The 114,529-nt window shown below is 55.9% G+C and carries 103 protein-coding genes, 1 tRNA gene, 3 rRNA genes, 1 other RNA gene, 1 pseudogene and 1 other annotated feature (2 of these 110 only partly in view); of the genes and pseudogenes, 51 read left to right on the top strand and 58 right to left on the bottom strand.

The window, feature by feature from the left end; genetic code table 11:
* Positions 1–318 carry the 3' end of a 3-deoxy-7-phosphoheptulonate synthase gene (locus AC6I7A_RS15165; protein ID WP_058958434.1) on the top strand. The gene continues 762 nt to the left of window position 1, outside the view, so only the last 318 of its 1,080 coding nucleotides appear in the window; the start codon falls outside the window, past its left edge; the stop codon is at positions 316–318.
* 5 nt (positions 319–323) lie between these two features.
* Complete coding sequence (gene tyrA, locus AC6I7A_RS15160; RefSeq protein ID WP_009086795.1) at positions 324–1,445, top strand: bifunctional chorismate mutase/prephenate dehydrogenase; 1,122 nt, start codon at positions 324–326, stop codon at positions 1,443–1,445.
* 32 nt (positions 1,446–1,477) lie between these two features.
* Here tyrA and pheA read toward each other — a convergent pair whose 3' ends face one another.
* From pheA to bamD, 4 genes are all read right to left on the bottom strand, one after another.
* Positions 1,478–2,641 (bottom strand): bifunctional chorismate mutase/prephenate dehydratase, encoded by a 1,164-nt coding sequence (gene pheA / locus AC6I7A_RS15155; protein ID WP_009086794.1) that lies wholly within the window; start codon positions 2,639–2,641, stop codon positions 1,478–1,480.
* 21 nt (positions 2,642–2,662) lie between these two features.
* Positions 2,663–2,787: a sequence feature (Phe leader region), on the bottom strand.
* The gene (gene pheL / locus AC6I7A_RS15150; RefSeq protein ID WP_193387678.1) at positions 2,739–2,786 is read right to left on the bottom strand and encodes a pheA operon leader peptide PheL; all 48 of its coding nucleotides are present in this window, start codon (positions 2,784–2,786) and stop codon (positions 2,739–2,741) included. Its footprint overlaps the feature before it by 48 nt.
* An 88-nt stretch (positions 2,788–2,875) precedes the next feature.
* Positions 2,876–3,211, bottom strand: coding sequence for a ribosome-associated translation inhibitor RaiA (gene raiA, locus AC6I7A_RS15145; protein WP_009086789.1), 336 nt, complete (start codon positions 3,209–3,211; stop codon positions 2,876–2,878).
* 279 nt (positions 3,212–3,490) lie between these two features.
* Positions 3,491–4,222 (bottom strand): outer membrane protein assembly factor BamD, encoded by a 732-nt coding sequence (bamD, locus tag AC6I7A_RS15140; RefSeq protein ID WP_009086788.1) that lies wholly within the window; start codon positions 4,220–4,222, stop codon positions 3,491–3,493.
* Positions 4,223–4,351: 129 nt separating this feature from the next.
* Here bamD and rluD point away from each other — a divergent pair, with 129 nt between their 5' ends.
* The 8 genes from rluD (at position 4,352) to AC6I7A_RS15100 (ending at position 15,952) form a co-directional block, all read left to right on the top strand.
* On the top strand, positions 4,352–5,329 hold the full coding sequence (gene rluD, locus AC6I7A_RS15135) for a 23S rRNA pseudouridine(1911/1915/1917) synthase RluD (protein WP_009086786.1): 978 nt from the start codon (positions 4,352–4,354) through the stop codon (positions 5,327–5,329).
* Positions 5,329–6,057, top strand: a complete 729-nt coding sequence (gene yfiH / locus AC6I7A_RS15130; RefSeq protein WP_058958433.1) for a purine nucleoside phosphorylase YfiH — start codon at positions 5,329–5,331, stop codon at positions 6,055–6,057. The genes rluD and yfiH overlap by 1 nt, the downstream gene beginning before the upstream one ends.
* A 125-nt stretch (positions 6,058–6,182) precedes the next feature.
* Positions 6,183–8,756 (top strand): ATP-dependent chaperone ClpB, encoded by a 2,574-nt coding sequence (clpB, locus tag AC6I7A_RS15125; protein WP_046102433.1) that lies wholly within the window; start codon positions 6,183–6,185, stop codon positions 8,754–8,756.
* 473 nt (positions 8,757–9,229) lie between these two features.
* A 16S ribosomal RNA gene (locus AC6I7A_RS15120) occupies positions 9,230–10,769 on the top strand.
* Positions 10,770–10,858: 89 nt separating this feature from the next.
* Positions 10,859–10,933 (top strand) — tRNA-Glu (locus tag AC6I7A_RS15115).
* Positions 10,934–11,159: 226 nt separating this feature from the next.
* Positions 11,160–14,064 (top strand): 23S ribosomal RNA (locus AC6I7A_RS15110).
* A gap of 205 nt (positions 14,065–14,269) precedes the next feature.
* Positions 14,270–14,385 (top strand): 5S ribosomal RNA (gene rrf, locus AC6I7A_RS15105).
* The 16S, 23S and 5S rRNA genes sit together here with 1 tRNA gene alongside, the layout of an rRNA operon.
* Positions 14,386–14,662: 277 nt before the next feature.
* Entirely contained in the window at positions 14,663–15,952 is a 1,290-nt protein-coding gene (locus AC6I7A_RS15100) for an MFS family transporter (protein ID WP_058957953.1), read from the top strand.
* Between the two features lie 158 nt (positions 15,953–16,110).
* Here the strand turns inward: AC6I7A_RS15100 and pssA are convergent, their stop codons facing one another.
* From pssA to trxC, 4 genes are all read right to left on the bottom strand, one after another.
* Positions 16,111–17,466, bottom strand: a complete 1,356-nt coding sequence (gene pssA, locus AC6I7A_RS15095) for a CDP-diacylglycerol--serine O-phosphatidyltransferase (RefSeq protein ID WP_058957954.1) — start codon at positions 17,464–17,466, stop codon at positions 16,111–16,113.
* A gap of 117 nt (positions 17,467–17,583) precedes the next feature.
* On the bottom strand, positions 17,584–20,241 hold the full coding sequence (locus AC6I7A_RS15090) for a bifunctional acetate--CoA ligase family protein/GNAT family N-acetyltransferase (RefSeq protein ID WP_058957955.1): 2,658 nt from the start codon (positions 20,239–20,241) through the stop codon (positions 17,584–17,586).
* 125 nt (positions 20,242–20,366) lie between these two features.
* A complete protein-coding gene (locus AC6I7A_RS15085; RefSeq protein WP_009088539.1) occupies positions 20,367–21,044 on the bottom strand; it encodes a tRNA-uridine aminocarboxypropyltransferase in 678 nt (225 codons plus the stop codon).
* Between the two features lie 81 nt (positions 21,045–21,125).
* Complete coding sequence (trxC, locus tag AC6I7A_RS15080) at positions 21,126–21,545, bottom strand: thioredoxin TrxC (RefSeq protein ID WP_009088541.1); 420 nt, start codon at positions 21,543–21,545, stop codon at positions 21,126–21,128.
* A 159-nt stretch (positions 21,546–21,704) separates the two neighbouring features.
* Here trxC and AC6I7A_RS15075 point away from each other — a divergent pair, with 159 nt between their 5' ends.
* On the top strand, positions 21,705–22,877 hold the full coding sequence (locus AC6I7A_RS15075; RefSeq protein WP_058957956.1) for a tRNA/rRNA methyltransferase: 1,173 nt from the start codon (positions 21,705–21,707) through the stop codon (positions 22,875–22,877).
* A gap of 36 nt (positions 22,878–22,913) precedes the next feature.
* Here the strand turns inward: AC6I7A_RS15075 and emrB are convergent, their stop codons facing one another.
* From emrB to AC6I7A_RS15035, 8 genes are all read right to left on the bottom strand, one after another.
* Positions 22,914–24,449: a multidrug efflux MFS transporter permease subunit EmrB gene (gene emrB / locus AC6I7A_RS15070; RefSeq protein WP_058957957.1), complete on the bottom strand. Its 1,536-nt coding sequence runs from the start codon at positions 24,447–24,449 to the stop codon at positions 22,914–22,916.
* Between the two features lie 16 nt (positions 24,450–24,465).
* A complete protein-coding gene (gene emrA / locus AC6I7A_RS15065) occupies positions 24,466–25,641 on the bottom strand; it encodes a multidrug efflux MFS transporter periplasmic adaptor subunit EmrA (protein ID WP_058957985.1) in 1,176 nt (391 codons plus the stop codon).
* Positions 25,642–25,794: 153 nt separating this feature from the next.
* Entirely contained in the window at positions 25,795–26,325 is a 531-nt protein-coding gene (mprA, locus tag AC6I7A_RS15060; RefSeq protein WP_003850381.1) for a transcriptional repressor MprA, read from the bottom strand.
* 856 nt (positions 26,326–27,181) lie between these two features.
* Complete coding sequence (gene nrdF, locus AC6I7A_RS15055) at positions 27,182–28,141, bottom strand: class 1b ribonucleoside-diphosphate reductase subunit beta (protein ID WP_009088550.1); 960 nt, start codon at positions 28,139–28,141, stop codon at positions 27,182–27,184.
* Between the two features lie 8 nt (positions 28,142–28,149).
* Positions 28,150–30,288 (bottom strand): class 1b ribonucleoside-diphosphate reductase subunit alpha, encoded by a 2,139-nt coding sequence (gene nrdE / locus AC6I7A_RS15050; protein ID WP_072215515.1) that lies wholly within the window; start codon positions 30,286–30,288, stop codon positions 28,150–28,152.
* Entirely contained in the window at positions 30,258–30,671 is a 414-nt protein-coding gene (nrdI, locus tag AC6I7A_RS15045; protein ID WP_009088554.1) for a class Ib ribonucleoside-diphosphate reductase assembly flavoprotein NrdI, read from the bottom strand. The genes nrdE and nrdI overlap by 31 nt, the downstream gene beginning before the upstream one ends.
* A gap of 4 nt (positions 30,672–30,675) precedes the next feature.
* Positions 30,676–30,918, bottom strand: a complete 243-nt coding sequence (gene nrdH / locus AC6I7A_RS15040) for a glutaredoxin-like protein NrdH (RefSeq protein ID WP_009088556.1) — start codon at positions 30,916–30,918, stop codon at positions 30,676–30,678.
* 298 nt (positions 30,919–31,216) lie between these two features.
* Positions 31,217–31,534: a DUF883 family protein gene (locus tag AC6I7A_RS15035; RefSeq protein WP_009088558.1), complete on the bottom strand. Its 318-nt coding sequence runs from the start codon at positions 31,532–31,534 to the stop codon at positions 31,217–31,219.
* Between the two features lie 153 nt (positions 31,535–31,687).
* Here AC6I7A_RS15035 and AC6I7A_RS15030 point away from each other — a divergent pair, with 153 nt between their 5' ends.
* From AC6I7A_RS15030 to AC6I7A_RS15015, 4 genes are all read left to right on the top strand, one after another.
* Positions 31,688–32,023, top strand: a complete 336-nt coding sequence (locus AC6I7A_RS15030) for a DUF2002 family protein (RefSeq protein ID WP_009088560.1) — start codon at positions 31,688–31,690, stop codon at positions 32,021–32,023.
* A gap of 135 nt (positions 32,024–32,158) precedes the next feature.
* Positions 32,159–33,568 carry an S-methylmethionine permease gene (mmuP, locus tag AC6I7A_RS15025; protein WP_009088562.1) on the top strand — a complete coding sequence of 470 codons (1,410 nt, stop codon included), beginning with the start codon at positions 32,159–32,161 and terminating at the stop codon, positions 33,566–33,568.
* Positions 33,558–34,493 carry a homocysteine S-methyltransferase gene (mmuM, locus tag AC6I7A_RS15020; protein WP_058957958.1) on the top strand — a complete coding sequence of 312 codons (936 nt, stop codon included), beginning with the start codon at positions 33,558–33,560 and terminating at the stop codon, positions 34,491–34,493. Before mmuP ends, mmuM begins: the two co-directional genes overlap by 11 nt.
* Before the next feature lie 86 nt (positions 34,494–34,579).
* Positions 34,580–34,999: a hypothetical protein gene (locus AC6I7A_RS15015; RefSeq protein WP_009088566.1), complete on the top strand. Its 420-nt coding sequence runs from the start codon at positions 34,580–34,582 to the stop codon at positions 34,997–34,999.
* Here the strand turns inward: AC6I7A_RS15015 and speG are convergent, their stop codons facing one another.
* The 6 genes from speG to AC6I7A_RS14985 form a co-directional block, all read right to left on the bottom strand.
* Entirely contained in the window at positions 35,000–35,545 is a 546-nt protein-coding gene (gene speG, locus AC6I7A_RS15010; RefSeq protein ID WP_058957959.1) for a spermidine N1-acetyltransferase, read from the bottom strand. It lies immediately after the preceding gene.
* A 157-nt stretch (positions 35,546–35,702) separates the two neighbouring features.
* A complete protein-coding gene (locus tag AC6I7A_RS15005) occupies positions 35,703–36,380 on the bottom strand; it encodes an ABC transporter ATP-binding protein (protein ID WP_058957960.1) in 678 nt (225 codons plus the stop codon).
* Positions 36,373–37,203: an ABC transporter ATP-binding protein gene (locus AC6I7A_RS15000; RefSeq protein WP_058957961.1), complete on the bottom strand. Its 831-nt coding sequence runs from the start codon at positions 37,201–37,203 to the stop codon at positions 36,373–36,375. Before AC6I7A_RS15000 ends, AC6I7A_RS15005 begins: the two co-directional genes overlap by 8 nt.
* Complete coding sequence (locus AC6I7A_RS14995) at positions 37,193–38,050, bottom strand: ABC transporter permease (protein WP_058957962.1); 858 nt, start codon at positions 38,048–38,050, stop codon at positions 37,193–37,195. Before AC6I7A_RS14995 ends, AC6I7A_RS15000 begins: the two co-directional genes overlap by 11 nt.
* Positions 38,047–39,099, bottom strand: a complete 1,053-nt coding sequence (locus tag AC6I7A_RS14990; protein ID WP_046102403.1) for an ABC transporter permease — start codon at positions 39,097–39,099, stop codon at positions 38,047–38,049. The genes AC6I7A_RS14995 and AC6I7A_RS14990 overlap by 4 nt, the downstream gene beginning before the upstream one ends.
* The gene (locus tag AC6I7A_RS14985; protein ID WP_058957963.1) at positions 39,099–40,667 is read right to left on the bottom strand and encodes an ABC transporter substrate-binding protein; all 1,569 of its coding nucleotides are present in this window, start codon (positions 40,665–40,667) and stop codon (positions 39,099–39,101) included. Before AC6I7A_RS14985 ends, AC6I7A_RS14990 begins: the two co-directional genes overlap by 1 nt.
* A gap of 657 nt (positions 40,668–41,324) precedes the next feature.
* Between AC6I7A_RS14985 and mgtA the strand changes: the two genes are divergently transcribed.
* Both mgtA and mgtU read left to right on the top strand, forming a co-directional pair.
* Positions 41,325–44,027, top strand: a complete 2,703-nt coding sequence (mgtA, locus tag AC6I7A_RS14980) for a magnesium-translocating P-type ATPase (RefSeq protein WP_058957964.1) — start codon at positions 41,325–41,327, stop codon at positions 44,025–44,027.
* 10 nt (positions 44,028–44,037) lie between these two features.
* On the top strand, positions 44,038–44,124 hold the full coding sequence (mgtU, locus tag AC6I7A_RS14975; RefSeq protein WP_350769224.1) for a magnesium transporter protection protein MgtU: 87 nt from the start codon (positions 44,038–44,040) through the stop codon (positions 44,122–44,124).
* 58 nt (positions 44,125–44,182) lie between these two features.
* Here the strand turns inward: mgtU and AC6I7A_RS14970 are convergent, their stop codons facing one another.
* From AC6I7A_RS14970 to AC6I7A_RS14905, 14 genes are all read right to left on the bottom strand, one after another.
* Positions 44,183–45,037 (bottom strand): PA4780 family RIO1-like protein kinase, encoded by an 855-nt coding sequence (locus AC6I7A_RS14970; RefSeq protein ID WP_009088581.1) that lies wholly within the window; start codon positions 45,035–45,037, stop codon positions 44,183–44,185.
* Between the two features lie 332 nt (positions 45,038–45,369).
* Positions 45,370–45,858 (bottom strand): cold-shock protein, encoded by a 489-nt coding sequence (locus tag AC6I7A_RS14965; RefSeq protein ID WP_009088583.1) that lies wholly within the window; start codon positions 45,856–45,858, stop codon positions 45,370–45,372.
* A 261-nt stretch (positions 45,859–46,119) separates the two neighbouring features.
* On the bottom strand, positions 46,120–46,365 hold the full coding sequence (locus AC6I7A_RS14960) for a YmjA family protein (protein WP_009088586.1): 246 nt from the start codon (positions 46,363–46,365) through the stop codon (positions 46,120–46,122).
* A gap of 138 nt (positions 46,366–46,503) precedes the next feature.
* A complete protein-coding gene (locus AC6I7A_RS14955; protein ID WP_009088588.1) occupies positions 46,504–47,466 on the bottom strand; it encodes a ribokinase in 963 nt (320 codons plus the stop codon).
* Positions 47,463–48,359, bottom strand: a complete 897-nt coding sequence (gene alsK, locus AC6I7A_RS14950) for an allose kinase (protein ID WP_058957965.1) — start codon at positions 48,357–48,359, stop codon at positions 47,463–47,465. The genes AC6I7A_RS14955 and alsK overlap by 4 nt, the downstream gene beginning before the upstream one ends.
* Positions 48,356–49,048: a D-allulose 6-phosphate 3-epimerase gene (gene alsE, locus AC6I7A_RS14945; protein WP_058957966.1), complete on the bottom strand. Its 693-nt coding sequence runs from the start codon at positions 49,046–49,048 to the stop codon at positions 48,356–48,358. Before alsE ends, alsK begins: the two co-directional genes overlap by 4 nt.
* On the bottom strand, positions 49,048–50,097 hold the full coding sequence (locus AC6I7A_RS14940; RefSeq protein ID WP_046102429.1) for an ABC transporter permease: 1,050 nt from the start codon (positions 50,095–50,097) through the stop codon (positions 49,048–49,050). The genes alsE and AC6I7A_RS14940 overlap by 1 nt, the downstream gene beginning before the upstream one ends.
* A 15-nt stretch (positions 50,098–50,112) precedes the next feature.
* Positions 50,113–51,102 (bottom strand): ABC transporter permease, encoded by a 990-nt coding sequence (locus AC6I7A_RS14935; RefSeq protein ID WP_058957967.1) that lies wholly within the window; start codon positions 51,100–51,102, stop codon positions 50,113–50,115.
* Entirely contained in the window at positions 51,095–52,600 is a 1,506-nt protein-coding gene (locus tag AC6I7A_RS14930) for a sugar ABC transporter ATP-binding protein (protein WP_058957968.1), read from the bottom strand. Before AC6I7A_RS14930 ends, AC6I7A_RS14935 begins: the two co-directional genes overlap by 8 nt.
* A gap of 1 nt (position 52,601) precedes the next feature.
* The gene (locus tag AC6I7A_RS14925) at positions 52,602–53,585 is read right to left on the bottom strand and encodes a substrate-binding domain-containing protein (protein ID WP_046102395.1); all 984 of its coding nucleotides are present in this window, start codon (positions 53,583–53,585) and stop codon (positions 52,602–52,604) included.
* 12 nt (positions 53,586–53,597) lie between these two features.
* A complete protein-coding gene (locus tag AC6I7A_RS14920; RefSeq protein ID WP_009088604.1) occupies positions 53,598–54,428 on the bottom strand; it encodes a DeoR/GlpR family DNA-binding transcription regulator in 831 nt (276 codons plus the stop codon).
* Positions 54,429–54,869: 441 nt separating this feature from the next.
* Positions 54,870–56,126, bottom strand: a complete 1,257-nt coding sequence (oxlT, locus tag AC6I7A_RS14915) for an oxalate/formate MFS antiporter (RefSeq protein WP_058957969.1) — start codon at positions 56,124–56,126, stop codon at positions 54,870–54,872.
* Positions 56,127–56,605: 479 nt separating this feature from the next.
* Complete coding sequence (locus tag AC6I7A_RS14910) at positions 56,606–56,902, bottom strand: contact-dependent growth inhibition system immunity protein (RefSeq protein WP_058957970.1); 297 nt, start codon at positions 56,900–56,902, stop codon at positions 56,606–56,608.
* A gap of 7 nt (positions 56,903–56,909) precedes the next feature.
* Complete coding sequence (locus tag AC6I7A_RS14905) at positions 56,910–57,731, bottom strand: RNase A-like domain-containing protein (protein WP_058957971.1); 822 nt, start codon at positions 57,729–57,731, stop codon at positions 56,910–56,912.
* 1,203 nt (positions 57,732–58,934) lie between these two features.
* Between AC6I7A_RS14905 and AC6I7A_RS14900 the strand changes: the two genes are divergently transcribed.
* On the top strand, positions 58,935–59,738 hold the full coding sequence (locus AC6I7A_RS14900; RefSeq protein WP_153009220.1) for a hypothetical protein: 804 nt from the start codon (positions 58,935–58,937) through the stop codon (positions 59,736–59,738).
* Positions 59,739–59,940: 202 nt separating this feature from the next.
* Here AC6I7A_RS14900 and AC6I7A_RS14895 read toward each other — a convergent pair.
* The 6 genes and pseudogenes from AC6I7A_RS14895 to AC6I7A_RS14870 form a co-directional block, all read right to left on the bottom strand.
* Positions 59,941–60,236, bottom strand: a pseudogene (locus tag AC6I7A_RS14895) (IS5/IS1182 family transposase); the annotation flags it as partial.
* Between the two features lie 346 nt (positions 60,237–60,582).
* Positions 60,583–62,898, bottom strand: coding sequence for a primase-like DNA-binding domain-containing protein (locus tag AC6I7A_RS14890; protein ID WP_058957987.1), 2,316 nt, complete (start codon positions 62,896–62,898; stop codon positions 60,583–60,585).
* A 14-nt stretch (positions 62,899–62,912) separates the two neighbouring features.
* Positions 62,913–63,254 (bottom strand): DUF5375 family protein, encoded by a 342-nt coding sequence (locus AC6I7A_RS14885; RefSeq protein WP_058957973.1) that lies wholly within the window; start codon positions 63,252–63,254, stop codon positions 62,913–62,915.
* Complete coding sequence (locus AC6I7A_RS14880) at positions 63,241–63,507, bottom strand: hypothetical protein (RefSeq protein WP_019106103.1); 267 nt, start codon at positions 63,505–63,507, stop codon at positions 63,241–63,243. Before AC6I7A_RS14880 ends, AC6I7A_RS14885 begins: the two co-directional genes overlap by 14 nt.
* On the bottom strand, positions 63,504–64,031 hold the full coding sequence (locus tag AC6I7A_RS14875; RefSeq protein ID WP_058957974.1) for a host cell division inhibitor Icd-like protein: 528 nt from the start codon (positions 64,029–64,031) through the stop codon (positions 63,504–63,506). Before AC6I7A_RS14875 ends, AC6I7A_RS14880 begins: the two co-directional genes overlap by 4 nt.
* A 258-nt stretch (positions 64,032–64,289) precedes the next feature.
* Positions 64,290–64,547 carry a helix-turn-helix transcriptional regulator gene (locus AC6I7A_RS14870; protein ID WP_058957976.1) on the bottom strand — a complete coding sequence of 86 codons (258 nt, stop codon included), beginning with the start codon at positions 64,545–64,547 and terminating at the stop codon, positions 64,290–64,292.
* A 520-nt stretch (positions 64,548–65,067) separates the two neighbouring features.
* Here AC6I7A_RS14870 and sid point away from each other — a divergent pair.
* Positions 65,068–65,784: a capsid size-determining scaffold Sid gene (gene sid / locus AC6I7A_RS14865; protein WP_058957977.1), complete on the top strand. Its 717-nt coding sequence runs from the start codon at positions 65,068–65,070 to the stop codon at positions 65,782–65,784.
* Positions 65,781–66,032, top strand: coding sequence for an ogr/Delta-like zinc finger family protein (locus AC6I7A_RS14860; protein ID WP_072215516.1), 252 nt, complete (start codon positions 65,781–65,783; stop codon positions 66,030–66,032). Before sid ends, AC6I7A_RS14860 begins: the two co-directional genes overlap by 4 nt.
* Here AC6I7A_RS14860 and AC6I7A_RS14855 read toward each other — a convergent pair.
* Positions 65,926–66,162, bottom strand: a complete 237-nt coding sequence (locus AC6I7A_RS14855) for a hypothetical protein (RefSeq protein ID WP_058957978.1) — start codon at positions 66,160–66,162, stop codon at positions 65,926–65,928. The two genes, AC6I7A_RS14860 and AC6I7A_RS14855, sit on opposite strands and share 107 nt — an antisense overlap.
* A gap of 180 nt (positions 66,163–66,342) precedes the next feature.
* Here AC6I7A_RS14855 and drt3a point away from each other — a divergent pair, with 180 nt between their 5' ends.
* Both drt3a and drt3b read left to right on the top strand, forming a co-directional pair.
* Entirely contained in the window at positions 66,343–67,602 is a 1,260-nt protein-coding gene (gene drt3a, locus AC6I7A_RS14850) for an antiviral reverse transcriptase Drt3a (protein WP_498003857.1), read from the top strand.
* Positions 67,595–69,547 carry an antiviral reverse transcriptase Drt3b gene (gene drt3b / locus AC6I7A_RS14845; RefSeq protein ID WP_498003855.1) on the top strand — a complete coding sequence of 651 codons (1,953 nt, stop codon included), beginning with the start codon at positions 67,595–67,597 and terminating at the stop codon, positions 69,545–69,547. Before drt3a ends, drt3b begins: the two co-directional genes overlap by 8 nt.
* Positions 69,548–69,701: 154 nt before the next feature.
* Here the strand turns inward: drt3b and AC6I7A_RS14840 are convergent, their stop codons facing one another.
* The 3 genes from AC6I7A_RS14840 to smpB form a co-directional block, all read right to left on the bottom strand.
* On the bottom strand, positions 69,702–70,892 hold the full coding sequence (locus AC6I7A_RS14840) for an integrase domain-containing protein (RefSeq protein ID WP_058957981.1): 1,191 nt from the start codon (positions 70,890–70,892) through the stop codon (positions 69,702–69,704).
* 192 nt (positions 70,893–71,084) lie between these two features.
* Positions 71,085–71,446: a transfer-messenger RNA gene (ssrA, locus tag AC6I7A_RS14835) on the bottom strand.
* Positions 71,447–71,489: 43 nt separating this feature from the next.
* Positions 71,490–71,972, bottom strand: a complete 483-nt coding sequence (gene smpB, locus AC6I7A_RS14830; protein ID WP_009088626.1) for an SsrA-binding protein SmpB — start codon at positions 71,970–71,972, stop codon at positions 71,490–71,492.
* Between the two features lie 158 nt (positions 71,973–72,130).
* Between smpB and AC6I7A_RS14825 the strand changes: the two genes are divergently transcribed.
* Positions 72,131–72,565 (top strand): type II toxin-antitoxin system RatA family toxin, encoded by a 435-nt coding sequence (locus AC6I7A_RS14825; RefSeq protein WP_009088627.1) that lies wholly within the window; start codon positions 72,131–72,133, stop codon positions 72,563–72,565.
* The gene (locus AC6I7A_RS14820) at positions 72,558–72,851 is read left to right on the top strand and encodes an RnfH family protein (RefSeq protein ID WP_058957982.1); all 294 of its coding nucleotides are present in this window, start codon (positions 72,558–72,560) and stop codon (positions 72,849–72,851) included. The genes AC6I7A_RS14825 and AC6I7A_RS14820 overlap by 8 nt, the downstream gene beginning before the upstream one ends.
* An 89-nt stretch (positions 72,852–72,940) precedes the next feature.
* Here AC6I7A_RS14820 and bamE read toward each other — a convergent pair whose 3' ends face one another.
* From bamE to nadK, 3 genes are all read right to left on the bottom strand, one after another.
* Positions 72,941–73,288, bottom strand: a complete 348-nt coding sequence (gene bamE / locus AC6I7A_RS14815) for an outer membrane protein assembly factor BamE (RefSeq protein WP_009088629.1) — start codon at positions 73,286–73,288, stop codon at positions 72,941–72,943.
* A 185-nt stretch (positions 73,289–73,473) separates the two neighbouring features.
* Complete coding sequence (recN, locus tag AC6I7A_RS14810; RefSeq protein ID WP_058957983.1) at positions 73,474–75,135, bottom strand: DNA repair protein RecN; 1,662 nt, start codon at positions 75,133–75,135, stop codon at positions 73,474–73,476.
* A gap of 84 nt (positions 75,136–75,219) precedes the next feature.
* Positions 75,220–76,098, bottom strand: a complete 879-nt coding sequence (gene nadK, locus AC6I7A_RS14805) for an NAD(+) kinase (RefSeq protein WP_009088631.1) — start codon at positions 76,096–76,098, stop codon at positions 75,220–75,222.
* Positions 76,099–76,220: 122 nt separating this feature from the next.
* Here nadK and grpE point away from each other — a divergent pair, with 122 nt between their 5' ends.
* Positions 76,221–76,802, top strand: a complete 582-nt coding sequence (gene grpE / locus AC6I7A_RS14800; protein WP_009088632.1) for a nucleotide exchange factor GrpE — start codon at positions 76,221–76,223, stop codon at positions 76,800–76,802.
* Positions 76,803–76,861: 59 nt separating this feature from the next.
* Here the strand turns inward: grpE and ung are convergent, their stop codons facing one another.
* Positions 76,862–77,542: a uracil-DNA glycosylase gene (gene ung, locus AC6I7A_RS14795; RefSeq protein ID WP_058957984.1), complete on the bottom strand. Its 681-nt coding sequence runs from the start codon at positions 77,540–77,542 to the stop codon at positions 76,862–76,864.
* 242 nt (positions 77,543–77,784) lie between these two features.
* On the opposite strand from ung, the gene grcA reads away from it, so the two are divergent.
* Positions 77,785–78,168 (top strand): autonomous glycyl radical cofactor GrcA, encoded by a 384-nt coding sequence (gene grcA, locus AC6I7A_RS14790; protein ID WP_009088643.1) that lies wholly within the window; start codon positions 77,785–77,787, stop codon positions 78,166–78,168.
* 217 nt (positions 78,169–78,385) lie between these two features.
* On the opposite strand, the gene srmB is transcribed toward grcA, so the two are convergent.
* The gene (srmB, locus tag AC6I7A_RS14785) at positions 78,386–79,714 is read right to left on the bottom strand and encodes an ATP-dependent RNA helicase SrmB (RefSeq protein WP_046102386.1); all 1,329 of its coding nucleotides are present in this window, start codon (positions 79,712–79,714) and stop codon (positions 78,386–78,388) included.
* A 164-nt stretch (positions 79,715–79,878) separates the two neighbouring features.
* Here srmB and trmN point away from each other — a divergent pair, with 164 nt between their 5' ends.
* Positions 79,879–80,628: a tRNA(1)(Val) (adenine(37)-N(6))-methyltransferase TrmN gene (trmN, locus tag AC6I7A_RS14780; RefSeq protein ID WP_058958400.1), complete on the top strand. Its 750-nt coding sequence runs from the start codon at positions 79,879–79,881 to the stop codon at positions 80,626–80,628.
* Here the strand turns inward: trmN and nadB are convergent.
* Positions 80,613–82,235 carry an L-aspartate oxidase gene (nadB, locus tag AC6I7A_RS14775; protein ID WP_058958399.1) on the bottom strand — a complete coding sequence of 541 codons (1,623 nt, stop codon included), beginning with the start codon at positions 82,233–82,235 and terminating at the stop codon, positions 80,613–80,615. The genes trmN and nadB overlap by 16 nt on opposite strands.
* 412 nt (positions 82,236–82,647) lie before the next feature.
* Here nadB and rpoE point away from each other — a divergent pair, with 412 nt between their 5' ends.
* From rpoE to acpS, 11 genes are all read left to right on the top strand, one after another.
* On the top strand, positions 82,648–83,226 hold the full coding sequence (gene rpoE / locus AC6I7A_RS14770) for an RNA polymerase sigma factor RpoE (protein WP_009088652.1): 579 nt from the start codon (positions 82,648–82,650) through the stop codon (positions 83,224–83,226).
* 27 nt (positions 83,227–83,253) lie between these two features.
* The gene (gene rseA / locus AC6I7A_RS14765) at positions 83,254–83,907 is read left to right on the top strand and encodes an anti-sigma-E factor RseA (protein WP_058958398.1); all 654 of its coding nucleotides are present in this window, start codon (positions 83,254–83,256) and stop codon (positions 83,905–83,907) included.
* Positions 83,907–84,863, top strand: coding sequence for a sigma-E factor regulatory protein RseB (gene rseB, locus AC6I7A_RS14760; protein ID WP_058958397.1), 957 nt, complete (start codon positions 83,907–83,909; stop codon positions 84,861–84,863). The genes rseA and rseB overlap by 1 nt, the downstream gene beginning before the upstream one ends.
* Entirely contained in the window at positions 84,860–85,324 is a 465-nt protein-coding gene (rseC, locus tag AC6I7A_RS14755; RefSeq protein ID WP_046102382.1) for a SoxR-reducing system protein RseC, read from the top strand. Before rseB ends, rseC begins: the two co-directional genes overlap by 4 nt.
* A 218-nt stretch (positions 85,325–85,542) precedes the next feature.
* A complete protein-coding gene (gene lepA / locus AC6I7A_RS14750; protein WP_009088658.1) occupies positions 85,543–87,342 on the top strand; it encodes a translation elongation factor 4 in 1,800 nt (599 codons plus the stop codon).
* 9 nt (positions 87,343–87,351) lie between these two features.
* The gene (lepB, locus tag AC6I7A_RS14745) at positions 87,352–88,326 is read left to right on the top strand and encodes a signal peptidase I (RefSeq protein ID WP_009088659.1); all 975 of its coding nucleotides are present in this window, start codon (positions 87,352–87,354) and stop codon (positions 88,324–88,326) included.
* A gap of 131 nt (positions 88,327–88,457) precedes the next feature.
* Positions 88,458–89,138 (top strand): ribonuclease III, encoded by a 681-nt coding sequence (gene rnc, locus AC6I7A_RS14740; RefSeq protein WP_009088661.1) that lies wholly within the window; start codon positions 88,458–88,460, stop codon positions 89,136–89,138.
* A 95-nt stretch (positions 89,139–89,233) separates the two neighbouring features.
* Positions 89,234–90,139: a GTPase Era gene (gene era, locus AC6I7A_RS14735; RefSeq protein WP_009088664.1), complete on the top strand. Its 906-nt coding sequence runs from the start codon at positions 89,234–89,236 to the stop codon at positions 90,137–90,139.
* 4 nt (positions 90,140–90,143) lie between these two features.
* Entirely contained in the window at positions 90,144–90,872 is a 729-nt protein-coding gene (gene recO, locus AC6I7A_RS14730) for a DNA repair protein RecO (protein WP_058958401.1), read from the top strand.
* Positions 90,873–90,944: 72 nt separating this feature from the next.
* Positions 90,945–91,676, top strand: coding sequence for a pyridoxine 5'-phosphate synthase (gene pdxJ, locus AC6I7A_RS14725; RefSeq protein WP_058958396.1), 732 nt, complete (start codon positions 90,945–90,947; stop codon positions 91,674–91,676).
* Positions 91,676–92,056: a holo-ACP synthase gene (gene acpS, locus AC6I7A_RS14720; RefSeq protein WP_009088670.1), complete on the top strand. Its 381-nt coding sequence runs from the start codon at positions 91,676–91,678 to the stop codon at positions 92,054–92,056. The genes pdxJ and acpS overlap by 1 nt, the downstream gene beginning before the upstream one ends.
* On the opposite strand, the gene AC6I7A_RS14715 is transcribed toward acpS, so the two are convergent.
* Both AC6I7A_RS14715 and AC6I7A_RS14710 read right to left on the bottom strand, forming a co-directional pair.
* Positions 92,053–92,301, bottom strand: coding sequence for a YfhL family 4Fe-4S dicluster ferredoxin (locus tag AC6I7A_RS14715; protein ID WP_009088672.1), 249 nt, complete (start codon positions 92,299–92,301; stop codon positions 92,053–92,055). The genes acpS and AC6I7A_RS14715 overlap by 4 nt on opposite strands.
* 55 nt (positions 92,302–92,356) lie before the next feature.
* Positions 92,357–93,196: a MurR/RpiR family transcriptional regulator gene (locus AC6I7A_RS14710; protein ID WP_009088675.1), complete on the bottom strand. Its 840-nt coding sequence runs from the start codon at positions 93,194–93,196 to the stop codon at positions 92,357–92,359.
* Between the two features lie 156 nt (positions 93,197–93,352).
* Between AC6I7A_RS14710 and yfhb the strand changes: the two genes are divergently transcribed.
* Both yfhb and tadA read left to right on the top strand, forming a co-directional pair.
* A complete protein-coding gene (gene yfhb, locus AC6I7A_RS14705; protein WP_058958395.1) occupies positions 93,353–93,991 on the top strand; it encodes a phosphatidylglycerophosphatase C in 639 nt (212 codons plus the stop codon).
* Between the two features lie 52 nt (positions 93,992–94,043).
* Positions 94,044–94,535: a tRNA adenosine(34) deaminase TadA gene (gene tadA, locus AC6I7A_RS14700; protein ID WP_009088680.1), complete on the top strand. Its 492-nt coding sequence runs from the start codon at positions 94,044–94,046 to the stop codon at positions 94,533–94,535.
* Here the strand turns inward: tadA and mltF are convergent.
* Positions 94,532–95,998: a membrane-bound lytic murein transglycosylase MltF gene (gene mltF, locus AC6I7A_RS14695; protein ID WP_046102379.1), complete on the bottom strand. Its 1,467-nt coding sequence runs from the start codon at positions 95,996–95,998 to the stop codon at positions 94,532–94,534. The two genes, tadA and mltF, sit on opposite strands and share 4 nt — an antisense overlap.
* Before the next feature lie 268 nt (positions 95,999–96,266).
* Here mltF and purL point away from each other — a divergent pair, with 268 nt between their 5' ends.
* From purL to glnB, 5 genes are all read left to right on the top strand, one after another.
* The gene (purL, locus tag AC6I7A_RS14690; RefSeq protein WP_058958394.1) at positions 96,267–100,154 is read left to right on the top strand and encodes a phosphoribosylformylglycinamidine synthase; all 3,888 of its coding nucleotides are present in this window, start codon (positions 96,267–96,269) and stop codon (positions 100,152–100,154) included.
* A gap of 560 nt (positions 100,155–100,714) precedes the next feature.
* Complete coding sequence (locus tag AC6I7A_RS14685; protein ID WP_009088686.1) at positions 100,715–102,142, top strand: sensor histidine kinase; 1,428 nt, start codon at positions 100,715–100,717, stop codon at positions 102,140–102,142.
* Positions 102,143–102,145: 3 nt separating this feature from the next.
* Positions 102,146–102,814 (top strand): two-component system QseEF-associated lipoprotein QseG, encoded by a 669-nt coding sequence (gene qseG / locus AC6I7A_RS14680; RefSeq protein ID WP_009088688.1) that lies wholly within the window; start codon positions 102,146–102,148, stop codon positions 102,812–102,814.
* Positions 102,814–104,148 (top strand): two-component system response regulator GlrR, encoded by a 1,335-nt coding sequence (glrR, locus tag AC6I7A_RS14675; protein ID WP_009088690.1) that lies wholly within the window; start codon positions 102,814–102,816, stop codon positions 104,146–104,148. Before qseG ends, glrR begins: the two co-directional genes overlap by 1 nt.
* 183 nt (positions 104,149–104,331) lie before the next feature.
* Positions 104,332–104,670 carry a nitrogen regulatory protein P-II gene (gene glnB / locus AC6I7A_RS14670; RefSeq protein WP_003848647.1) on the top strand — a complete coding sequence of 113 codons (339 nt, stop codon included), beginning with the start codon at positions 104,332–104,334 and terminating at the stop codon, positions 104,668–104,670.
* Between the two features lie 93 nt (positions 104,671–104,763).
* On the opposite strand, the gene hmpA is transcribed toward glnB, so the two are convergent.
* The gene (gene hmpA, locus AC6I7A_RS14665) at positions 104,764–105,948 is read right to left on the bottom strand and encodes an NO-inducible flavohemoprotein (protein WP_058957394.1); all 1,185 of its coding nucleotides are present in this window, start codon (positions 105,946–105,948) and stop codon (positions 104,764–104,766) included.
* Between the two features lie 324 nt (positions 105,949–106,272).
* On the opposite strand from hmpA, the gene glyA reads away from it, so the two are divergent.
* On the top strand, positions 106,273–107,526 hold the full coding sequence (glyA, locus tag AC6I7A_RS14660) for a serine hydroxymethyltransferase (protein WP_058957395.1): 1,254 nt from the start codon (positions 106,273–106,275) through the stop codon (positions 107,524–107,526).
* 128 nt (positions 107,527–107,654) lie between these two features.
* Positions 107,655–108,803: a 3-phenylpropionate MFS transporter gene (locus AC6I7A_RS14655; protein WP_058957396.1), complete on the top strand. Its 1,149-nt coding sequence runs from the start codon at positions 107,655–107,657 to the stop codon at positions 108,801–108,803.
* Here the strand turns inward: AC6I7A_RS14655 and csiE are convergent.
* Entirely contained in the window at positions 108,785–110,053 is a 1,269-nt protein-coding gene (csiE, locus tag AC6I7A_RS14650; protein WP_009088698.1) for a stationary phase inducible protein CsiE, read from the bottom strand. The genes AC6I7A_RS14655 and csiE overlap by 19 nt on opposite strands.
* Positions 110,054–110,208: 155 nt before the next feature.
* On the opposite strand from csiE, the gene AC6I7A_RS14645 reads away from it, so the two are divergent.
* From AC6I7A_RS14645 to AC6I7A_RS14635, 3 genes are all read left to right on the top strand, one after another.
* Complete coding sequence (locus AC6I7A_RS14645; protein WP_009088701.1) at positions 110,209–110,835, top strand: DUF1007 family protein; 627 nt, start codon at positions 110,209–110,211, stop codon at positions 110,833–110,835.
* Positions 110,826–111,806, top strand: a complete 981-nt coding sequence (locus AC6I7A_RS14640; RefSeq protein ID WP_058957397.1) for a nickel/cobalt transporter — start codon at positions 110,826–110,828, stop codon at positions 111,804–111,806. The genes AC6I7A_RS14645 and AC6I7A_RS14640 overlap by 10 nt, the downstream gene beginning before the upstream one ends.
* Before the next feature lie 203 nt (positions 111,807–112,009).
* On the top strand, positions 112,010–113,023 hold the full coding sequence (locus AC6I7A_RS14635) for a TIGR04086 family membrane protein (RefSeq protein WP_046102373.1): 1,014 nt from the start codon (positions 112,010–112,012) through the stop codon (positions 113,021–113,023).
* 59 nt (positions 113,024–113,082) lie between these two features.
* Here the strand turns inward: AC6I7A_RS14635 and suhB are convergent, their stop codons facing one another.
* Positions 113,083–113,886: an inositol-1-monophosphatase gene (gene suhB / locus AC6I7A_RS14630; RefSeq protein ID WP_009088706.1), complete on the bottom strand. Its 804-nt coding sequence runs from the start codon at positions 113,884–113,886 to the stop codon at positions 113,083–113,085.
* Between the two features lie 132 nt (positions 113,887–114,018).
* On the opposite strand from suhB, the gene trmJ reads away from it, so the two are divergent.
* Positions 114,019–114,529: the 5' portion of a tRNA (cytosine(32)/uridine(32)-2'-O)-methyltransferase TrmJ gene (gene trmJ / locus AC6I7A_RS14625; RefSeq protein WP_009088708.1), read on the top strand. The gene runs 227 nt beyond the window's last position; only the first 511 of its 738 coding nucleotides appear in the window; it begins with the start codon at positions 114,019–114,021; its stop codon lies beyond the right edge, outside the window.

Here is a 114,529-nt window from a genome sequence, read left to right as displayed (position 1 = left end):
CAGAAGGCGGGACTGCGTCCTGCCTTAATGATAGATTGCAGCCATGGTAATTCGAACAAAGACTACAGCCGTCAGCCTGGCGTAGCGGAATCCGCTATCGCCCAGATCAAAGACGGGAACCGTTCAATCATTGGTCTGATGCTGGAAAGCCATATCAATGAGGGTAACCAGTCTTCTGAACTGCCACGCAGCGAAATGAAATATGGCGTTTCCGTCACCGATGCGTGCATCAGCTGGGACGTGACCGAAACGTTGCTGCGTGAGATGCATCAGGATCTGAAGGGAGTGCTGTCGGCGCGTCTGTCACAAGAGGTATAAGAGGAATGGTGGCTGAACTGACCGCGTTACGCGATCAAATTGATAGTGTTGATAAAGCGCTCCTTGATCTGCTGGCCAGACGTCTGGAGCTGGTCGCTGAGGTAGGGGAAGTTAAAAGCCGTTACGGCCTGCCTATCTATGTGCCTGAACGGGAAGCGTCAATGCTGGCTTCCCGTCGCAAAGAGGCTGAAGCGCTCGGTGTGCCGCCGGATCTGATTGAGGATGTGCTGCGTCGCGTGATGCGCGAATCCTATACCAGCGAGAATGATAAAGGCTTTAAAACCCTGTGCCCGGCACTGCGTCCGGTGGTGATCGTTGGCGGCAAGGGCCAGATGGGCCGACTCTTTGAAAAGATGCTCGGCCTGTCAGGCTATACGGTGAAAACGCTGGATAAAGAGGACTGGCCGCAGGCGGAGACCTTACTCCGTGACGCCGGTATGGTCATCATCAGCGTGCCGATTCACCTGACTGAACAGGTGATTGCACAATTACCCCCTCTGCCAGACGACTGCATTCTGGTCGATCTGGCGTCGGTCAAAAACCGCCCTCTGCAGGCGATGCTGGCCGCCCATAACGGTCCGGTGCTGGGTCTTCATCCGATGTTCGGTCCGGACAGTGGCAGCCTGGCGAAACAGGTGGTGGTCTGGTGTGATGGCCGGCAGCCGGAGGCGTATCAATGGTTCCTGGAGCAGATTCAGGTCTGGGGTGCGCGCCTGCATCGCATCAGTGCGGTTGAGCACGATCAGAACATGGCGTTTATCCAGGCGCTGCGTCACTTTGCCACCTTTGCTTATGGCCTGCATTTAGCCGAAGAGAACGTCAATCTTGACCAGCTGCTGGCGCTTTCATCACCGATTTACCGGCTGGAGCTGGCAATGGTCGGGCGGTTATTCGCTCAGGACCCGCAGCTTTACGCCGATATCATTATGTCTTCAGAGAGTAATCTGGCGCTGATTAAACGTTACTACCAGCGGTTTGGTGAAGCGATTGCGCTGCTGGAGCAGGGTGACAAACAGGCGTTTATCGCCAGCTTTAATCGCGTAGAGCAGTGGTTTGGGGATCATGCCCGACGCTTCCTCATTGAGAGTCGCAGCCTGCTGCGATCGGCGAACGACAGCCGCCCATAAAAGAAAAAGGCATCCTTCCGGATGCCTTTTTTCTATTCGGCAGGTTCAACGGGCACGACATTCTCGCTGGGATAACAGCCCAGCACCTTCAGCGAGCGGGTCATTGTCTGTAATTCCTGCAGCGCCTGCTGCATCCGCTCTGATTGCAGATTGCCCTGCACATCAATGTAGAACATCTCTTCCCACGGATTACCGTGAATCGGGCGGGACTCCAGCTTGCTCATAATCAGGTTGTGCTGACGCAGTACCAGCAGCGCATCGACCAGCGCACCCGCCTGCTGACCGGTTGCCATGATCAGCGTGGTTTTGGCCGGTACCTGATCTGACACATCGATTGCCTTACGCGCCAGCACGATGAAGCGGGTGTGGTTTTGCTGCTGATTGGCCAGATTCCGCTCCAGCACCTGCAACTGATAGAGTTCACCACCGGCTTCACTGCCCAGGGCCGCAACGGCAGGGGAGTTGAGCGCTGCGACCTTTTCCATTGCCGCGGCCGTACTCTCGGTATATTCGATTTTCCAGTGCGGGAAGCGGTTAATAAACTGGCTGCACTGCTGGAACGGCTGAGGATGGCTGTAAACCGTCTCTATCTGCTGCAGGTCGCTGCTACCCTTCACCAGGACGCAGTGGTCGATAGGCAGCGTCAGTTCACCCACAATGGAGAGGCTGGTCTGCTGCAGCAGGTCATAAACATCATTGATGGAGCCTGAACTGGTGTTCTCAATCGGCATGACGGCGTAATCGGCTGCGCCATTTTCGACCTGTTTGATGATGTCGTGAAACTTCAGGCAGCCACACTCCACCATATTATCGAAGTGGCGCGATGCATAGTTGCGTGCCGCCAGATGGGAGTAAGAGCCTTTAGGACCGAGGAAGGCGATACGCGCCGCATGGGCATGAGGGTGGTTGAGGTTCTTTTGCAGCAGCGCCTGCTGGGTCAGAACGGAATCTTCAATGACCAGCTGAAACAGACGGGTGATATAATGCGCATCCAGGTGATGGGCCTTACCCAGCACAATCAGATTTTCCAGCAGCGCGCGTTCGCGCTCGACATCCCGAATCGGGCGATGTGTAGCCAGCTTGGCCTGCGCAACTTCCACTGCCAGCAGACGACGCTCAGCCAGCAGCGTCAGAAGTTTTTTATCCACTGCGCTGATCTTATCGCGTAGCGCCAGCAATGGATTGTCGGGATTCATAGGGCTCACCTGTATGCTATCCAAAAAAAAGCCTCCCGGCTGGGAGGCTTGGTTGTTCGTCTTCGCTTTCATTTTCTCACGACGAATGGCCTCCCGTTCAGGGGAAGGTAAAAAAGAAAGCGAAGAAAAACAGATCATGTTTCATGGAAATGTCCGTAAAAGGAGTAGGGGGAGAGTAACCGTACAGCTTAAAAGCTGTCAATAAAAAACGCGCCCGGAGGCGCGTTAAGAAAATCAGGACGCTTCGTCAGCAGGAATGATGTCTTTCACGCTGGCACTGGCGCGGCGTGCTTCAGACTTGTGCTGTACTTTGTTGAGCTGGCGCTCCAGCTTCGCAATCAGGTCGTTGATCGCGGTGTACATATCGTCATGTTTGGCACTGGCCACCAGAGTCCCGTTTGGGGTGTTAATGGTGGCATCGGCCACGAATTCTTTGGGCTCTTTCGACAGAACAATATGCGGATTAATCAGGTCGGTTTGCCATTTTTCGAGCTTGGCGAGACGGTCTTCAACATGGCTTCGGATGGCCGGGGTGATTTCCATTTGCTTACTGGTAATGTTCAGAATCATCGTTCTTACCTCGCTGTCATTTCCGTCTTGGTCTTCTCAGCATAGCGCGAAAAAGCGCTGAATGTGAGATTTCTATCACGGAAAAATGTCACTTTTTGTCAGTTTTGACAATCTGTGAGAAAGGCTCAGAAACGGGCGGAAATACCTTGAAGCGAACCGATAAACCCGGCATTCTTGATGGGTTAGCTCGCTGATTTCAGATCCAGTTATGACTGTTTTGTGAGCAAAAAAAAGCAGCCTTTCCGGCTGCTTTTTTTATGGCTGAAACGCAGCCTGCTGTCAGCTATTGTTAGCCGCGATGATTTTCGCCACTTTATCCGCTTCAGCGTTCAGCTGCAGGTTGCGGTAGGCATTCTCCATCAGCGGCAGTGCGTCGTGTGTCGCCTGCGTATCCGGATAATCGCGCATCATCCCTTCAACCCGGTTAACAACCGCGACATAAGCCTCACGCTTAGTATAGAATTGCGCCACTGAAAGCTCATATTTGGCCAGGCGATCTTTCAGGTAGACCAGACGTTTCTGCGCGTCAGCGGCATACTGACTGTTCGGGTAACTGCGCAGCAGCTGTGAGAAGTCACGGAAAGCATCACGTGCATGCGTCGGGTCGCGGTCAGAACGATCGATACCGAAGAAGCCCTGCAGTGCTGAATCATCCAGCGCCATATCCGTCAGACCTTTCATATAGATGACATAGTCGATGTTCGGATGGGTCGGATTGAGACGCATAAAGCGCGCAATGGCAGCCTGTGCCAGAGGCAGATCGGCATTTTTATAGTACGCGTAGATTAAATCCAGCTGCACCTGCTGCGAGTAAGGACCGAACGGATAACGATTATCCAGCGCTTCCAGTTGCTTAATCGCAGCTTTAAAGTTACCGTCCTGCAGCTTTTGCTGCGCTGTGGCATAGATTTCAGAAGGCGGGCTGTCCGGTACCGCGTCATTTGAGCCGGAACAACCAACAAGTGCCAGGCTCAGTGTGGCAGCAGCCACCAGATGTTTCATACGCGTCATGACGAAGTGATTATCCTCAAATGTTATGGCGGAAGCTGTCCGTATAGCTCCCGGTAATGACCAGGTACGATAGCACATTATATTAAACGGCATCGCCGTGAAAACCCAACGTTAACGAAGAAGCTGTATATGGCACAACAAGTTCAACTCACCGCAACGGTATCCGAATCACAACTCGGACAACGCTTAGATCAGACTTTGGCGGAATTGTTCCCTGATTATTCACGTTCACGCATAAAAGAGTGGATCCTCGATCGTCGCGTGACGGTAAACGGCGTCATGGTCGATACCCCAAAAGAAAAAGTGTTGGGCGGCGAGCTGGTCGCGATTAACGCTGAGATTGAGGAGGCACAGCGCTGGGAACCGCAAAATCTGCCACTCGACATCGTTTACGAAGATGAAGACATCATTGTCATCAATAAACCCCGCGATTTTGTGGTGCATCCCGGTGCCGGTAATCCGGATGGCACGGTGCTGAATGCATTGCTTCATCACTATCCTGCGATCATGGATGTGCCTCGTGCGGGCATCGTACACCGCCTGGATAAAGACACGACCGGCCTGATGGTCGTGGCGAAAACCGTACCGGCACAGACGCATCTGGTGGAATCACTGCAGCGGCGTGAAATTACCCGTGAATATGAAGCCGTTGCGATTGGTAATATGACAGCGGGCGGCACGGTCGAAGAGCCGATCAGTCGTCACTCCACCAAACGTACGCACATGGCCGTACACCCGATGGGGAAACCGGCGGTCACGCACTACCGCATCATGGAGCATTTCCGTGCGCACACGCGTCTGCGTCTGCGTCTGGAAACCGGGCGTACTCACCAGATCCGCGTTCATATGTCGCACATCAGCCATCCGCTGGTGGGCGATCCGCTCTACGGTGGTCGCCCGCGTCCGCCAAAAGGCGCCTCAGAGGCATTTATCGCTACGCTACGGGGCTTCGACCGTCAGGCGCTGCACGCTACGATGCTGCGTCTTTACCATCCTATCAGCGGTATTGAAATGGAGTTTCATGCGGCTATCCCGCAGGACATGGTCGATCTGATTGCGGCGTTAAAAGCAGACACCGCAGAATTTAAAGACCAGATGGACTGGTAATGGATCTGATTATTCCTCAATGGCCCGCACCGGCGCGTGTCCGGGCCTGCTCAACCCGCCGCCAGGGCGGAGTCAGTCACTCCCCGTGGGATGCGCTTAACCTGGGCGGGCACGTGGGGGATAATCCCGACGCGGTTGCGCGTAACCGTCAGTTGCTGGTTGATGAGGCGGGGTTGCCTGCGATGCCACAGTGGCTGGATCAGGTGCACGGCACCGGCGTCGTGCGTCTGGCTGAAGGGGGAGAGACGCCATTACGCGCTGACGCCTGCATCACCTCCGCGCCTGGCGTGGTCTGCGCCATTATGACGGCTGACTGTCTGCCGGTGCTGTTCTGTTCGCAGGATGGTGCTGAAGTGGCGGCCGCGCATGCCGGCTGGCGTGGCCTCTGTGCGGGCGTTCTGGAAAATACCCTGGCGCAGTTCCGATCGCCGCCCGACCAGATTCATGCCTGGCTGGGGCCGGCAATCGGCCCTGATGCGTTTGAGGTCGGTGCCGAAGTGCGCGACGCCTTTGTGGCTCAGGACCCCCACGCCGGACAGGCTTTTCATCCGTCGGGAGAGCGATTCTACGCCAATATCTGGCTACTGGCGCGCAGGCGACTGCAGGCTGCAGGCGTCCGTTCTATCAGCGCCGACAGCCGCTGTACCTTTACACAGCGTGACGATTTCTTCTCTTTCCGCCGCGATGGGATCACCGGGCGTATGGCAACTTTGATCTGGCTGTTATAACCTTACGCGATAAGACGGTCCAGTTAGCGTATTTTTTACTCAAATCTCAGGTCATTAACCTTGAAAATTTGAGGGATGACCTCATTTAATCTCCAGTAGCATTTTGACCTGTAATGGGAGGAATTATGCGTCTGGATCGTCTTACCAACAAATTTCAGCTGGCTCTCGCCGACGCGCAGTCCCTGGCTCTGGGACACGACAACCAATTTATTGAACCTCTGCACCTGATGAGCGCATTGCTCAAACAGGAAGGCGGATCGGTTTCGCCTTTACTGACGTCGGCCGGTGTCGACGTGACACCTTTTCGCGCGCAGGTTGAGCAGGCCATTGACCGCCTGCCGCAGGTTGAAGGCAGCGAAGGGGATGTCCAGCCCTCATCTGACCTCGTCCGGGTATTAAACCTGTGCGACAAACTGGCGCAGAAGCGCAACGACAACTTTATTTCATCTGAATTATTTGTTCTGGCTGCCCTGGAATCACGCGGCTCTCTGGCCGATCTGCTCAAAGCGGCAGGTGCCACTCGCGAAAAAATCACCAGTGCGATTGAACAAATGCGGGGAGGAGACAACGTGAACGATCAGGGGGCTGAAGATCAGCGCCAGGCACTGAAGAAATATACTATCGATCTGACCGAGCGCGCCGAGAAGGGCAAACTCGATCCGGTTATCGGCCGTGATGAAGAGATCCGTCGCACCATCCAGGTGTTGCAGCGCCGTACCAAAAATAACCCGGTGCTGATTGGTGAACCCGGCGTGGGTAAAACAGCGATTGTTGAAGGGCTGGCGCAGCGCATTATCAATGGCGAAGTGCCTGAAGGTCTGAAAGGCCGGCGGGTTCTGGCGCTGGATATGGGTGCGCTGGTGGCCGGTGCTAAATATCGCGGTGAATTCGAAGAGCGCCTGAAAGGGGTGCTGAGCGATCTGTCGAAGCAGGAAGGTAACGTCATTCTGTTCATCGACGAGCTGCATACGATGGTCGGTGCCGGTAAAGCTGACGGCGCGATGGATGCCGGCAATATGCTTAAACCCGCGCTGGCGCGTGGCGAGCTGCACTGTGTCGGTGCCACTACGCTGGATGAGTACCGGCAGTATATTGAAAAAGATGCTGCGCTGGAGCGCCGTTTCCAGAAAGTCTTTGTGGCGGAACCGAGTGTCGAAGATACCATCGCCATTCTGCGCGGCCTGAAAGAGCGTTATGAACTGCATCATCATGTGCAGATCACTGACCCGGCGATCGTCGCGGCTGCAACGCTCTCTCATCGTTACATTGCGGACCGGCAGCTGCCTGACAAGGCGATTGACCTGATCGACGAGGCGGCATCCAGCATTCGTATGCAGATGGACTCGAAGCCGGAGTCACTGGATCGTCTGGAGCGTCGCATCATTCAACTGAAGCTGGAGCAGCAGGCACTGAAGAAAGAGGCTGATGATGCCAGCATCAAACGCCTTGAGATGCTGGAGAGCGAGCTGAATCAGAAAGAGCGGGAGTATGCCGAGCTTGAAGATGAGTGGAAAACCGAGAAAGCCTCATTATCCGGCACGCAGAACATCAAAGCTGAACTGGAGCAGGCGCGCCTCAATTTAGAGCAGGCCCGTCGTCAGGGCGATCTCGCTCAGATGTCAGAGTTGCAGTACGGTAAAATTCCTGCCCTGGAAAAACAGTTAGCTGCAGCCACCCAGGCGGAAGGCAAAACCATGAAGTTACTGCGTAACCGGGTAACAGATGTGGAGATTGCCGATGTGCTGGCCCGCTGGACCGGTATCCCGGTAGCACGAATGATGGAAGGTGAGCGCGATAAGCTGTTGCGGATGGAGCAGGAGCTGCATGGCAGGGTTATCGGACAGGATGAAGCCGTTGAGGCGGTATCCAATGCGATTCGTCGCAGCCGTGCCGGTCTGTCGGATCCTAACCGTCCTATCGGTTCGTTCCTGTTCCTGGGGCCGACCGGTGTAGGTAAGACCGAGCTGTGTAAATCGCTGGCTAACTTCCTGTTCGACAGTGACGATGCCATGGTGCGTATCGACATGTCCGAATTTATGGAAAAACATTCGGTGTCACGGCTGGTGGGTGCCCCTCCGGGCTATGTCGGTTATGAAGAGGGCGGTTATCTGACTGAAGCGGTACGCCGTCGTCCTTACTCCGTCATCCTGCTGGATGAGGTCGAAAAGGCGCATCCTGATGTCTTTAACATTCTGCTGCAGGTGCTGGATGATGGACGCCTGACGGATGGACAGGGCAGAACGGTCGATTTCCGTAACAGCGTGGTGATCATGACCTCTAACCTTGGGTCAGATTTAATTCAGGAGCGGTTCGGCGATCTCGGCTATCCGGAAATGAAAGAGATTGTGATGGGTGTGGTTGGCCAGCACTTCCGTCCTGAATTCATCAACCGTATTGATGAGGTCGTGGTGTTCCATCCGCTGGCTGAGAAACATATTGCCTCTATTGCTCAGATTCAGCTGCAGCGGCTGTATCACCGTCTGGAGGAGCGGGGCTATCAGTTGCATATCTCCGAGGAGGCTCTGCGGTTGCTGGCGGAGAATGGCTACGATCCGGTCTATGGTGCGCGTCCGCTGAAACGGGCGATACAGCAGCAGATTGAAAACCCGCTGGCACAGCAGATCCTTTCTGGTTCACTGGTGCCGGGCAAAACAATCCAGATGGATGTGGAAAACGATGTGATTACAGCTCATCAGTAATCCTGCGAGATAAAAACGGGCCGCTGGCCCGTTTTTTTATGCCCTTTTACCTGGCTTTTGTTTAATAAGGCAGCGAATTGAGTGCAAAGTGAACGGTCGGTAAAAAAGTTGTCATTTGCACTTGCGCTATCTGAACGGCTCCCTATAATGCGCCTCCATCGACACGGCACACCGGCAACGGGAAGCAGGTTGAAGGTTCAGGAGACTGAGCCGCCGGAGAAAAACTTCTGAAAAAGAGGTTGACTCTGAAGGAGGAAAGCGTAATATACGCCACCTCGCGACAGGACGCTAACGCACTGTTCGCACTGCTCTTTAACAATTTATCAGACAATCTGTGTGGGCACTCGCAGGATTGATATCAGCGTCTTCGGACGCACAAAAATATCAAAGCCTCACGAGTGAACACATAATGAAATTCATTATGACGTTTTACAGATGAGCACCGCTGAACTCGTTTCAGCAAATCAAACTTTAAATTGAAGAGTTTGATCATGGCTCAGATTGAACGCTGGCGGCAGGCCTAACACATGCAAGTCGGACGGTAGCACAGAGAGCTTGCTCTTGGGTGACGAGTGGCGGACGGGTGAGTAATGTCTGGGGATCTGCCCGATAGAGGGGGATAACCACTGGAAACGGTGGCTAATACCGCATAACGTCGCAAGACCAAAGAGGGGGACCTTCGGGCCTCTCACTATCGGATGAACCCAGATGGGATTAGCTAGTAGGCGGGGTAATGGCCCACCTAGGCGACGATCCCTAGCTGGTCTGAGAGGATGACCAGCCACACTGGAACTGAGACACGGTCCAGACTCCTACGGGAGGCAGCAGTGGGGAATATTGCACAATGGGCGCAAGCCTGATGCAGCCATGCCGCGTGTATGAAGAAGGCCTTCGGGTTGTAAAGTACTTTCAGCGGGGAGGAAGGCGGTGAGGTTAATAACCTCGCCGATTGACGTTACCCGCAGAAGAAGCACCGGCTAACTCCGTGCCAGCAGCCGCGGTAATACGGAGGGTGCAAGCGTTAATCGGAATTACTGGGCGTAAAGCGCACGCAGGCGGTCTGTTAAGTCAGATGTGAAATCCCCGGGCTTAACCTGGGAACTGCATTTGAAACTGGCAGGCTTGAGTCTCGTAGAGGGGGGTAGAATTCCAGGTGTAGCGGTGAAATGCGTAGAGATCTGGAGGAATACCGGTGGCGAAGGCGGCCCCCTGGACGAAGACTGACGCTCAGGTGCGAAAGCGTGGGGAGCAAACAGGATTAGATACCCTGGTAGTCCACGCCGTAAACGATGTCGACTTGGAGGTTGTTCCCTTGAGGAGTGGCTTCCGGAGCTAACGCGTTAAGTCGACCGCCTGGGGAGTACGGCCGCAAGGTTAAAACTCAAATGAATTGACGGGGGCCCGCACAAGCGGTGGAGCATGTGGTTTAATTCGATGCAACGCGAAGAACCTTACCTACTCTTGACATCCAGAGAACTTAGCAGAGATGCTTTGGTGCCTTCGGGAACTCTGAGACAGGTGCTGCATGGCTGTCGTCAGCTCGTGTTGTGAAATGTTGGGTTAAGTCCCGCAACGAGCGCAACCCTTATCCTTTGTTGCCAGCGATTCGGTCGGGAACTCAAAGGAGACTGCCGGTGATAAACCGGAGGAAGGTGGGGATGACGTCAAGTCATCATGGCCCTTACGAGTAGGGCTACACACGTGCTACAATGGCGCATACAAAGAGAAGCGACCTCGCGAGAGCAAGCGGACCTCACAAAGTGCGTCGTAGTCCGGATCGGAGTCTGCAACTCGACTCCGTGAAGTCGGAATCGCTAGTAATCGTGGATCAGAATGCCACGGTGAATACGTTCCCGGGCCTTGTACACACCGCCCGTCACACCATGGGAGTGGGTTGCAAAAGAAGTAGGTAGCTTAACCTTCGGGAGGGCGCTTACCACTTTGTGATTCATGACTGGGGTGAAGTCGTAACAAGGTAACCGTAGGGGAACCTGCGGTTGGATCACCTCCTTACCTGAAGATACCTTCCCGCGCAGTGCTCACACAGATTGTCTGATAAAAAAGTAATGAGCAGGACGGCTGCGAAGTTGTGACACTATCGTGTCCCCTTCGTCTAGCGGTTAGGACTCCGCCCTTTCACGGCGGCAACAGGGGTTCGAATCCCCTAGGGGACGCCACCTGCTTGGTGACAGGTGAAAGGTGTCTCCATACAGTATCTCAAAACCGTTTCCGCTGCGCGAGCAGGGAGACGCGTCTGAGATATTTGCTCTTTAACAATCCGGAACAAGCTGAAAATTGAAACGACATGACGCGTTCATTCTCCGTAATAAGAATGAAATGGCGACATGTTCGAGTCTCTCAAATGCTTACAGTCTGCAGCGTGAAAACGCCTGTGGGTTGTGAGGTTAAGCGACTAAGCGTACACGGTGGATGCCCTGGCAGTCAGAGGCGATGAAGGACGTGCTAATCTGCGTAAAGCGACGGTAAGGTGATATGAACCGCTACAGCCGTCGATGTCCGAATGGGGAAACCCGGTGCACTCAGTGCATCATTGCAGCATGAATACATAGTGCTGCAAGGCGAACCGGGGGAACTGAAACATCTAAGTACCCCGAGGAAAAGAAATCAACCGAGATTCCCCCAGTAGCGGCGAGCGAACGGGGAGCAGCCCAGAGCCTGAATCAGCATGTGTGTTAGTGGAAGCGTCTGGAAAGTCGCAGGGTACAGGGTGATACTCCCGTACACAAAAGCACACACGCTGTGAGCTCGATGAGTAAGGCGGGACACGTGGTATCCTGTCTGAATATGGGGGGACCATCCTCCAAGGCTAAATACTCCTGACTGACCGATAGTGAACCAGTACCGTGAGGGAAAGGCGAAAAGAACCCCGGCGAGGGGAGTGAAACAGAACCTGAAACCGTGTACGTACAAGCAGTGGGAGCACCCTTGTGGTGTGACTGCGTACCTTTTGTATAATGGGTCAGCGACTTATATTCTGTAGCAAGGTTAACCGTATAGGGGAGCCGCAGGGAAACCGAGTCTTAACTGGGCGTTAAGTTGCAGGGTATAGACCCGAAACCCGGTGATCTAGCCATGGGCAGGTTGAAGGTTGGGTAACACTAACTGGAGGACCGAACCGACTAATGTTGAAAAATTAGCGGATGACCTGTGGCTGGGGGTGAAAGGCCAATCAAACCGGGAGATAGCTGGTTCTCCCCGAAAGCTATTTAGGTAGCGCCTCGTGAACTCATCTCCGGGGGTAGAGCACTGTTTCGGCTAGGGGGCCATCCCGGCTTACCAACCCGATGCAAACTGCGAATACCGGAGAATGTTATCACGGGAGACACACGGCGGGTGCTAACGTCCGTCGTGAAGAGGGAAACAACCCAGACCGCCAGCTAAGGTCCCAAAGTCATGGTTAAGTGGGAAACGATGTGGGAAGGCACAGACAGCCAGGATGTTGGCTTAGAAGCAGCCATCATTTAAAGAAAGCGTAATAGCTCACTGGTCGAGTCGGCCTGCGCGGAAGATGTAACGGGGCTAAACCATGCACCGAAGCTGCGGCAGCGACACTATGTGTTGTTGGGTAGGGGAGCGTTCTGTAAGCCGTCGAAGGTGTGCTGTGAGGCATGCTGGAGGTATCAGAAGTGCGAATGCTGACATAAGTAACGATAAAGCGGGTGAAAAGCCCGCTCGCCGGAAGACCAAGGGTTCCTGTTCAACGTTAATCGGAGCAGGGTGAGTCGACCCCTAAGGCGAGGCCGAAAGGCGTAGTCGATGGGAAACAGGTTAATATTCCTGTACTCGGTGTTACTGCGAAGGGGGGACGGAGAAGGCTATATCAGCCGGGCGACGGTTGTCCCGGTTTAAGCGTGTAGGCGGAGGGTCCAGGTAAATCCGGACTCTTTTAACGCTGAGGCGTGACGACGAGGCACTACGGTGCTGAAGTGATAAATGCCCTGCTTCCAGGAAAAGCCTCTAAGCATCAGGTAACACAGAATCGTACCCCAAACCGACACAGGTGGTCAGGTAGAGAATACCAAGGCGCTTGAGAGAACTCGGGTGAAGGAACTAGGCAAAATGGTGCCGTAACTTCGGGAGAAGGCACGCTGGCGCGTAGGTGAAGGGACTTGCTCCCGGAGCTGAAGCCAGTCGAAGATACCAGCTGGCTGCAACTGTTTATTAAAAACACAGCACTGTGCAAACACGAAAGTGGACGTATACGGTGTGACGCCTGCCCGGTGCCGGAAGGTTAATTGATGGGGTTATCCGTAAGGAGAAGCTCTTGATCGAAGCCCCGGTAAACGGCGGCCGTAACTATAACGGTCCTAAGGTAGCGAAATTCCTTGTCGGGTAAGTTCCGACCTGCACGAATGGCGTAATGATGGCCAGGCTGTCTCCACCCGAGACTCAGTGAAATTGAACTCGCTGTGAAGATGCAGTGTACCCGCGGCAAGACGGAAAGACCCCGTGAACCTTTACTACAGCTTGACACTGAACATTGAGCCTTGATGTGTAGGATAGGTGGGAGGCTTTGAAGCGCGGACGCCAGTCTGCGTGGAGCCATCCTTGAAATACCACCCTTTAATGTTTGATGTTCTAACGTGGCCCCGTGATCCGGGGTGCGGACAGTGTCTGGTGGGTAGTTTGACTGGGGCGGTCTCCTCCCAAAGAGTAACGGAGGAGCACGAAGGTCAGCTAATCACGGTCGGACATCGTGAGGTTAGTGCAATGGCATAAGCTGGCTTGACTGCGAGAGTGACGGCTCGAGCAGGTGCGAAAGCAGGTCATAGTGATCCGGTGGTTCTGAATGGAAGGGCCATCGCTCAACGGATAAAAGGTACTCCGGGGATAACAGGCTGATACCGCCCAAGAGTTCATATCGACGGCGGTGTTTGGCACCTCGATGTCGGCTCATCACATCCTGGGGCTGAAGTAGGTCCCAAGGGTACGGCTGTTCGCCGTTTAAAGTGGTACGCGAGCTGGGTTTAGAACGTCGTGAGACAGTTCGGTCCCTATCTGCCGTGGGCGCTGGAGAATTGAGGGGGGTTGCTCCTAGTACGAGAGGACCGGAGTGAACGCACCACTGGTGTTCGGGTTGTCATGCCAATGGCACTGCCCGGTAGCTAAGTGCGGAAAAGATAAGTGCTGAAAGCATCTAAGCACGAAACTTGCCCCGAGATGAGTTCTCCCTGACCCCTTGAGGGTCCTGAAGGGACGTTGAAGACGACGACGTTGATAGGCCGGGTGTGTAAGCGCAGCGATGCGTTGAGCTAACCGGTACTAATGACCCGTGAGGCTTAACCTTACAACGCCAGAGGCGTTTTTTGAGAGACACGATTTTCAGCTTTGTTTACCGGATTAAAGAATCTGCGGGAACGAAAGATTTTGCGGCGTGACAAGGCGCAGAGCGAGGACATCAGCGGGAGCATACTGAGGTATGTGACCGGTGTGGCTGAGCGATGGCAACGCGGTCATGACGTAAAAGATTTGTTCCGTGCACCAAGAATTTGCCTGGCGGCTTTAGCGCGGTGGTCCCACCTGACCCCATGCCGAACTCAGAAGTGAAACGCCGTAGCGCCGATGGTAGTGTGGGGCCTCCCCATGCGAGAGTAGGGAACTGCCAGGCATTATATAAGTGAAGAAGCCCCGCACCGACGTGCGGGGCTTTTTTACGTCTGAATTTTTCTGTTTTAAACTGAAATTCGGTACTGATCCTCTGCATTCTTTCACTTTCTGACCCTCCCTTTTTCCTGCCTTTATCACCAGCAAACCGCTGATTTTTCGATAATTAGCGATGCGGCTCACAATACTAATCTCAGATTAGGCCGCCTTTACCTTCCGTGGACTTAAATGCTTTACTCATACTTTAAACGCTGTTGATCAGCAAGGAACAGAGGTAAGGCATGACACCCACAACAAATAAAATGCAGACGGATGATACAAAAAAGCGTATCTGGGCCATCGTCGGTGCGTCATCGGGTAACCTGGTAGAGTGGTTCGACTTTTATGTCTATTCATTCTTCTCACTCTATTTTGCCCATATTTTCTTCCCGCAGGGCGATACCACGACCCAGCTCCTCCAGACAGCGGGCGTATTTGCAGCCGGCTTCTTAATGCGTCCGATAGGGGGCTGGCTGTTCGGCTATATCGGCGACAGACATGGCCGAAAAAATTCGATGCTGGTTTCAGTCTGTATGATGTGTTTTGGCTCACTGGTGATCGCCTGCTTACCCGGTTATGCCACCATTGGTGTGGCGGCTCCGGTCATTCTGCTGCTGGCGCGTATGTTTCAGGGCCTGTCGGTAGGGGGCGAGTATGGAACCAGCGCAACCTACATGAGCGAAGTTGCGCTGGAAGGGCGCAAAGGTTTTTACGCCTCATTCCAGTATGTCACGCTGATCGGAGGCCAGTTAGCCGCAGTGCTCACCGTCGTGGTGTTGCAGTTTCTGCTCACCGATGCAGAACTGCGGAGCTGGGGCTGGCGTATTCCGTTCTTCCTTGGCGCGCTGCTCGCCGTTGTTGCGCTCTGGCTGCGCCGATCGCTGGAAGAGACCTCAGATAAAACCAGCCGTGAACATCGCGATGCAGGAAGCGTAATCGGGTTGCTGCGCAATCATACCCGTCCCTTCCTGATGGTGCTGGGTTTCACTGCTGGCGGCTCTCTGAGTTTCTACACGTTCACGACCTATATGCAGAAGTATCTGGTTAACACCTCGGGGATGGATCCTAAGACCGCCAGCGGCCTGATGACCGGCGCACTGCTGGTCTTTATGCTGATTCAGCCCATTATTGGTGCCCTGTCAGATAAAATTGGCCGTCGTACCTCAATGATGATTTTTGGCGCGGGCGCGGCCATCTGTACAGTCCCGATCCTGACCCTGCTGCAAAATGTGCAGAGCCCCGGCGTGGCTTTCATGTTGATCATGCTGGCGCTGCTAATCACCAGCTTCTACACCGCCATCAGCGGCATCCTTAAAGCCGAAATGTTTCCGCCTCAGGTGCGTGCACTGGGGGTAGGACTCTCCTATGCGGTCGCCAATGCGATTTTCGGTGGGTCGGCCGAGTATGTGGCCTTACTGATGAAGAAGCAGGGCATTGAGACAACCTTCTTCTGGTATGTCTCCGCGATGGGGGCGGTGGCCTTTGTGGTGTCGCTGTTACTGCATAAGCGCGGGAAGGGTATCAGGCTCTGACGCGATTACTGGCCTGGATTCCACGGGGCAATGCCGCTGGCTGTACCGGCGGCATCCCGGGTGAAGCTCCAGCCTGAGCCATCCGATCGGCTCTCATATCCCTTTGCCTGCTCCGGGGCCGCAGGATTCACATAGTGCGGCCTCGGAGCAGCAACCTTTTAAAGAATACGGCTGATTAGGCGATCGATACGGATCCGGCGCAGACGGCGGATCAGTTTCCGCACCTTGGCTGGATAATCCGCAATACTTTCGAGTTCACGGAAATGGTTCACGACCGTGGTGTGCTGCCGGATTAACGTCAGCTCCTTCTCACGCTGGACTGCTAACTCCTGATGCGGATCGTGGATCAGCACCGCATTTTCCAGATCGAGTCGCCATGCGCGCGGATTGAGATTATTACCGGTGATCAGCTGCCACTCATCATCCACCCACATCCCTTTGAGGTGATAGCTGTTCTCGCCATCCTTCCACAACCGTACGACCAGCTGTTCGTTGCTGACGTAGTATTGCAGGCGGCTCAGGAAGCGACGCAGGTTAATCTCATAGAGATAAGGCAGCGCACCAATGATCTTGAAGGGCTGATCGGGGGCGATATAGAAGTCATTGGCGGTTTTATCCCCCACAATGATCTCAACCTGCTTACCCTGACGCAGCAGATGAATGATATTGCGAACCAGCAGCGCAGGCAGGTTGAAGTAGGGGGTGCAGATAATGAGTTTCTGCTCTGCACAGGGCATCAGGTGGAAAATCGTTTTGTTCAGCAGGCTATGCTTACCCAGTCCCACCAGCGGGGTGACCGCCAGCTCTTCGTTACCCGCATTTCCGTCGAACTGATAGTTAAAGCCACGCAGATCCTGACGAAACTGACGCGTTTCATTTTTGATTTCAGGACTGGAAGGGCGCTCAGCCACGTCGAGTCGATTGACCGCTTCTGCTGGTTTCAGATTGAGATCGATCCAGGCATACATCGTATCGGTCAGCTGAGCATTGCGGATGATCTGGTAGCGGTCATAGCGATATTTATCATGCTGATGCAGATAGACATCATTAATGCTGGCTCCGCTGTAGATCAGCGTGTCATCAATAATGAAGCCTTTCAGATGGAGCACACCCAGCGCTTCGCGGGTATTAACCGGGATGCCATACACCGGAATCGCAATGTCGGCATGGCGGGTCGCCATTTCGCAATACCAGTCCGCATTAGTGACGCCTCGCGCGGCACCAATGCGTCCACGCTGTGCACGATGCCAGTCAACCAGAATTGAAATATCCAGTTCCGGACGCGCCTGCTTCGCACGGTAGAGCGCATCCATGATGGCGCGCCCGGCATCATCATTTTCCAGATAGAGCGCAACGATACAGATGCGGGTCTGCGCTGCGGCAATTTTTTCCAGCAGCGTCTCACGAAATTCGGCAGGCGAGTAAAGTGTCGACACATCCGCAACGGATTGTGACAGTTTCGGCAACTGTGCGAGGTGTTGTTGGTGTTTATTACGTTTGAATTTAGACAACATCACAGTGCACTTCTTCTCTGTTCATTGCATGGCCTTTTGCCATCAAATCAGGGTTATAACCATAAATAATAACATTAACTCCGTCGACCCGAACCTTTTTTACCTTTCTCTACAAGGTTAGTTGATCCCCTCCTGTAAAGGCAATTTCAGGCTGACAATACCGTCATCCAGTTGAATATCAACATGAAAGTTAAGTTTTCGTGCCAGCGTAATCATGCCGCGGTTGTGGGGCATCGTGATACCGTTTAATTGTTGCAAGCCGTGATGGCGCGTATAGCGGATCATCTTTTCCAGCAGGCGGCGCCCCATACCCAGCCCTTTGAGGTCAGAACGCACCAGCACCGAGAACTCGGCGTCGATGTTATCGGCATCTGAGATAGCACGCGTGACGCCGATGATCTCAGGGTGTCCCAGATGCTGACGCACGGCCACAATCGCCATCTCACGGTCATAATCGATTTGCGTCATGTTGGCGAGGTCTTCATGGGTAAACTCATTGATTTCGCTGAAGTAGCGGTAGTAGAGATCCTCTTTCGTGACCTGGCTGATAAAGTCGCGCAGCAGGGGTTCATCTTCAGGCAGGATGGGACGGAACAGGCAGAACTGCCCATCTTTTAATTCGACCTGCTCTTCCAGATGCTGCGGATAAGGGCGGATAGCCAGCCGTGCTTCATTGTCACCGTGGAAGGGGGCCAGCGTCAGGGTGACGTCCAGCAGGGTAAAATCACTACCCGCCGCCAGCAGCGGATGGATATCGAGCCGATCGATTTCCGGGCAGTCGACCACAAGGTTTGAGACCTGCACCAGCAGCTGACTTAACCCGGCGATATCCAGCGGATTCAGGGCGCTGCGGCTGCGGATTTTTCCGCTCTTGATCGCCTGAATCACCAGATAGCGCGCCAGCGTCATGTTGAGCGGCGGCAGCGCAACGGCGGCCTGTTTGTCAGCCTGCCATTCGACGCCGCCTTCGCCCAGCATGATGATCGGACCAAACAGTGCATCCTGTTCGACCACAACCCGCAGCTCCTGTGCGCCCGCACGGCTTGCCATGCCCTGAACCAGTAGCCCTTCAATACGCGCCATCGGCAGCGTCTGCCTGACCCGATCAAAAATGGCTTCGGCGGCGCGCTCCACTTCACTGGCATTGCGCAGGTAGAGCATCACCCCCTGCACCTCCGACTTATGCGCGATATCGGGTGAACGCAGCTTGAGCGCCACCGGATAGCCAATCTGATCGGCAATCGTTACGGCCGACGCGCTGTCGCTGGCAATCCAGGTCGGCAGCGTGGTCAGCCCGTATGCCTGAAGAACCGGCTGCACTTCGTGCGTATCCAGCGCCGTGATCCCGCGCGCCAGGGCCTGGGAGAGTAACTGGTGAACATGCGCGCTATCCTGCGTCAGCGTCGCGGGGAGGGCAGGGGTTTCGCGCAGCTGCTTCTGGTTACGCCGGTATTCAACCTGATGCATAAACGCGGTGACGGTGCCCTCCGGCGTACGCCAGGTGGGGATTCCCGCCTGGGTAAAGGCGCGTCGTGCCGCCTGCGAAGAGAACTCTCCGCTCCAGTTAGTCAGCAGGGTTACCCGCTTACCGCGCGGGTGACGGGCAAGGGTTTCGATAAGGTGGCTGGCCGTTTCGGTAGGGGGCGCAACCGCGCTTGGCGCATGAATAATCATCAGCGCATCAAAGTCATGACTGTCGAGCAGGATCTCCACACAGGCGGCATAGCGCGCGGGCGTTGCATCATCCTTTAAGTCGAGCGGATTGCCCCGGCCCGCGCCTGCGGGCAGCAGCGCCTCCAGCTGTTGACGGGTCTGTTCGCTGAGCTGTGCCAGTTTGCCGTTGCGGGCATAGAGCTCATCCAGCGCCAGCGCAGCAGGGGCGGCACCATTACTGACGATCATCAGCCGGTCACCCCGCAGCGGCCGCATATGACTCAGCGATTCCACCGCAGAGAAGAGCTCATGGGTATCCTGCACCCTAAGCAACCCGGCACGCTGAATGGCGGCATCCCAGGCCGCATCCAGGCCGCTGTGGGTGCCGAGCAGCGCCTGCGCTTCACGGCTGCGACCGCTCTTGATCACCAGAATCGGCTTGTTGCGGGAGGCACTGCGCGAGGCGGAAACGAAACGGCGTGCGTCACTGAGGTGTTCAAGGTAGAGCAGAATGGCGCTGGTTTTACCGTCGCGCGCCAGGAAGTCGAGCAGGTCGTCGACATCGGTGTCCAGGCTGTCACCCAGCGCGATAAACCAGGAGAACCCGAGGTTACGCTGCTGCGCCCAGTCGAGAATGGTATTCGAGACGGCGGCGGACTGGGAGATAAAGGCGAGTCGGCCTTTGGCTATCGGCACCGGTGAGAAGCTGGCATTTAATCCCTGCCAGGGGGCCAGCAGGCCAAGACTGTTTGGTCCCAGCAGGCGTATCTGCCACTGACTGGCGCACGCTTTAAGTTCAGCAGACTGGCTGGCGGGGGCCGAAAGGATAATGCAGGCCTTGCAGCCTTTTTCGCCGAGCTGTTGCAGCAGCGCAAGGTTGCGCTTTGAATGGGTGCAGATGACCGCCAGATCCGGCGCGAAAGGCAGGCTGTCGATGGTGGGCCAGGCCAGGACACCGCTGACCGCCTTATATTTCGGCGTCACCGGCAGCACCGGTCCGCTGAATCCGCCCGCCAGCAGGTTTCGCATCATAAAGTAGCCGGCGCGCCCCGGCGTCACCGAGGCACCAATAACCGCAATGGATTTAGGTCGTAACAGCGCTTCCAGCCCACGTTGACTCATCGCGTCCTCCAGAGTTCGGGATTTGCGTGATTGTAAACGCTTTTTGCGGGCCGTGCTTTCGGGCAGATCGCAGCCTGAGCATCCGGCCGCGCAGGCCTCAGGCAACCGGTGAGAAGCGGGGCCGGTTAATCCTGCCCGGCATGATGCGGTTTGCCTGCCAGGTAGGCGGCACGAAAGCGATCAAAATGGTGAGATAACGCGTCTGCCGCGAGCCGATCGCCCGCCTGCTCCAGCAGCGCCGCGGCGACTTCGGCGGTACAGTGCTGACCTGCGCCATGGGCTTCGCGTAGCGTGTAACGCGAAGGAGTAGTGACATTCAGCGACATGACCGGCAGGGCATCGAGCCAGGGGCTTTTGCGGAACATTTTGCGCGCTTCGGTCCAGGTGCCATCCAGCATAATAAACAGCGGCGGTTTTCCCTGCGCGGGCGGCGAGGTCAGCACCTCCCGGCCCGAATCGGCATAGCTGGCCGGAAAGACCACCAGCGGCTGGTAATCGGGGTTGCGCACAGCCGCCAGCAGCAGCGGATCGGGCTCGGTGCGTGACCAGCCGAAGGCCTGGGTGTCGGGCAGAATATCGGCAATCAGACGGCCGGTGTTGCTCGGCTTCATCGGCTCGGTATCAAACATCACCAGACAAAAGCGGCTGCGGGCGGCTTGCGGGACGATCTGGCTGCAGAGACAGCTGGCCTCGGGCAGCAGGCAGCCCTGGCAGCGAATGACCCGGTTTCCGCGCGCGAGGAAAGGACGGGTCGCGCGGGCGAGACGTTGGGTGCGCAAGCGCAAAACAGCATTATCAGACATGAGTATTCAGGGCAGGAAAAACGTCAGTGTAATCGAAGCGCAGGCGAAAAGGAAAAGGCCAGCCGGGCTGGCCTGGGAAGATTAAAGGGATTCGTCCAGCCATTCGTTAAACGGCGCTTTGGGCATAGCACCGTTCAGCATGTCGACCCGCTCGCCGTTTTTAAACAGCATGATGGTCGGGATACTGCGAATGTTGAAGCGGGCGCTCAGCGCCGGTTCCGCTTCGGTGTTCACTTTAATGAAGCGCACTTTACCGCTGCGCTCACTGGCGACATCTTTAAAGACCGGCGCAAAGTTGACGCACGGACCGCACCACGGCGCCCAGAAATCAATCACGACGGGCAGGTCGTCCTGAAGATATTTGTCGAAGGTCGCGGCGGTGGCGTTGACCACTTCACCGTCGAACAGTTCGCTTCCACAGCGTCCGCATTTCGCCGCATCGGCAAGGCGCTCTTCGGGAACGCGATTAGTTGCCTGGCAGGAAGCGCATACCGTATTCATAGGAACCTCTGAAGTTGGAAAGTGTCAGTCTGGTAATTATTGTCCATTATGAAAGGGGAGCGATTTACCCTCAATCTGGATCGCTCTATAGGTTCAATAGTTGATAGCTAAGCGCCGGCACATCAGGTAATCTGCGCGCTCTCAATGCAGGAGGAAGACATGAACGACGAATTTAAAGGCAAAAGCGGTAAGGTTAAGGTGATGTACGTGCGTGGCGAGGATGAAAAGAGCACATCTAATCCTCGTACAGGCAAAGGTGGTTACGCTGCCGCCCGCCAGGATGATAATCGTCGTTCATCGGGTTCCCGCACAGAACGTAGCCAGGAAGGCGGCCGCTCTGCGGGTCGTCGCAGCGACGACAGCGGACGCAGCGGTTCAGCGCGCCGCGACGAAGGCGGACGGGGTGCGCCACGCCGCTCGGGTGAGGGTTCAGGCCGTCGCAACGAGCGCTCCGACGATCGTAGCTACGGCAGCAGCGACTCCCCATGGCGGACTGTGTCACGCGCGCCTTCTGCCGATCGCACCGCGGCGTCAGAAAGCGACAAGCCCGATCACGGCGGCATCAGCGGCAAGAGCTTCGTCGATCCGGAGCAGATTCGTCGTCAGCGTAACGAAGAGACGCGCGTCTATGGTGAGAACGCCTGTCAGGCCCTGTTCCAGAGCCGTCCGGAAGCGATTGTCCGCGCCTGGTTTGTGCAGGAAGTGACACCGCGTTTCCGCGAAACTCTGCGCTGGCTGGCGGCCAACCGCAAAGCCTATCATGTGGTTGAAGATGCAGAGATCACCAAAGCCTCCGGCACTGAGCATCATGGCGGCGTCTGCTTCCTGATCAAAAAGCGCATGGGTATGGCGGTTTCTGAGTGGCTGGGTCAGGCGAATGCCAAAGATTGTGTACTGGCACTGGAAGATGTCAGCAACCCGCATAACCTCGGCGCAATCATGCGCAGCTGCGCGCACTTTGGCGTGAAAGGTCTGCTGGTCAACGACGCCTCTCTGCTGGAGTCCGGTGCGGCGGTGCGTACCGCAGAGGGCGGAGCCGAGCATGTGCAGGCGATCAGCGGTGCCACCTTCAGTGAAGGTCTGGAAGCGTTTCGCAAAGCGGGTTACACCATCGTCACCACCTCCAGCCATCAGGGTACGCCCCTGGCTCAGGCTGAGCTGCCGGAAAAAATGGTGCTGGTGTTAGGTCAGGAGCGCGAAGGTCTCTCTGACACGGCGTTTCAGCAGGGGGATATGAGCGTGTCGATTGGCGGCACCGGCAACGTCGAGAGCCTTAACGTCTCGGTTGCCACCGGCGTGCTGCTCGCCGAATGGTGGCGTCAGAACGCATAAAAAAACGGGCCGAAAGGCCCGTTTTGCTTTGTCTCATCAGTGCGCGCCACCGCCACCGCCGCCCGCGCCAAACGGCGGACGGGCAAACCAGATCAGCACCAGCAGGATCAGAAACACCCCCGCCGACGCCCAGAAAATTTCATTCGCTGAAATAATCAGTCCCTGGTTAGTGATCTGCTGCGCGATCCAGGCCGACGCCTGTTGCTGCGTCATCCCCATGCCCTCCAGCTGGCTGTACATCTGCTGCGAATTGACGTTGTACGGGGTAATCGACTCCGTCAGATAGCTGTGATGCATTGACTCGCGATTGGTCCACATGGTGGTGGTAATCGACGTACCGACTGACCCGGCAAAGGTTCGCAGGAAGTTCGACAGGCTGGATGCCGCCGCCAGACGCTCCGGGGGAAGGCCCGACAGCGTGATGGTGGTCAGCGGCATAAAGAAGCAGGCCACGGCAAAGCCCTGAATAAACTGCGGCCAGGCGGAAGCGCCGAAGTCCATACCCGGTTCAAACGTCCAGGCGCGCCAGTAGAAGCAGACCGCATACATAATGAAACTGAAGGTGACCAGCCGTCGCATATCGAGCTTGTGGGCGAAGCGACCGATAATCGGCGACAGGATCACGGGGATGATCCCCACCGGCGCAGAGGCCAGACCGGCCCAGGTCGCGGTATAGCCGTAGACCTCCTGCAGCAGCTGCGGCAGCAGCACAATCGAGCCAAAGTAGAGCATGTAAGCCAGACTGATCGACAGGCAGCCGATAGTGAAATTGCGCGACTTAAACAGCGACAGGTCGATGATCGGATGATCGTCCGTCAGCTCCCACACCAGCAGCACGGAGAGCGCAATCACGGCCACTACCCCCAGCACGATGATCTCCGTCGAGCTGAACCAGTCGAGCTCTTTCCCGCGATCGAGCATCACCTGCAGACAGCCGATCCCGACGACCAGCAGCACCAGACCGACCGTATCGATGGGGCGGATTTCGGTTTTGGTTTCCCGGCCTCGCAGCGTCTGCAGCGTCAGCATCACCACCACCGCACCAATCGGTACGTTGATGAAGAAGATCCAGCCCCAGTGATAGTTGTCGCTGATCCAGCCGCCCAGAATCGGGCCGCAGATCGGCGCTACGATCACCGTCATCGCCCACAGCGACAGCGCGATACTGCGTTTAGCGGGCGGATAGTTACTGAGCAACAGACTTTGCGACAGCGGAATCAGCGGACCCGCCACGATCCCCTGCAGGATACGGAAGAAGATCAGCATCTCGAGGCTCTCTGACATGCCGCACGCCCAGGAGGCGACGGCAAACAGAATGGTCGCCCAGGTAAAGAGCCTCACTTCACCGATGCGTTTGGCCAGCCAGCCGGTCAGGGGGATCGAAATCGCATTGGCTACGCCAAACGAGGTGATCACCCAGGTTCCCTGCGAGTTAGACGCGCCCAGGTTCCCGGCAATGGTGGGGATAGCCACGTTGGCGATGGTCGAGTCCAGCACCTGCATGAACGTGGCCAGCGACAGCGCCACGGTCATCAGGACCAGCGGCATCCCTTCAAGCGGTTTTTGTGCCATTACAGCCTCCGCGCCATCATCCGGCGTTGGCGCGGACGATATCGGTGATCAGTTTATTGACCGGCGCAAGGTCAATCGCCAGGGCGTTGCTGCTGTAAGCGGCCTGCTGCCGGACACTGTTCGCCAGCGTAATGCCCTCTTTGCTGGTGGTATCGATCTTCACCAGCGTTGAGAGGCCAATACGCAGCGGATGTCTGGCGATATCATCCTGATTCAGTTCGATTCGCACCGGCAGGCGCTGAACCACCTTAATCCAGTTACCGGTGGCATTCTGGGCGGGCAGCAGCGAGAAGGCGCTGCCGGTGCCCATATCCAGACCGGCGACTTTGCCGTGATAGACCACATCATCACCATAGATATCCGCCACCACGGTAGCGGGCTGACCAATACGCACGCCAGCCAGCTGTGTCTCTTTAAAGTTGGCGTCGACCCACAGATTGGTTGCCGGGACAACGGCCAGCAGCGGGGTGCTGGTGGAGATTTGTGAACCCACCTGAACGCTGCGACGGGAGACATAACCGTCCATCGGGCTGCGGATGTCGGTTCGCTGCAGGGCCAGCCAGGCGTCACGCAGTTCAGCGGCGCTCTGCTGCACCGCAGGCTGATTTTCCAGCGTGGTATTGAGGATCATCGCCTGATTGGCATTGTATTGCTGAACGGCGACGTCCAGCTGCGCTTTGGCGGTCGCCACGGCGTCGCGGGCATGCTGCAGCTCTTCACGGCCAATCAGATTAGCGGCACCCAGAGGCTCCCGGCGTTTCAGGTCAGCCTGCGCCTGGGCCAGAGCGGTCTGCTGCAGGGTGATGCTGGCTTCATACTGCTTACCGTTGATCATCAGCTGATGCGTCTGACGCACGCTGGTGGCGAGGGCCGTCTGCGCTTTTTCAAACGCCTGCTCGGCATCGGTCTTATCCAGGGAAACCAGCACATCGCCTTTTTTGACGTAATCGGTGTCTTCAAACCAGACTTTATTGACGCTGCCGGAGACCTGGGCCATCACCTGCACCTGGTTACCGGCAACGTAGGCATCATCCGTTTCCTGAAAATGGCGCAGTACCAGGAACCAGTAAACACCCCAGGCAATCCCAATCAGCACAAAGATCAGCGCCAGCAAAATGAGCACACCTTTGCGCTTTTTCTTTTTGTTGCTGGCTGACGGTTGCGGGCTCTGTGCTTCTGCCGTTGCACTCATGTCTTTCTCCACGTATTCCATTGAGTCGGGGAGGGGCAGGGATCCCTGTCCGCCGGCGCCCGAGTCGAAAAAGCCAGCGACTGAGCGCTGGCCAGAAAAAAAAGGAACTTAAAATAACGATTCCGACAGGTGATTGTGTCGCACTTATTGCTATCAGCGGGACAGTGAGGCGATCAGCTGATCTTCATCCATTTTGTCGAGGCGGTTAAGCAGCTTGCGGGTGATTCCTTCCAGCTGCGACTTCTCATCAACCGACAGAGAAGACCAGAGATATTGCAGGCTCTGATGCTGCGGTGGCAGCAGCTGACGCAGGAACTCCATGCCTTTGTCGGTCAGATGCAGGTGCAGGCAACGGCGGTCGTGATCGCTTTCGCGACGCTCGATCCAGCCGCGTTTTTCCAGCTCATCAGCAATGCGCGTAGCATTGGTGCGTGACGAGCCGAGGGCCGAGCTGAGTTCCGAAGGCTGAATGCTGTGATTTTCCTGAGCATCCAGCGTGATCAGCGCCATAAACAGGGTTTCGTTGATCCCCTGTGCTTTCAACATCTTATTACGATTGTCCAGCAGTTTACCCTGCATATGCATACAGAGACGCGTCAGGATAATTTCCTGTAACGGAAAATCCTTATGGCGATTGGCACGGATGTTTAGCATCTGCTCAATGGGAGTAAACGAACTTTCCATTAAAAAAAACCTCACTAATTGCAACTTGTATAATAACTATGGTGACAGGCTAAGCGTAGTCACTTTTCGGCAGGTGATCGCTGACCGACGCACGCTGCACCATTAAAGGTGTTCCAGGCCATTCCCTGGCCCTGGGTCAAAAACCCGTCCGCCCGGCGGCAGCCGCAGTGCCAGAGCGTTATCAAAAAGGGGGCAAATTTAATAATATCGCGAGGAAAAATAACTGAAGTGAATAGGTTTGCTGCTAACCATAACAAACCTAACCATTTGTGACCAGATGCAATCCGCTTTCCGGGCAGAGTTCAGTGAATTTTTCGGGTTCAGCATGCGATCCGCCGGCTCCCACCCGACCCGGCAGGCCGATTTCACCCTCTGAGACGTGACAGGGTGCTCCGGCGAGGCTGACAGAGAGGAAAGAGTGCTGAGCAATCGTATGAGCAGGGGCTGAACGTCGTCGTTGCTGCCCACACAGAGGCCGGTGGCTACCGACTGCGGGAGCACTGAAACGGGTGTCAGACCCTGGCGAGTCGCATTCATAAACAGCATCGGTCGCTAATAATCATTTGAGGTTAATAATAACTCAAAAAACTATTTCACACGCATGTTTATTAACAGGCCATACCAGTCATAACAAGAGGTTTAAACCTCGGTAGAGGATTTACGGGTGACGTTATGCGAATAGGCTCAGGAAGCATACGCCTTTCGCAAAGACGCAAAAGATGCCATCCATGGCAGGCTCAGCGCGGGCCATCCCTGGCCCGCTATGCTTTGCTACAGGCGTATGCTCCCATCGCTTTGAGTTTTGGCGCCGTCTGAATGAAGAAACGCTTTCAGATCAGGACGACCTGCCCGACTATCAGAAGTTCCAGTCCTCATCTTCCGTCTCAACCGCCTTACCCATCACATAGGATGAGCCCGAACCGGAGAAGAAGTCGTGGTTCTCATCAGCGTTGGGTGACAGCGCTGACAGAATGGCCGGGTTCACCGCCGTCAGCTCCGCCGGGAACAGCGCCTCGTAGCCGAGATTCATCAGGGCCTTGTTGGCGTTGTAGTGCAGAAAAGTCTTCACCTCCTCCACCCAGCCGACATCACCATACAGCGCTTCGGTATAAGCCACTTCATTCTCATACAATGCCAGCAGCAGATCGTACGCGAACTGCTGCAGCGCTTCGCGGCGCTGATCGTCCACCGTCGCCAGCGCCTGCTGGAACTTGTAGCCAATGTAATAACCGTGCACCGCCTCATCACGAATAATCAGGCGGATCAGATCCGCGGTGTTGGTCAGCTTGCCGCGACTCGACCAGTACATCGGCAGCCAGAAGCCGGAATAGAACAAAAACGACTCCAGGAAAACGCTGGCGATTTTCTTCTTCAGCGGATCGTCGGCCTGATAGTGTTCCAGAATGATGCGCGCCTTGTTCTGCAGCGGCGCATTCTCTTCGCTCCACTGATAGGCGGCATCCACATCCTGCGTGTTGCACAGGGTTGAGAAGATGGAGCTGTAGGAGCGGGCATGCACCGCCTCCATAAAGCTGATATTCGACAGCACCGCCTCTTCATGCGGGGTTATCGCATCGCCCATCAGTCCCGGCGCACCGATCACGTTCTGAATGGTATCCAGCAGCGTCAGACCGGTAAAAACCCGGATGGTCAGCTGCTGCTGCTGTTTATCCAGCGTCTGCCAGGCAGGCAGGTCGTTGGAGAGCGGCACTTTCTCCGGCAGCCAGAAGTTGCTGGTGAGGCGGTTCCAGACCTCAAGATCTTTCTCATCCTGAAGACGGTTCCAGTTAATGGCCTGAATCTGTTTTAGTTGCATAGTGTTTATCACAGGGAGCAGGAGACGCAGCCCTGAACCTCCGTGCCCTGAAGCGCCATCTGGCGCAGTCGAATGTAATAGAGCGTTTTGATGCCTTTCTTCCACGCGTAAATCTGTGCTTTGTTGATGTCACGGGTGGTGACGTCGTCGCGGAAAAAGAGCGTCAGCGACAGCCCCTGATCAACGTGCTGAGTCGCCTCTGCATAGGTATCAATAATCGCTTCCGGCCCAATCTGATACGCATCCTGATAGAGATGCAGATTCTCATTGGTCATGAACGGCGCGGGATAGTAGACGCGTCCGGTTTTGCCCTCTTTGCGGATCTCGATCGGCGAAACAATCGGATGGATACTGGAGGTGGCGTGGTTGATGTAGGAGATCGAACCGGTCGGCGGGATCGCCTGCAGGTTCTGATTAAACAGCCCGTGCTGCATTACCGCATCGCGCAGCGCCTGCCAGTCCGCCCGGGTCGGCAGCGTCACGCCGGCGTCGGCAAACAGTTTTGCCACCCGTTCGGTGCGCGGCAGCCATTCGCGCTGCAGATATTTGTCGAAATAAACGCCGCTGGCGTACTGCGAATCAGCAAAACCGTCGAAGGTCTGCTGACGCTCCTGTGCCAGCTGATTAGAGGTGCGCAGCGCGTAATAGGTGATGCAGTAAAAGTAGAGGTTGGTGAAATCGAGCGCTTCCGGCGAACCGTAGACGATGCCTTCCCGCGCCAGATAGCCGTGCAGGTTCATCTGACCCAGGCCAATGGCGTGCGACCGCCGGTTTCCTTCGGCGACCGACGGCACCGACGCGATCTCACTCATCATCGACACCGAGGTCAGGGCGCGTACCGCCACGTCCACGGTGCGCGCCAGATCGCGGGAATCCATGGCGTGGGCAATATTGAGTGAGCCAAGATTGCAGGAGATATCTTTGCCGACCCGGCGATAGCTGAGATCGTCAAAGTACTCGCTGGCGCTGTTCACCTGCAGGATCTCTGAACAGAGGTTACTCATATTGATGCGACCGGCAATCGGATTACTGCGGTTCACGCTGTCCTCATACATGATGTAGGGGTAGCCTGACTCAAACTGAATCTCGGCCAGCGTCTGGAAGAAGTCACGCGGCTGAATCCAGGTTTTGCGGATGCGATCGTCGGCCAGCATCTCGTCATACTTCTCGCTGATGCTGATATCGCCAAAGGCCTGGCCGTAAATGCGCTCAACATCGTAGGGCGAGAACAGCGCCATCGGCTGGTTCTCTTTCGCCAGCCGGAAGGTGACATCGGGGATCACCACGCCCAGCGACAGGGTCTTGATGCGGATCTTCTCATCGGCGTTTTCGCGCTTGGTGTCGAGAAAGCGGAAAATATCGGGATGGTGCGCGTTCAGCCATACCGCGCCCGCGCCCTGACGTGCGCCCAGCTGATTGGCGTAGGAGAAGGCATCCTCCAGCATCTTCATGACCGGGATGACGCCCGACGACTGGTTTTCGATACGCTTAATGGGCGCACCGGACTCACGCAGGTTGGAGAGTAAAAAGGCAACGCCGCCGCCGCGCTTTGAGAGCTGCAGCGCGGAGTTCACGGCACGGCCAATGGACTCCATGTTGTCTTCAATGCGCAGCAGGAAGCAGGAGACCAGCTCGCCGCGCTGCTGCTTGCCGCAGTTGAGAAAAGTGGGGGTGGCAGGCTGGAAGCGGCCGCTGAGGATCTCCTCCAGCAGCGCACGCGCCAGGGTTTCATCGCCCTGAGCCAGCGTCAGCGCCACCATGCAGGCGCGCTGTTCAAAGGTTTCCAGATAGCGTTTGCCGTCGAAGGTCTTCAGCGTGTAGCTGGTGTAGTACTTCCAGGCACCCAGGAAAGTTTTGAACTCAAATCCCCACGTCTCCGCCACCTCATGCAGCGCAAGCAGGAAGTCGAAATCGTACTGGTTCAGCACCTCAGCTTCGTAATAGCTCTCCGCCACCAGATAGCGTAAACGCTCGGCGCGGCTGGCGAACTTCACCGTGTTCGGCTCCACATGCTGCAGATGAAACTGACGGGTCGCTTCGCGATCCTTGTCGAACTGGATGCGCCCCTCCGCGTCATAGAGGTTGAGCATGGCGTTGAGCGCGTGATAGTCGAGCGTCACGCCGTTGAGGGTGTCTGTTGTTGCCAAAATTGGGTTACTCCCGCTTTAACGTTCGCGATGTCGTCCGGGGTTCCCATCAGCTCGAAACGATAGAGCAGGGGAACCTGACATTTTTTTGCAATGATGCTGCCCGCCAGACAGTAACCGGCACCGAAGTTCCGGTTGCCCGCGGCGATGACGCCACGGATTTCCCGTCGGTTGGCCTCATCATTAAGAAACTGAATCACCTGACCGGGTACGGCACCGCGACTGCTGCCACCGCCATAGCTGGGCACGACCAGAATATAGGGCTGGTCGATATGCAGCGTCTGACGGGCATCAAGCGGGATGCGCCGGGCTGGCAGGCCAAGGCGCGTCACAAACCGGTGGGTGTTTTCCGACTGGCTGGAAAAATAGACCAGCGGGAACATGCGTTTATCCCCCGACAGCGGACAGCGTGCGCAGCGAGGCGATTTTGTCCGGGCGGAAGCCGCTCCAGTGATCGTTATCCGCCATCACCACCGGCACCTGGCGATAACCCAGGGATTTCAGGTTGTCGATCGCTTCGGGCTGGCTGTCGAGATTGATGAGCTGATAGGTCAGACCCTGACGGTCCATCGCACTCTTCGTGGCATTGCACTGGACACAGTTATCTTTAGTGTAAATAATAATGCGCATGATTCGTATTTACCTCTATGTGCGGTTCGGGTGCCCGGCAATAACGCCGCCCGCCTGATTTACGGGCTTCATTCTGGCGGACATCGGGTGTCAGACTGATGGGTTAAATACTAGATGTAGGGGTTTTGGTGGTCAAGCCCACCAGATATAGGGTTTTATGATTTGCATTTGCGCAACACGGCCAAAGCCAGCAGGCGTGCGCCCTGCGACGCGGAAAAAATCTTTTGTAAATTTTACGGGCTGGATGACAGGCAAAAAAAAGCCCCGCACGGGGCAGGGCTCAGAAGATTTTTCGCGCTTAGCGGCGTGAGGCCAGCAGGACACCCACCACGATACCGAAAGCGGCACCGATACCGACACCGTGCCATGGCTTGTCATGTACATAGGTATCAACCTGTGCACCGGCATCACGGGCAACCTGGGTCACACGGTTGCTGCCACCATTCAGTTTAGAACGGGTCTGCTTCAGCAGTTTTTCTGCCTGACTGCGGGCAGAGTCCACTTCGTCTTTGGCATCACTGCCGTAAGATTTCAACAGCGCTTCCAGTGAATCGGCCAGTTCGTTAACGTCCTGATTGATATCAATGTCATCGTTTTTTACAGTGCGATTAAACATTTTTTGGCTCCCTTTGATTTAAAAACGTAATACTAGTGTAGACGACCTTGAGATAAACGAGACGCGGGAGGGGGCTTTAGGGAAAATTCCGAATGCCCGCTCTGTCATGCTGATGTAAGGTTGCGAAGCTTTTGAAAGAGGAGAGGATCGAGCATGTATTTACGACCAGATGAGGTAGCGCGCGTACTGGAAAAAGCGGGTTTCGAAATGGATCAGATTACCCCACGGGCCTATGGCTATCGCCGGGGGGAGAACTATGTCTATGTGAATCGCGAAGCGCGTATGGGGCGCATGGCATTAGTGATTCATCCGACCCTGAAAGAGAAGAGCCAGCCGTTCGCTGAGCCGGCGTCTGAAATGAAAACCTGCGATCACTACACCCAATTCCCTCTCTACCTGGCGGGTGATTCACAGGAACATTACGGCATCCCGCACGGATTCAGTTCCCGCATGGCGCTGGAACGCTACATTCAGAGCGTTTTCGGCTGAGGCATCAGGCCCCGCCGCGACGGGGCACTGACGCGCATGACCCCGCTCCCTGTTCTCCTGCCGTTGCAATTCCCGGCTGTGACGCGTATAAATTTGTCCCTTATAGATGTTTAGACGTCCATACGGATAAAATTGATGAGCGAACAGCCAACTTCCCCGCAGCAACAATTTAAACGCACCATGAAAGTCCGCCATCTGGTGATGTTATCGCTGGGCGGTGTCATCGGCACCGGCCTCTTTTTCAACACCGGCTATATCATCTCCACCACCGGGGCCGCAGGCACGCTGCTCGCCTATCTGATTGGGGCGCTGGTGGTCTGGCTGGTGATGGTCTGTCTGGGTGAACTGTCGGTGGCGATGCCGGAAACGGGCGCGTTCCACGTCTATGCGGCGCGCTATCTCAGTCCGGCGACCGGCTACACCGTGGCCTGGCTCTACTGGCTGACCTGGACGGTGGCGCTGGGCTCCAGCCTGACGGCGGCGGGCTTCTGTATGCAGTACTGGTTCCCGCAGGTGCCGGTGTGGGTCTGGTGCCTGGTATTCTGCTGCGCCATCTATCTGCTGAACGTGGTTTCTGCCCGCTTCTTCGCCGAAGGGGAGTTCTGGTTCTCGCTGATCAAGGTGGTCACCATCATCGCCTTTATCCTGCTCGGCGCGGCGGCGATGTTTGGCTTTATCCCGATGAAAGATGGCACGCCTGCACCCGGTCTGAGTAACCTCACGGCGCACGGCTGGCTGCCCAACGGCGTGCTGCCTATCCTGATGACCATGGTGGCGGTGAACTTTGCCTTCTCCGGCACCGAGTTGATCGGGATTGCCGCCGGTGAAACCCAGCAGCCGCAGAAGGTACTGCCGCTGGCGATTCGTACCACGGTGGCCCGGTTGATTCTCTTTTTCATCGGCACGGTGCTGGTGCTGGCGGCGCTGATCCCGATGGATCAGGCCGGTATTGTGAAAAGCCCGTTTGTGCTGGTGTTTGAAAAGATCGGTGTGCCCTGGGCCGCGGATATCATCAACTTCGTGATCCTGACGGCCATTCTGTCAGCGGCCAACTCCGGCCTCTATGCGTCGGGACGTATGCTCTGGTCGCTGGCTAATGAAAACACGCTGCCACGTGCCTTTGCGAAGGTGAACCGGCGCGGCGTGCCGCTGCTGGCGCTGACCGTCAGCATGATCGGCGGCCTGCTGGCGCTGATCTCCAGCGTGGTCGCGCCTGACACGGTATTTGTGGCGCTGTCGGCCATCTCCGGCTTTGCAGTGGTGGCGGTCTGGCTCAGCATCTGCGCCTCGCACTTTGTGTTCCGTCGCCGTCACCTTCAGCAGGGCAAATCGCTGGCCGATCTCGCCTACCGCGCGCCGCTCTATCCGCTGACGCCTGTTCTCGGCTTCCTGCTCTGCCTGCTGGCGTGCGTCGGCCTGGCGTTTGATCCGACACAGCGCATCGCCCTGTGGTGTGGCATCCCGTTTGTGCTGTTCTGCTACGCCGCGTACCATCTGACCCACAAATCATCCCCGAAGCCTGAGGAGGCCAATGATGTCGTATAACCCTGTCGCGCAGGCTTTAACAGAGTCACCGCTGCTGATTCTGGATGGCGCGCTGGCCACCGAGCTGGAAGCGCGCGGCTGTCAGCTTGCCGATGCCTTGTGGTCAGCCAAAGTGCTGATGGAGGATCCTGAGCTGATCTATCAGGTGCACTACGACTACTTTGTGGCGGGTGCCCGCTGCGCCATCACCGCCAGCTACCAGGCGACCCCGCAGGGCTTTGCCACGCGCGGCCTGAGTGAGGATGAGTCCCTGGCGCTGATCGCCCGCAGTGTTGAACTGGCACAGCGCGCCCGTCACGACTATCTGGCGGTGCGGCCCGATGCGAAAACGCTGCTGGTGGCAGGCTCGGTGGGGCCTTATGGCGCTTTCCTGGCGGACGGGTCGGAGTATCGCGGGGATTATGCGCTGCCGGAAGCGGAGATGATGGCGTTCCACCGCCCGCGCGTGCAGGCGCTGCTGGCGGCAGGAGCCGATCTGCTGGCCTGTGAAACCCTGCCTTCCTTTGCCGAGGCGCAGGCGCTGGTGAAGCTGCTGGCTGAGTTCCCTGACGCCCGCGCCTGGTTCTCGTTTACGCTGCGTGACGCCGGACACATCAGCGACGGCACGCCGCTGGCAGAGGTGGTGAGCTGGCTGAATCAGCAGCCACAGGTAGTGGCGCTGGGGGTCAACTGCGTGGCGCTGGAGAGCGTAACGCCCGCCCTGCAGCAGTTACAGACCCTGACCGACAAACCGCTGGTGGTCTATCCCAACTCCGGCGAGCAGTATGATGCCGGCAGTAAAACCTGGCATTCTGCGCCGTCGGGCTGCACCCTGCATGACAAGCTGGCCGAGTGGCAACAGGCGGGTGCCCGGCTGATTGGCGGCTGCTGCCGCACCTCACCGGGCGACATCGCGGCCATCGCCCGCACTTGTCAACCGCAATAAGCTGCCGGAATCGGGCGATGATAGCCCGATTGAGGCGGAGAGGGGAGACTACACTCTGATCACTGATCACTCTGTGGACCCCCTCTATGAAACAGCGAATTCTGGCTCTTGCCGCCGCGCTGCTGCTCAGCGGCTGCGCCACCATTGTCGGCAATGAAACCCAACTGGTGCGCATTGACTCTCTGCCGCAGGGCGCGCGTTTTACCGTGCAGGATGAGCGCGGCTATGCGGTGGCGCAGGGTTTCACGCCCCAGACCGTTGAACTGGCCAAATCCACCGGCCGCTACTTCGGCAAAAAACACTACCTGCTGATGCTGGAAAGTCCGGGCTACGTGCCGGTCACGGTGCCTATCGAAGCACGCGCTAACCTCTGGTATCTGCTGGGCAACATTCCGCTTGGCGGTTTCCCCGGCTGGCTGCTGGTTGACCCCTTCTACGGCGGCATGTATGACCTCAAGCCGGAACATCCGCGTCCCTTTATGAACCCGGTTGGCGCGCGCGGCTGATTACTGCGCGGTCGGCTTCACCATTCCGCCTGGCGTTTTGTGGCGTTCCAGATACTGATGCTGGAAAATGCACATGCGGATGGTGTTGCGGTACTCCCCGTTGATAAAGAACTCATACTTTAGCACGCCTTCGATTTCGAAGCCGAGTTTGGTGTAGATGTGAATCGCCTTTTCGTTCTCCTGATCCACAATCAGGTAGAGCTTATAGAGATTCAGCACCGAGAAGCCATAATCCATCGCCAGTTTCGCCGCCTGTGTGGCCAGCCCTTTGCCCTGATGGGCCGGATCGATGATGATCTGAAACTCGGCGCGGCGGTGCACATGGTTAATCTCAACCAGCTCCACCAGTCCCGCTTTCTGGCCGTCATGCTCCACCACAAAGCGACGTTCGGTCTGATCGTGAATGTGCTTGTTGTAGAGATCGGACAGCTCCACAAACGCCTCATAGGGCTCCTCGAACCAGTAGCGCATCACGCTGGCGTTGTTATCCAGCTGATGGACAAAATGCAGATCTTCCCGCTCCAGCGGACGCAGTTTTACCGTCATCGTCAGACTCCTTGTTAAAAACGTCGTCGCGAGTATACCGCAACGGCCGTGCGTGAGCAGGCGGGAAGCGCGAGCCGTGATGGCCGGGGAGACGATAAGGCGGGCAGAGGCGGAGCAGGAGGGGCCGGACAGCGGAGCGGTGCCGTCCGGCTGGCGATCAGGCGGTGATCTCTTCGATAATACGACCCTGCGCCATGCGCACGGCGCGATCGCACATGTGATCGATCACATCGGGATCGTGGCTGACCAGCACCATGGTCAGGCCATCCTGCCGTTTCAGATCGTTAAGCAGGTTGAGGATCTCCGCCTGCACGGACATATCCAGCGCCGACGTCGGCTCATCCAGCAGCAGGATCTTCGGCTGCAGCAGCAGGGCGCGCACGATGGCGACGCGCTGACGCTGACCACCCGAAAGCTGATGTGGATAGCGATCGGCCAGCGCCGGGTCCAGCCCGACGTGACGGAAACCCTGATCGATACGGTCGTTGATGTTATCGCGTTTCAGCAGCTTCAGCGGCTCCGCCAGCGTGCGGCGCAGACGGTGCCGCGGATGCAGCGAGGCATAAGGGTCCTGAAACACCATCTGCACTTCCTGCCGCAGCGCGCCGGTGAAGGCTTTGCCGGGCTGAACCTGATGACCGGCCAGCTGCATCTGACCCTGCCAGTGCGGGTTCAGCCCCGCCAGCACCCACAGCAGCGACGACTTGCCGCAGCCGGACGGGCCGACCAGGCCAAAGCACTCACCCGCTCTGACCGTGAGGTTCACCTCACGCACCACGGTGCGCAGCTCGTAGCCCTGCTTATGGGCGACGCTTAAATTCGCAAGCTCAATCATGATTCGCCTCCAGTGCAGCGCGGTCCAGCACCGGTAACGCCTGGCCGTGGGTCGCCTTGCCCGGCCGGCAGGCCCACAGCGTGCGGGTGTAGGGGTGAGTCGCGCGGGGCAGGTCAGCGGCAGGCAGCGTATCGAGCAGCCGGCCCTTGTACATCACCATCACCCGTTCGCAGTGTTCCGACACCTGCTGCAGGTCGTGGCTGATCAGCAGCAGACCCATGTTGCGTGCCTCCACCAGACCGCGGATCAGCGCCAGCACCTGATCGCGCATCGCATGATCCAGCGCGGAGGTGGGTTCATCGGCAATCAGGAAGTCGGGATCGGTGATCAGGGCGATGGCCAGCATCACGCGCTGGCCCATGCCGCCAGAGAGCTGATGCGGATAGTGCTGCATCAGGCGACGCGGATCGGGCAGGCCGACCGCATCCAGCATCTCACACACCTTCTCTTTGCGCTCGGCACGGCTCAGGCGGCGATGCAGGATCAGCGGCTCCTCCACCTGCCAGCCGATGGTGCGCGTCGGGTTAAGGGCATATTTCGGGTCCTGCATCACCATCGCCACGCGGTTACCGCGCAGCTGGCTCCAGTGACGCTCACTCAGCGTCAGCGCATTTTCGCCCGCGACCTGCAGCTGGCTGGCCTGCAGATGCAGCGCCGGAGAGAGTAAGCCCATCAGGCTGCGGGCAGTCAGGGACTTACCGGAACCGGACTCACCGACCAGCGCCACGCGTTCGCGGCCCACGGAAAAGGTGATGTTATCGACCAGCAGCGCATCATCGCTGCGAATGGTCAGCCCCTCAGCAGAGAGCAGATTATTTTGCATGACGGGTATCCAGTCGGTCGCGCAGGCCATCGCCTGTCAGGTTAAAGGCCAGGCTGGCAAACAGAATCGCCGCGCCCGGTGCGGCAGCTACCCACCACTGATCGAAGATCACTTTACTGCCTTCGGCCACCATCGACCCCCATTCTGCCGTCGGCGGCTGAACGCCCATGCCCAGGAAACCGAGTCCGGCAGCGGCCAGGATGATCCCGCCGAGGCTCAGCGCGGCGCGCACCACGGCGGTCGGCAGGCAGAGCGGCAGAATGTGACCAAACATCAGCCGAAAGCCGGTAATGCCCTGCATCCGCGCGGCGGCCAGGTAGTCGCTGCGGCGCAGCGCCAGGGTTTCCGCGCGCGCCTGACGGGCAAACGGCGGCCAGCTGGTCAGCGCCAGCGCCAGCGCGCCGTTCATCAGGCCGGGGCCGAGAATCGCCACCAGCGCCAGCGCGATAACCAGGTTCGGCAGCGACAGGAAGATATCGGTAATGCGCATCAGCACGCGCTCCGTCCAGCCGCCCACATACCCCGCGGTGATGCCGATCAGCAGCCCGGCCGGAATGGTCAGCACCAGAATCAGCGACACCAGCAGCAGGGTAGGGCGCGCGCCATAAATCACGCGCGACAGCAGATCGCGGCCAAAGCCGTCGGTGCCGAACCAGTGATGCGCCGAAGGCGGCAGCAGGCGGCTCGACATGGTCTGCAGATTGGGATCGAACGGCGCAATCAGCGGGGCTAACAGCGCCATCAGAATCAGGATCGCCACCAGCGTCAGCCCAACGGTTAACGAGGTAACGCGTTGACGGCGACGGCGTGGTCGCAGCGTTTCGAGTTCAGAGAGTTGTTGCGTCATCGGGTTCTCGGATCGGTTAACCAGGTTAAAACATCCGCCAGGGTGTTAATCAGAATAAAGCAGCCGCCGATTAACAGGGTTGAGCCCAGAATCGCCGGCACGTCGCCGGAGAAGAGCGCGTTGGTCATATAGCGTCCCACACCCGGCCAGGCGAAGACGGTTTCGGTCAGCACCGAGCCTTCCAGCAGCGTGGCGTAGGAGAGGGCGATAACCGTCACCAGCGTCCCCAGCACGTTGGGGAAGATGTGACGCAGCAGGATGCGCACCCGACCCGCGCCTTTGGCTCGCGCCAGCACCACATACTCTTTGCTGCTCTCTTCCAGCAGCGCGGCACGCAGCAGGCGGGTAATGCCCGCCATCGCCAGCAGGCCCAGAATCACCACCGGCAGCCAGAGGTGCGCAATCGCGTTGCGGAACATCTCCGGTTCACCCGACAGCCAGCTGTCGATCAGCACAAAGCCGGTTTTCGGCTCCAGGGTATAGACCCAGATGTCATCCAGCCGTCCCGGTCCGGCAGACCAGTGCAGCACCGCATAAAAGAGCAGCAGACCCAGCAGGCCGAGCCAGAACACCGGCACCGAGTAGCCGAGCAGGGAGATAAAGCGGGCGAGGTTGTCGATCCAGCTACCCGGTTTCCAGGCCGCCAGCAGCGCCAGCGTGACACCGAAGATAACCGCGAAGATCATCGCACAGGTGGCCAGCTCAATGGTGGCCGGGAAGGTGGACATCAGGTCGCTGCTCACCGACTGATTCGTCAGGCGGGAGACACCGAGGTCGCCCTGCGCCAGATGTTCAATGTAGCGCCAGAACTGTGTCAGCACCGGCTGGTCAAGACCGAGGTCGTGACGCACCTGCGCATAGGTCGCTTCACTGGCGTGATCGCCCGCGATCTGCTGTACCGGATCGATCGGTGAGAGATGCGACAGCATAAAGGTAAAGGCGAGCAGGCCGAGCAGCGTCACCAGCAGCGACAGCACGCTGCCGAGCAGACGCCCGCCCCGCTGCCAAAAAAGCCGGGCGAACCCGGCTGAAGGAACAGACTGAGCCATTACTTGGTGACCTGCGAGTAATACACCATGTCAGGGTTGATGCCCTGGACATAGCCTTTCAGGTTGTCGCGCAGGGCGATCAGGTTCTTCGCCTGCATCCCAATCACGTAAGGTGAGTTCTTCATCACTTCACGCTGCATCGCTTCATACAGTGCCACCCGTTTTTTCGGATCGCTTTCGGCGGTCGCCGCAATCACCTGCTTGTTCAGCTCAGGAATGTGCCAGTCTGAACGGTAAGCAATGGTTTTGCTGCCATCTTCCGGATTGTAGGCAAAGGAGGCGGCATTGGTGTTGGGATCAAAATAGTCGGAGCCCCAGGCGTTCAGCGTCGCTTCATACTTATGCGCCTTCACGTTGGTGGAGACTTCGGAGCTCAGGCCCGGCACCACTTCGACCTTCACGCCGCCTTTGGCGAAGCTGCCCTGCAGCGCCTGCGCGATATCCAGATAAGGCGGCTGGTTGCTGGTGGAGAGCTTAAAGGTCACATTGGTCAGGCCCGCTTTCTTCAGAATCGCTTTGGCTTTTTCCGGGTCGTAGCTGTAAGGCGTGTCGTTGATCGCGCCCAGGAAGCCTTTGGGCAGGAAGGACTGATGCACGTCGAACTGGCCTTTCAGCAGCTCATTGGCGATGCCTTTGTAATCCCACAGGTAGCGCGCCGCTTCCCAGAAGGCCGGGTTCTTCAGCGTGTCGTTCGCGCCGATGTTGAACTGGATATAGTAGAGCGACGCCATCGGGATCGCTTCGGTCTTCACGCCCGCTTTGCCGTTCAGCGCGGCGATCTGGTCAGCGCCCAGGTTACGGGCGATATCCGCATCACCCTGTTCCAGCAGCAGACGACGCGCGGCCGGTTCCGGCACGTTTTTGATCAGGATGTTTTTCATTTTTGGTGCGCCCGCCGGTGAGGTCGGGTTGGCACTCAGCAGCACCACCTGATGCATGACCACTTTACGGATCTGATACGGGCCGCTGCCCGCAGAGTGGGTGGCCAGCCAGGCGTTACCGAAGTCGCCGTTTTTCTGGTTCGCCATCGCGGTTTTCTCATCGACGATCGAAGAGACCGGGGCGGAGAGCAGGCTCAGAACGTAGGTCGGGCTGACGTTGGCGGTCCAGCTAATCTGCACATGGTTGTCATCGACCTTTTTCAGGAAGCCATCGACGTTATCTTTGGTCCAGCCGAGCTGCGTCAGAATGAAAGAGGGGTCCAGGTTCAGTTTGACCACGCGGCCCAGCGAGAAGATCACATCTTCCGGGCGCACAGGGTTGCCGGTAGAGAACTTCGCATCTTTGCGCAGTTCAAAGGTCAGACTGCGGTTGTCGCTGCCAGGCTGCCAGGCGGTCGCCAGCGTCGGCTTCAGATCCACCGGGTTCTGCGGGTCAGACTGGACCAGGCGCTGATAGATGTTGGTAAAGGCCTGAACGCTGGTCAGTTCAAAGCCTTTTGCCGGGTCAAAGCTGTCTGCATCGTCTGTGGACTGCGCGATGACCAGCGTATCTTTGGGGGTGGCGGCCTGGGCTGTGAAGGAGGCAGCCAGCGTCAGTGCCAGCAGTGATGGAATTATAGTTTTCATGAAATTTCCTTGCCTTAGAAAGTTACGCGAGTTTACGAAAGGGCCGATGTGAAGAATAGTCGAATATGGGCTAATCATATGCCTTAAAGTTATAAGCGATGGGTTGTGGTTATAACAGCGTAACGGCGTTGTTAGCGAAGCGGCAGGCCGAGCAGAAACAGAACCTCAACGAAGCGGTTATTTCCCGCGAAACGGCTTTACCGTAATCCCGCTCTTCTTATAATAGCGGCATCTCACTACTGGAGTATTCCGTTGGACAGTCACCCTGAATTAACGATTATTCTGGCAAGCTGAATTTTCTCTGCTGCTTGCCAACCGGCGAGCAGCGATCCCCCGTTTTAATTCCCGATCGCGCTCCTTAATAATTTCCCGTTGCCCGTGGGAGTGCGCGTTATGCTGCTGTTTATCTTAGCCCTTTTTCCTCCGCCTCGTCTGGCGTAGCTCAGGCTGCGCCCGACCGCTGATATCAGACCCGGATTACGCTGTGTTTAAACAGCGTCACGCTTCGCTGCGCGCGACATTATTTTCTGCGCAGTCAGAAACGCGTGTTCATTTCTCAGGGTCGCCTCATTAAATAACCCGGCTACGCCAGGTTTTATCCATGCACGTTATTTTGCGTGCAGGACAACCATTGCTTTAAAACAGGGAGATGTCGAAATGAGCGACATGAAACTGGAACAGGCTGCCATTCTCGCTTCCGGCAACCGCAACGATAAAAAAAGTAAAAAAACATTTGCCGTGACCCGGCAGGCAGGGCAGCACGTTGAGATGACGCTGGCGAACCTGCGCACGCATCGCCAGGGGCTGACCCAGGCTGAAGCGGCGAAACGCCTGGCCACCTATGGCCGCAATGAAGTGGCCCATGAGAAAGCGCCACCGGCGCTGGTGCAGCTGCTGATGGCGTTTAACAACCCGTTTATCTATGTTCTGCTGGTCCTGGCGCTGGTCAGCCTGTTTACCGACTACATACTGCCGCTGCGCGCCGGTCAGGAGACCGATCTCTCCGGAGTGATCATCATCTGCACGATGGTGACGCTGAGTGGCCTGCTGCGTTTCTGGCAGGAGTTCCGCACCAACCGCGCGGCGCAGGCACTGCAGTCTCTGGTGCGCAGCCAGGTCACCGTGCTGCGGCGCGAGGCGGGCAGTGAAACCGCACAGCGTCAGGATGTGGATATGAGCGAGCTGGTGCCGGGCGATATTATTCTGCTCAGCACCGGCGATCAGGTGCCCGCGGATGTCCGGCTGCTGAGTTCACGCAATCTGTTCATCAGCGAAGCGGTGCTGACCGGAGAGTCTCTGCCGGTGGAGAAACAGAGCCTGGATGCCGGTATCGACGCCCATGACCGAACCGATCAGGAGCTGCTGGCGTCAGCCAACATCTGCCTGATGGGTACCAGCGTGGCCAGCGGCACCGCCAGTGCCGTGGTGGTGGCGACCGGTGGCGACACTTGGTTTGGCTCACTGGCCTCCTCGCTGACCGGCAGCCGCCCGCAGACCGCTTTTGATCGCGGCGTTAACAGCGTCAGTAAACTGCTGATCCGCTTTATGCTGGTGATGGTGCCGGTGGTGCTGCTGATCAACGGCTTTACCAAAGGCGACTGGATGGATGCGACGCTGTTTGCGCTGGCGGTGGCGGTCGGGCTGACCCCGGAAATGCTGCCGATGATTGTCAGTGCCAACCTGGCAAAAGGCGCCATTGCGATGTCACGCCGCAAAGTGATCGTTAAAAAGCTCAATGCCATTCAGAACCTGGGGGCGATGGATGTGCTCTGCACCGACAAAACCGGCACGCTGACCCAGGACACCATCCTGCTGGCGCATCATCTGGACACCCGGGGCGCGGAGGATGCGGAGGTGCTGCTGCTGGCCTGGCTCAACAGCGGCAGCCAGAGTGGCGCAAAAAACCTGATGGATCGCGCCGTGCTCTGTGCCGGAGACAAGGTTATTTCACAGACCCGGCGCAGCCAGTATCAGCTGATCGATGAGGTGCCATTCGATTTTACCCGCCGTCGCGTTTCGGTGCTGGTGGAAGATCTGGCGCAGCATCGCTCACAGCTGATCTGCAAAGGGGCGGTGGAAGAGATGCTGGCGGTGAGCATCGCCGTCCGGCAGGGCGATGAAGTCGTCGCACTGGATGCGGCACAGCGCGAGGCGCTGCTGGCGCAGACCGAACGCTACCATCAGCAGGGCTATCGGGTGCTGCTGGTGGCGACCCGTGATGATGAGCTGCACGCGCCGCTCAGCGAAAGTGATGAGCGCGATCTGGTTATCCAGGGAATGCTGACCTTCCGCGATCCACCGAAAGCCAGCGCCGGCAAGGCGATTAAAGCCCTGCGCGACAGCGGCGTGGCGGTGAAAGTGCTGACCGGGGATAACCCTCTGGTGACGCAGCGGGTCTGTGCCGATGTCGGGCTGACCGATCCGGCGATGCTGACCGGCGAACAGATTGAGGCGATGGACGACACGCAGCTGGCGCAGGAGGCGGAACGCTGCACCCTGTTTGCTAAGCTGACGCCGCTGCAGAAATCACGTCTGGTGCGCCTGCTGCAGCAGAACGGCCATACCGTGGGATTTCTGGGCGATGGCATCAACGACGCGCCTGCGCTGCGGACGGCCGACACCGGGATTTCCGTAGACAGCGCGGCGGATGTGGCGAAAGCCTCGTCAGACATCATCCTGCTGGAGAAAGACCTGCAGGTGCTGAACGAGGGGGTATTAAAGGGACGTGAGACCTTTGGCAACATCATCAAGTATCTCAACATGACCGCCAGCTCGAACTTCGGCAACGTTTTCTCGCTGCTGGTCGCCAGTGCCTTTATTCCGTTTCTGCCGATGCTGTCGATTCATCTGCTGATTCAGAATCTGATGTATGACGTCTCCCAGCTGGCGCTGCCGTGGGACAAGGTTGACCGTGAGTTCCTGAACAAGCCGCGCAAATGGGATGCCGGCAACATCAAACGCTTTATGCTGTGGATGGGGCCAACCTCGTCGATTTTTGATATCACCACCTTTGCGCTGATGTGGTTTGTCTTCAGCGCGAACCATGCGGGCGTGCAGTCACTGTTCCAGTCCGGCTGGTTTATTGAGGGGCTGCTGTCGCAGACGCTGGTGGTGCATATGCTGCGCACCCGGAAGATTCCGTTTATCCAGAGTCGCGCCACCTTGCCGGTGATGCTGACGACGCTGGCGATCATGGCGCTGGGCATCCTGATTCCGTTCTCACCGCTGGGCGCGATGGTCGGACTGGTGCCGCTGCCCTGGCAATATTTCCCCTGGCTGGTGCTGACGCTGTTCAGCTACTGCCTGGTGGCGCAGGGCATGAAACGTCTCTACATCCGTCGTTTCGGTCAGTGGTTCTGAGGAGGGGAAGATGAAAAAAAGCAGGCTGGATCGCGTTTTTGTCAGCGTGATGATCATCGGCGTCACCCTGATTGCGCTGACGGTCCTGGTACGGTGACAGAAGGAAGAGCGTGCGGCAGCGAGGTGACTCGCTGCCGTTTTTACTGGCGGGACACCTATTCCTGGTCGCGCTCCCGGCTGGCGCGCTGACGCTCGTAATACTCATCTTCAGCGGTGATGATCTCATCCAGCAGGGAATCCATATCCACGTCACGCTCCTCTTCCACAAACTGGCCGGTGAGCGTCGTTTCCGGGGTTAACTTACCCTCTTCATAGAGCTGCCAGATCTCGCCGGCATAGCGCGTCTTTAACAGCTGCGGGGCGAACTGCCCGTAGTAGGCGGTGATGTTATTCACGTCACGCGCGAACATCGACTCCGCATGGTTGTTGGCCGCCGCATCCACCGCCTGAGGCAGGTCGATGATCACCGGTCCCTGATCATCCAGCAGGACGTTGAACTCCGACAGGTCACCATGAACGATACCGGCACAGAGCATGCGAACGATGTTGCGGATCATGGTGTTAAAATCGGTGATCGCCTCCTCTTCGGAGAGCGTTACGTCGCTGAGGCGCGGCGCGACCGAACCATTGGCGTCGGTGACCAGCTCCATCAGCAATACCCCGTCGATGCAGAGATAGGGCTGAGGCACGCGCACACCGGCGTTAGCCAGGCGAAACAGGGCGTCGACTTCGGCGGTCTGCCAGGACTCTTCCTGCTGCTTACGGCCAAACTTTGAGCCTTTCTGCATGGCGCGGGCGTTACGGCTGTTACGGGTTTTCCGGCCTTCCTGATACTGAACCGCCTGCTTAAAGCTGCGCTGGGTCGCCTCTTTATAGACTTTGGCGCACTGCACTTTGTCACCGCAAAGCACGGTATAGACGTCTGCTTCCTTGCCGCTTTTCAGGCGCTGCAGCACATCGTCAATCAGGCCGTCATCGACCAGGGGCTGAATTCTGTTTGGGATTTTCATGCGGCTTTATACCTTATTTCACCCGCTTTTCGTATCAATTTGCGCTGATGGAAAACCTGAGCCATGCGTGAACAAAGTCTGTAATTCTACCCTGGAAAACGCTTCAGGGGGATGATCCTTGCCTGACCCGCGTTTCTGACCGGTTTTTTTCCGCAGGCCGTCAGAGAGTGGCGTGCTGAAGCCGAAGGGGATAGGTGCGGCCCCGTGGCGCAACAGAGAAACCTAGGGAGTATGGCGTCAGACGCGCAGCGACGGGACGGGTTCAGGGAGAGAGGGGCAGCGGGCCGGTATCCTGGTGCGGCGGCGCACAGGCATCCGGCCCTGCGGCGGGGTTACTTCAGGGACTTAAGCACTTTGACCGTGCTTTCAATGTCGATCTCATCTTCGGAGAAGATCAGCGTCGAGCCCTGGAAAGTGGTGACCGCCAGCTTTTTCAGCGAGCGCATCTCACCCGGTTTCGCGTCCGATTTAGGCCGGATGTTATTCAGCAGCAGACCTACTGAGAGCACCGCGTTCTCTTTGTCGATACCGGTATCCGCTGGCACTTCTTCGCTGTAGACCAGGTAAGACTTGATCGAGGTGATTTTCAGCCGCTCGCCCGCGATGAAGATATATTTACTCTCCGGGGCTACCTTCACCGCATAGGCGGATAAGCCTTTGTTGTTGGTGGTTGGCTCAAACGTTACCGCCGCATCTTTCTTAATCAGATCAGGATTGGCGACCTTAATCACATGAAAATAGCGGTTATCACCGTTTTCATCTTTGATAAAGCCGAATCCTTTATCTTTAAACCAGGTTGTGATTGTTCCGTTCATCGCCATTTTTCTTGCCTGCTTACTCTGCTCAGTTTTTACAGCGCGCAGTGTAAAACACAATGCCTGCGCAGACTATATCAGTCTGGACGATAATTTTCCGGCGTGCCAGGGGCGGCGGCGCGTCAGGCGGCGGGGTAAAAAGCGGGGCGGAAAAGGGGAAGGCGGGGATATCAGGCTGTCCGGCGCCGTGCTCTGCAGCGCAGTGAGCGGGCAGGCGCACCAGACGGGCTGCCGGAAAGCGCAGGCCCGCCTGAGGATCAATCGCCGTTACTCATTGCCCCAGCGGTTCAGGAATTCAGCGATATCATCAATACGCTGCTCGTCGATGCCCGCTTCACGCGCCATCTCCTGCTGCGACGCTTCACTGATCTCCTCGTTATTCATTAAACGGGTGATCAGCAGCTGGAAGTAGTGCGCCAGCGGGGTGCGTTCCGCTTCGTCCACCGGCTTCGCGGACTCGGTCGCATACTCATCGGCGACATCGTAATACTTAAGAGGGATTTCGTTGGTCATAATGGGGTCCGCTGGATTAACGTCGGTTCAGAGGCTGCCAGGGGGCCTGGCGTGTGGCGCTATTATTTCGTGTCTGGACGGGGGCTGTAAAGGGGGAGAGGCGGCAGATGGCACTGCCGCGTAATCGGGCTGTCTGCGTCAGGCGGTAATACTCTCAATTGGCTCGACAAGACACTCCGGGTGCGCCTGCAGGCGTGCCAGCGCCTCGGCATAGGAGGGCATGGAATCGGCCGCGCCAGCACGCTCGACACAGAGTGAGGCAAATGCCGCAGCAAAGCGCGCCGCCTGCGGCAGGTCATCGCCCGAAGCGAGCCGGGCGGCGAGCGCGCCATTGAATGCATCTCCCGCGCCGGTGGTATCGCGCGGCTGCGCCGGGAAGAGCGGAATGCGCTGCTGCTCCGCAGGCGTTGAAAGCAGCGCTCCGGCGATGCCCAGCGTGATGATCACCTGACGCGCTCCTTTACGATGCAGCACCGCGGCGGCGCGGCGGGCGCTGTCGAAATCGGTGACGGTCACGCCGCTGAGCTGGGTCGCCTCGGTGCTGTTGGGCGTCAGCAGATCGATCTTTGCCAGCAGCGCATCGCTGACTTTCTGCCAGGGGGCCGGATTGAGGATCACAAAGGTGCCGCTGGCTCGGGCGTTATCGATCATGCGCTGGATGGCGCTGAGGTTATTTTCGAGTTGCACCAGCAGGATATCTGCGGCGGCTACCGTCGGCTGACAGCGCGTCACCTCTGCGGCCGTCACGGTGGTATTGGCGCCGGGATAAACCGAAATCATATTTTCCGCATCATCGCCTGCAACATAGATCAGGGCGTTACCGGTGGGCTTCTCCTTACAGGTAAACAGCGTAATGGCGTCAAAGCCGGTTTTCTCCAGATGACGACGCGCAAAGAGGCCGAAATCGTCGTTACCCACTTTCCCGATGTAGTGCACCCGCGCACCTGCGCGCAGCGCCGCCGTGGCCTGATTTGCCCCTTTTCCGCCCGCACCCATCATGCTGTGGTGCGCCGTCAGCGACTCACCCGGTAGCGGAAAGCGACGCATCACGGCGACCACATCGAGATTAAAAGAGCCGAACACACACACTTTTCCTTTCATCCTGCGCTCCTGAACAGGCGTTCGGCGGCGAGACAGGCACCGCGACAGCCCGTGTAGTCGGTTGAGTGGCTGAAAACAATCTTCAGGTTTTCGCGTGTGACCGGTGGCCGCAGATGCTGCTGGATCTGGCTGCGCAGCAGGGCCAGCGGAAAATCAGCCATCGCCAGCACGCCGCCGCCAAGGATCAGATATTCCGGGTCGAGTATATTCATCTCTGTGGCGATCAGCTGCGCCAGACGTCGCACAAACGCCTGAAGTTCCGGTTGCTCCCCGTGGCGGGTAAACAGCGCGGAGATAGGCGTGTCGGCGGCGTTCAGAGCGGCCCAGTGACTCAGCCAGTGACCCGAGGTCAGGGTCTCCGCACAGCCGCGATTGCCGCACGGGCAGGGGAGGTCGTTCCCGGCGACGGGCACGTGGCCCAGTTCGCCTGCACCACCATGCTCGCCGTGATAAAAGTGGCCATTCAGCCACAGGCTGTTGCCCATCCCGGTGCCGGGATAGAGGCCCACGGCGTTAGCCGGCAGCTGCTCCAGCTGCAGCAGATCCCAGAGCATCAGATGGTTCACATCTTTGTCCATCGCTACCGGCACGCCGAGTTGCGCCGCCAGACGCGCCGCCACCGGCTGATGATCCAGCGCCTGAATAAAGGGCAGCGAGATCACCTGTTTCCTGTCGCGGCTGAGGATGCCGGGCAGCCCCAGCATGATGCCGCTGACCGGCTGCTGCTCCAGCGTTTCATCAATGAGCTGTGCCAGGGCCTGCAGCGCATCGGGCTGCTGCGCCCAGCTGATGGTGGGCACCTTGCGAAAGCTGCTCCAGACGCCCCCCTCTTCCATCAGCTGCAGCCGGGTACCGGTGCCGCCGATATCGATACCGAGCCAGCGTGATCTCATGCGGACACCTTCGTCAGCCCCTGGGCCTCATCAATGCTGTCGCGCATCATCTCCCACGCGGTGGCTAAATCGTCATGGATATTGAACAGGCCGGAGGTGCCGACAATCAGCACTTCCGCGCCTGCGCCGATCAGCTGGTGATAGGTGCGGGTGTTGCAGGAGCCGTCGATCTCGATCAGATAGTGAAAGCCGTGCTGCTCCTTCAGCGCTTTCAGCTCACGCACCTTTTCCACCATTTCCGGAATAAAGGGCTGGCCGGCGTAGCCGGGGTCGACCGTCATCACGGTGATCTTATCAAGCAGATGGATATAGTGCTGAAGGTATGACACCGGCGTCGCCGGATTCAGCACCACGCCCACCTTTTTGTCGAAGCTGCGGATAAGGTTAATGACGCGAAACGCATCGCGATTGATGGTCTCCGCGTGCGGACAGATATAGTCAGCGCCCGCTCTGGCGACCGCCTCGATAAAATCGGTTGGCTCTTCCACCATCAGATGCACGTCGATCGCCACGCGGGTAAAAGGACGGATCTGCTCAATAAAGAAGGGAGAGAGCGTGATGTTCTTAACGTAGTGACCATCCATGATATCCACATGAAGAAAGTCAGCGCGCGAGTCGAGGATCTGCAGCTGGTGCTTGATCTCCATCAGGTTCATACACATCAGTGACGGGGAGATTTGAGTACGCATCATACTTCCTTCTTTTCAGTCAGAGGATTAAGCACCGCGGCCAGCCTGCTGAGCTTTACGGCACGGTGTTCGTTGAATCGGGTTTTGAATTGTTTGAAGGCGAGAACCACAATCAGCACCGCGCCCCACATGGCCAGGCTGACGTGCTGGCTGATGTTCATCAGATTGAAACCGGTGGAGAGCACCTGCAGCGCAATCAGCGCCAGCACCACGCCGGTCACACGGCCGAAGCCCCCGTTGGGGTCGGTGCCGCCGAGAATAATGGCCAGCACCGTCAGCAGCAGGTAGGCGTCGCCGTAGCCCATACGGGCGGAGTTGAAGCGCGCCATCATGATCAGCCCCGCCAGCACGCAGAGCAGGCTGGAGATCACATAGACCAGCATCACCATGCGATGGGTGTTGATCCCGCTGAACCAGGTGGCGTTGATGTTGCTGCCGCCCATATAGATGCATTTACCGGCACGGGTTTTACCGAGGAACAGCGCCAGCAGCGCGGCGGCGACCAGGAACACCCAGAGCGGCAGCGGCATGCCCAGCAGCGTGTCAGCCCCCAGCGCCTGCACCACCGGCGGCATGCCGCTGACGGCCGCACCGTGGGTCAGCCAGATCCCGATGCCGTTCAGCGTCATCATCGTCGCCAGCGTCACCAGAATCGGGTGTGCGCCGATCCGCGTCACCATCAGCCCCGTCACTACGCCGATCGCGGCCGCGATCAGCATGGCGCCAAGGATGGCGATAAAGAGCCATAGCAGCTGCAGCGCCATTCCGGCACCGGCGGGCAGGGCGCTCATCAGCGTCCAGGCGATAAACAGCGCCGTGAGGTTAGCGGTCGCGATAATGGCGAGGTTCAGGCCGCCGCTGAGGATGGCGATAAACATCGCCAGCGTCAGTAAGCCGAGTTCCGGCAGCTGAAACGCCATACTCATAAAGGTGGAGTCGGTCAGGAAGCGCCCCGGCAGCATCACCGTAAAGGTGGCCAGCGCCAGCGCAATCAGCAGCATCAGGCCGATGTTGGTCCCGTCGGGTCGCAATGCAGTCAGTGATTTCATCATCAGTGCCCTCGGTCACACGAAACTGACGTCAGTTTCTTTGCGTTTTTTGTAGTGGGTCACGGCGATCGCAATCATGATGACGCCGCCTACCACGATATTCATGAAGTAGTTCGAGACGCCGACCAGGTTGAGGCCGTTCTTGAGAATGGCGATCAGGAAGACCCCCATTAGCGTGCCGCTCACCGTGCCTTTGCCTCCCATCAGGCTGGCACCGCCCAGCACCGTGGCGGCCAGCACGTCCAGTTCGCCGCCAACCAGCGCGTTGGGCACCACCTCGCCCATGCGATAGACCTGCACCAGCCCGCCGATGGCCGCCATCGCCCCCAGCCAGCCGTAAGCGAACACGTGAATCAGGCCGACGCGGATACCAATACGGCGGGCCGACTCTGCATCCCCGCCAACGGCGTAGAGCTGGCGTCCAAGGTTAGTTTTGTTCAGCAGTAGCGCGGTGACAGCGGCGATCAGCAGCATGGTGACCAGCGGCAATCCGACCTGGAAGCTCTCACCCTGCCAGCTGAACGGCAGCACGTTGCGCAGCGTGATCCACCATTCCGGCAGCGAGTAGAGGCTGCGGCCGCCGGTCACCCACATCAGCAGCCCGAACAGCAGCGACTGCATGCTGATGGTGATGATGATGGAGACCACCCGCAGTGTGGTGATCAGCAGGGCATTGAGCACCCCGAACAGCGTGCCGCACATCACCGCCAGCAGAATGCTGAGCAGCGCATTGTCGAACTGGAACTGCACAAACAGCGACGCCAGCAGGTACTGCACCACCGAGGCGACGGCCGCAAACGAGATATCGATCCCGCCGGTGACCAGCACCACAAACAGGCCCAGCGCAAAGATGCCGGTAACGGCGTAGCTCTCCGCCAGATCCAGCAGATTCTGCATGGTGAGAAACTGGTCGCTGGCGAGCGAGAAAAACAGAATGAACGCCAGCAGCACCCAGGCGAGCCAGCCCTGACTGGAGTGCGGACGGAAACGGGAAAAGTCAGGCATTGATCACCTCCGCCAGCTGCTGCTGTTCGACGCTATCGGGTTGGTATTCGGCATGGATCGTGCCATCGCGGAAGTGCAGGATCCGGTCACAGTTGTACCAGACCTCCGGCACCTCATCGGAGATCAGGATGATCGACAGACCCTCTTTCGCCAGTTCATGGATCAGCTGATAGATGCTGGCCTTGGCACCCACATCGACGCCGACGGTGGGGGAGTCGAGGATCAAAATGCGCGGCTGGGTCAGCACCCATTTCGCCAGCACAATTTTCTGCTGGTTACCGCCGGAAAGGGTGGAGATGGCAAGATTCGGATCGGCGACGCGCACGCCAAGCTGCTGGATCCACTGCAGAATCAGCTTGTTCTTACGGTACTCATCGATCAGGTGAAAGCGGTTCTGCAGCTTGTCGAGGATCGGCAGCACCATGTTGTCCGCCACCGACTGCTGCTGCACCAGGCCCAGCGTCAGCCGATCTTCCGAGACGTAGCCGATGCCCGCTTTGATCGCATCTTCATGGCCGCGAAAGCGCACCGGCTTGCTGTCGAGCCAGATCTTACCGCTGTCGGGACGTGTCATGCCGAACAGCGACAGCGCCAGCTCCGTACGGCCAGAACCGAGCAGCCCGCACAGTCCGAGCACCTCACCTTCATAGAGTTTAAAATTGACGTCGTGATACTGACCGGCGCGGGTTAACGACTCGATCTCCAGAATGGCGCGATCGCTGTTGCGCGTCGGGGCTTTCAGCTGATAGTCGAGTTTCAGGCCGGTCATCAGCTCTGTCAGATGGTGCGGCGTCATCTCCCGCGCAGGCCAGCAGCCCATTTTGCGTCCGTCGCGGATTACCGTTACGCGGTCGGAGATCTCCAGCACCTCATCCAGCCTGTGGCTGACAAACACCACGCAGATGTTCTTATCTTTCAGGTAGCGCACGGTACGCAGCAGCTGATTGACCTCAGTGCGGGTCAGGGAGGCGGTCGGCTCATCCATGATCACCAGACGCGCATCGGCGACCAGCGCACGGCAGATTGCCACCTGCTGACGCTGCGCGATAGAGAGCGCAGCGACTTTCTCATCCAGATCGAGATCGAACTTCAGTTCGGTAATGATAGTGCGCGCGCTCTCCCGCAGACGTGCGCGGTGGTGCCAGCGCAGCAGGCCGTTGAGGTTATGCTCGAAGGCGATGTTCTCTGCCACGCTGAGGTTGGGGAACAGCGAGAGATCCTGATAAATCACCTGGATACCGAAGTCGCGCGCCTGCCGGGTAGTGAGGCGCGGCAGCGTCGGACCGTCGCCCAGCGTGATGCGGCTGCCGCTGTCCGGGGCGTGCACCCCGGAGATAACTTTGATCAGAGTGCTCTTGCCACAGCCGTTGGTACCCGCAAGGCAGTGCACTTCGCCTGCCCGCAGAGTCAGGGAGATATCGCTGAGTGCGCGGTTACCACCAAATGTTTTCGACAGATTCCCGAGCGCAATCAGTGTCTGTGGAGTGACCTCTTGCATATCAGAGCCCCATTTTTACCAGTTTTGGCAGGTTGGCTTTATCCAGACTTTCGGTGCTGTTACCCAGAATGGTGTGGGTGGCTTCATCCACTTTGACTTTGCCCAGCCCTTCAATCGTCATGCCGTCGGTGATCGGCTCCTTCTTCTGCATCATGTCGGCTATGCGGACAAAGACTTCGCCCGCGGTCTCCGGATTCCAGATGTAGCCCCCTTTGATGGCGTTACGCTGCACCAGCGAGGCACCCTGGCCCGGACTGAAAGAGCCAATGACGCAGACCTGGTCGATTTTTTTACGGTTCATCACCGCACGCCCGGCGCCGATAGGCCCCTGTGAACCAAACGCCAGGATCCCTTTCAGATCGGGATATTTTGACATCAGCTCATTGGTGGTACGGATGGAGTCATCCAGCGATTCGCCGACGCCAAACTTGTCGGTGACCAGCTGCATTCCGGGATAGTGTTCTTTCTGATAAGTGAGCGCGGCGTCGGTCCACTGCTGATGCAGAGGCACCGTCAGGCTGCCGACGTACATGGCATATTTGCCTTCGTCGTGCATGCAGTTCGCCAGCGCTTTCATATGGTTGATGCCGTGAGTGGTCGCATCGACCAGTTCGAAGTCCCAGTTGGCGCCCTGCTGGCCGGGTGACTCATGGGTAATCACCTCGATACCGGCGTCCCGGGCCCGTTTCAGCACCGGCTCCAGCACTTTCGGGTCGTTGGGCACCACGCCGATGATATCGACTTTCTGCGCAATCAAATCTTCAATGGCGCGCACCTGAAGCGCCGGGTCCGCGGCGGTCGGCCCCACCATCCACGCATCGATACCACGTTTAGCCGCTTCACTTTTAATGCCCGTCTCCATGGCATTGAACCAGGGAATACCGCCTATTTTAACCACAATACCCATACGTAATTTATCTGCGGCCTGCGCACCAGAGGCGGCAAACAGGGCAAGCAGAGAGCAGGCGATAAGATGTTTTTTCATACAGACTCCGGATTAATTTTTAATTAGCTGCATGGATTGATAACGCTGAGAACAGACGATGACGTTGACACCATTCCATGCCAGTTCCTGTTCAAGCTCTTTATCTTTTAACTGGTCGGTAATAAGAAAATCGACATCACGGTAGTGACAGATACGGGCAAAAGAGGGGCGCAGAAATTTACTGCCATCCATTAAAAGATGTTTTCTTTCTGCGGCCAGCAGCATCTGTTGTTTCAGGTGCGCATTATTCTCATTGCCTTCGCGTAAATATCCGTCGTTGCCCAGACTGCTACAGGAAAAAAAGATTTTATTAATCTGAAATTCACGCAGTGGCTGCTCGGCCACCACGCCGTGAAAATCTTCATCGCGATCGGAATATTCCCCACCCAGGCAGATCGTGCGGATACTGCCGCGCGCCGCCAGCGTCTGCACGATACGCAGCGAATTGGTTAATACCGTTAACTCAATGTCCGGCAGCTGTCGCGCCAGATACCAGCAGGTGGTGCTGCTATCCAGCAGGATGCAGTCGCCGGGGCTGATAAAGTCGAGCGCACGCTTGGCAATGATCATTTTTTCATCAGCGTGCTCATTAATTCGCTGCCGGAAGGATAATTCGTTCTCTTTAGCGATTCTGTTATTTCCCGGCGTGCCGGTGCTTTGTTTTTTTATCAGTACAGCGCCGCCATGGCTGCGCTGTAATAAACCGCGCTTTTCCAGCTGGCTTAAATCCCGGCGAATGGTTTCCTGTGAAACCTGACAAAGCGTGACCAGTTCTGAGACAATTACCCGGCCATTAATATTAATCTCATTAATAATTCTTTGCTGTCTTTCAATCGGCAACATACTTTTCCTCCGATGGAGATAAATTACTGGAAGCGAACATGGGAAAATGTGGACTGGGCAGGAGTCCACGTGGGCAAATAGTGACGCCCTTTATTAAGTGATGAAGTCGAAATAAAACATGCAAAGCCATGCAATTAATTGCAGTTGAAAGTGATTCCTCTCACATATTTTCGCGCTGAGGGCCGGTAAAAACAAAATACCGGCTGAACAGACTATACCGCTATTACGGGAAAGGCATGACTGTTTGTGACCGTTTATGTGGTTTTGACCGTTTAAGCTTACGCTTTAACGTTTTCATGAAGGGAACTGATCCATCTGACAGCGGGCGGAGGGTGAGAGTCGTATGGCGATTCCGGGCATGGTGAGGGATGGAGCTGCTTTTCTGGCCGGGACTTCGGGTCCCGGCTGTACACTGTATGTTCTGCGTGGCCAGCGCCAGACTTACCGGCGCATAAAGCGTGCCCGCCACGGCTTGAGAACCCATAACGCCAACCCGGCAGTAATAAAGTCGAAGGTAATCGCGCAGCCAAAGACCAGGTGCCAGTTATGGGTGTGCTGATACATCAGCGCCGCCAGCGGGCCGCCAAAGATCGAGCCTATGCCCTGAGAGATATAGAGCCAGCCATAGTTGGCTGAGGCATTTTCACTGCCGAAGGTGTCGGTGAGTGTGGAGGGAAAAAGCGAGAAGATTTCACCCCAGCCAAAGAAGACGACGCCTGAGAGCAGAACGAACAGCAACGGATCTTCACGGCACGCCAGCCACAGCGTCATCGCCACGCCCTCCAGTGCGAAGGCAATAAACATGGTGTTTTCACGCCCATAGCGGTCAGAGATAAAACCAAACAGCGGTCGCGTTAAACCGTTGGTGAAACGATCGATGGTCAGCGCCAGAGGCAGCGCGGCCATACCGAAAATGACCGCCTTGCTGATGCCAAAGTCTTCGGCAAAAATTGCCATCTGCGACGTCACCATCAGACCCGAGGTCGACATCATCGTCATCATCATAAACATCAGCCAGAACAGCGGCTGACGCAGCATTTCCCCGGATTTAAACTGGCGCTGGCTCACCACCGGTGCGGATGGTGTGCTGACCGGCGTCATCATGCTGGTTCCGGGCAGCCTTAAGTTCTGACTGGCGAGAAGACCTACCGCGGCGAAGAGCAGGCCAAAAACCGTCATTGTCTGTTCAAGACCGTAGCTGTTGAGAGAGATGGAAATGGGGAAGGTGGTAAAAATCGCGCCCATGCCGTAGCCCGCCGCCACGGTTCCGGCGGCAAAACCGCGCTGCTGTGGAAACCATTTCATCACCAGCCCCACGACGCCGATATAAACAATCCCCGTGCCCAGTCCGCCGAGGCAGCCATAAACCAGATAAAGTGCGGCCAGGCTATCGACCCGGGCGGCAATGACCCAACTGAAGCCAGCCATCAGCGTACCTATTGAGATCAGCAGGCGCGGGCCAAAACGCTCCACCAGCCGACCCTGAAAGGGTGAGAAAAAGGTCTGCAGAATAATCAGCACTGAGAACGTTACCTGCAGTTCCGCCAGCCCAACGCCGAGTCTGGCCATCATCGGTTTGGTCAGCAGCGTCCAGACGTACTGCGGGCTGGAAATGGCTGCCATGCAGATTAAGCCAAGCAGAAGCTGTACCCACTTGCTGTGTTTCGCTATTACCACTGGTTCGCTAATTGAGGTCATGGCTCTCTCCGGAAGTACGTTCTGTAATGCAGCCAGATTCCGCCCGCTTTTTATGCCACTCTTATGGCGTCGCAGATATCCGGACGGTTAACGGCTGATGCTAAATCTTTAAGGTCATCATCCCTGTGGAACGACGTGACTGAGAAGTGTGCAGGAAGTGTGCCAATCCAAAAATTCTTCAAAATCAGGGGTTAAAACGGATGGCAAAGTGATAAGTGTGATGCAGTGCAAAATATGAGTGCGCTGAGTTGGTGCGCAGGAATGGGATGAGCGTGGGGAGTGACTGATTTAAAGAGGGTGTGCTGAAGAGGTTACAGGAAGAATGAAGGAGACGAAAAGCCGGCAGGGTGGCGGGATTTCAGGGGGGAGAGGGGCAGCTGGCAGAGTCTGGATAACTATCGCAAATTATTATTTTTTTGCGTTCAGTTTCCTACGTGTACTAATTATTTTTTTCATCAGGAAATGTACTCCTTAAAGTCTCATTTCTCTGACGAGATCTGACGCACAGTCATCAGGAATCCATGAGCGGTGGTTTCCCAAAGCTCAGGTGAAAAATCAAACTCGTATCGTTTCCTGAACTCCTCTTCGACACCATCACCATAAGTGCAGATAAAATCATCAACTTCTTCGACGAGATCTTTGAGCATCCAGTCTGGCGCTGACCTTTTGAACAGTCGAATGATGCCCTCAATCGTATCCTCGCCATCATTGATGATGTCGGCGTCCTGGTTGAAATAACCGAAAATCAGCTGGTCAAGAAAGTGGAAGTTTTGCATTTTGTACCTATAGATCCGGGAAAGCGGTGAGAATGTAATAAGGTTTGCCGTTATATTGCTGAAACTCGATAACAATTCTCACATTTGTCATGACGATCCGCTGGTTATTCCCGCGCCTGAAACCGTAGCCAATCGCTTTACCAGATGCATAACGAATAGTAAGCCTTGCTCCCTGCCTGCCTCCGCCAAGAACAGATTTTATAACGCCCCGATTAGCAAAGAGCGCTCGCGATATGGCTTCTTCTGCAACATGCACATTGCTAAAGGTGGTGGAATACTGCAAACGTTTATTCGCTTCAAAGCGGGCTAATAGCTCTGTATCGCTTTTGCCAACATGTGTGGAAAGCGTGTGTCCGCCGGGTTTAAAACCCGTCATTGACTCATGCTCACTGAGTTTGATGCGGCCAGCCCTTACTGCTGCTACCCGACTTGCGCCGATGCCAAGTGCAAATCCTATTGGAACAGCAATATCGACAGTCAGCCCGATTTTCATCGCCGTTTCGTCATCTGCTCCAAAGGATCTAGCAATTGCTGTTGCTGCCTCGTAAGTTGCCGTGCGGGTGTCTCTACCCACAATGAGCTGGTTTGCAGCAGCGTGAATGCTATCAAGACTATGTGCGCCAACAACTACACATCCTGCTTTTGTTAAACCAGTTGGTTCAGGTGCGATACAAAGAGCGGTGGCACCAGCCAGCTCAAGTGAACCCATGATAAGTCCCAGCCCTCCGATAAGGCGGTTGCTCATCGTTTCCGCTTCTGTCACTGTTTTGTCAGAGAGCGCGGCAGCAAGCTGAACAGGGGACATCGCGATCTTTATGCCATCATCCATAATGCAACCTCATGTGTTTAGAAGACAAACAGGACCATTCTAAACTTTTTTCTGACATGACCAATCATTTCAGGGCCAGAAATGATCATAGTGAAAATGATTTGCACTGATCATTTTAGATTTAAGTATTCTAAATCATTTTGTTAGGTGTTGAAGGGATAAGGGCTGCGTGTACATTGGTGTACATATGGAGTAATCACTTCTGGCTGGAATTAAAAAAAAGCTCCTGAACCGGTTCATTTGCTGCGGGGGTAATGACTGCATGTGGGTAGTCAGTCGAACTCGCTGTTTTCATTCAGAAGCAAGGCGGTGAAGTCCAAGTTGCTTACGTTGAGCAACTACTGCTCGCGGCGGTGTGAGGTGAAAGTGCCGGTGTCACCACTATTAAAGCTAAATCAGTCAGCATCAGGAATGGATAATCGTCGTGATTATTGGCAGGGGGCCAGCAGGCCGCAGACACAAAAAAGCCCGCAGGGCTTGCGCCGTGCGGGCTCTTGGGGCTTCAACGGATGACCGTGGTAATCACCGATGGAGAATTTTAGTGCTGGCGGAATCTGAAATAGTTTTGCAACCTTATGTAATTATACACTTTTATCCAATTCAGATTTGTTGAGTGTACCTAAACGTGTACCAATTATTGGATCTCATACCCCGGAGCAGCCCGGCGAGGATAACGAATGCCTGGCGCGTGATTCATAATAAAATCATTTTAGAGAAAAGTATTCACACTGTTCACATATGGTTTTTATGTAATAATTTCAATTATTTATCCGGTGAATGATTTGAGGGGGGATGTATACTAGTGTGCACTTTTGATGAGCACCTTAGCCAAGATCACAAAAAGCGACCTGAGCCATTATGCGTAATATGAAGTTATTAGGCGCTGCTACTGTCAATGGTCCACTTTGTGCCAACTGCAGCCATTGCTGGCGAATGGCATGTTAGTTTAAGGGGGGCAGGTCATAGCCTTTTACGTCATTGCTTCTGGTGTGTGCCGGACAGGCTGTTCGGCATGGCTCCGTAATGCTATTGTAAACTGACATCCATAAGGCCAGACAAAAGCAGTAGCCATATTATATCCCTAGAATAAATAGTATTAAAATGCTGTTTTTTTTGGTATCTGTAATTGAAATTGAATGATTTTTTCTATGTTTTATTCTTGTTGAAGATGAAAGCAGTATTCTAGTTAAAGTGAGGGAGTTTATGTCTGAAAATGAAGCCTATAAAAAATTACATGCGTCACATGAAAAAAATTATAAAAAAAAGCTTAATCAACTAGATCCAAACAGGACTGGCCTGGTAATTACCTGTCCAAAATGTCAGGATTTGAGTTGGCTAATGCTTCCAGAATGCAAAACGGGATGGAATGACGAAATTTATTTAGCATGCCCATCCGCTTGCGGTTATGGTGGTCTTATTGACACTTTTAGGCCTATAGCCAAACTCAGAGATGATGCTGGAAGTTTTGATATAGATACTATTTGTAAAAAATATAAAACCCCCTACGCATTCAACGGTTATATACACAGATGCCCCATATGCTTTATTGAAAACCCAAGAGAAGTTATGAGGGATATGGTGAGTAAAGCTGAAGTGGCGGTTATTCAAAATTATTCCCGAGAACAATTAAAACAGTTGTTGTCAGATATTGTCAGTGCATTTGATGGTGTAATGAAGAGGTGCTATGAAATTCACATGCATAATAAAAATATTTTCGATTTCAAAACCCCATCCTTTCAGAATGTAAGCGGATGGAAGGATAAAATGGCTGATTTAATAGTTGTTGAAGACGTTGTTGATGATCTGAATGAATTTACACGGATTTTTCAAAAAAGGCATTTGTTTGCCCATTCTTTAGGCGTTGTTGATCAAAAGTATATTGATAAAACAGGGGACACAACGGTTCAGGTTGGAAAGCAAGTGCCATTGAATTCAGAGGAAGTACTTTTCTTGGCAAAGAACACTCTAAATATTGTAGTGCATTTTTTTGGTTATCATTTGTCTTAAAGATTATGCAGCGCTGCCTGTTTTAGATCTGGCTTATTGGCGTTAAAAGAATATTATAAGGTAATCCTCCAAGAAAAGGAGGTTTACCGAAATTTTGTTTTTATAGCTATTACTTATTAAATTTATGATTAACATTAAGCTTTTAATGTTTCTATTTAAATTTATAGCGGCTTTGTTGAATAAAACAGATTTGGGATAAATATTACCGTGGCGGATTTTTTTCAGGCATGCCAGCCTTTGTCATCTTGTTCAATGCACTTACCATGCATAGGTCCTCTGCGACCTGACCGTCATTATCACGCAGTGTAAGCGAGCCTCCGAAAAGTTGTTTTACGAGAGAAATTGCCGTTTCCGCAATGGAGCGACGGTTATATTCCGTGTCTATTTCTACCGAGCATTGCTCCCACTTAGACGTTGAATAGCAACCGCTCTGTTACGGTCTACTTACTCGCTCGGCCAGTACCCCTCTCACATTTGGGGAGGGATGAGGGCGCTAATTGTAAATTATTACGCCGCAATTCATTATGTCACATTGCTACACCTTAGGAGCGCTTTATTCAGGATGCTCTCAACCAATACACACCGGAAGTAATATTTATTCCGAACTAACAAAGGTTTGGAAAAATCAGCGTTAACTTAAGCTAATAAAAATAAATACTCTGAATGAAAATATGTTTCATGATAATTATAGATTAATTTTCAATGAAGTTTTTAGAAATAATTTTAATCTAGGTTTAAAGCTGCTTCTAACGTCTGCTGTTCGCTCTTAGCGGACCTTGGCTGATATTAATAATCGCATCAAATATAAAAAAACCGGCCTAAGCCGGTTTACGTGGAGTAGTAATTAGGGGCTACATGCTGGCAGCCAATCTGCCTCGCTGTCTTCATGTAGCGTGAGATTAGTCTGGATGCCGTTATTAGTCCTGCGCTTCAGAAGGGTGCGCTCATACTCTTTAAGAGTCTGCGGCACCGCCTGACCGAAAGCTGTCAGGCTGAGCGGGTGCTGATGTCCACGCGATTCCATAAATGACAGATACGCATGATAGAGATATCGCTTCGGATTAATTGGGCGAATATTTGCATTGCCTATGAACAACCCGTTTGGCGTGCTCAGCGGCATCAGGTAGCCGCAGAAATCGACCAGCGGATCCGCCTGTCTCTTTATCTCCAGCGCTTCGCCCGATGACTGCTGCGCCTGCAACAGATCGCGCGCTTCATCTGGTGACGCGAAGCGCTGCATCAGATGACGAACAATGACAGCCAGCTCGTTGCTGATTTTATCCAGCAACTGCGGGTCACGCTCATTAGCCGGTATCACTTCCGGGAACGTCAGGATTACCCGACGGCGCGACACGCCGCCGCTGCGATCGCTGAAGCGCATCGGGTTGTTGTTTACTGCCAGAATCACCGCCGGGATGTGTGTGGAGTAGGCATCGCGATATTTCGGGTCGATTGCCACCGCATCGCCGCCGGTTATCGCCTTGATGCCCGCGCCATCGCCGCTCCATTTCTCCTGGTCAGGCAGGATAATGAGCGAGAAACCCACCACGCTGGCGCGCTCGCGTGAGGATTCCAGCGTGTCGATAGTGGCGGACGTGGTGTTGTCTTTTCCGGCCAGCAGAGTGGCTATCGAGGCCATGACGCTTTTACCGCTGCCGCCGGGGCCGGTGACTTCGAGAAACATCTGCCAGTCATAGCGATTTGCCAGCACCATAAATAATGCCGCGAGGATGCGCTCCTGCTTGTCGTGATTATGTCCGGCTGCCCGCGTTAACCAGCGCCAGAAGGCCGGGGCATGGTCTGCAAGGTTTTCACCCCGACGCGGGGCGGTGTAGTCCACGCTGTTGACGGTGCGCAGCCAGTGCTGGCGGCGGTGCGGGCTGAAGGTGCCTGTCGTGGTGTCATACACGCCGTTACGGAAACCAATCAGGCGGCGGGATGGTTCACCCATCTGCGGCACCATCAGCTTGAGCGTGTCCAGCACGCTGCCGATACCGGCAGCCGAGAACGGTGCGCGTACTTTCTGAAACAGCGCGGCGATTTCCCGGCGCAGCGTCTTCGCCTCCATCACCTGCCATGCGCCGTTCTCATAGCGGCAGATTTCCTCCCCGACCGGCGGCACGGCCAGCGCCTCTCCGTAATGGGCGACCAGCAACTCGGCTTTCTGGCTGGCGCTCATGGCCTTCAGGTCAGCCTCGCTGACGGATTCAAACGGGCTGAGCGGCTGCGGCTGCGTGAAGTCGGTGAGCTGCGCCAGCGTGGCGATATCGCCCTGCGCTTGCCACACGTCGTTCCAGTCACCCGTAACCGGTGGCAGTGCGGTTTTCCCGCCACAGGCTTTTGCCGCTTCCTCTGCCTTTAACTGGCCGGTGCCGTTATCGTCGCGGTCGGCGGCAATCAGCATCAGCGCGCCGGGGTGTAGCTCACGCAGCTGCTTTGCCAGTGAGGGCAGGTTGTTGGCGCTCAGCGCCACGTATACCGCCTCGCCGGTCAGCCGGTGCACGGTCAGGCCGGTTGCGTATCCTTCAGTGAGCCACAGCGTTTTGCCATCCGGCTCGCCTGCCAGCCAGTATGTGCCTTTCACCTGTCCGCCGGGCAGTGTGCGCTTGTCGCCTGCAGCACTGATGAGCTGCACGTTAACAGCCGTACCGTCTTCGCCGGTCAGCGGGATGAGCACATCCCCGGTGGCAAAGCTGATGCCACCACAGCGTAGCGCATCAGCAAGTGTGAGCGCCTGCGTACCGTGCAGCCCTTTCGATGAAAGGTAGGCGTTGTCCGTGCGGCTGACAGCGGCGGCGATAAGTGTCTGCGCCCGTGCGGCGGCGTCTGCCTGCGCGCGGCTTTTGTCTGCGGCTTCATTATGGATAACCGGGGCTGACTCCGGCAGCGTGCCGAGCATTCCGGCCACCTTCATGGCGGCCTCTTTAGCGCTGATACTGAGCGCCTTTTCCACCAGGTTAAGGCCGTCACCGGCCCCGCACTGGTTACACAGCCACGTTCCGCGCCCGTCCTGATTGTCAAAACGGAAGCGGTCTTTACCGCCGCACGCCGGGCAGGCACCGTGTCGCCCCCCGGCGAACACGCTGATACCGAGGGCAGGCAGAAGCTGCGGCCAGAATCCGGTGGCCGCCTTTACGGTGTCAGAGACGATATGTTTCATCTGCATGTTCTCCCTCAGTGCAGCGTGATGCGGCTGGCGGCCGCAAGCTGGCTGCGGAACAGCTCATCCATCATGGTGACGCCGAGCTGTGTCAGGCGCGGCGGTGCGGTCAGCAGGTCCGGCTCGACCATATCGCCCAGCATGGTGCAGGCCATCTCCAGACCCGCATCCGGGCCGTGACGGTGCACATAAAAGCCTTCCAGCTCAAGGGCGATGGTCATCTGAAGCTCATCGAGCGTGGCTGACACGGTAATTCCGAAGTTTTTGCAGGCATTCAGATAGCCCTGCGCCAGCGCGCGTCGGTAAACGGCGGTGCGTACCTCAACGGGCAGGCAGGAGTGATTAACGGTCATCATGGCGGGCTTCCGTGGCTAACATGCGGGATTCACAGGTTTCAACAACTTTACCGAGCTGGTCGGTGAGCAGGGCAACGACCGAGGCAAGCGCCGCGCCGTCCGGCACGCATCCGCGCGCACTCAGGCAGTTCACCGAGTCGAACATATCGAGCACGGTCACGCCGACCGTGTGCGCGTGCAGCAAACGCAGATAGTCAGCGTGGGGAATGGGGTAGGTATCATGGTTGTTCAGGTGTTGGGAAAGGGTATTCATGCCGCCACCGCCTTAACCGGCAGACGACCGGCAAGGGACAGCACGTAATCGCGGGCAAGGCTGGCACGGGCGCTGCGCTCATCGCATGCTACAGTGCGCAGCATGCAGGGACGGGCGGCGGCATCAGTGCGTCGCACGGCGGCAAAAATAAATGTGAATTCGGGGTGAGTGGCAGTTAGGGCCGTTGTCATGAGGACAATCTCCAATAAGTAGCGGTTACTGCTACCACCGGAGTTCCTACGCTCATGGGTGGTAGCCCAGACGGGGGTAGGAATACCGGCCTTATTGGAAACCGGCCAGCCCGAAGGCTGCCCCGCCTGAGCCACCATTATTTTGACGACGCAACGGAATAAGAACCGCTGCGCTGAAAAATGGCGCACTGAGGCAACGACGTAAAAAAACACGCATGGCGCGTGTTGTGTCGCCAATAAGTAACTCGGGTTCCTACGCCCGGCTGCCGATTTTGCGGCAGCACAAAAACTGTATAACGGCCGCTCGCCAGAGAAAAGCCTTTTTTTAAACATCGGGGTTATTTCCTCAGCAACCGGTCAGGACGTGATCGGATTGCGGCGGATTTGATCGGAATTCCCCGCTCTCTTCCTTCGTCCGATGTCTGGCAGGCTTCGCTTTTTTACTCATAACGGAGATGTAACCGTGCATACCTCTGGTAAAGGGCAGTGCGGTTGCTGGTTTGCCGCTAACGGTTGCCGTCAGGTTTTCTGCAATAAATGCCGCTTCTGCGCGGGTTAGCAGACAGGTTTTCGTGCCAAACTTCGGCGAAATCACGATGCACCTCCAGCACGCTGTGCGATACGAGCCTGCATCCAGGCGTCAATCTCTGACGCCAGCCAGGCGACGTTTTTACCACCGAGTGAAATCTGTGAGGGGAATTGCTCCCGGCTGATTAAGTCGTAAATGGTCGAACGTGACAGACCGCAGGTGCTGATGACTTCTGGCAGGCGCATGAAGCGGTCGCGCGGGTAAACGGCATCACGGATTACGGGAATGGCAGGGGCTGGTACGGATGAAACTGCGTGCATAGTGTTACCTCATTATGAGTCCGGCCGGTGCTGTCCGGTTCCGGTGGTGTCTTCAGGTAACTCCCTATTCTGGTTATATTTCTGGCGAAGTAAACAACCCCCTGATTGCTGAAAAATGAGCAAAAAGCACTTCTCTTACCTCCTGTTTGCCTTTGTTTGCCAACGTTTGCCAGCGTTTGCCTTTTAAGAGCTTTCAGCGATTAAAAAGCGCTTATTAATAGAATTAAAATCTGAAAAAGGCTCGCCAGAAAAAGCTGTTATCTGAGGCTGTGTGAACACAGGTGAATACTCAGTGAAGACTTAATTTTAAAGTGTTCACTACTTTAACTTCTGTATTTATTACCTTTTTTATCTCAGTGAATACCAGTGAACAGTTATAAGAGAAATATCATCAGTCAAGGGGCCATCCCGTACCGGTTTTGCCCTTGTTTGTTCATCGACAGGCGGAAAGCAATGAAATGCGCTGTCCTGTGGTACACGACAGAATGACCTCATCCTTTACAGACGATGAGAGACAATTATGACTCCCCCGGAACAGAAACCTGCATCACAGGAACGCCTCGAGAAAGCCCGCGCTGAACATACCGAAAGGATGAAAGCCTATAACGGCATCTGCGCCGATATCGCCCGCTGTGAAAAAGAGCAGCAGGCGGCCATTGAGGCAGGGAAAGAAGCTGAGAGCAACTGGCGCAAGAGCTTCCGCAGCCTGCGAGGCAATCTCACTGACGAGCTGCGCGCCGAACATTCTCAGCGCATCGCCAGTCGGGAACTGGCCGATGAGTTTGGCGGACTGCTCAAAGAGCTGTCGCTGGATAAGCAGGAGGCGATGCTGAAATGCTGCGGCAGTGGTAAAGAGTACGTGGAATCACACCGGGAGGCGTTTACCGGGTTCGCGGATGCACACTGGCAGTCAGCCCTGCGTAACGTAAGTCCGTCGCTGCTGTGGGCTATTAAGCTGCGTCTCTGTCGTGAAGAACTTTCCCCGACGTTTGCCGGAGACGACCGCGATAGTATTAATGACGTGGCTTATCTGGTTGGTGAAGCGCTGACGCGGGCGGCTGCTGCTCTGCCAGACAGCATACTAAATGAGGCACCGCTGCTGGAAAATATTGGTCTGTATCGCCCGCCGTTAACGGGTATTGATATGGAGCTTTACCGCCATCCTATGCGCCGCCAGAAGCTGGCGGAATCAATCCGGGCGCAGCGTGCAAAGCTTCAGGAGGGCAGCCAGAAATGATGCACTGTCCATACTGCAAAAGCGCAGCACATACCAAATCGAGCCGATATATGTCCGAACAGGTGAAAGAGCGTTATCACCAGTGCACTAACCTGGACTGCTCCTGTACTTTCAAGACTAATGAGAGCATTACAAAGGTGATCACTGCACCGCCACAGCCGGAAAACGTACCGGAAGTACCACCGGAACCGGCAAGAGAACGTCAAACGCTGGGACGTTATGGTTCTGCATTCCGCCAGGTTCATTAACCCACACCGCCGCTGCCTGACCAGCGGCTTTTGTGTGCCTGTCCTTTGCATTTTGAAGCCCTTTTTCTGGCCAGCCGTTTTGTAAGGAGTGATGCATGCATAGCTTGCATGGATCTGCATGCAAAATCATGCACCGCTTTCTCCTGTTCAGGCCATACCGGGCGCGGCTCTAACCGCATCATGCATCTGCATGAAAAACGATGCATAAAGCGGGCAGGCGTGGCGGGGATAGCATTGCGCGCTGGAGTCTTGAATCAATTCCAACTTGAAGGCATATTCGATACATCTCAAATGTCCTTCGGGTAGTTATATGCACGACCAATCTTTTAACACATGTACACTGGCGTATTGTTTTAAACCCATAGACTTTCAAAAATGGCGAAACTTAGGCAACAGTAATGAGAGGGAAAAAATCATTAACTCGGCTGTCAATCGCGCGCAAACAGGTTTTCTCGGCTATCAATTATCTTCGTCAGTTATAAGAGGGAAGACAGTTTATTGGGTTAATGAACTGGCCGATATACTTGTTCTTAGAAAAATAAAAAATAATATTGCAATCAAAAACAAAGTTAAAACAATTCCACGTTCAGTAATAGTTGATGCCGTGAAGATGTTTATTTCAGAGTGCTCGCAGTTTCGGTTATATAGATTGGATGTGAGATCTTTTTATGAATCATTTAACCAAGGCTATATCTTTAAGAAAATAGATGATGTCACTGGAGTAGATGTTAGAAGTAAACAGCTTCTGAAAGAGTTCATGTATGAGTTTTATGTAAGCGGCGGAAAGGGAGTTCCTCGAGGCTTATCTATAAGCTCATTCTTATCTGACTATCTTATGCATGAATTTGATGAGCTGATAAGAAATCTGCCGAACGTCTTTTATTATGCGAGATATGTCGATGACATCATCCTAATTACAGATGGGTTCGAAGATGAAAAGATACTAATGGATTATCTAAGGCAGGCTTTGCCAGATGGACTAGAGTTTAACAACAAAAAATATTTTGTTAGTGATGGGCTTGCAAAGGTTGGAAAGGAAAATAGTAAAAAACCTAAAAAAAAATTAATGGATTTTGAGTATTTAGGGTACAGTTTTTCTGTAAGTGATAATGTAAGTGAGTGCAGTATTAGAGGGTTGGTAAGAGATGTAGAAGTTGACTTATCCCAAGCTAAAATTAACAAGCTAAAAAGTAGGGTTGTTTATTCGATTATTGATTACAATAAAAATAAAGATTTCTCGCTTTTATGTGAAAGATTGAAGTTTTTATCAACAAATTTTAGTGTGCTAGATGCAGACCGAACTTTAAAAAGATTATCAGGAATTTATTATAACTATCCAATGGTTGATTCAACGAATTCAGTTGGGCTTGTTGAGCTTGATAAATTTTTAAAAAAGGCAGTTCTTTCTTCTAATGGCAAGGTGTTTTACGACTTTCATCTCAATCTTACTCAGGTTCAAAAGTATAGAGTTTTAAAGTTCAGTTTTGTTAGAGGTCATAGTAAATGTCATTTCTTTCATTACTCTGCAAAAAAAATGAAGCGTATACAGGAGTGCTGGAAATATGCATAAAGGAAAGCCATACAAAGTTAATAAAAAAGACTTTAACAGGGTTTTAGTAACAGAAACTACACCTTATGAAACACCCATTATTTCATCAAATGATGGTTTTTATAAAAATGTTAGGAATCACTCTACATTACAAGGGTTTAGTGATGTTGTTTTTAAGAAGATTATTTTAGGTGATAGAAAGAAAAACAAATACACTATCCCATATACTTACAAGATAAAAAAGAATGAAACTGAGTTTCGAAGGTTGTCAATCCCTCATCCATTTTCTCAAATTGAAATGAGAGACTTTTATATGCACTACAGCGCAATGATAGTGCATTTCTGCTCTCAAAGTGGTTTTTCAATTAGGGCGCCCAAAAAAGTTGCAAGTACATATTATTTCAAGAATCTTCTCGAAGATCGTAATTTATATAAAAAAGGTGTGGTTGATACTGAAGGCGGAGAGGTATACTCAAAACACGCATCGTCATACTTTAGCTATGTAGGATATGATAGGCTATATAAATTTTTCACATCCCTTAATTTTCTTAAGCTTGAAAAAAGATTTAAATTCCTTCAAACTCTCGATGTGTCCAAGTGTTTTGATAGCATTTACACACATTCTATCTCTTGGGCAACTAAAGATAAGTTATTCACTAAGAGGATGCTGGCTAATAAATCGTTAAATTTTGGTGATGCTTTTGATAGATTAATGCAAAGAAGTAATTTTAACGAAACTCATGGTTTGATAATCGGCCCTGAGATTAGTCGTATTTTCTCTGAAGTGATTTTTCAAAAGATAGATCTTTTAGTTCAAAAAAAATTACTTGAACAAAAAAATGCGTTACGTAATGGTCATGATTATGAAATAAGGCGTTACGTCGACGATGTTTTTATTTTTACTAATTCCGAGTTGATTGCAAAAGATATTTATAAGGTTTATTCAGATGGTCTGGCTGAATACAATATGCATGTCAATTTAGGAAAGGTTGAACTAAAAGTTAAACCATTTTCAACTGCCAAATCAAAAGTAATTCATTTGGTTAACAACAGTTTTAACTCGTTTATTGACATATTCCTTGAAAAAAACAGTTCGATTCATTTGAATCCGAAAAGTATATTTAAAAAAAATAATCTGGCAATGAGGTTTATAAATGAAATTAAAATAATCTGCTCCAGTGAAAAAACGGCTTATAATGATGTTTCCTCATATATTGTTTCTGCAATATTTGAAAGGATTAAAAGGTTATCTCCAGAAGCCGGTAAGTATGATAGAGGGGATATGTATTCTGCAGTATATATACTTCTGTTTATATGCTTCTTTTTCTTTAGAGTTTCGCCATCAGTTAACTCATCGTATAAACTGGCATCAACATTAATAGTTGCAATTAGATTTGTTAAAAAGATCATTCCTGAATTTAGTGATGCAATTGAATTTTACATTTATAGTGAGATATTTGATTATCTAAGTGATTTGTCAAAAGAAAGTGTTTCTATTAATAGAGTTGTTAATTTAGAAGCATATAACATTATGTGTGTTATTGGTGAGCTGGATAAATCACGTTTTTTGCCTTCTGATTTATTAGGTGAAATATTTAAAGGGGTGGATTCTTATTACGATATCATTTTACTTTTATTTATGGTCGGTGACAATGTCGCATACAATAAAATAAAAGATGAGTTAATCGAGAAGATAAATATCAAGCTAATTAATGGAGGTGCCATACAAGAATGTTCCGAAAGGGCGTTACTCTTTTTAGATGTAATGTCCTGCCCATATATAGATATTAAACATAAGAGAGTTTGGATCAGGAATATTGCAAAAGAACTACAAGAAGCTAGCCCGACAAATGCTGAAATAGATGATTATATCCAGCATGAGACATCTAATCCTTGGTTCGTAGACTGGTTAAATGTGGATCTTCTAAATCTACTGGAGAAAAAACAATTGAAAAAATCTTACTAAACTGATACTTTTTTGTTGAAGCAACCAAGATGCCCTACACATTAGTTTGATATACTCATCTTTCATCTTTTTGAGACCTGAAAAATTTCATTTTCACTAATTTGAGATGTGAGAGCAGAAATGCACACACCAAGGGATGAGGTTGCTTCACCTTTTACTTCATATAAACAAATGCCCCCCACCAATCCATTAGTTCTGTTCTTTTTGTCAAGTAAGTAGAACGATTATATGCCCGCCTAACCTCATTTTTATCAGAATGAGCAAGTGCTGCTTCAATCACGTCTGCATTAAATCCCTGTTCATTTAATGCTGTACTTGCAATTGATCGTAATCCATGTGCAACTAATTTACCACTATAGCCAATACGTTTAAGCGCAGCATTAGCTGTTTGGCTGTTCATCGATTCTTTTGGAGAGTTTCTGCTGGGAAAAATGTGTTCTCGATGAAAGCTTATAGGCTTCATGATTTCAAGAATCTCTAATGCTTCTGCCGACAAAGGAACGATATGTTCTCGTTTTGCCTTCATGCGTTCGCCAGGAATGATCCAGAGTTTGGAATCAATATCGAGTTCATCCCATCGAGCACCTGATGCCTCAGATGGACGCACGAGGGTTAGGAGTTGCCATTCAATCAGGCAGCGCGTTGGAACCGATAGATTAGACATTACCAGCGCGCGCATTAGCTTCGGCAATTCTTCCGGGCGTAACGTAGGCATATTTTGCTTTTTGGGTTTCTCGAAAGCCATGCCAACGCCCGAAGCAGGATTCGCATCAATCAACCCTGTGTTGACTGCATAAATCATGATCTCATTAATGCGCTGCACTAACCGGCGAACTGTCTCAAGCGCCCCGCGAGCTTTAATTGGCTCCAGTGTTTCAACGATCGTTCTGGCCTTGAGCGCTTGAACAGGAATCTCACCAATCTTAGGAAAGATGTCTTTCTCCAGCGATCGCCAGATATCCTTCGCGTAATCCTCGGTGACGCTTTTACTTTTGAGCTGGAACCACCTTCCGGCAACAACTGAAAAAATACTATCCAGCTCAATTTGCCGTTGCTCAGAAACTTCCTCTTGCTGCTTCTGCGGGTCGATACCTTGCGCAAGCAGCGTCAGATATTGGTCACGCATCTGGCGTGCGACAGCGAGCGTTAGGGCAGGGTAAGAGCCAGGGCTAAGATTTGTACGGCTACTACTATTTGGTCGCTGGTAGCGAAAACGCCATAGCTTCTTACCTGATGTTTTGACGAGCATGAAAAGCCCGTCGCCATCGTGCAGCGTGAAGTCTTTCTCTTGAGGCTTAGCTTTGAGGATTTCGTTATTGGTAAGGGGGCGTGTCATCCGCGCCATGACTGATTTCCATTCATAATTGGTACACGTTTCTGGCCCTCATTATAGCGTGTACCAATTCGTGTACCAATTATCTCTGGATTCAGGCGGATCGTCCCGGAAGATTACAGACACAAAAAAGCCCGCAGGGCTTGTGCCGTGCGGGCTTTCAGGACTTCTGCGGATGGCACTGGAACCATCTTTGAAGAATTTTGGTGGAGCTGGCGGGAGTTGAACCCGCGTCCGAAATTACTACACCGTCGGCACTACATGCTTAGTCAGTTTTTACATTCGCCGGTCAGCTGCGAACAGACACGCCACTGACAGACTAGCCTGATTGGATTTAACGCTTCAACCCCAGGCAGGGCCTCCACGCGATCTCTTTTGGGTTTGACCTCTCTTGATCCCCGTCTTAAGAGCGGAAGCTAGGGAGAGAGGGCTCAGAGCAGGTTATTAAGCTGCTAAAGCGTAGTTTTCGTCGTTTGCGACTATTTTTTTGCGGCTTTTTACGAGGCAAACCGCCCCTCGGCATGCTCCTAAGGCTTCACAATCCCGTCGAATCCAGAATCAGCCCCAGAACTTCAAATATTAGCAATTAAACAGCATAAAATCCAGTGCTTAGCGCGCTGAATTCTTCATGATACGGGCTTTGTCTAATTTCCATTCACGATCTTTGATATCGTCGCGCTTGTCGTGCTCTTTCTTACCGCGTGCCACACCAATCTTCAGTTTGCACCAGGCGTTTTTCCAGTAAAGCGACAGCGCCACAAGGGTGTAACCTTCGCGGTTAACGCGCCCATACAGGGAGTCGAGTTCGCGTTGCTTCAGCAGGAGCTTACGGTTACGGGTCGGGTCACAGACCACATGGCTGGACGCAACCGCTAAGGGTTGAAAGGTTGAACCGAACAGGAACGCTTCGCCATCGCGCAGCAGAATATAGCTGTCGCTGATGTTGGCTTTACCGGCACGAAGTGATTTAACTTCCCATCCCTGTAACGATAATCCCGCTTCATACTCCTCTTCGATGAAGTATTCGTGGCGGGCGCGTTTGTTCATGGCAACAGTGGCCGAACCGGGTTTGTGTGCTTTTTTCTTTGTCATAATGAGGCGTATTTTACATCACTTAGTCGGTTATCGCATCCCCAGTCCAGCGGGGCAGCAGGAAACGGGATATTCTAGCACACCCTTTACCAGGGACATTTTTGTTTGATCGCTGAAAATGCTATTATTCAGCGGTTTCTTGATGAACAGGAACCATTATGGCTCAGATTAGTCGTTCGGCACTGGTCCCGTTTAGTGCCGGGCAGATGTACAAACTTGTAAATGATGTGGATGCCTATCCGCAATTCCTGCCGGGTTGCACCGGAAGCCGCGTGCTGGATGCGTCAGAGAATCAGATGACGGCGTCTGTGGATGTCTCGAAAGCGGGTATCAGCAAAACCTTTACCACCCGTAACACCCTGACGGATAACCAGAGCATCCATATGCAGCTGGTTGACGGCCCGTTCCGCAAGCTGACTGGTGGATGGAAGTTCGTCTCGCTGGGCGATGACGCCTGCAAAGTCGAATTAAGCCTGGAGTTTGAATTCACCAATATGCTGGTCGAGATGGCCTTTGGACGCATCTTCAAAGAGCTTGCTAACAGCATGGTCCAGGCTTTCACCCAGCGTGCCAAAGAGGTCTACAGTGCCTGATATCGCCGTTGAGGTGGTCTATGCGTTGCCTGAAAAGCAGTATCAGCTCTACGTCAAAGTGGAGCAGGGCAGCACGGTAGAACAGGCCATCGTAAAATCAGGATTACTGGAGCTGCGTCGCGAAATTTCCCTCGCCAGCAACAAGGTCGGCGTCTACAGTCGGCCGGTGAAGCTGGATGATGAGGTGAATGAGGGCGATCGTATCGAGGTTTATCGTCCGCTGATTGCCGATCCCAAAGAGCTTCGTCGCCAGCGTGCAGAGCGGGCTGCGGTGAGCAAAAAATAAGTTCTGTCTGGCTTTGCAGATAACGGACATAAAAAAAGGCGCTCAGTGCGCCTTTTTGCTGCCTGTTTTTCAGACTCTCTGCCGTGTGATTAATCGCTGTTCTGAGAGAGATTCGGCTTATTGTCGATGTTGGTCAGCACACCGTTGCCATCAAAGGTCAGCGTCAGCGTCTGCTGTTTGACGCGCTCATGACCGGGTTCCTGACGGAAGATGTAATACCAGACGTTGCTGCCAAACGGGTCTTTCATCATCGGCGTGCCGAGGGTGTAAGCCACCTGCTGCTGTGTCATACCGGTATGGATCTTGGCCACATCGTTGGCAACCAGATAGTTGCCCTGGTTGATATCAGGACGGTAGACCACGCGCTCTAAAGTGGAACATCCGGCGGTCATCATCAACATTACCACTGCCGCGGCAGTCAGCGTTTTACAGCGCATCTATACATTCCTTTTCCGGGGCCAAACGCCTCAACAGGCGATTTTATTGCCATCAAAATCTGAACTCTGCCTGCGGCAGGCTTTATTACTCTGGCGACATAAGTGCCGATGATAATAAACCTTTTCGCTGTTGGAAACCTCTGCAGAGCAAGCATATGACCCCGTCAGGTTAAAAAAGTGCGCTGCTATGCGGCTAAAAGTTCTTTTGCATTCGCCAGGGTGTTGCGGGTGACCTCGCTGCCGCCCAGCAGACGAGCCAGTTCCTGCAGGCGCGCCCGCTTGTCCAGCGGCTGCATGTGGGTTTCAGTCATTGCGCCGTCGGTCTCTTTGCTCACAAAGAAGTGCTGATGACCGCAACCGGCCACCTGCGGCAGGTGCGTGACACACATAACCTGCGTCGATTCACCCAGCTGACGCAGCAGTTTACCTACGACGGCCGCGGTCGGGCCGCTGATGCCGACATCAACCTCATCGAAAATCATTGCCGGCGTTTCCATTTTCTTCGCGGTGATCACCTGAATCGCCAGCGCGATACGTGACAGCTCACCGCCTGACGCCACTTTACCCAGCGGCTGCAACGGCTGACCCGGGTTAGTGGTGACCTGGAATTCGACGCGGCTTGCGCCGTCAGCCGTCAGCTGATCCGGGTTAAAGGTCAGGGCAATTTTAAACTGGCCGTGCGGCATCGAGAGCAGATGCATACTCTGGGTAATCAGCTGCTGCAGCTCATCTGCAAAGTGGCTGCGCTGCTGATGAAGCTCTTCGGCGCTCTTAAGGGCCGCCTGATAGTGTTCACCGACCAGCGATTGCAGGCTCTCCTGATCGCTTTCGTGCTGTGACAGCAGCTCCGCTTCATCCAGCAGTTGCTGATGCAGTTCAGGCAGCGCTTCTGGCGTGACGTGATGCTTACGCGCTAAGGCAATCTGGCGTGAAATCCGTTTTTCCAGTTCGTACAGGCGATTAGGGTCCAGATCGAGACTGTCACAGTAGTGACGCAGCTCATCGCTCGCTTCGCTCAGCTGGATAGCCGCCTCTTCCAGCAGGTTATGCACGCCGTTCAGCTTCTCATCCAGAGAGGTCAGCTCAGAAATCAGCTCACGGGCGCTGTAGAGCAGGCTGTTGAGATTGGTGTCATCACTGTCGGAGAGTATCTGCAGCGCCTGCTGGCTGGTTGACAGCAGCTGGCCGCTGTTCGCCAGACGCTTGTACTCTTCGTCGATCTGCTCATATTCACCCGGCTGCGGGGCAAAGTCGTTCAGCTCTTTCAGCTGATACTGCAACAGTTCGCGGCGCGCTTCGCGCTCCTGCGCCTGCTGCTGATGCAGCGCCAGGGTGCGGCAGCTCTGATGCCAGGTCTGATAGCTGGCACGCATACGCTGCAGCAGATCATCATGGCCGGCATAGGCATCCAGCAGATGTTTCTGGTGGTCGGGTTTAAGCAGAAGCTGATGGGCATGCTGACCGTGGATCTGAATCAGCAGCTGACCAAGGTCGCGCAGCTGAGAGAGCGGGACCGCGGTGCCGTTGATAAAGCCGCGCGAACGGCCATCGGCGCTGATTACCCGGCGCAGCAGACACTCGTTGCCATCATCCAGCTGATTATCCAGCAGCCAGCGCTGGGCTGAAGGGGAGGCCTTAAGCTGGAAGCGGGCACACAGGTCAGCCCGGCTGGCTCCCTGACGCACCATGTCGGCGTCAGCACGACCGCCAAGACATAATCCCAGCGCATCAATCGCGATGGACTTACCGGCACCGGTTTCACCCGTGATGGCTGTCATGCCGCGGTGGAAATCAATGTCGAGCTCACGAACGATAGCGAAATTACTGATGGTCAGTTGGGCCAGCATAGGTTCACCTGTACGAATAAACACATATGGTTTTTCATACAGTATAAACTGGTTTTTTATCCAGTAAAGAGGCTGCACCCCTTTTCAGAACAATTTTTTTGACCAGCCCAGTTTAGAGCTCAGCGTGTTGAAATAGCTGTAGTTTTTAGGGTGAATCAGGTTGAGGTGATGATTGCTGCGCCGGATCAGAACATCTTCACCTTCCTGTATCGGCAGGGCAATCTGACTGTCGCAGCTGATTTCCAGGTCGCTGCGGCGGGACGAAAAGCGCAGGCGGATGGTGCTGCTGCTGTTGATGACCAGCGGCCGCGCTGAGAGCGTATGCGGGAACATCGGCACCAGCACGATCGCTTCCAGTGACGGTGTCAGAATCGGACCACCCGCAGAGAGCGAGTAGGCGGTCGAGCCGGTAGGGGTGGAGATAATCAGTCCGTCAGAGCGCTGCGAAAAGGCGAACACCTCATCGATGTAAACCTCAAATTCGATCATGTGCGCGACTTTGCCGGGATGGAGTACCACCTCGTTGATGGCGGTGCCGATGCGCGGCGAACAGGCCGATTTGCACACCTGGGCTTCCAGCAGAAAGCGGCTCTCGACAAAATAGTTGCCCTGCAGCACCTCATCCAGCTGCTGCTGCGCATTGTCCGGGTCGAGGTCGGTAAGAAAACCGAGGTTACCGCGGTTTATGCCAATCACCTTGATGTCGTAACGGGCCAGCACCCGCGCGGCACCCAGCATGTTGCCATCACCGCCTACTACGACCGCTAGATCGGCCTGCTGACCAATCTCCGCCAGCGTGCCGGTCTGCACATCGTGAAGCGACAGCTCCTGCGCAATCTGTTGCTCGACGATCACTTGATAACCTTTGGCTGTCAGCCAGCGCCAGAGCATCTCATGCGTGGTTAGCGCGGTGGGATGGCGTGGATGACCCACAATACCAATGCAGTTAAAGTGTTTGTTCATCTGGTCGGTGTTCCTTATAAGCCAAAACGGCAAGGCAATGTGACAGGTTCCCTTGAAACCGCTATTTCAATCCCCATAATAAGCCAACCAGCGAAATGAATGTGCAAAACGCGGAGAAATTCATGAGTAGTAAAGAACAGAACACCCCAAACGAGCAAGTCTCAGACGAAATTCAGCAGGATCAGCAGCAACCTCAGGAAGCGGAGACAGCGGCAGAGGTGGATCCGCGTGATGAGCGTATCGCTCAGCTCGAAGCTGAATTAGCGCAGTCGCAGACCGGCGTGCGTGATGCTCAGCTGCGTGCGCAGGCTGAAGTCGAAAACATTCGTCGTCGTGCGGAAATGGACGTTGAGAAGGCGCACAAATTTGCGCTGGAGAAATTTGCCAACGAACTGCTGCCGGTTATCGACAGCCTTGAGCGCGCGCTGGAAGTGGCGAACAAAGAAGATTCACAGCTGGCGCCTATGATCGAAGGGGTTGAACTGACTCTGAAAGGTCTGCTGGGTGCCGTGCGTAAATTCGGTGTTGAAGTGGTCGGCGAAACCGGCGTGCCGTTTAACCCGGAAGTGCATCAGGCGATGTCGATGATGGAGTCTGAAGAGTTCGAGCCTAACCATGTCATGCTGGTGATGCAGCGTGGTTATACGCTGAATGGTCGCCTGCTGCGTCCGGCGATGGTTGCCGTTGCCAAAGCCAAAGGCTGATTCAGCACCGGAATCCCGCTACACGGCCGCGCACTGACGCGGCCGTGTGCATTCTGGCGTCAGTCCGGTAATACCGGCGTCCAGTCCACCGGTTTTTTACCGGCCGCGCTGAGCAGTTCGTTGGTTTTTGAGAAATGGTGGCTGCCGAAAAAGCCGCGATGCGCAGAGAGCGGCGAAGGGTGCGGCGCCTGCAACACATGATGGCGCTGGCGATCGATGATGCTGCCTTTCTTCTGGGCATGCGATCCCCACAGCAGAAAAATGACCCCTTCACGATGCTGATTGATCGCTGCAATCACATTATCGGTAAACGTCTCCCAGCCGAATCGCGCATGAGAGTGCGCTTTGCCCGCCTCGACCGTTAAAACGGTGTTCAGCAGCATCACACCCTGTTTCGCCCAGCTCTCCAGGAAGCCGTGACTGGGTTTCTCAAAGCCCTGAATATCCTGCTGCAACTCTTTATAGATATTTTGCAGGGATGGCGGCACCTGCACGCCTGGCAGCACAGAGAAGGCCAGGCCATGTGCCTGGTGAGGGCCATGATAGGGGTCCTGGCCGAGGATGACGACATTGACGTCGCCCAGTTCCGTCAGGCGAAAGGCATTAAAGACATCTTTCTGCGGCGGATAGACGGTGACCCCCGCAGCGCGTTCATCGGCGACCAGCTTAAGCGTCTCGACAAAATAGGGTTTCTGTTTCTCTTCAGCCAGCACGTCGTGCCAGGTCAGCTTTTCAGCCATGTTCAACTCCCTTTCCGTTAGTGCCGTAAGCTTAGCCGTTCCTGCCGCCCAGCTGAAGGTAAAATAAATTTGAAAAATAAAAATAAAGTTAAGTGTTAAGGCGTTTTCAGATCAACGGGTTAGGCTGAATGGGCATGTAGCGCCGGGTGAAGATTGATGCAGGTCAAGGCTGGTCGAAATGATGGGTGGTATACCGGAGCCTTAAATTTGATTTATTCACCTATTATTCGGGAGATGCAAAGATGATCACAGGAATCCAGATCACTCAATCCAACCATGCCAACCTGCTGAACTCCTTCTGGCTGCTGGACGAAGAGAAAGCCCAGGCGCGTTGCCTGTGTGCCGCCGGGGGTTATGAAGAAGACCAGGTTGTGGCTATCAGCGAGCTGGGCGAATTTGCTTATCGTGAAGTTCCGGTAGAAATCAAACCGCAGGTGCGTGTTGAAGGCGGTCAGCATCTGAACGTCAACGTGCTGCGTCGTGAAACGCTGGAAGATGCGGTGAAGCACCCGGAAAACTACCCGCAGCTGACCATCCGCGTGTCGGGCTATGCCGTGCGCTTCAACTCACTGACTCCTGAACAGCAGCGTGACGTGATTGCCCGTACTTTTACCGAAAGTCTTTAAGTAGCCTGAGTGATCGGACGCTGAAAATAAACGCAAAGCGCACACAGCATATTTTATCGTCCTTATCAGCAAGATAGAGAGTCATGTGCAGCGAGCCGGTCAGTGAGTATCGCCAGCAACGCGATCAGGCAGGTAAAATGGTGTGAAAAGGCTGTTAACAGCTGTCAGCTAAAAAAAATCGCCTCATCAGAGGCGATTTTTTTGTTTAAGCGCTGTTTTATTCCGCATTCTCGTTAGCGGCCGCGGTACCGCTTGCTTTACGGCGTTTGCCGATATTTTTGGCGTCACGATGGCGTTTTTTCACGCGGGGTTTTTCAGTTTCGCTCGCTTTCTTCTCTGCGCGCTTAGCCAGCACCTTTTTCGACGGTTTGCCGGTGGTTTTTGCACTTGGAGCGCGGGTCACCGGACGCAGCTCGTCAATGACGCGCGCTTTAATCGGCTCATTAACGTAGCGGGTTATTTTACCCAGCAGGACGTAATCGTGCGCTTCGACCAGCGAGATGGCGATGCCTTTACGACCGGCGCGACCGGTACGGCCAATACGATGCAGATAGGTATCGGCGGTGCGCGTCATGTCATAGTTGAAGACGTGGCTGACATCTTCAACGTCGATGCCGCGCGCCGCAACGTCGGTGGCGACCAGCACATTCACCCGTCCTTCACTCAGACGTTTGATCGCTTCGTTACGCTTCGCCTGCACCATTTCGCCTTCCAGATAGCTGGTGCGAATCCCCGCTTCGTGCAGCCAGCTCACCAGCTCATGCAGACGCTCACGCTTGCGCACGAACACGATGCTGCGTGTCACTTCCGGCTGCTTCAGCAGATGGATCAGTAGCTTGGTTTTGTGCTCAAGATCGTCAGCGCGGTAGTACCACTGCTGGATCTTTTTGCGCTCGCGACGGCTCGGATCCGCTTCCAGCTCAACCGGATCGTTCAGCAGACGTTCGGCGAAATCGCGGATGTTGTCGCCTTCCAGCGTGGCGGAGAAGAGCAGGGTCTGCTTGCGCCAGCGCGTTTCAGCCGCGATGGTTTCGATATCCTGGGCGAAGCCCATATCCAGCATGCGGTCAGCTTCATCCAGCACCAGCGTTTCCACGGCGCGGCAGTCGAAGTTCTCTTCTTTAATATACTGCAGCAGGCGGCCGGTGGTCGCGACCACGATATCCTGGTTTTCGCTGAACACTTCGGCGTGGTTCATGTAGGCCACGCCGCCCGTGATGGTGGCGATATCCAGATGGGTATGTTTCGCCAGCTCACGCGCATGTTCAGCGACCTGCATCGCCAGTTCGCGGGTCGGGGTCACAATCAGGATGCGTGGCGGGCCAGATTTCTTGCGCGGAAAATCAAGCAGGTGCTGCAGCGCCGGTAACAGATAGGCGGCGGTTTTCCCGGTCCCGGTAGGTGCCGAACCCAGAACGTCGCGGCCCTCCAGCGCGGGCGGAATTGCAGCAGCCTGAATCACTGTTGGACGCGTGAAGCCTTTTTCCTGCAACGCTTGTAGCAGGCTTTCGTCGAGTTCGAGTTCGGAAAATGTGGTTACTGTCATGGTCTACCTCAGTTTGGGGCGCTGATTATAGACAGATCAGACTGAATCTTCATCTGTTAATCCGTTTCCGTGGCGCCTGGAGTTGTCTGCCGCGTGAATTCCCTCTGTTGCCACGTTACACTCATGCGCTGCCGGACGGCAGGAAAAAACGATGGTAGTGAAGAATGATGCAGGATAAGCCGCGTGAACGGCCAAAGTTAAACAAGAACGGTTTTACCTTTAAACAATTTTTTGTCGCGCACGATCGCTGTGCGATGAAAGTAGGAACCGATGCCATTCTGCTCGGGGCCTGGGCACCGGTGGCCGGGGTCAGGCGCATTCTGGATATCGGCAGCGGCAGCGGGCTGATTGCCCTGATGCTGGCGCAGCGTACACCGTCGCAGGTGCTGGTCGATGCGGTTGAATTAGAGCCTGAGGCCGCGCAGCAGGCGCAGGAGAATGTGCAGCAGTCGCCGTGGCCTGAACGGATCCGGGTGCATCAGCACGACATTGCCCGCTGGGCAGAGGAGTCCACCGCGCGTTATTCCCTCATCGTCAGTAACCCCCCTTATTTTGCGCCTGGCGTGGCCTGTTCTACGCCAGCGCGGGACAGCGCCCGCGCCACAGCCTCGCTCGACCATCAGACGTTACTGCGCAGCGCGGCGTTACTGATTGAGGAGGAGGGGATGTTCTGCGTGGTGCTGCCTGCCGCCATCGGCCAGGATTTTATCGCGCTGGCAGAGGCAGATGGCTGGCATCTGCGTTCGCGCCTGGATGTGGCGGAGTATGCCCATCGTCCGCCGCACCGGGTTGTGCTGGGCTTTTCGCCGCAGCCTGGCGAAACCCTGCTGGAGCGGCTCGCTATCCGCGCGGCAGACACCCACTATTCGGATGAGTGGTGCAGCCTGACGCGGGCGTTCTATCTCTTTATGTAGCCGGGCGGCGTCAGAATTGTCGGTCGCGCCTCTGGCAGCAGGTTCGGGTAGTCGCGGATATAGTGCAAGCCGCGACTCTCTTTTCGCTCCAGCGCACAGCGCACCATCAGATCCGCCACCTGAACCAGATTCCGCAGCTCCAGGAGATGATTGGAGAGGCGGAAGTGACGGTAATACTCATCGATCTCCTGCTGAAGCAGGGTGATGCGGCGCAAAGCCCGCTCCAGTCGCCGCGTCGTACGCACAATGCCGACATAATCCCACATGAAGAGCCGCAGCTCATGCCAGTTGTGCTGGATGACGACGCGTTCATCGGCATCATCGACCTGGCTCTCATCCCAGGCGGGCAGGGTGGTCACAGCCTCTATGCCAGGCAGGCTCTGGATCAGCGCTTCGGCGGCTGACCAGCCATAGACCAGGCACTCCAGCAGCGAGTTGGAGGCCATGCGGTTCGCACCATGCAGGCCGGTGTAGCTCACCTCACCGATGGCATACAGGCCGCTGACGTCACTCTGCCCATGCTGATCCACCATCACGCCGCCACAGGTATAGTGGGCGGCAGGCACGATCGGGATCGGTTCCCGGGTCAGGTCGAAGCCAAAGGTCAGCAGCTTTTCATAAATCATCGGGAAGTGGGCGCGCACAAACTCTTCCGGCTGGTGGCTGATATCCAGATACATGCAGTCCACGCCCAGCCGCTTCATCTCATGATCGATGGCGCGTGCGACGATATCGCGCGGAGCCAGCTCGGCGCGCTCATCAAAATCGGGCATGAAACGGCTGCCATCGGGACGCACCAGCCAGGCGCCTTCTCCGCGCAGGGCTTCAGTCAGCAGGAAGTTCTGCGCCTGGGGATGAAACAGGCAGGTGGGATGAAACTGATTAAATTCGAGGTTGGCGACCCGGCAGCCCGCACGCCAGGCCATCGCAATCCCGTCACCGGAGGCGACGTCAGGATTCGTGGTGTACTGATACACCTTGGCGGCGCCGCCGGTCGCCAGCACCACCGCCCGCGCCTGACAGGTTTCCACCTCCTCGCGGTTACGATTCCAGATCCAGGCACCCACCACCCGGCGCGGGCCAGGCAGGCCGATTTTATCGGAGAGAATCAGATCGACCGCGTTGGTGCGTTCCAGAATGCGGATGTTGGGATGGCTGAGCGCCTGGCTTACCAGCGTGGTTTCAACCGCATGACCGGTGGCATCGGCACTGTGCAGAATACGGCGATGGCTGTGTCCGCCTTCGCGCGTCAGGTGATAGCGCATCTCGCCTGAGGCCTGCGGATCGAGATCAAAGGCAACGCCATTGTCGATCAGCCACTGCACGCAGTGCCGGGCATTGCTGGCGATAAACGAGACCGCCTCCCGGTCGCACAGTCCGGCGCCGGCAATCAGCGTATCTTCTATATGCGCTTCAATACTGTCGGTCTCATCGAACACCGCCGCAATGCCGCCCTGAGCATAAAGCGTAGAGCCCTCATTGACCTGCGCTTTGCTGAGCACCGTGACCTGATACTGTTTCGCCAGGCGCAGCGCTAAAGAGAGGCCCGCAGCACCGCTGCCCACAATCAATACATCACACTGATAATACGGATTCGAATTTGTCATGTTGTTTAATTTACTAAACAAAGATTGCCCTGAGCATAAGCCCTGAGCCGGTCGCTGTGAAGTATTTTAAACAAAAGTTCGCAGATTCACGATGTGAATTCAGAAAAATTACCGATAATCATTAAGTTATAAACAGTACAATTTGAGCTCTGTTTTCTATACCAAACTTATTGTCGGCGGAGGATTTAATGATGAAAAAGCTGTTGTCATAGGTTACTCTGCCTGCGATTTGCGCTCCTTACACTGAACGAAAACGAACAACCTGTGTAATCAATTCCGGAGCGGCAAATATCAGGTCGGGAAGTGAACTTCGCACCACATCACAACTCTAAGCGCATGCTTGCTCAGAACCAATGAGATGTGCTGGCAGTTACTTTATGCGTAAGAAAAGTTTGGGGAGACATTACCTCGGATGAGCGAGCAGTTAACGGATCAGGTTCTTGTCGAGCGGGTTCAGAAGGGAGATCAAAAAGCTTTCAACTTACTGGTGATTCGTTACCAGCACAAAGTGGCGAGCCTGGTTTCACGCTATGTACCTTCAGGCGATGTGCCTGATGTCGTACAGGAATCATTTATCAAAGCGTATCGCGCACTGGATTCATTCCGTGGCGATAGCGCCTTTTATACCTGGCTGTACCGCATTGCGGTCAATACAGCGAAAAATTACCTGGTTGCTCAGGGGCGTCGTCCGCCATCCAGCGATGTGGATGCGATTGACGCAGAAAATTTCGAAAGTGCGGGTGCATTAAAAGAAATTTCGAACCCTGAGAACTTAATGTTGTCTGACGAATTGAAACAAATTGTCTTTCGTACCATCGAGGCGCTACCCGAGGACTTGCGTATGGCAATCACCCTCAGGGAACTGGACGGCCTGAGCTATGAAGAGATCGCCGTCATTATGGATTGCCCGGTAGGCACTGTTCGATCACGTATCTTTCGTGCGCGAGAGGCTATTGATAACAAAGTTCAACCGCTTATCCAACGTCAGTGATAACGGCTACTGGAAGGGTACATAGGCATGCAGAAAGAAAAACTTTCCGCTTTAATGGATGGTGAGACCTTAGATAACGAGCTGTTTTCCGCCTTATCGAAGGACGCAGAACTGCAGAAAAGCTGGGCAAGCTATCACCTCATCCGCGATACCATGCGCGGTGACGTGAGTGAGCACCTGCATTTCGATATCTCTGCGCGCGTCGCTGCTGCTATCGAAAAAGAACCGCTGCGTTCTGTCACAACGCTGATCCCTGAAGCTCAGCCAGAACCTTCCCGCTGGGAAAAAATGCCGTTCTGGAAAAAAGCGCGTCCGTGGGCAGCTCAGCTGACGCAGGTGGGTGTGGCGGCCTGTGTGTCACTGGCCGTCATCGTGGGTGTTCAGCACTACAATCAGCCTGAGGGCAGCGCGACACAGACCTCTGACTCGCCGGTGTTCAATACGCTGCCGATGATGGGTAAAGCGTCGCCGGTCAGCCTGGGCGTGCCGTCTGATGCGTTTGACACCAACAGTTCTAATCAGCAGGTTCAGGAGCAGCGCCGTCGCGTCAATGCGATGTTGCAGGATTATGAACTGCAGCGTCGTCTGCACGCTGATCAGCTGCAATTCGAAACCGATGCCCCTAAACAGGCACAGGTGGATGTTCCCGGAAACCAATCTTTAGGACAGCAGCAGCAGTAATGAAGCCGCATTGGTATGCTGTTAGCCTGCTGGCAGGCAGCCTGTTGTGGTCATCTGTCGCCCCGGCGCAAACTTCGGTGTCCGGGGCGCTATTGCAGCAGATGGAACAGGCAAGCCAGAACCTTAACTACGAATTCGCCTATATCAACGTCTCCCGCATCGGCATCGAATCGCTGCGCTATCGTCATGCTGTGATCGATAACCGGATATTCGCTCAGCTGCTGCAGATGGACGGGCCGCGTCGGGAAGTGATCCAGCGCGGCAACGATATCAGTTACTTCGAACCTGGCCTCGATCCCTTTTCGCTTCCCGGCAATCACATCATTGACGCCCTGCCGTCTGTGATTTTTGCTGACTTCAGCAAGCTGGCCAGCGCCTACGATTTTATTACCGTGGGACGCTCGCGCATTGCCGATCAGATGTGTGATGTGCTGCGTATCGTTTCACGGGATGGCACCCGCTACAGCTATGTGGTCTGGCTGGATGTCGACACCAAACTGCCGCTGCGCATTGACCTGCTTGACCGTGATGGTGAAACGCTGGAGCAGTTCCGCGTGATCAGTTTTGCGGTGGATGAGGGGGTGCGAAACCTGATGCAGGGGCTGGAGAAAGCCAATCTGCCGCCGTCGCTTTCGGTGCCAAAAGGGGATGCGGTCACGCTCACCTGGCAGCCAGGCTGGCTCCCTGCCGGGATGTCACTGGTGTCGCAGAATCGCCGTTCGCTGCCGGCGCTGAACAAAAATATGGAATCGAAGCTCTACAGCGACGGCCTGTTCAGTTTTGCGATCAACGTGACGCCGGCGGATAAAACCAGCCTTACCCAGACATTGCGCACTGGGCGTCGTACGGTTCAGACTGTTGTGCGCAATAATTACGAGATTGCGGTGATTGGCGAGATACCGCCTTCAACCGCTAAACGTATTGCGGACAGCATCGACCTGGGATCACAGAAATGATGAGAGAATGGGCCACCGTGGTGGCATGGCAGGATGGCATCGCCACGCTGCACACTGAAGCAAAAACCTCCTGCAACAGCTGCCAGGCGCGCAAAGGCTGTGGCAGTCATATGCTGAATAAACTCGGCCCGAAAAATGCGCACGTGATGCAGATCGCCAGCAGCGAGCCACTGCAGCCGGGGCAGCGGATCGAATTGGGCATCAGGGAGAGCAGCCTGCTCGGTTCGGCGCTGCTGGTCTACATGACGCCGCTGCTGGGTCTCTTCCTGGTGGCGGGTCTGTTTCAGTCGCTGTTCAGCAGCGATCTGGCGGCGGCCTGCGGTGCGCTGCTGGGCGGCGTTGGCGGCTTTATTATCGCCAAAGGCGTTTCACTGAAATTTGGCGATCGCGAAGCCTTTCAGCCGGTGATCCTCAACATCGCGTTACCTCCCGATGCGCTGCGTGTCGAAAGCGAAGCGTAACGCACGTCCAGGCCGCGCACTCCGCGGCCTTTGTCCGTTCTGCCCTGCGCAGATATCTGTTTCGCTTCCACCTCGTTCCATTCTTTTATGCGCGGCGTTAACAGTGTAATATGCGTCGTCATTAATGAGGCTGACAGGATTGTGGGTAAAGAGCGATCTTCCTGAATGTGTCTGTGCTCAGGTTTTCAACTGAATTTTAAGCGAAGATATCCCTATAAATGAAGCACATAAGAAATTTCTCCATCATCGCTCATATCGACCATGGTAAATCCACGCTCTCTGACCGCCTTATTCAGATCTGCGGTGGCCTCACAGACCGTGAAATGGCTGCGCAGGTTCTTGACTCTATGGATCTGGAGCGTGAGCGTGGCATTACCATCAAAGCACAGAGCGTCACACTCGACTACCATGCGAAAGACGGCGAAACTTACCAGCTCAATTTCATCGATACCCCGGGCCACGTAGACTTCTCCTATGAAGTGTCCCGCTCACTGGCTGCCTGTGAAGGGGCACTGCTGGTGGTGGATGCCGGTCAGGGTGTTGAAGCGCAGACACTGGCGAACTGCTACACCGCGATTGAGATGGATCTGGAAGTAGTGCCGGTTCTGAATAAAATCGACCTGCCGGCTGCCGACCCTGAGCGCGCGGCGCAGGAGATTGAAGATATCGTCGGCATTGATGCCGCCGATGCGGTGCGCTGTTCTGCCAAAACCGGCGTTGGCGTGCCTGACGTGCTGGAACGTTTAGTGCGCGATATTCCGCCGCCGGAAGGCGATCCGGAAGCGCCACTGCAGGCACTGATTATCGACTCCTGGTTTGATAACTACCTGGGCGTGGTTTCACTGGTGCGTGTGAAAAACGGCACCATGCGCAAAGGCGACAAGATTAAAGTCCTGAGCACCGGCCAGACCTACAACGCGGACCGTCTGGGTATCTTTACCCCGAAACAGGTCGACCGTACCGAACTCAACTGCGGTGAAGTGGGCTGGCTGGTCTGCGCCATCAAAGATATCCTCGGCGCGCCGGTGGGCGATACCCTGACCACCGCCCGCAACCCGGCTGACAAAGCGCTGCCTGGCTTCAAAAAAGTGAAGCCGCAGGTTTACGCCGGTCTGTTCCCGATCAGCTCCGATGACTATGAAGCCTTCCGTGACGCGCTCGGCAAGCTCAGCCTGAACGACGCCTCGCTGTTCTATGAGCCAGAAAGCTCAACGGCGCTGGGCTTTGGTTTCCGCTGCGGCTTCCTGGGTCTGCTGCACATGGAGATCATTCAGGAGCGTCTGGAGCGTGAATACGATCTCGACCTGATCACCACGGCGCCGACGGTTGTGTATGAAGTCGTGACCACAAGCGGTGATACCGTCTATGTCGACAGCCCCTCTAAGCTGCCGCCACTGAACAACATTGAAGAGCTGCGTGAGCCGATTGCGGAATGTCACATGCTGCTGCCGCAGGAGTATCTGGGCAACGTCATTACGCTCTGTATTGAGAAGCGTGGCGTGCAGACCAACATGGTTTATCACGGCAACCAGGTCGCGCTGACCTACGAAATTCCGATGGCAGAAGTGGTGCTCGACTTCTTCGATCGTCTGAAGTCGACCTCGCGCGGTTATGCCTCGCTGGATTACAACTTCAAGCGTTTCCAGACCTCTGACATGGTGCGCGTTGACGTTCTGATCAACTCAGAGCGCGTGGATGCGCTGGCGCTGATCACGCACCGCGACAACGCCCCTTATCGCGGCCGTGAACTGGTTGAGAAGATGAAAGATCTCATCCCGCGTCAGCAGTTTGATATTGCGATTCAGGCCGCCATTGGTAACCACATCATCGCACGTTCAACGGTTAAACAGCTGCGTAAAAACGTTCTCGCCAAATGTTATGGCGGTGACGTCAGCCGTAAGAAGAAACTGTTGCAGAAGCAGAAAGATGGTAAGAAGCGAATGAAGCAGGTTGGCAACGTTGAGCTGCCACAGGAAGCGTTCCTCGCCATTCTGCATGTCGGTAAGGACAGCAAATAAGGATTTCCAATGGCTAATATGTTCGCCCTGGTTCTGGCGATAGCGACGCTGATTACTGGCATCGTCTGGGTAATTGATCGTTTCAAATGGGCGCCGGAGCGCCGTGCAAAGCAGGCCGCGGCGCAGGCGCAGACCGGCAATGCACTCGACAGCAAAACGCTGGCGAAGGTTTCTTCACAGCCTGGCTGGGTGGAGACCACCGCCTCTGTTTTCCCGGTGCTGGCCGTGGTGTTCATCGTGCGTTCGTTTATCTACGAACCGTTCCAGATCCCGTCTGGCTCGATGATGCCAACCCTGCTGATCGGTGACTTTATCCTGGTGGAGAAGTTTGCTTACGGGATTAAAGATCCGATCACCCAGACCACGCTGATCCCAACCGGTCAGCCGAAGCGCGGCGATATCGCGGTCTTTAAATACCCGAAAGATCCGAGCCTGGATTACATTAAGCGCGTGATCGGCCTGCCGGGCGATAAAGTCATCTATGATCCTTACAGTAAGACGCTGACGGTGAAACCGGCCTGCGATGAGGGCAAAGCCTGTGACTCTGCGCTGCCGGTGACCTACACCAGCGTTGAGCCAAGCAAGTTTATCCAGACCTTCAGCGGCTTTGATGGCAACGAAACCGGTAACGGTTTTTATCAGGTGCCGCAGGGCGATACCCTGCGCGGCGGACTGCGCCTGGGCACCCGTAAAGAGACCATCGGAAGCGTAACGCATGACATTCTGCTGGTAAACGAAGCGCAGAGTCAGGCAGGCATGTATTATCAGCAGCCGGGCCAGCCGCAGGCGACCTGGGTGGTGCCGAAAGGGCAATACTTCATGATGGGCGACAACCGTGATAACAGCGCCGACAGCCGCTACTGGGGCTTTGTCCCGGAGCGTAACCTGGTCGGTAAAGCGGTCGCTATCTGGATGAGCTTTGAGAAACAGGAAGGCCAGTGGCCAACCGGCGTACGATTCAGTCGTATCGGCGGTATTCACTGATAAAATTGTCTGATTAACAGGCAAAACGGGTGGCCTCCTTTGGGAGGCCACTGCACACCAAACGGAACGTGCTGGAAAGCCAGCCCCGTTTGGTATGCAGAGTCACAGACGCAACAAAGAACTGGAATCGCATGAACCCCATCCTGATTAATAAGCTTCAGCGCAAACTGGGCTACACTTTTACTCATTCGGAACTGTTACAGCAGGCCCTGACACACCGCAGCGCCAGCAGTAAGCACAACGAACGCCTGGAATTTCTTGGCGATTCTATTCTTAGCTATGTGATTGCGAATGCCCTTTATCATCGCTTCCCGCGGGTTGATGAAGGTGACATGAGCCGCATGCGCGCCACGCTGGTGCGCGGCAATACGCTGGCTGAAATGGCGCGCGAATTTGACCTCGGTGAATGCCTGCGCTTAGGGCCGGGCGAGCTGAAAAGCGGCGGCTTCCGCCGCGAATCGATTCTGGCCGATACGGTCGAAGCGCTGATTGGCGGCATCTTCCTCGACAGCAGTATCGAACGGGTAGAGCAGCTGATCCTCGACTGGTACCGGACGCGCCTTGACGAGATCAGTCCGGGCGACAAACAGAAAGATCCCAAAACCCGCCTGCAGGAGTATCTGCAGGGACGACACCTGCCACTGCCCAGCTATCTGGTGGTGCAGGTGCGTGGCGAAGCCCACGACCAGGAATTCACCATTCACTGTCAGGTGAGTGGCATGGCCGAGCCGGTTGTCGGCGTCGGCTCCAGCCGTCGTAAAGCTGAGCAGGCTGCCGCTGAGCAGGCGCTGATCAAGCTGGGCCTCGAATAGCACTCCGGCATACCGGCGTCTGTGGACGCCGGATGCGCCAAGACACATTGCACTCTTTCGGCGCCGCAACAGGCGCTGAATAACTCAGGATTCGAATGAGCGAAAACGTTACCTATTGCGGCTTTGTCGCGATTGTTGGCCGACCTAACGTCGGTAAATCCACCTTACTGAACCAGCTGCTGGGGCAGAAGGTGTCGATCACCTCGCGTAAGCCGCAAACCACGCGCCACCGCATCATGGGCATTCACACCGAGGGTGAATATCAGGCGATCTACGTCGATACCCCCGGTCTGCACATGGAAGAGAAGCGCGCGATTAACCGCCTGATGAACCGCGCCGCCAGCAGCTCTATTGGCGACGTGGAGCTGGTGATCTTCGTGGTGGAAGGCACCCGCTGGACGCCAGACGATGAGATGGTATTAGGCAAGCTGCGTGACGGCAAAGTGCCGGTCGTCCTGGCGATCAACAAGGTCGATAATATCCAGGACAAGAGCGTGCTGCTGCCGCATCTGCAGTTCCTGAGCCAGCAGATGAACTTCCTCGACATCGTGCCGATCTCTGCCGAAAGCGGCAAAAACGTCGATACCATTGCGGCGATCACCCGCAAGCATCTGCCGCAGGCCGATCATCACTTCCCGGAAGATTACATCACTGACCGCTCCCAGCGCTTTATGGCGTCTGAAATCATCCGTGAAAAACTGATGCGCTTCCTGGGCGCTGAACTGCCTTATTCCGTCACGGTCGAGATTGAACGCTTCGTAAGCAACGAGCGGGGCGGTTACGACATTAACGGTCTGATTCTGGTCGAGCGCGAAGGGCAGAAGAAGATGGTGATTGGCAACAAAGGGGCCAAAATCAAAACCATCGGCACCGAAGCGCGCAGGGACATGGAAGAGATGTTCGAAGCGAAAGTGCATCTCGAACTGTGGGTGAAAGTGAAATCCGGCTGGGCAGATGACGAACGTGCTCTGCGCAGCCTGGGTTATACAGACGATCTCTGATCTGATGGAAGGCTGGCAACGCGCTTTTGTGCTGCATAGTCGCCCCTTCAGCGAAACCAGCCTGCTGCTCGACCTGTTCAGTGAAAATGAAGGGCGGGTGCGGGTTCTGGCCAAGGGCGCACGTTCCCGGCGCTCACAGCTGAAGGGCGCGTTACAGCCTTTTACCCCCCTGCTGGTTCGCTGGAGCGGGCGTGGTGAAGTCAAAACCCTGCGCAACGCCGAAGCGGTGTCGCTGGCACTGCCGCTCAGCGGCATCACCCTCTACTGCGGTCTCTACGTAAATGAGCTGGTCTCTCGCGTGCTGCAGCAGGAATCGCCTTTCCAGGAACTCTTCTTCGACTACCTTCACTGTCTGCAGGCGTTAGCCTCAACGCACGGTAAGCCCGAACCGGCCCTGCGCCGTTTTGAGCTGGCGCTGCTTGGTCACCTGGGCTATGGCGTCGATTTCCTGCACTGCGCAGGCAGCGGCGAGCCGATCACGGATAACATGACCTACAGCTACCGCGAAGAGCGCGGCTTTATCGCCAGCCTGGTGCTCAATCAGCGCAGCTTTACCGGCCGCGAACTGCGTGCCCTCTATGAACGCGACTTTCCCGATGCGGAGAGCCTGCGCGCCGCGAAGCGTTTTACCCGCATCGCCCTGAAGCCCTATCTGGGCGGCAAGCCGCTGAAGAGTCAGGAGCTGTTTCGCCAGTTTATCCCGAAGAAGAAGCCCGAACAGACAGATGAATAGCGCTGGTCGTACCGCCTGCTGACATGGGCGCGGTACACTCAACACCCCGATGGAAAAGAAGTGAGGATAGTCATGGCTGAGTTGCTGTTAGGCGTCAATATCGATCACATTGCCACGGTGCGAAACGCCCGTGGGACAAATTATCCCGATCCGGTGCAGGCGGCGTTTATTGCTGAGCAGGCGGGCGCAGATGGCATCACGGTGCATCTGCGGGAAGATCGCCGCCACATCACTGACCGCGACGTGCGTATTCTGCGCGACACCATCCAGACCCGTATGAATCTGGAGATGGCGGTGACCGATGAGATGATCGGTATCGCCTGCGATATTCAGCCCCATTTCTGCTGCCTGGTGCCGGAAAAGCGTCAGGAAGTCACCACTGAAGGCGGCCTGGATGTGGCTGGGCAGCAGGAGAAGATCACTGCGGCGGTGCGACTGCTGAGTGATGCGGGCATTCTGGTGTCGCTGTTTATTGATGCCGACCACCGCCAGATCGAAGCCGCCGTTGCCAGCGGCGCGCCCTATATCGAAATTCACACCGGCGCCTACGCCGAAGCACCGGAAGGGCTGGCGCGCGAGGCGGAACTGGCCCGCATCCGCCACGCCGCGACTTTTGCCGCCAGCCTGGGGCTGAAGGTGAATGCCGGTCACGGCCTGACCTACCACAACGTCCTGCCCATTGCGGCACTGCCGGAGATGCATGAGCTGAATATCGGCCATGCCATTATCGGTCGTGCGGTGATGAGTGGCCTGTCGGAAGCGGTCAGAGAGATGAAGCAGCTGCTGCGTGAAGCCCGTCGCTGATGGCTATTCTGGGACTGGGCACGGACATCGTTGAGATTGAACGCATTGCCGGGGTGATTGAGCGCTCCGGCGATCGTCTGGCGCGTCGGGTGCTGAGCGAAGCCGAATGGCAGCAGTATCAGGCCCATCAGCAGCCGGTGCGTTTTCTCGCCAAGCGATTTGCGGTGAAAGAGGCGGCGGCCAAGGCCTTTGGTACCGGCATTCGCGGTGGCCTGGCGTTTAATCAGTTTGAAGTTTACAACGATGCGCTGGGAAAACCGGGATTACGCTTCTTCCAGCACGCGGCGGAAGTGGCACAGCAGCTGGGCGTCAGCCGGGTACACGTGACGCTGGCAGATGAACGGCATTACGCCTGCGCCACGGTGATTATCGAAAACTAGCCGTGCAGCAGCACAAACTTCTCCCACAGCGCATCGCGTGATTCGGTGTGCTGTGGGTTAACGATGATGGTGTTATCGATAGGGCAGACCTGCTGACAGGTTGGCGCTTCATAATGGCCGACACATTCGGTGCAGCGGCTGACATCTATCTCATAGATCGCCTCGCCCAGTGAGATCGCCTGATTCGGGCACTCCGGTTCGCACATATCGCAGTTAATGCATCTGGACGTAATCAATAACGCCATGTTTCCCACCTGATAACAACAGAAAAAGCGCGGGTATTATACGCGCTCCCGCTGATCAGACCAGCTTTTTCACCAGCGCCTCGCTGTGGCGAATGTGGCTGGAAGCGCGCTCCGGATCGTTTTGCACCAGCGCCATAAACAGCAGATCGGTCAGCGCCAGCTGAGCCGTCGTCGAGGAGATCGCCGCGCTGCGGGTACTCTGCTCTTCCGCCACCGTATAGAGGCAGTAACTGGCGCTCTGCTGCAGCGTATTCGGGGTAAAGCCGGTAAAGGCGACCACATCCGCACCCACCTCAGCGGCCTCCTGCGCGGCCAGATTGATCTCGCGCCGTTCACCGGTATAGGAGATGGCGAGCAGCACATCGCCCGGCCCCATTGCCTGGACGCTGGCCAGCAGGGCGTGCATATCCTGCTCCGCCACGGCATTGATCCCGATCTTCATCAGCTTCCAGGAGAAGTCTTTTGCCACCAGACCTGACGCCCCAATCCCCACCAGCAGAATACGCCGGGCATTCTTCAGCAGCTGCAGCACATCATTGAGCTTCTCTTCGCTGTTGATATCCAGCGTGGCCCGGATCGCCGACAGCTTTTCGGTCAGCAGTTTTTCACCCACCATTTTGAGCGGGTCGTCGCTGAGAATATGGTTATGCACCGTGATGGCATCCTTGTCCGCCAGTGACTCACTCAGCGCCAGCTTCAGCGCCGGAAATCCTTTGTATCCCAGCTTCTGCGCAAACTTCACCACGCTCGACTGGCTGACGCCGGACTCCTCTGCCAGCTTCTGCGAGCTGAGATGACGCGCCCTGTCAGGTTGCGACAGTAAAAAATCGGCCAGCCGACGCTCGTTCAGTGCCAGACGTGGATAAAGCTGGCGAATGCGCAGCAATGAACTCATGCCCAATCCTCATCATTCAGGGGATAATCGGAGAAGAATAAACTATTCATCAGGCATTGTAGTCATCGGAATTAAAAATGACACTCATCGCCGTTACGCCTGATGATGGCTACACTACTCTTTATGATTCCGGAACCAGACCCGAAGGAGAGTTGTTTGACCAGGGGAACACAACGTCGCATCGTATTTTTCGACCTGGATGGCACTTTGCACCAGCAGGACATGTTCGGCACCTTTATGCGCTATCTGCTGCGCCGGCGACCGCTTAATCTGGTGCTGGTGGTGCCCCTCCTGCCGGTGGTGGGGATCGGCCTGCTGTTTAAAGGCCGGGCGGCCCGCTGGCCCATGAGCCTGCTGCTCTGGTCGATTACCTTTGGCCGTTCAGAGCAGACATTGCTGCGTCTTGAGGCGGAGTTTGCCCGGTGGTTTCGCCAGCGGGTTACCGCCTTTCCGGTGGTACAGCAGCGCCTGACCGACTACCTCGGCAGTGATGATGCCGACGTCTGGCTGATCACCGGATCGCCTCAGTCGCTGGTGGAGCAGGTCTACTATGACTCCGCCTTTCTGCCGCGCGTGAAGCTGATTGCCAGTCAGATGCGGCGCGGCTGGGGGGGGCGGGTGCTGGCCATGCGCTGCCTCGGCCATGAGAAAGTCGCCCAGCTCGAAGAGAAAATCGGCACGCCTTTGCAGCTCTACAGCGGCTACAGCGACAGCAAACAGGATAACCCGCTGCTGTTTTTCTGCCAGCATCGCTGGCGCGTGACGCCGGCAGGTGAGCTGCAACAGCTGGAATAAGTTTCGGCACCCGTTATAATGCGCCGCTTTTCTGTCGCCCGGAGTGGTCTGCATGAAACAACAAGATGAATACTGGATGCGCCATGCGCTCAGCCTGGCACGCCGGGCCTGGGAGCAGGGCGAAGTGCCGGTGGGGGCGGTGCTGGTGCAGAATGACCGGGTGATCGGCGAAGGCTGGAACCGGCCCATCGGCCAGCACGATCCCACCGCCCATGCGGAGATCATGGCTCTGCGCCAGGGCGGCAAGGTGCTGGAAAATTACCGTCTGCTGGAAACCACCCTCTATGTGACACTGGAACCCTGCGTCATGTGCGCCGGGGCGATGGTGCACAGCCGGATCACCCGGCTGGTCTATGGCGCGCACGATCTGAAAAGCGGGGCGGCGGGTTCGCTGCTGGATGTGCTGGGTCACCCCGGCATGAACCATCAGGTTGAGTTAGCGAGCGGCGTGCTGGCGGAGGAGTGTGCTGCGATGCTGAGCGACTTCTTTCGTATGCGGCGCGAAGAGAAAAAAGCGTTGCGTCAGGCGCAACGCCAGAGTTAGTTCATGGCGATCTTCGGTTCTACCGCCGGATAGCCTTTGGCCAGTTCGGCCTCGGCTGCTGCCTCCGCCGCCTGGCGTGCCAGGCGCTTCTCCTGCTCCTGCAGATAGCCCACCAGACTGATCTGATACTTGCGGATGTTCTCCACATAGTTATAGGCCTCATGCCCGCGCGCATAGCCGTAAGTCGTCTGGGTGTAGTAGCGTTTCTGGCTCAGCATCGGTAACCGCAGCTTCACATCCGCCCAGCTGTCCGGATTGCCACCCTGGCGGGCCGTGAGTTTCCGCACATCCAGCATATGGGCGTAGCCCATGTTGTAGGCGGCCAGCGCAAACCAGATGCGCTCATCTTCCGGGATGGTCTGTGGCACTTTCGACATCATATCCTGCAGATACTGACTGCCACCGCGAATGCTCTGTTCAGGGTCGGTGCGGTCGCCCACATCCAGGCTCTCTGCGGTATTGCGCGTCAGCATCATCATGCCGCGCACGCCGGTAGGGGAGGTGGCCTGAGGATTCCAGTGTGACTCCTGATAGGAGATGGCCGCCAGCAGCCGCCAGTCAATGCTGGTGGCGTACTTCTCAAACAGCGGCTTAATGTCGGGCAGCGTGTTGTCGATCGCGCGCAGGAAGGTGCGGGTATCGACATAATCAAAGGTGCCGACGTGGCCGAGATACTTCTCCTCCAGTCGCGCCATCGCGCCTTCTTCACCCATGCCATTAAAGAAGTCGAGCATCGCGGCATTCAGGCTGTCATCGTCGCTGTGCCGCACATACCAGGTGACCGGCTCCTCATCAGTCACGTCGAACGCCACCGCCAGCTGCGGATAGATACGCTGCAGCAGGGCGATGGTGACGGAGTCACCAATGGTGTAGTCGAGCTTGCCGTCTGCCACCGCTTCCAGCAGGGCTTTCGGGCTCTGGTCGGTGGAGATGGCCCAGTCCAGATCGGGGAACTGATTGGAACGGGCACTCTTCAGCGTGGAGAGGTAAGCCGATCCGGACGCGACCGTTAACCGCCCCTTTAAGTCACCGAGGTTTTTGGGGCGAGGCTTATCCACGCGGTAGACCAGCTGCTGCGATACGTTGTAGTAACCCGGCCCGGTCTGGTAACGGGTCAGGCGTTCGCTGTTGTAATTCAGGCCTGCGGCCAGCAAATCGGCTTTGCCATCATCCAGGTCATCGAACAGATCGCTCAGGTTAGGGCGCACCGTGACCTTGAGCTTGACGCCCAGATAATCAGCAAAACGTTTTGCCAGCTCATAATCCATACCGGCCGGAGATTGATTGACGGTGTAGTAAGTCAGGGGGGAATTGATGGTGCTGACGCGCAGCACTCCCCGTGATTTAATCTGTGAAATCGCGTCCTGCCCACCCCCATACCAGGGAATGGATGGCCACAGCGCTAACGCTAACAGCACGGCAACCAGACCGATAAACAGATAATTAAATTTTAGGCGTTTCAAATAGTTATCTCTCGCTGGCTCTAAGGCCTCTGTCTTTTAAAGGCAGTATTTGTCTTCTTTGAACTCCCAGAGCGAGGGGCATTTTGCGCAACAAAATGACGCTGAGCAACTTTTATAGCAGCTTTTGCGCAAATTTCAGGCAAATCCGTGTCGCCAAAAATTGTGCGCAAACGGTTTCGTCGCGAAGGCGCTTTCTCTATAATACGCCCCGTTTTCCCTGTTGCGCCCAATCAAGCGTCGCCCGGCGCCCTGACGAGAGACTTATGTAATGGAAATTCTGCGTGGTTCGCCCGCCCTGTCGGCATTTCGTGTAAACAAACTGCTGACCCGCTTTCAGGACGCTCATCTGCCGGTGAGTGATATTTACGCCGAGTACATCCATTTTGCTGATGTCAGCACGCCGTTAAGCGCAGACGAACAGAGCCGTCTGCAGCGCCTGCTGAAATATGGTCCCTCTCTTGCTGAACATGCCCCGCAGGGCCGTCTGCTGCTGGTGACCCCGCGTCCCGGTACGATTTCGCCCTGGTCATCCAAAGCCACCGACATCGCCCACAACTGCGGCCTGCCGCAGGTTCGCCGCCTCGAACGCGGCCTGGCCTTTTATGTGCAGGCCCCGCAGCTGACCGAAACGCAGTGGCAGGCGCTGAGCACACTGCTGCATGACCGGATGATGGAAACGGTCTTCAGCGATCTGGCGCAGGCTGAGCAATTATTCGCGCACCATACGCCGCAGCCGGTGAAGAGTGTCGATCTGCTGGGTGAGGGCCGTCAGGCGCTGGTTCAGGCGAACACCACGCTGGGTCTGGCGCTGGCGGATGATGAAATCGACTACCTGGTGACGGCCTTTACCGCGCTGGGGCGCAACCCCAACGACATCGAACTCTATATGTTTGCTCAGGCGAACTCTGAGCACTGCCGTCATAAGATCTTCAACGCCGACTGGATTATCGACGGCGAAAAACAGCCAAAGTCGCTGTTTAAGATGATCAAAAACACGATGGAGCAGACGCCGGACTACGTGCTCTCTGCGTATAAAGATAACGCCGCCGTGATGGAAGGTTCCGAAGTGGGCCGCTTCTTCGCTGACGCCGGAGAGAGCGAATACCGCTGGCATCAGGAAGCGGCGCACATCCTGATGAAGGTGGAAACACACAACCACCCGACGGCCATCTCACCATGGCCAGGCGCCGCAACCGGTTCCGGTGGCGAAATCCGTGATGAAGGCGCAACCGGACGCGGCTCCAAGCCGAAAGCGGGCCTGGTCGGCTTCTCCGTTTCTAACCTGCGCATCCCGGGCTTTGAGCAGCCGTGGGAAGAGGACTTCGGTAAACCGGCTCGCATCGTCAGCGCGCTGGAGATCATGACCGACGGCCCTCTGGGCGGGGCGGCCTTTAACAACGAATTTGGTCGTCCGGCTCTGAATGGCTACTTCCGTACCTACGAAGAGCAGGTCACCAGCCACAACGGCACCGAACTGCGCGGCTATCACAAGCCGATTATGCTGGCAGGCGGCATCGGTAATATCCGTGCCGACCATGTACAGAAAGGCGAAATCAGCGTCGGTGCCAAACTGGTGGTGCTGGGCGGCCCGGCCATGAACATCGGTCTGGGCGGCGGTGCCGCGTCATCAATGGCCTCGGGCCAGTCTGATGCTGACCTCGACTTCGCCTCCGTTCAGCGCGATAACCCGGAGATGGAGCGCCGCTGCCAGGAAGTGATCGACCGCTGCTGGCAGCTGGGCGATGAGAACCCGATTCTGTTTATCCACGACGTGGGCGCGGGTGGCCTCTCCAATGCGATGCCAGAGCTGGTCAGCGACGGCGGCCGCGGCGGCCGCTTTAATCTGCGTGACATCCTGAGCGATGAGCCGGGTATGAGCCCGCTGGAAGTGTGGTGCAACGAATCACAGGAACGTTATGTGATGGCCGTGGCCCCGGATCAGCTGGCGCAGTTTGAAGCGATCTGCCAGCGCGAACGCGCTCCATTCGCGGTGATTGGTGAAGCGACCGAAGAGCTGCACCTGAGCCTGGAAGATTCGCATTTCAATAATAAGCCGATCGACATGCCGCTTGACGTTCTGCTCGGTAAAACGCCGAAGATGACGCGGGATGTGGTAACGCAGCAGGCGCAGGGCAACGCGCTGCAGCGTGACGGCATTACCCTGGTTGATGCGGTCAATCGTGTCCTGCATCTGCCAGCCGTGGCGGAAAAAACCTTCCTGATCACCATCGGTGACCGCAGCGTGACCGGCATGGTGGCGCGCGATCAGATGGTCGGCCCGTGGCAGATCCCGGTCGCCAACTGTGCCGTGACCACCGCCAGCCTCGACAGCTATCATGGTGAAGCCTTTGCCCTCGGCGAACGTTCGCCGGTTGCACTGCTCGACTTCGCCGCCTCGGGCCGCCTGGCCGTGGGTGAAGCGCTGACCAACCTGGCGGCAACCCAGATTGGCTCGCTGAAGCGCGTGAAGCTTTCGGCAAACTGGATGTCTGCAGCCGGTCATCCGGGTGAAGATGCCGGTTTATATGCGGCGGTGAAAGCGGTCGGCGAAGAGCTCTGTCCGGCGCTGGGGATCACTATCCCGGTCGGTAAAGATTCGATGTCGATGAAAACCCGCTGGCAGGAAGGCACCGAACAGCGTGAGATGACCTCTCCGCTGTCGCTGGTAATTACCGCGTTTGCCCGGGTCGAAGATGTGCGCCGCACCGTTACGCCGCAGTTGCAGGCCGACCGGGATAACCTGCTGCTGCTGATCGATCTTGGCAATGGGGCAAACACCCTCGGCGCAACCGCGCTGTCTCAGGTCTATCGTCAGCTTGGCGACAAGCCTGCGGACGTGCGCGATGCCACACAGCTGGCGGGCTTCTTTAACGCCATTCAGGCGCTGGTGGCTGAGCAGAAACTGCTGGCCTACCACGACCGCTCAGACGGAGGCCTGCTGGTGACCCTGGCCGAGATGGCCTTTGCCGGTCACTGCGGCATCGACGTTGACATCGCCGCGCTGGGTAACGATGCGCTGGCCGCACTGTTTACCGAAGAGCTGGGCGCCGTGATCCAGATTAACGCCGCCGATCGTGCTGCGGTGGAGCAGATCCTTGCCGATCACGGCCTTGCTGCCTCAACGCATCTGCTGGGCAGCGCGCAACCGGGCGATCGCTTCGTGATCCGTGCCGGCGAGAGCGCCGTCTACAGCGAAAGCCGGACCACGCTGCGGACCTGGTGGGCAGAAACCACCTGGCAGATGCAGCGCCTGCGTGACAACCCGGCGTGCGCCGATCAGGAGCATGAGGCGAAGAAAAACGACAGCGATCCAGGCCTGAACGTTAATCTGACCTTCGATCCGCAGGAAGATGTGGCGGCACCGATGATCGCCACGGGTGCGCGTCCACGGGTCGCCGTGCTGCGTGAGCAGGGGGTCAACTCCCATGTGGAAATGGCTGCGGCTTTCGACCGTGCCGGATTCACCGCCATTGATGTGCACATGAGCGACCTGCTGGCCGGTCGTCGCGGTCTGGAAGAGTTCCAGGCGCTGGTTGCCTGTGGTGGCTTCTCCTACGGTGACGTGCTGGGCGCGGGCGAGGGCTGGGCGAAATCGATTCTGTTCAACCCGCGCGTGCGTGATGAGTTCGAAACCTTCTTCCACCGTCCGCAGACCCTGGCGCTGGGTGTCTGTAACGGATGCCAGATGATGTCGAATCTGCGTGAGCTGATCCCGGGCAGCGATCTCTGGCCGCGCTTTGTGCGTAACCAGTCTGAGCGCTTCGAAGCCCGTTTTAGCCTGGTCGAAGTGGCCGCCAGTCCGTCACTGCTGCTGGACGGCATGGCCGGCTCGCACATGCCTATCGCGGTTTCCCACGGTGAAGGCTTCGTTGAGGTGCGTGATGCGGCGCATCTGGCCGCGCTGGAATCGAAAGGTCTGGTGGCGCTGCGCTTCGTGGATAACTTCGGTAAGGTGACAGAAACCTATCCGGCTAACCCGAACGGCTCGCCAAACGGTATCACGGCCGTGACGAACGAAAGTGGTCGCGTCACCATCATGATGCCGCATCCGGAGCGCGTATTCCGTACCGTCAGCAACTCCTGGCATCCGGCAGAGTGGGGCGAAGACAGCCCTTGGATGCGTATTTTCCGCAACGCGCGCAGACAGCTGGGTTAATCTCATCCGCTGTAATATAGAGGAGGCCTCCGGGCCTCCTCTTTTTTTGCCCCCTGTTGGCAAAAGGTGACAGAGCGGTAAGTGTGGTGTCGCTTTCTGGCGACATCTATCCTGCTGATTTTATTAGATTGCTGAACAGGGGTGATTTTATGTCGCTTTCGGACGACACTCCGCCCCTGTCATCCTCAGACTTTTCGCACGGGGAGGCGGGCCAGGGCAGGCAATATGCTGAAAAATATAATCATTTATTTTCTGGCACGGAACTTGCTATAATCCTGCAGCTGCTCATTCACCTGTTTATGATTGCCCCGCCTGGCGGAAAAGAGCTCATAAAGCCCGAATGACGCACCAAACGGAGCCTGCCGTCCAACTGACCGATAATCGCTTGCGTTATCAAACACCGGACGTAACGTTGAGTAAGGCTCCACCCATTCTTACACGAGGCATTGCGCGTCGTGTCCACGGCAGGCCACTGAGCCTGCCGTTTTCTTTTCTTCCTCTTTCTTCCGTCAGCAGAGTCCGCTAGCATCCTGTCAGCACTCTTTTAAGGAAGCGGCCGCGTGAAAAAATGGCGTTTATTTCCCCGTTCTCTGCGTCAGCTGGTGCTGATGGCTTTCGTGCTGGTGTTGCTGCCTTTACTGGTGCTGGCCTGGCAGGCGTGGGAAAGTCTCTCTGCGCTAAGCGAGCAGGCCGCTGACACCAACCGCAATACGTTTACCGATGTTCGCCGCAGTGAGGCGATGGCGCGCACGGCGGTGGAGCTGGAGCGAAGTTATCGTCAGTATTGCGTGCTGGACGATGCCTCACTGGCCCGCCTCTATCAGACCCAGCACACCCGCTACAGTCAGATGCTGAGTTCGCACAGCGCCAGCCTGCCGGAACTGCCCGTCTTTCAGACGCTGCAGGCCACCCTGCCGCTGCTGACGCCACTGAAATGTGACAACGGCAATCCGGTGCCGGTTGCCGCAGAGGCGCTGGATCGCTTTTCAGCCACCAACGCGCAGATGGTACAGGACACACGTGAAGTGGTGTTTGCGCGCGGCTTACAGCTGCAGCGCGAAATTGCCGATCGCGGCCAGTTTTTCGGCTGGCAGGCGCTGATTCTGTTTATCATCAGCCTCGCGCTGATGACGCTGTTCACCGGCATGATTATCGGGCCGGTTAAGCGTATCGAGCGGATGATCAACCGGCTGGGGGAAGGGCGGGAGCTGGGGAATAGCGTGAAGTTTCGTGGCCCGCGCGAGCTGCGGTCGCTGGGACAGCGCATCGTCTGGCTGAGCGAACGGCTGGCCTGGCTGGAAACGCAGCGCCATGAATTTCTGCGCCATATCTCTCACGAACTGAAAACGCCGCTGGCCAGCCTGCGCGAAGGCACGGAACTGCTGGCGGATGAGGTGGCTGGCTCGCTGAATGCCGATCAGAAAGAGGTGGTCGCTATCCTCGACGGCAGCAGTCGCCATCTGCAGCGCCTGATTGAACAGCTGCTTGATTACAACCGCAAACTGGCCGATGGCCCGATTCGGCTGGAGCCGGTCAGCGTAGTGGATGCGGTCGGGTCGGTGGTGAACGCGCATGCACTCTCGGCCCATGCCAGAATGATGCAGACGGTAGTCGACCTCAAAGTCAGCCACTGTCTTGCTGAACCCACGCTTCTGGTGCGGGTCATCGATAACCTCTACTCGAACGCCGTGAACTACGGCAGCGAATCCGGTACCATCTGGCTGCGCAGTCAGCAGCAGGGGGATCGGATCTGGATTGATGTCGCCAACAGCGGCACGCCGATCCCGCCGGAGGAGCAGGCCATGATTTTTGAGCCGTTCTATCAGGGCAGCCAGCAGCGTAAAGGGCCGGTCAAGGGCAGCGGGCTGGGTCTGAGCATTGCCAAAGATTGCCTGCGCCGGATGCAGGGCGACCTGACGCTGGTTGCCTGTGAACAGGCGGATGTCTGTTTTCGAATTGAACTGAACACCACAGCCGGGAACGTCTGACTGATGAAATATTTACCCGCTTTGCTGCTGAGCACGCTGGCGACGCTGCTGCTCAGCGGATGCACCACCGCACCGGCCACCTCTTCACTGCCGTCTGGTCATCAGGTGGCGGAACCGGAAGTAACGGTCGCTGACTACCTGGCGACCCGCTGTAACGATCTGTGGCCGATAGAGAAGAGCGCGGCGCTGAGCAATCCCCTCTACTGGATGCGGGCGATTGACTGCGCGGAACGCCTCTCTCCCGCCGAAGCGAGAGCCGAAGCCCACCGCTGGCCGGCAGAGAGCTGGTCGCGCGCGTTCAAGCAGGGCGTGCTGATGGCCAATGGCAACGTGACCCCCGTAGAGCGCCGTGACTATGTGGCAACCCTGGATCGCTACAACAGTGATTTTCCGCCGTCCGTGCGCCCGCTGATTCAGCTGTGGCGCAGTAACCAGACCGCGCAGCTTGACCTGAGCGAAGCGCGCACCCGCTATGCGCATCTGCAACAGAGCAGCGACCTTCAGCAGGAGACGCTCCGCCAGCAGATGGTTAAACAGCAGCAGCAGCTCAGCGATACCCAGCATAAGCTGGAGCGGCTGACGGACATTGAGCGTCAGCTCTCCTCGCGCAAAGCCCCGGATGTCTCTGAAAATGGCCACGGCACCGCGCTGCCGCAGGATGAGGAGCAATAATGGTCAGACAAGCGGCAAAACTGCTGCTGGTGGATGACGATCCCAGCCTGCTGAAGCTGCTGGGCATGCGTCTGAGCAGCGAAGGCTATCAGGTCACCACCGCAGCCAGTGGACCAGAGGCGCTGCGCCTGCTGCAGAAAGAGAAGATTGAGCTGGTGATCAGCGATCTGCGCATGGATGAAATGGATGGCCTGGCGCTGTTTGGCGAGATTCAGAAACGCCATACCGGTCTGCCGGTGATTATCCTGACCGCACATGGGTCGATTCCGGATGCGGTTTCCGCTACACAGCAGGGGGTGTTCAGCTTCCTGACCAAACCGGTCGATCGCGATGCGCTCTATAAAGCGATTGATGAGGCGCTGGCCCAGCAGGCACCGGTCAGTGATGATCGCTGGCGGGAGGCGATTGTGACCCGCAGCCCGCTGATGTTAAGGCTGCTGGAGCAGGCCCATATGGTGGCGCAGTCGGACGTCAGCGTGCTGATCAACGGACAGAGCGGCACCGGTAAAGAGATGCTGGCGCAGGCGATCCACGCCGCCAGCCCGCGCAACGGCAAGCCGTTTGTCGCCATTAACTGCGGCGCGCTGCCGGAGCAGCTGCTGGAGTCGGAGCTGTTCGGTCACGCCAAAGGTGCCTTTACCGGCGCGGTCAGCGCCCGCGAAGGGCTGTTCAAAACCGCGGGCGGCGGCACGCTTTTCCTGGATGAGATTGGAGACATGCCGCAACCCTTGCAGGTCAAGCTGCTGCGGGTGTTGCAGGAGCGTAAGGTCAGGCCGCTGGGCAGCGATCATGACAGCGAGATCGACGTGCGCATTATCTCCGCCACCCACCGCGATCTGCCGAAGGCGATGGAGAAAAAGGAGTTTCGCGAGGATCTCTTCTATCGTCTCAATGTGGTGAACCTGAAAATTCCGGCGCTGCATGAGCGCACCGAAGATATTCCGCTGCTGGCTAATCATCTGCTGCGTCAGGCTGCGGAACGCCATAAACCGCAGGTGCGCAGTTTTTCAGTCGATGCGATGAAGCGTCTGATGGCCGCCAGCTGGCCTGGCAACGTGCGTCAGCTGGTTAACGTGATTGAGCAGTGCGTGGCGCTGAGTTCATCGCCGGTCATCAGCGATGCTCTGGTGGAGCAGGCGTTAAGCGGAGAAAATAGTGCGCTGCCCACCTTTGCCGAGGCGCGCAATCAGTTTGAGCTGAACTATCTGCGTAAGCTGCTGCAGATGACGAAGGGCAACGTGACCAATGCCGCGCGACTGGCTGGACGCAACCGCACGGAGTTCTATAAGCTGCTCTCCCGTCATGAGCTGGATGCCAGTGATTTCAAAGAGTAGGGCAGGCTGAGACGGGCGAGCGGCAGGTTGCCTGCTGAGGCGCGGATCGTTGCCGGGCATGCTCACGGCGCTGACAGCGCTTGCGGCAACCTGAAGAATCCCGGATATTAGCGCCCGACAGCGCCAGCAACATTTATACTTGATAAACCCTCTGACCATGGAGGGAGTGAAAAAGGGTCTGACATGAAAAAGATTGATGCGATTATCAAACCATTCAAGCTCGATGATGTTCGTGAAGCCTTAGCGGAAGTGGGCATCACCGGGATGACCGTGAGTGAGGTTAAAGGCTTTGGTCGCCAGAAAGGGCACACCGAGCTGTATCGCGGCGCAGAGTATATGGTCGACTTTTTGCCGAAAGTGAAGATCGAGATGGTGGTGGGCGACGATATCGTTGATACCTGCGTCGAGACCATTATGCGCACGGCGCAGACCGGCAAAATCGGTGACGGTAAAATCTTTGTCTTTGACGTTGCGCGCGTGGTGCGAATCCGTACCGGCGAAGAGGATGAAGAGGCAATCTGATGCCCTCCTGCGCCTTGCGTGTATCTGCTGCTGCCAGCATTACCCTGCATCGTTCAACAGATTAAGCCCGCGCTGCGGGCTTTTTCACGCTTATTACATGCCTTTATGCGGGCCAAAGAGCTCGTAATGAATGCGAGTGTCTGCCACGCCGGCATCCCGCAGCTGCGCCACCACGTGCTCCATAAAAGCCAGCGGACCGCAGAGATAGAAGTGGGTGGCGGGTGAGGCCAGGCGTGCAGAGAGAGCGGTGAGATCCATCACGCCCTGAGCATCATAGTGCCCGGCATCCTCAGCTGCGGGCTCGCGATACCAGACCCGGTGGGTGAAATCGGCCAGCTGTGCGCCTGTCGCGGCCACTTCATTGCGGAACGCATGCTGTCTGCCGTTCTCTGCCGCGTGCAGCCAGCTGACCGGCGCGCGATGATGACCGGCGGCCAGCGCATGCAGCATCGCCAGCATCGGCGTCTGACCCACGCCCGCGGAGATCAGCGCCACCGGCGTAGCAGGCGTCACCTCAAGGAAGAAATCCCCGTGCGGCGCAGTCAGCTGCAGCACATCACCTTCGCAGGCATGCTGATGCAGCCAGCCGGAGACGCTGCCCGCGGCTTCACGTTTCACCGCGATACGGTAATCTCTGCCGTTGCTGAGGTGAGTAAGCGAATACTGACGGATCTGACGATGGTCGAAACAGGCGGGCTGCAGATGAACGGTCAGATACTGACCCGGTTTAAAGGCCGCTACCGGCCCTCCGCCAACCGGCGTCAGGGTAAAGCTTTTGATCACCTCGCTCTGCTGTGCAATCGCGCTGATGCGAAACGCACGGGTGCCGCGCCAGCCACCGCGCTGGTTCTCTGTCGCCTGATAAATCTCTTCCTCACGCTGAATGAACAGATCCGCCAGCACGCCATAGGCCCGTCCCCACGCGGCCAGCGCCTCTTCACCCGGGTTCAGCAACTCGCGCAGCGTTGCCAGCAGATTCTCCCCGACGATAGCGTACTGCGCAGGCTGAATATTCAGGCTGGTGTGCTTCTGCGCAATCTTCTCTACGGCGGGCAGCAGCACGGCCAGATTCTCCAGATTCGCGCCATAGGCGCAGATAGCGTTAAACAGGGCTTCGCGCTGAGCACCGTTGCGCTGATTGTTCATGTTGAAGACGTTTTTCAGCTCCGGGTGGCGGGTCAGCATGCGTTCGTAAAAGTGCGCGGTCAGCTTCGGACCGCAGGCGGCGACGGCAGGGAGGGTCGATTTAACAGCGGCGATTGTCTGTGCATCAAGCATATCAGTGACCTCATTCTAAAGTTGCATTTTAAATGCATCTTAATGCCGTCTCGCTTCTGCTGTAAAGCAGCCGGTCAGTTTTCACCAACTGCCGGTGGCAACTTTTACGTGCATTTGGAAAAAAGCGCCTGTTATCAGACGCGGATTCGGCGGGCCGGAGAGGGGAGAAAAGGTGTAAAAAAGCAGTGCCACCCGTCAGCCAATCGTTTGCGTAAAAAGAGGCGGTTCACCCTACCTTCACCTGTTAAAACGGTTTACACTGTTGGCCTTCGCTCCCAGAGGGGGCAAATACCGTCAGAAAGTTAGCTGAGTCAGGAGATCCGGATGTTAAAGCGTGATATGAACATTGCCGATTATGATGCCGAGTTGTGGCAGGCGATGGAGCAGGAGAAAGTGCGTCAGGAAGAGCACATTGAACTGATTGCTTCTGAAAACTACACCAGCCCGCGTGTTATGCAGGCGCAGGGTTCTCAGCTCACCAACAAATACGCTGAAGGCTATCCGGGTAAACGCTACTACGGCGGTTGTGAATACGTTGATATCGTTGAGCAGCTGGCGATCGATCGCGCAAAAGCGCTGTTTGGTGCCGACTATGCTAACGTGCAGCCTCACTCCGGTTCACAGGCAAACTTCGCCGTCTACACCGCGCTGCTGCAGCCGGGCGACACCATCCTTGGGATGAACCTGGCGCACGGTGGACACCTGACTCACGGCTCACCGGTTAACCTCTCCGGCAAACTCTATAACGTGGTTGCTTACGGCATCGATGAAACCGGTAAAATCGACTATGACGAGCTGGCTGAACTGGCGCAGACCCACAAGCCAAAAATGATCGTGGGCGGCTTCTCTGCCTACTCCGGCGTCTGCGACTGGGCAAAAATGCGTGAAATCGCCGACAGCGTCGGTGCCTGGCTGTTCGTCGACATGGCGCACGTTGCCGGTCTGGTCGCGGCTGAGGTCTATCCGAGCCCGATTCCACATGCGCATATCGTCACCTCCACCACCCACAAAACCCTGGCGGGTCCGCGTGGCGGCATCATTCTGGCGAAAAACGGCGACGAAGATTTCTACAAAAAGCTGAACTCTGCGGTCTTCCCGGGCGGTCAGGGTGGTCCTCTGATGCACGTTATCGCCGGTAAAGCGGTAGCCTTCAAAGAGGCGATGGAGCCGGAGTTCAAAACCTACCAGCAGCAGGTGGCAAAAAACGCCAAAGCGATGGTAGAGGTGCTGATTGAGCGCGGTTACGACATCGTCTCTGGCGGAACCCATAACCATCTGTTCCTGATCGATCTGGTGAGCAAAAACATGACCGGTAAAGAAGCGGATGCCGCACTGGGCCGTGCCAACATCACCGTCAACAAAAACAGCGTGCCAAACGATCCGAAGAGCCCGTTTGTCACCTCGGGTATCCGTATCGGTACCCCGGCCGTCACGCGTCGTGGCTTTAAAGAAGCAGACGTGCGTGAACTGGCAGGCTGGATCGCGGACGTGCTGGACAACGTCAATGACGAAGCGACCATTGAGCGCACGAAGCAGAAAGTGCTGGAAATCTGCGGTCGTCTGCCGGTCTACGCTTAATCGCTAACCTGTTGTAAGACACCACAAAAAGGATGGCATCTGCCATCCTTTTTTATTGCCTGTCTGGTGGCGCTCTGCCAGAGTAGCGCCCACCTGTGCTGCAAGGCAGCAAACCTGCTGGAGGGAATATGGCAATCGGCTCCGCCAGATGGCTCGGACTGGGCTACTTCACTTACTTCTTCTGTTACGGCATCTACCTGCCATTCTGGGGCGTGTGGCTGAAAGGCACCGGTCTGGATGCAGAAAAAATCGGCCTGCTGCTGGGCTGTGGCATGGTGGCGCGCTTTGTCGGCAGCCTGCTTATCGCGTCTCAGGTCAGAAATCCTGCCCGGCTGATTACGGCGCTGCGGCTGCTGGCCCTGATGACCTGCCTGTTCATCATCGGATTCTGGGTGGGTGAGCAGTGGATGTGGCTGATGGCGGTGATGATTGGCTTCAACCTCTTTTTCTCCCCGCTGGTGCCGCTCAGCGATGCGCTGGCCGCCACCTGGACACGGCAGATTGGTCTGGCTTATGGACCGGTGCGACTGTGGGGATCGCTGGCCTTTGTGCTCAGCTCGGCGTTAACCGGTGTGCTGGTCAGCGCCTGGACCTCCCAGGCGATTCTGCTGCTGCTGTCGCTGGGCGCGGTCAGTATGCTGGCCGGCATGATGCTGACCCCCGTCACGCAGCCACAGGGCGATGAGCGTCAGGGCGCCGCAGGTGGGGGCTGGCAGGCGTGGCGGGCGCTGCTGCGTGAGAACGCCGTCTGGCGGTTCATGCTCTGCGTGACGCTGCTGCAGGGCGCGCACGCCGCCTATTACGGCTTCAGTGCTATCTGGTGGCAGGAGAGTGGCTACTCCGCCTCGACGGTGGGCTATCTCTGGTCGCTGGGCGTGGTGGCGGAAGTCGTGGTCTTTGCCCTGAGCAACCGCCTGTTCCGTCGCTGGAGCGCCCGGGATCTGCTGCTGCTTTCAGGCATCTGCGCGCTAATCCGCTGGAGCCTGATGGGAGCCACCACCGCACTGCCGCTGCTGATTGTGGCGCAGATCCTCCACTGTGGCAGCTTCACCGTCTGTCATCTGGCGGCGATGCGCTTTATTGCGGCGCGGCAGGGAGCCGAAGTGATCCGCCTGCAGTCGCTCTACTCCGCTCTGGCAATGGGCGGCGGGATTGCGGTAATGACCATGATCTGTGGCGTGCTGTTTACCCATCTGCAGGGCCACCTTTTCTGGGTCATGGCGCTGGTGGCGCTGCCCGCCCTGTTCCTTCGTCCCGGCTACGACTCCAGTAAATAACGAATACGCTGCTGATGGTGTAACGTCAGCGGCAGTTCAGCGTGCACCAGCGGCGGCGAGAAGAGAGGCAGCGAAGTAGGGTAGGGCGAGATGATGATATCCACATCACGCGGTGCGCCCTCCTGCTGAAACTGTCTGATATCCTGATAGGTAATATTGATCGGCAGCAGCGTGATCTCGCGGATCTGCTGCTCCACATCCTGCTCCAGCTGCGTATCATCCCCCGTCAGAATCAGCACCTGCTTCTCCTGCAAGGCACTCTCCTGCATCAGCCAGGCACCGAAAATAATGGTCATTAAACTCACCTCTTCCGGCGTAAAAGCGACGCTGTAATGCTGTTCAAACGGCTGTAAGGCCTGCTGGGTGGTGCGCAGCAGACGGGGATAGAGGCGGCTGACATCCAGCGCGACGCTGTTGTCGATACCGATATGGAAGTGGGTGCGCTCCAGCGCCTGGGCCAGATGCGGGTAGAGCTGGTTCAGCAATCCGTCGCGGTCAGCAAAGGTAACACCGGCGCACTGTTCGAAGTCATTGATCAACTGCTGCGTCGCCGTCATTAACTGCTGCTCGGCAGGATGATGAATGGCATGGGTCAGCGGCGTATGGATCTGGCTGAAGAGCAGCGTCCAGAAATCCGCTTCGCTGATCGGCGGGGCCAGGTGGCAGCGTTTGCGCCAGTGGTGAATCACATCCTCGGCGGCCTGCCGCTCTGCCTTATGCAGCAGCCAGTGACGCTGCGCCTCACTGAACAGCACCGGCTGGCGCTCGCATAAGCCATATTTCATAAAAATCTGCAGAAAAAGGCGGTCACGCTCGCTGAAATCCCGCTTCAGGCGCAGGCCGCAGTGCTGGATCAGTGCCTGCAGATTGGTCTCATCCCACAATGCTTTCTCAATCTTCATCACCTTCAGGCGCTGGCGCAGCGGGGCGGCAAAATGCGCGCAGACAAACTCCTGCGACAGACGCAGACTGCGCCGCAGGTTGTGCAGCAGACAGAGTCGCCGATTCAGCTCTGTGCCATGAAGACGAAAACTGCCGTCCACCATCTGGTGCAATTCCAGCTGGTGATATCGCTGTATCTCATGACCGACATCCGCGATATCCTGTCGGGCAACGGCAGGATCGACGCCATTAAGCTGGCAGACTTTCTCAAGTGTGAGCGCGGATGATGGCAGAAACAGCAGCAATAAAAGGTGGCACTGACGCTGTGAACGGGTGAAGAGTGGTGCCAAAGGGGTAGCAGAACTCATCAATCAGATTTCCAGCAGGCTATTTTGAGCTAAGAATAGTCAACCGCGTCAGCGCCTGTGCGCTTTGCGCAGTTTATTTGCCGGAGGTTTAAGGCGGGTCACAAAATTTTGTTACTTATAGATTCTTTTCATCGGGAACGTTACTTTATAACATTATGAAACGCGCACTTTTAACCTTACTGATGGCACTAAGTCCGGCTGTCGTGGCTCACCCTCACAGTTTCATCGACATGAAAACCGCGCTGGTGGCACAGGGTGACACCTTTACCGGTTTAAAGATGACCTGGACCATGGATGAAATCACCTCCGCCGATCTGCTTTATGATGCAGGCGACGCCAGACCGGGCAGCGTGGTGTGGAAAAAGCTGGCGGCGGGCGTGATGGCGAACGTTCTTGGCCAGCACTACTTTTCTGAAGTCTGGCATAACAAACAGCGGGTAAAGTTTTTGAATCTGCCAACGGAATATAATCTGTCACGCAATGGCCACAAGGCGGTGCTCGAATTTATTCTGCCGCTGGCGGAGCCGCCGACGCTGACCGGACAGCACTTTGAGATCCTGACCTTCGATCCCACTTACTTCGTCGATATGTTCTATGACAATCCCGGCGCCTTAACGCTGCCGCCTGCACTGCAGGGGCGCTGCCGCTTTACCCTGACGACGCCGAAACCCAATGATTCGCTGAAGCAGTATGCGCTGTCGCTGGATAAAGCCGATGCCCCCGCAGAGGAGATGGATCTGGGCCGCCAGTTTGCTCAGACGGTGGGGCTGACATGTCAGTAATGTCCACACCGGGGCGGGGATCGCGGCTCTGGCCACTCTGGCTGATGGCGGCGCTGCTGCTGAGCGGCGGACTGCTGGTCTGGATCTACTGGTCACAGATTCTGCTGCAGAGCGTGTTGTGGCAGAAAGATCTGCACCGGCAGATGACGCAACTGTTGCAGCAGGTGGCTGAGCAACCCCATCAGGCGGGTCTGTCGCTGGTGATTTTCAGCCTGCTGTATGGCGTGCTGCATGCGCTGGGGCCGGGCCACGGAAAAGTGGTGATCGCCACCTTTCTGGCGACCCATCCTGCCAGAGTGAAAATTAGTATCAGGCTGACGCTGCTCGCCTCACTATTGCAGGGCTCGGTGGCTATCGGGCTGGTGACGGTGATGCTGGTCATACTGCAAACCTCGTCGCGGCAGCTGCACCTCAGCAGTTTCTGGCTGGAGAAGGGCAGCTATCTGCTGGTGATCGGTCTGGGTGTGCTGATGGGCTATCGGGCGCTGCGTGCCCTGTGGCGGGCTTTGCGTCCCCGGCCTGCGCCGCTGTTTCGCGCCTTCCAGCCCCATCATCAGCATGATGCGCAGTGTGGATGCGGACATGCGCACCTGCCAACACCGCAGCAGATGCAGGGAAGTGTCAGCCTGAAAACTCAGCTGCTGGTCGTGGTGTCGATGGGATTACGCCCCTGTTCCGGCGCGATCATGATGCTGCTGTTTGCCAAAGTGATCGGCGTTTATGGCTGGGGCGTGCTCTCGGCTGCGGTGATGGCGCTCGGCACGGCCCTCACCATTTCCGCCATAGGCGTGCTGGTTCAGCAGGCGCGCTCGGTGGCGCAACGGCTGGCGCAGCCCCGCGAAACGGCGGGCAGCGCGCGGCTGCTTATCCCGCTGCTGACCCTGACCGGCAGTCTGATTTTAATCGTCGCGGGTCTCGCCCTGTGGCAATCAGCCCAGCTGACGCTGGGCGGTGGTATCCGCCCTTTCTGAATTAAAAACGCAGCGGGAATAAAATAGCCGCTGCGTTCTTCTCTTCGCTAATCCGCTTTAAATTCACATCTTTATTATTTTCTCACGCCGCTTTAGTGGAGAAGTGACTATTTCCTGTCTACGCTGTTAATACCAAATCGGCACGTCGCCGTCGGGATGATAAAAGATCAAAGCAGCTTTCTTTTTTGCGAGGAGTATATTTCATGGCTGATACCCGTATTAATAATGGTTATACCGAAACGCTGGCGACCGGGCCCGCAGGATTACCGTTAAAGCGTATTTCCTGGAGCGCCGTATTTGCCGGTGTTATCTGCGCGCTTATCGTTCACATCATTCTGACGCTGCTGGGAACGGCGATCGGTGCCACCACCATTGATCCGATGAAAGAACAGAATCCTCTGGATGGCCTTGGTACGGGCGCACTGGTCTGGACGGCGATTGAGATGCTGGTTGCCATTGCGGCGGGTAGCTATGTGGCAGGACGTCTGGCGCAGCGCGAAGGCGCCATGCACGGTTTACTGATGTTTGGCCTTAGCACAATTTTCACTATTTACCTGGCAGTTACGCTGGCTTCCAGTGTATTAGGCGGCGCGATGAATATTGTAGGCTCCGGCTTCCAGGCGCTGGGTAATGGTATTTCCGCAGCGGCACCTTCGGTAACGCAAATGGCAAAAGAGAAGCTGCAGGAAAATAATATTAATCTGGATAACCTGCAGAGCGAACTGGAAACCACGCTGCGTCAGACCGGTAAGCCGGAATTACAGCCAGAGAATTTAAAACAGGATGCGAATAACGAAGCGCAGAATGCAGAGAATCAGGCGAACAATACCGCAAACCATCCGCAGACGGCCGATACCGATCTGGCTAACTGGTTAAAAGGTGTGATGGATCGTCATTCTGATACGCTGCAGGCCGCTGACCGTGATGCGCTGAAAAATATTATCAAGGCGCGTACCGGTAAAAGCGATGAGGAAGTGGATCAGATCGTTGCCAAAACCGAGCAGAGCTATCAGCAGGCCGTTCAGAAGTATCAGGAACTGAAACAGCAGGCTGAGCAGAAAGCGCGTGAAGCCGGCGAAAAAGCGGCCGCCGCCACTGCAAAAGCGAGCTGGTATGCCCTGATTCTGCTGATCATCGAAGCCGTGCTGGCGGGTGTGATGGGTATGGTGGGTCGTCGCACTCAGCCTCGTCAGGTGCTGGCGCACGAACGTCGCTAATCCCCTGTAACAGGCAATAAAAAAGGCGGCTGAGAAGCCGCCTTTTTTCTGTCTGAGACTTAGCGTTTTAACGCTTCGCTCAGCTCATCACGCATGGAGGAGAGCATCGCTTTCACCACGCGCGGGTTACCGGCAACGATATTACCGGAGTGCATATAGCCATGGTTACCGGTGAAGTCTGTCACCAGACCGCCCGCTTCACGAACCAGCAGTTCTCCCGCCGCAAAGTCCCACGGCTTCAGGCCGATTTCAAAGTAACCGTCCACGCGACCGGCGGCCACGTAGGCCAGATCCAGCGCAGCTGAACCGGTGCGGCGGAAATCGGCGCACTGCGTAAAGAGTTTGGTCAGGATGTTCATGTAAGCCGGTGCATGCTGCTTCATCTTGAACGGGAAGCCGGTTGCCAGCACGGTGCCATCCAGATCGCGGGCAATGCTGCCGCGCAGACGATAGCCGTTCAGCTGGGCGCCCTGACCGCGTGAAGAGGTGAAGAGCTCATTGCGCATCGGATCGTAAACGACCGCGACTTCAGTGCGGCCTTTGATGCGCACAGCGATAGAGACAGCGAAGTGGGGCAGACGTTTGATGAAGTTTGAGGTGCCATCCAGCGGATCGATAACCCATTGAACGTCCTGATCTTCGCCCGCCAGCTCACCGCTTTCTTCGGTGATGATGGTGTGTTTCGGGTAAGATTTACGAATGATTTCGATAATCAGGCGTTCTGCTTCACGGTCAACATTGGTTACGAAGTCGTTGCTGCCTTTCTGGCTGGCTTCGACGGCGTCCGGGGTTTCATAATATTTGGCAATTAAATTTCCGGCCTTGCGCGCTGCGCGCACGGCAATGTTGAGCATTGGATGCATCGGTATCTCTCGCTGGATGTTAAAGAACGGGGAAAACGGCGCGGAGTATAGCAGTGTGTTCGGTAAATGTCCTGCTTTATGTTAGGATTCTCCCCACTGATTTTACTGACCCGTTTCTGAGTATCCCTAATCATGCTGCAAAATATTCGTATCGTTCTGGTTGAGACCTCTCACACCGGTAACATGGGCTCCGTTGCGCGCGCCATGAAAACCATGGGCTTAACCAACCTCTATCTGGTGAATCCGCTGGTCAAGCCCGACTCACAGGCCATCTCACTCGCGGCGGGTGCCAGCGACGTTATCGGCGACGCGAAAATCGTCGACTCGCTGGATGAGGCGATCGCCGGCTGCAGCCTGGTCGTGGGCACCAGCGCACGGTCCCGCTCACTGCCATGGCCAATGCTGGATGCGCGTGAGTGCGGCGTGAAAAGTGTGGAAGAGGGCCAGCAGGCACCGGTCGCGCTGGTCTTTGGGCGTGAGCGCGTCGGCCTGACCAACGAAGAGTTGCAGAAGTGTCATTATCACGTCGCGATTCAGGCTAATCCGGAGTACAGCTCGCTGAATCTGGCGATGGCGGTGCAGATTATCGCCTATGAAGTGCGCATGGCATGGTTACAGTCGCAGGAGCAGGCCAGCCCGGCAC

The organism is Type-F symbiont of Plautia stali, assembly GCF_059731105.1.
This window is presented reverse-complemented; position numbering and strand designations above follow the sequence as displayed.

What these genes read in the sequence shown, in the direction of transcription:
- oxlT (WP_058957969.1), bottom strand. Translation starts at nt 56,126, where the DNA reads ATGACCTCAATTAGCGAACCAGTGGTAATAGCGAAACACAGCAAGTGG.
- AC6I7A_RS14635 (WP_046102373.1), top strand. Translation starts at nt 112,010, where the DNA reads ATGGCTGATACCCGTATTAATAATGGTTATACCGAAACGCTGGCGACC.
- AC6I7A_RS15090 (WP_058957955.1), bottom strand. Translation starts at nt 20,241, where the DNA reads ATGAGTCAACGTGGGCTGGAAGCGCTGTTACGACCTAAATCCATTGCG.
- AC6I7A_RS14995 (WP_058957962.1), bottom strand. Translation starts at nt 38,050, where the DNA reads ATGACGCAACAACTCTCTGAACTCGAAACGCTGCGACCACGCCGTCGC.
- AC6I7A_RS15005 (WP_058957960.1), bottom strand. Translation starts at nt 36,380, where the DNA reads ATGATTGAGCTTGCGAATTTAAGCGTCGCCCATAAGCAGGGCTACGAG.
- glyA (WP_058957395.1), top strand. Translation starts at nt 106,273, where the DNA reads ATGTTAAAGCGTGATATGAACATTGCCGATTATGATGCCGAGTTGTGG.
- AC6I7A_RS14640 (WP_058957397.1), top strand. Translation starts at nt 110,826, where the DNA reads ATGTCAGTAATGTCCACACCGGGGCGGGGATCGCGGCTCTGGCCACTC.
- AC6I7A_RS14880 (WP_019106103.1), bottom strand. Translation starts at nt 63,507, where the DNA reads ATGAATACCCTTTCCCAACACCTGAACAACCATGATACCTACCCCATT.
- AC6I7A_RS14710 (WP_009088675.1), bottom strand. Translation starts at nt 93,196, where the DNA reads ATGAGTTCATTGCTGCGCATTCGCCAGCTTTATCCACGTCTGGCACTG.
- acpS (WP_009088670.1), top strand. Translation starts at nt 91,676, where the DNA reads ATGGCTATTCTGGGACTGGGCACGGACATCGTTGAGATTGAACGCATT.
- rluD (WP_009086786.1), top strand. Translation starts at nt 4,352, where the DNA reads ATGGCACAACAAGTTCAACTCACCGCAACGGTATCCGAATCACAACTC.
- AC6I7A_RS14905 (WP_058957971.1), bottom strand. Translation starts at nt 57,731, where the DNA reads ATGGATGATGGCATAAAGATCGCGATGTCCCCTGTTCAGCTTGCTGCC.
- recO (WP_058958401.1), top strand. Translation starts at nt 90,144, where the DNA reads ATGGAAGGCTGGCAACGCGCTTTTGTGCTGCATAGTCGCCCCTTCAGC.
- nrdF (WP_009088550.1), bottom strand. Translation starts at nt 28,141, where the DNA reads ATGCAACTAAAACAGATTCAGGCCATTAACTGGAACCGTCTTCAGGAT.
- rnc (WP_009088661.1), top strand. Translation starts at nt 88,458, where the DNA reads ATGAACCCCATCCTGATTAATAAGCTTCAGCGCAAACTGGGCTACACT.
- grpE (WP_009088632.1), top strand. Translation starts at nt 76,221, where the DNA reads ATGAGTAGTAAAGAACAGAACACCCCAAACGAGCAAGTCTCAGACGAA.
- nrdI (WP_009088554.1), bottom strand. Translation starts at nt 30,671, where the DNA reads ATGTTCCCGCTGGTCTATTTTTCCAGCCAGTCGGAAAACACCCACCGG.
- clpB (WP_046102433.1), top strand. Translation starts at nt 6,183, where the DNA reads ATGCGTCTGGATCGTCTTACCAACAAATTTCAGCTGGCTCTCGCCGAC.
- mmuM (WP_058957958.1), top strand. Translation starts at nt 33,558, where the DNA reads ATGTCGTATAACCCTGTCGCGCAGGCTTTAACAGAGTCACCGCTGCTG.
- purL (WP_058958394.1), top strand. Translation starts at nt 96,267, where the DNA reads ATGGAAATTCTGCGTGGTTCGCCCGCCCTGTCGGCATTTCGTGTAAAC.
- AC6I7A_RS14715 (WP_009088672.1), bottom strand. Translation starts at nt 92,301, where the DNA reads ATGGCGTTATTGATTACGTCCAGATGCATTAACTGCGATATGTGCGAA.
- glnB (WP_003848647.1), top strand. Translation starts at nt 104,332, where the DNA reads ATGAAAAAGATTGATGCGATTATCAAACCATTCAAGCTCGATGATGTT.
- AC6I7A_RS14855 (WP_058957978.1), bottom strand. Translation starts at nt 66,162, where the DNA reads ATGATTTTGCATGCAGATCCATGCAAGCTATGCATGCATCACTCCTTA.
- AC6I7A_RS14940 (WP_046102429.1), bottom strand. Translation starts at nt 50,097, where the DNA reads ATGAAATCACTGACTGCATTGCGACCCGACGGGACCAACATCGGCCTG.
- lepB (WP_009088659.1), top strand. Translation starts at nt 87,352, where the DNA reads ATGGCTAATATGTTCGCCCTGGTTCTGGCGATAGCGACGCTGATTACT.
- AC6I7A_RS14965 (WP_009088583.1), bottom strand. Translation starts at nt 45,858, where the DNA reads ATGGCGATGAACGGAACAATCACAACCTGGTTTAAAGATAAAGGATTC.
- lepA (WP_009088658.1), top strand. Translation starts at nt 85,543, where the DNA reads ATGAAGCACATAAGAAATTTCTCCATCATCGCTCATATCGACCATGGT.
- pdxJ (WP_058958396.1), top strand. Translation starts at nt 90,945, where the DNA reads ATGGCTGAGTTGCTGTTAGGCGTCAATATCGATCACATTGCCACGGTG.
- AC6I7A_RS15085 (WP_009088539.1), bottom strand. Translation starts at nt 21,044, where the DNA reads ATGTCTGATAATGCTGTTTTGCGCTTGCGCACCCAACGTCTCGCCCGC.
- suhB (WP_009088706.1), bottom strand. Translation starts at nt 113,886, where the DNA reads ATGCATCCAATGCTCAACATTGCCGTGCGCGCAGCGCGCAAGGCCGGA.
- AC6I7A_RS15100 (WP_058957953.1), top strand. Translation starts at nt 14,663, where the DNA reads ATGACACCCACAACAAATAAAATGCAGACGGATGATACAAAAAAGCGT.
- AC6I7A_RS14925 (WP_046102395.1), bottom strand. Translation starts at nt 53,585, where the DNA reads ATGAAAAAACATCTTATCGCCTGCTCTCTGCTTGCCCTGTTTGCCGCC.
- rseB (WP_058958397.1), top strand. Translation starts at nt 83,907, where the DNA reads ATGAAGCCGCATTGGTATGCTGTTAGCCTGCTGGCAGGCAGCCTGTTG.
- AC6I7A_RS14920 (WP_009088604.1), bottom strand. Translation starts at nt 54,428, where the DNA reads ATGTTGCCGATTGAAAGACAGCAAAGAATTATTAATGAGATTAATATT.
- yfiH (WP_058958433.1), top strand. Translation starts at nt 5,329, where the DNA reads ATGGATCTGATTATTCCTCAATGGCCCGCACCGGCGCGTGTCCGGGCC.
- trmN (WP_058958400.1), top strand. Translation starts at nt 79,879, where the DNA reads ATGATGCAGGATAAGCCGCGTGAACGGCCAAAGTTAAACAAGAACGGT.
- recN (WP_058957983.1), bottom strand. Translation starts at nt 75,135, where the DNA reads ATGCTGGCCCAACTGACCATCAGTAATTTCGCTATCGTTCGTGAGCTC.
- AC6I7A_RS15015 (WP_009088566.1), top strand. Translation starts at nt 34,580, where the DNA reads ATGAAACAGCGAATTCTGGCTCTTGCCGCCGCGCTGCTGCTCAGCGGC.
- era (WP_009088664.1), top strand. Translation starts at nt 89,234, where the DNA reads ATGAGCGAAAACGTTACCTATTGCGGCTTTGTCGCGATTGTTGGCCGA.
- qseG (WP_009088688.1), top strand. Translation starts at nt 102,146, where the DNA reads ATGAAATATTTACCCGCTTTGCTGCTGAGCACGCTGGCGACGCTGCTG.
- raiA (WP_009086789.1), bottom strand. Translation starts at nt 3,211, where the DNA reads ATGATTCTGAACATTACCAGTAAGCAAATGGAAATCACCCCGGCCATC.
- bamD (WP_009086788.1), bottom strand. Translation starts at nt 4,222, where the DNA reads ATGACGCGTATGAAACATCTGGTGGCTGCTGCCACACTGAGCCTGGCA.
- glrR (WP_009088690.1), top strand. Translation starts at nt 102,814, where the DNA reads ATGGTCAGACAAGCGGCAAAACTGCTGCTGGTGGATGACGATCCCAGC.
- AC6I7A_RS14955 (WP_009088588.1), bottom strand. Translation starts at nt 47,466, where the DNA reads ATGAAAGGAAAAGTGTGTGTGTTCGGCTCTTTTAATCTCGATGTGGTC.
- pssA (WP_058957954.1), bottom strand. Translation starts at nt 17,466, where the DNA reads ATGTTGTCTAAATTCAAACGTAATAAACACCAACAACACCTCGCACAG.
- alsE (WP_058957966.1), bottom strand. Translation starts at nt 49,048, where the DNA reads ATGCGTACTCAAATCTCCCCGTCACTGATGTGTATGAACCTGATGGAG.
- srmB (WP_046102386.1), bottom strand. Translation starts at nt 79,714, where the DNA reads ATGACAGTAACCACATTTTCCGAACTCGAACTCGACGAAAGCCTGCTA.
- trxC (WP_009088541.1), bottom strand. Translation starts at nt 21,545, where the DNA reads ATGAATACGGTATGCGCTTCCTGCCAGGCAACTAATCGCGTTCCCGAA.
- AC6I7A_RS14870 (WP_058957976.1), bottom strand. Translation starts at nt 64,547, where the DNA reads ATGCACGCAGTTTCATCCGTACCAGCCCCTGCCATTCCCGTAATCCGT.
- AC6I7A_RS14935 (WP_058957967.1), bottom strand. Translation starts at nt 51,102, where the DNA reads ATGCCTGACTTTTCCCGTTTCCGTCCGCACTCCAGTCAGGGCTGGCTC.
- AC6I7A_RS14900 (WP_153009220.1), top strand. Translation starts at nt 58,935, where the DNA reads ATGTCTGAAAATGAAGCCTATAAAAAATTACATGCGTCACATGAAAAA.
- speG (WP_058957959.1), bottom strand. Translation starts at nt 35,545, where the DNA reads ATGACGGTAAAACTGCGTCCGCTGGAGCGGGAAGATCTGCATTTTGTC.
- pheA (WP_009086794.1), bottom strand. Translation starts at nt 2,641, where the DNA reads ATGAATCCCGACAATCCATTGCTGGCGCTACGCGATAAGATCAGCGCA.
- AC6I7A_RS15035 (WP_009088558.1), bottom strand. Translation starts at nt 31,534, where the DNA reads ATGTTTAATCGCACTGTAAAAAACGATGACATTGATATCAATCAGGAC.
- sid (WP_058957977.1), top strand. Translation starts at nt 65,068, where the DNA reads ATGACTCCCCCGGAACAGAAACCTGCATCACAGGAACGCCTCGAGAAA.
- AC6I7A_RS14960 (WP_009088586.1), bottom strand. Translation starts at nt 46,365, where the DNA reads ATGACCAACGAAATCCCTCTTAAGTATTACGATGTCGCCGATGAGTAT.
- rseC (WP_046102382.1), top strand. Translation starts at nt 84,860, where the DNA reads ATGATGAGAGAATGGGCCACCGTGGTGGCATGGCAGGATGGCATCGCC.
- AC6I7A_RS14860 (WP_072215516.1), top strand. Translation starts at nt 65,781, where the DNA reads ATGATGCACTGTCCATACTGCAAAAGCGCAGCACATACCAAATCGAGC.
- bamE (WP_009088629.1), bottom strand. Translation starts at nt 73,288, where the DNA reads ATGCGCTGTAAAACGCTGACTGCCGCGGCAGTGGTAATGTTGATGATG.
- mmuP (WP_009088562.1), top strand. Translation starts at nt 32,159, where the DNA reads ATGAGCGAACAGCCAACTTCCCCGCAGCAACAATTTAAACGCACCATG.
- drt3b (WP_498003855.1), top strand. Translation starts at nt 67,595, where the DNA reads ATGCATAAAGGAAAGCCATACAAAGTTAATAAAAAAGACTTTAACAGG.
- tyrA (WP_009086795.1), top strand. Translation starts at nt 324, where the DNA reads ATGGTGGCTGAACTGACCGCGTTACGCGATCAAATTGATAGTGTTGAT.
- alsK (WP_058957965.1), bottom strand. Translation starts at nt 48,359, where the DNA reads ATGAGATCACGCTGGCTCGGTATCGATATCGGCGGCACCGGTACCCGG.
- mgtU (WP_350769224.1), top strand. Translation starts at nt 44,038, where the DNA reads ATGAAAAAAAGCAGGCTGGATCGCGTTTTTGTCAGCGTGATGATCATC.
- csiE (WP_009088698.1), bottom strand. Translation starts at nt 110,053, where the DNA reads ATGAGTTCTGCTACCCCTTTGGCACCACTCTTCACCCGTTCACAGCGT.
- AC6I7A_RS14985 (WP_058957963.1), bottom strand. Translation starts at nt 40,667, where the DNA reads ATGAAAACTATAATTCCATCACTGCTGGCACTGACGCTGGCTGCCTCC.
- mgtA (WP_058957964.1), top strand. Translation starts at nt 41,325, where the DNA reads ATGAGCGACATGAAACTGGAACAGGCTGCCATTCTCGCTTCCGGCAAC.
- AC6I7A_RS15030 (WP_009088560.1), top strand. Translation starts at nt 31,688, where the DNA reads ATGTATTTACGACCAGATGAGGTAGCGCGCGTACTGGAAAAAGCGGGT.
- AC6I7A_RS14655 (WP_058957396.1), top strand. Translation starts at nt 107,655, where the DNA reads ATGGCAATCGGCTCCGCCAGATGGCTCGGACTGGGCTACTTCACTTAC.
- AC6I7A_RS14885 (WP_058957973.1), bottom strand. Translation starts at nt 63,254, where the DNA reads ATGATGACCGTTAATCACTCCTGCCTGCCCGTTGAGGTACGCACCGCC.
- grcA (WP_009088643.1), top strand. Translation starts at nt 77,785, where the DNA reads ATGATCACAGGAATCCAGATCACTCAATCCAACCATGCCAACCTGCTG.
- nadB (WP_058958399.1), bottom strand. Translation starts at nt 82,235, where the DNA reads ATGACAAATTCGAATCCGTATTATCAGTGTGATGTATTGATTGTGGGC.
- AC6I7A_RS14970 (WP_009088581.1), bottom strand. Translation starts at nt 45,037, where the DNA reads ATGAAAATCCCAAACAGAATTCAGCCCCTGGTCGATGACGGCCTGATT.
- AC6I7A_RS14890 (WP_058957987.1), bottom strand. Translation starts at nt 62,898, where the DNA reads ATGAAACATATCGTCTCTGACACCGTAAAGGCGGCCACCGGATTCTGG.
- nadK (WP_009088631.1), bottom strand. Translation starts at nt 76,098, where the DNA reads ATGAACAAACACTTTAACTGCATTGGTATTGTGGGTCATCCACGCCAT.
- AC6I7A_RS14990 (WP_046102403.1), bottom strand. Translation starts at nt 39,099, where the DNA reads ATGGCTCAGTCTGTTCCTTCAGCCGGGTTCGCCCGGCTTTTTTGGCAG.
- AC6I7A_RS14930 (WP_058957968.1), bottom strand. Translation starts at nt 52,600, where the DNA reads ATGCAAGAGGTCACTCCACAGACACTGATTGCGCTCGGGAATCTGTCG.
- tadA (WP_009088680.1), top strand. Translation starts at nt 94,044, where the DNA reads ATGAAACAACAAGATGAATACTGGATGCGCCATGCGCTCAGCCTGGCA.
- mprA (WP_003850381.1), bottom strand. Translation starts at nt 26,325, where the DNA reads ATGGAAAGTTCGTTTACTCCCATTGAGCAGATGCTAAACATCCGTGCC.
- AC6I7A_RS15000 (WP_058957961.1), bottom strand. Translation starts at nt 37,203, where the DNA reads ATGCAAAATAATCTGCTCTCTGCTGAGGGGCTGACCATTCGCAGCGAT.
- AC6I7A_RS14645 (WP_009088701.1), top strand. Translation starts at nt 110,209, where the DNA reads ATGAAACGCGCACTTTTAACCTTACTGATGGCACTAAGTCCGGCTGTC.
- emrA (WP_058957985.1), bottom strand. Translation starts at nt 25,641, where the DNA reads ATGAGTGCAACGGCAGAAGCACAGAGCCCGCAACCGTCAGCCAGCAAC.
- ung (WP_058957984.1), bottom strand. Translation starts at nt 77,542, where the DNA reads ATGGCTGAAAAGCTGACCTGGCACGACGTGCTGGCTGAAGAGAAACAG.
- AC6I7A_RS14875 (WP_058957974.1), bottom strand. Translation starts at nt 64,031, where the DNA reads ATGTTTAAAAAAAGGCTTTTCTCTGGCGAGCGGCCGTTATACAGTTTT.
- AC6I7A_RS15075 (WP_058957956.1), top strand. Translation starts at nt 21,705, where the DNA reads ATGAACGACGAATTTAAAGGCAAAAGCGGTAAGGTTAAGGTGATGTAC.
- AC6I7A_RS14825 (WP_009088627.1), top strand. Translation starts at nt 72,131, where the DNA reads ATGGCTCAGATTAGTCGTTCGGCACTGGTCCCGTTTAGTGCCGGGCAG.
- rseA (WP_058958398.1), top strand. Translation starts at nt 83,254, where the DNA reads ATGCAGAAAGAAAAACTTTCCGCTTTAATGGATGGTGAGACCTTAGAT.
- AC6I7A_RS14910 (WP_058957970.1), bottom strand. Translation starts at nt 56,902, where the DNA reads ATGCAAAACTTCCACTTTCTTGACCAGCTGATTTTCGGTTATTTCAAC.
- AC6I7A_RS14840 (WP_058957981.1), bottom strand. Translation starts at nt 70,892, where the DNA reads ATGGCGCGGATGACACGCCCCCTTACCAATAACGAAATCCTCAAAGCT.
- nrdH (WP_009088556.1), bottom strand. Translation starts at nt 30,918, where the DNA reads ATGCGCATTATTATTTACACTAAAGATAACTGTGTCCAGTGCAATGCC.
- emrB (WP_058957957.1), bottom strand. Translation starts at nt 24,449, where the DNA reads ATGGCACAAAAACCGCTTGAAGGGATGCCGCTGGTCCTGATGACCGTG.
- smpB (WP_009088626.1), bottom strand. Translation starts at nt 71,972, where the DNA reads ATGACAAAGAAAAAAGCACACAAACCCGGTTCGGCCACTGTTGCCATG.
- drt3a (WP_498003857.1), top strand. Translation starts at nt 66,343, where the DNA reads ATGCACGACCAATCTTTTAACACATGTACACTGGCGTATTGTTTTAAA.
- rpoE (WP_009088652.1), top strand. Translation starts at nt 82,648, where the DNA reads ATGAGCGAGCAGTTAACGGATCAGGTTCTTGTCGAGCGGGTTCAGAAG.
- hmpA (WP_058957394.1), bottom strand. Translation starts at nt 105,948, where the DNA reads ATGCTTGATGCACAGACAATCGCCGCTGTTAAATCGACCCTCCCTGCC.